The 112,535-nt window shown below is 65.2% G+C and carries 106 protein-coding genes, 1 tRNA gene and 1 riboswitch (2 of these 108 running past the window's edge); of the genes, 38 read left to right on the top strand and 69 right to left on the bottom strand.

Features of this window, described 5'->3' with window-relative positions; genetic code table 11:
* From GGD61_RS15790 to GGD61_RS15805, 4 genes are all read right to left on the bottom strand, one after another.
* A protein-coding gene (locus GGD61_RS15790; RefSeq protein WP_092251725.1) for an MBL fold metallo-hydrolase crosses the window boundary here: on the bottom strand, positions 1-548 show its 5' portion. Its footprint begins 187 nt before the window's first position; only the first 548 of its 735 coding nucleotides appear in the window; it begins with the start codon at positions 546-548; its stop codon lies off the left edge, out of view.
* Between the two features lie 21 nt (positions 549-569).
* Complete coding sequence (locus GGD61_RS15795; protein ID WP_018320831.1) at positions 570-875, bottom strand: DUF6460 domain-containing protein; 306 nt, start codon at positions 873-875, stop codon at positions 570-572.
* Positions 876-1,181: 306 nt separating this feature from the next.
* The gene (locus GGD61_RS15800; RefSeq protein WP_092251723.1) at positions 1,182-3,056 is read right to left on the bottom strand and encodes an ATP-dependent DNA ligase; all 1,875 of its coding nucleotides are present in this window, start codon (positions 3,054-3,056) and stop codon (positions 1,182-1,184) included.
* A complete protein-coding gene (locus tag GGD61_RS15805; protein ID WP_092251979.1) occupies positions 3,053-4,090 on the bottom strand; it encodes a ligase-associated DNA damage response exonuclease in 1,038 nt (345 codons plus the stop codon). The genes GGD61_RS15800 and GGD61_RS15805 overlap by 4 nt, the downstream gene beginning before the upstream one ends.
* Positions 4,091-4,221: 131 nt before the next feature.
* Between GGD61_RS15805 and GGD61_RS15810 the strand changes: the two genes are divergently transcribed.
* A complete protein-coding gene (locus GGD61_RS15810) occupies positions 4,222-5,148 on the top strand; it encodes a class I SAM-dependent methyltransferase (RefSeq protein WP_092251722.1) in 927 nt (308 codons plus the stop codon).
* A gap of 115 nt (positions 5,149-5,263) precedes the next feature.
* Positions 5,264-6,493, top strand: a complete 1,230-nt coding sequence (locus GGD61_RS15815) for an ABC transporter substrate-binding protein (protein WP_183230887.1) — start codon at positions 5,264-5,266, stop codon at positions 6,491-6,493.
* Positions 6,494-6,566: 73 nt separating this feature from the next.
* Here GGD61_RS15815 and GGD61_RS15820 read toward each other — a convergent pair whose 3' ends face one another.
* The 10 genes from GGD61_RS15820 to GGD61_RS15865 form a co-directional block, all read right to left on the bottom strand.
* Complete coding sequence (locus GGD61_RS15820) at positions 6,567-7,418, bottom strand: amidohydrolase (protein WP_092251720.1); 852 nt, start codon at positions 7,416-7,418, stop codon at positions 6,567-6,569.
* 3 nt (positions 7,419-7,421) lie between these two features.
* Complete coding sequence (locus GGD61_RS15825) at positions 7,422-8,399, bottom strand: aldo/keto reductase (protein WP_092251719.1); 978 nt, start codon at positions 8,397-8,399, stop codon at positions 7,422-7,424.
* 102 nt (positions 8,400-8,501) lie between these two features.
* Positions 8,502-9,434, bottom strand: coding sequence for a sugar-binding protein (locus tag GGD61_RS15830; RefSeq protein ID WP_038973213.1), 933 nt, complete (start codon positions 9,432-9,434; stop codon positions 8,502-8,504).
* Between the two features lie 95 nt (positions 9,435-9,529).
* Positions 9,530-10,612: an ABC transporter permease gene (locus GGD61_RS15835; protein WP_183230888.1), complete on the bottom strand. Its 1,083-nt coding sequence runs from the start codon at positions 10,610-10,612 to the stop codon at positions 9,530-9,532.
* On the bottom strand, positions 10,612-11,370 hold the full coding sequence (locus GGD61_RS15840) for an ATP-binding cassette domain-containing protein (RefSeq protein ID WP_092251718.1): 759 nt from the start codon (positions 11,368-11,370) through the stop codon (positions 10,612-10,614). The genes GGD61_RS15835 and GGD61_RS15840 overlap by 1 nt, the downstream gene beginning before the upstream one ends.
* Before the next feature lie 12 nt (positions 11,371-11,382).
* Positions 11,383-12,705, bottom strand: a complete 1,323-nt coding sequence (gene xylA, locus GGD61_RS15845) for a xylose isomerase (RefSeq protein WP_092251717.1) — start codon at positions 12,703-12,705, stop codon at positions 11,383-11,385.
* Positions 12,706-14,160, bottom strand: a complete 1,455-nt coding sequence (gene xylB, locus GGD61_RS15850) for a xylulokinase (protein WP_183230889.1) — start codon at positions 14,158-14,160, stop codon at positions 12,706-12,708. It lies immediately after the preceding gene.
* An 80-nt stretch (positions 14,161-14,240) separates the two neighbouring features.
* Positions 14,241-15,296 (bottom strand): LacI family DNA-binding transcriptional regulator, encoded by a 1,056-nt coding sequence (locus GGD61_RS15855; protein WP_092251715.1) that lies wholly within the window; start codon positions 15,294-15,296, stop codon positions 14,241-14,243.
* Between the two features lie 146 nt (positions 15,297-15,442).
* On the bottom strand, positions 15,443-16,024 hold the full coding sequence (locus GGD61_RS15860; RefSeq protein ID WP_092251714.1) for a helix-turn-helix domain-containing protein: 582 nt from the start codon (positions 16,022-16,024) through the stop codon (positions 15,443-15,445).
* A gap of 184 nt (positions 16,025-16,208) precedes the next feature.
* Positions 16,209-16,282: transfer RNA gene (locus GGD61_RS15865), tRNA-Gly, on the bottom strand.
* A 175-nt stretch (positions 16,283-16,457) separates the two neighbouring features.
* Here GGD61_RS15865 and GGD61_RS15870 point away from each other — a divergent pair.
* From GGD61_RS15870 to GGD61_RS15895, 6 genes are all read left to right on the top strand, one after another.
* Complete coding sequence (locus GGD61_RS15870) at positions 16,458-17,036, top strand: methylated-DNA--[protein]-cysteine S-methyltransferase (protein WP_092251977.1); 579 nt, start codon at positions 16,458-16,460, stop codon at positions 17,034-17,036.
* A gap of 91 nt (positions 17,037-17,127) precedes the next feature.
* On the top strand, positions 17,128-17,967 hold the full coding sequence (locus tag GGD61_RS15875; protein ID WP_092251713.1) for a helix-turn-helix transcriptional regulator: 840 nt from the start codon (positions 17,128-17,130) through the stop codon (positions 17,965-17,967).
* Between the two features lie 130 nt (positions 17,968-18,097).
* A complete protein-coding gene (locus tag GGD61_RS15880) occupies positions 18,098-18,457 on the top strand; it encodes a hypothetical protein (protein ID WP_018320847.1) in 360 nt (119 codons plus the stop codon).
* Between the two features lie 204 nt (positions 18,458-18,661).
* On the top strand, positions 18,662-19,021 hold the full coding sequence (locus GGD61_RS15885; RefSeq protein WP_026202432.1) for a VOC family protein: 360 nt from the start codon (positions 18,662-18,664) through the stop codon (positions 19,019-19,021).
* Positions 19,022-19,186: 165 nt separating this feature from the next.
* Positions 19,187-19,588: an SRPBCC family protein gene (locus GGD61_RS15890; protein WP_092251712.1), complete on the top strand. Its 402-nt coding sequence runs from the start codon at positions 19,187-19,189 to the stop codon at positions 19,586-19,588.
* A gap of 124 nt (positions 19,589-19,712) precedes the next feature.
* A complete protein-coding gene (locus GGD61_RS15895) occupies positions 19,713-20,216 on the top strand; it encodes a hypothetical protein (RefSeq protein WP_092251711.1) in 504 nt (167 codons plus the stop codon).
* Here GGD61_RS15895 and GGD61_RS15900 read toward each other — a convergent pair.
* From GGD61_RS15900 to GGD61_RS15915, 4 genes are all read right to left on the bottom strand, one after another.
* A complete protein-coding gene (locus GGD61_RS15900) occupies positions 20,213-21,658 on the bottom strand; it encodes an MATE family efflux transporter (RefSeq protein WP_092251710.1) in 1,446 nt (481 codons plus the stop codon). The genes GGD61_RS15895 and GGD61_RS15900 overlap by 4 nt on opposite strands.
* Positions 21,659-21,891: 233 nt before the next feature.
* Positions 21,892-22,944 carry a hypothetical protein gene (locus GGD61_RS15905; RefSeq protein ID WP_092251709.1) on the bottom strand — a complete coding sequence of 351 codons (1,053 nt, stop codon included), beginning with the start codon at positions 22,942-22,944 and terminating at the stop codon, positions 21,892-21,894.
* A gap of 107 nt (positions 22,945-23,051) precedes the next feature.
* Entirely contained in the window at positions 23,052-23,471 is a 420-nt protein-coding gene (locus GGD61_RS15910; RefSeq protein ID WP_092251708.1) for a PAS domain S-box protein, read from the bottom strand.
* Between the two features lie 108 nt (positions 23,472-23,579).
* Complete coding sequence (locus GGD61_RS15915) at positions 23,580-24,686, bottom strand: 2'-deoxycytidine 5'-triphosphate deaminase (protein ID WP_092251707.1); 1,107 nt, start codon at positions 24,684-24,686, stop codon at positions 23,580-23,582.
* Positions 24,687-24,794: 108 nt separating this feature from the next.
* Positions 24,795-24,874, top strand: a riboswitch (SAM riboswitch).
* Positions 24,875-24,948: 74 nt separating this feature from the next.
* On the opposite strand from GGD61_RS15915, the gene GGD61_RS15920 reads away from it, so the two are divergent.
* Complete coding sequence (locus tag GGD61_RS15920) at positions 24,949-26,136, top strand: O-succinylhomoserine sulfhydrylase (RefSeq protein ID WP_143108999.1); 1,188 nt, start codon at positions 24,949-24,951, stop codon at positions 26,134-26,136.
* 120 nt (positions 26,137-26,256) lie between these two features.
* Here the strand turns inward: GGD61_RS15920 and GGD61_RS15925 are convergent, their stop codons facing one another.
* Genes GGD61_RS15925 through GGD61_RS15935 form a run of 3 tightly spaced genes read right to left on the bottom strand, consistent with a single transcriptional unit; the run spans position 26,257 to position 29,351 of the window.
* Positions 26,257-27,249: an SGNH/GDSL hydrolase family protein gene (locus GGD61_RS15925; protein ID WP_092251706.1), complete on the bottom strand. Its 993-nt coding sequence runs from the start codon at positions 27,247-27,249 to the stop codon at positions 26,257-26,259.
* A 12-nt stretch (positions 27,250-27,261) separates the two neighbouring features.
* Positions 27,262-28,041 carry a lipolytic enzyme gene (locus tag GGD61_RS15930; RefSeq protein WP_092251705.1) on the bottom strand — a complete coding sequence of 260 codons (780 nt, stop codon included), beginning with the start codon at positions 28,039-28,041 and terminating at the stop codon, positions 27,262-27,264.
* Positions 28,041-29,351, bottom strand: a complete 1,311-nt coding sequence (locus GGD61_RS15935; protein WP_092251704.1) for an OpgC domain-containing protein — start codon at positions 29,349-29,351, stop codon at positions 28,041-28,043. The genes GGD61_RS15930 and GGD61_RS15935 overlap by 1 nt, the downstream gene beginning before the upstream one ends.
* A 179-nt stretch (positions 29,352-29,530) precedes the next feature.
* On the opposite strand from GGD61_RS15935, the gene apaG reads away from it, so the two are divergent.
* A complete protein-coding gene (gene apaG, locus GGD61_RS15940; RefSeq protein ID WP_026202434.1) occupies positions 29,531-29,923 on the top strand; it encodes a Co2+/Mg2+ efflux protein ApaG in 393 nt (130 codons plus the stop codon).
* A gap of 1,004 nt (positions 29,924-30,927) precedes the next feature.
* On the opposite strand, the gene GGD61_RS15945 is transcribed toward apaG, so the two are convergent.
* From GGD61_RS15945 to GGD61_RS15955, 3 genes are all read right to left on the bottom strand, one after another.
* Positions 30,928-31,935 (bottom strand): Hsp33 family molecular chaperone, encoded by a 1,008-nt coding sequence (locus GGD61_RS15945; protein ID WP_018316917.1) that lies wholly within the window; start codon positions 31,933-31,935, stop codon positions 30,928-30,930.
* Positions 31,936-32,202: 267 nt separating this feature from the next.
* Positions 32,203-33,126, bottom strand: coding sequence for an ornithine carbamoyltransferase (gene argF, locus GGD61_RS15950; RefSeq protein WP_179739976.1), 924 nt, complete (start codon positions 33,124-33,126; stop codon positions 32,203-32,205).
* Positions 33,126-34,334, bottom strand: a complete 1,209-nt coding sequence (locus tag GGD61_RS15955) for an aspartate aminotransferase family protein (protein ID WP_179739974.1) — start codon at positions 34,332-34,334, stop codon at positions 33,126-33,128. Before GGD61_RS15955 ends, argF begins: the two co-directional genes overlap by 1 nt.
* Before the next feature lie 456 nt (positions 34,335-34,790).
* Between GGD61_RS15955 and GGD61_RS15960 the strand changes: the two genes are divergently transcribed.
* Positions 34,791-35,303 carry a GcrA family cell cycle regulator gene (locus GGD61_RS15960; RefSeq protein WP_018316914.1) on the top strand — a complete coding sequence of 171 codons (513 nt, stop codon included), beginning with the start codon at positions 34,791-34,793 and terminating at the stop codon, positions 35,301-35,303.
* Between the two features lie 229 nt (positions 35,304-35,532).
* Here GGD61_RS15960 and phoB read toward each other — a convergent pair whose 3' ends face one another.
* From phoB to GGD61_RS16030, 14 genes are all read right to left on the bottom strand, one after another.
* Complete coding sequence (phoB, locus tag GGD61_RS15965) at positions 35,533-36,240, bottom strand: phosphate regulon transcriptional regulator PhoB (protein WP_018316913.1); 708 nt, start codon at positions 36,238-36,240, stop codon at positions 35,533-35,535.
* A 23-nt stretch (positions 36,241-36,263) separates the two neighbouring features.
* A complete protein-coding gene (phoU, locus tag GGD61_RS15970) occupies positions 36,264-36,980 on the bottom strand; it encodes a phosphate signaling complex protein PhoU (protein ID WP_018316912.1) in 717 nt (238 codons plus the stop codon).
* Between the two features lie 11 nt (positions 36,981-36,991).
* Positions 36,992-37,810, bottom strand: coding sequence for a phosphate ABC transporter ATP-binding protein PstB (pstB, locus tag GGD61_RS15975; RefSeq protein ID WP_018316911.1), 819 nt, complete (start codon positions 37,808-37,810; stop codon positions 36,992-36,994).
* A complete protein-coding gene (pstA, locus tag GGD61_RS15980; RefSeq protein WP_018316910.1) occupies positions 37,807-38,658 on the bottom strand; it encodes a phosphate ABC transporter permease PstA in 852 nt (283 codons plus the stop codon). Before pstA ends, pstB begins: the two co-directional genes overlap by 4 nt.
* A gap of 4 nt (positions 38,659-38,662) precedes the next feature.
* Positions 38,663-39,652 carry a phosphate ABC transporter permease subunit PstC gene (gene pstC / locus GGD61_RS15985; RefSeq protein WP_177236888.1) on the bottom strand — a complete coding sequence of 330 codons (990 nt, stop codon included), beginning with the start codon at positions 39,650-39,652 and terminating at the stop codon, positions 38,663-38,665.
* 191 nt (positions 39,653-39,843) lie between these two features.
* Positions 39,844-40,857 (bottom strand): phosphate ABC transporter substrate-binding protein PstS, encoded by a 1,014-nt coding sequence (pstS, locus tag GGD61_RS15990; protein WP_092251973.1) that lies wholly within the window; start codon positions 40,855-40,857, stop codon positions 39,844-39,846.
* Between the two features lie 150 nt (positions 40,858-41,007).
* Positions 41,008-42,300, bottom strand: coding sequence for an ATP-binding protein (locus tag GGD61_RS15995; protein WP_018316907.1), 1,293 nt, complete (start codon positions 42,298-42,300; stop codon positions 41,008-41,010).
* 57 nt (positions 42,301-42,357) lie between these two features.
* Positions 42,358-43,413 (bottom strand): lysylphosphatidylglycerol synthase domain-containing protein, encoded by a 1,056-nt coding sequence (locus tag GGD61_RS16000; protein WP_018316906.1) that lies wholly within the window; start codon positions 43,411-43,413, stop codon positions 42,358-42,360.
* Positions 43,414-43,843: 430 nt separating this feature from the next.
* Positions 43,844-44,275 carry a GNAT family N-acetyltransferase gene (locus GGD61_RS16005; RefSeq protein WP_092251700.1) on the bottom strand — a complete coding sequence of 144 codons (432 nt, stop codon included), beginning with the start codon at positions 44,273-44,275 and terminating at the stop codon, positions 43,844-43,846.
* 18 nt (positions 44,276-44,293) lie between these two features.
* Positions 44,294-44,521, bottom strand: a complete 228-nt coding sequence (locus GGD61_RS16010; protein ID WP_018316904.1) for a SelT/SelW/SelH family protein — start codon at positions 44,519-44,521, stop codon at positions 44,294-44,296.
* A gap of 11 nt (positions 44,522-44,532) precedes the next feature.
* Entirely contained in the window at positions 44,533-45,438 is a 906-nt protein-coding gene (locus tag GGD61_RS16015; protein WP_092251699.1) for a haloalkane dehalogenase, read from the bottom strand.
* The gene (locus GGD61_RS16020; RefSeq protein ID WP_183230890.1) at positions 45,435-46,025 is read right to left on the bottom strand and encodes a TetR/AcrR family transcriptional regulator; all 591 of its coding nucleotides are present in this window, start codon (positions 46,023-46,025) and stop codon (positions 45,435-45,437) included. Before GGD61_RS16020 ends, GGD61_RS16015 begins: the two co-directional genes overlap by 4 nt.
* A 99-nt stretch (positions 46,026-46,124) precedes the next feature.
* On the bottom strand, positions 46,125-46,421 hold the full coding sequence (locus GGD61_RS16025; protein WP_177236865.1) for a hypothetical protein: 297 nt from the start codon (positions 46,419-46,421) through the stop codon (positions 46,125-46,127).
* A gap of 2 nt (positions 46,422-46,423) precedes the next feature.
* Positions 46,424-47,818 carry an OmpA family protein gene (locus GGD61_RS16030; protein WP_018316901.1) on the bottom strand — a complete coding sequence of 465 codons (1,395 nt, stop codon included), beginning with the start codon at positions 47,816-47,818 and terminating at the stop codon, positions 46,424-46,426.
* Positions 47,819-47,982: 164 nt separating this feature from the next.
* Here GGD61_RS16030 and GGD61_RS16035 point away from each other — a divergent pair, with 164 nt between their 5' ends.
* On the top strand, positions 47,983-49,041 hold the full coding sequence (locus GGD61_RS16035; RefSeq protein ID WP_183230891.1) for a polysaccharide deacetylase family protein: 1,059 nt from the start codon (positions 47,983-47,985) through the stop codon (positions 49,039-49,041).
* A 256-nt stretch (positions 49,042-49,297) separates the two neighbouring features.
* Positions 49,298-50,107 (top strand): SDR family oxidoreductase, encoded by an 810-nt coding sequence (locus GGD61_RS16040; protein WP_183230892.1) that lies wholly within the window; start codon positions 49,298-49,300, stop codon positions 50,105-50,107.
* A 174-nt stretch (positions 50,108-50,281) separates the two neighbouring features.
* On the opposite strand, the gene boxB is transcribed toward GGD61_RS16040, so the two are convergent.
* From boxB to GGD61_RS16065, 5 genes are all read right to left on the bottom strand, one after another.
* Complete coding sequence (gene boxB, locus GGD61_RS16045; RefSeq protein ID WP_018316898.1) at positions 50,282-51,733, bottom strand: benzoyl-CoA 2,3-epoxidase subunit BoxB; 1,452 nt, start codon at positions 51,731-51,733, stop codon at positions 50,282-50,284.
* A gap of 98 nt (positions 51,734-51,831) precedes the next feature.
* Complete coding sequence (gene boxC, locus GGD61_RS16050; RefSeq protein ID WP_092251694.1) at positions 51,832-53,520, bottom strand: 2,3-epoxybenzoyl-CoA dihydrolase; 1,689 nt, start codon at positions 53,518-53,520, stop codon at positions 51,832-51,834.
* Between the two features lie 98 nt (positions 53,521-53,618).
* Positions 53,619-54,155 carry a DUF309 domain-containing protein gene (locus GGD61_RS16055; protein WP_092251693.1) on the bottom strand — a complete coding sequence of 179 codons (537 nt, stop codon included), beginning with the start codon at positions 54,153-54,155 and terminating at the stop codon, positions 53,619-53,621.
* A gap of 18 nt (positions 54,156-54,173) precedes the next feature.
* On the bottom strand, positions 54,174-54,992 hold the full coding sequence (locus tag GGD61_RS16060) for an alpha/beta fold hydrolase (RefSeq protein WP_092251692.1): 819 nt from the start codon (positions 54,990-54,992) through the stop codon (positions 54,174-54,176).
* Between the two features lie 229 nt (positions 54,993-55,221).
* A complete protein-coding gene (locus GGD61_RS16065) occupies positions 55,222-56,763 on the bottom strand; it encodes a benzoate-CoA ligase family protein (protein WP_183230893.1) in 1,542 nt (513 codons plus the stop codon).
* 139 nt (positions 56,764-56,902) lie between these two features.
* On the opposite strand from GGD61_RS16065, the gene GGD61_RS16070 reads away from it, so the two are divergent.
* The 5 genes from GGD61_RS16070 (at position 56,903) to GGD61_RS16090 (ending at position 60,613) form a co-directional block, all read left to right on the top strand.
* Entirely contained in the window at positions 56,903-57,811 is a 909-nt protein-coding gene (locus tag GGD61_RS16070; RefSeq protein ID WP_092251690.1) for a helix-turn-helix transcriptional regulator, read from the top strand.
* Positions 57,812-58,033: 222 nt separating this feature from the next.
* Positions 58,034-58,429 (top strand): group II truncated hemoglobin, encoded by a 396-nt coding sequence (locus GGD61_RS16075; RefSeq protein ID WP_092251689.1) that lies wholly within the window; start codon positions 58,034-58,036, stop codon positions 58,427-58,429.
* A gap of 94 nt (positions 58,430-58,523) precedes the next feature.
* Positions 58,524-59,204 (top strand): transglutaminase family protein, encoded by a 681-nt coding sequence (locus GGD61_RS16080; protein ID WP_183230894.1) that lies wholly within the window; start codon positions 58,524-58,526, stop codon positions 59,202-59,204.
* A gap of 6 nt (positions 59,205-59,210) precedes the next feature.
* Positions 59,211-60,038 carry an AraC family transcriptional regulator gene (locus tag GGD61_RS16085; RefSeq protein WP_183230895.1) on the top strand — a complete coding sequence of 276 codons (828 nt, stop codon included), beginning with the start codon at positions 59,211-59,213 and terminating at the stop codon, positions 60,036-60,038.
* Positions 60,039-60,178: 140 nt separating this feature from the next.
* Positions 60,179-60,613: a VOC family protein gene (locus GGD61_RS16090; protein WP_183230896.1), complete on the top strand. Its 435-nt coding sequence runs from the start codon at positions 60,179-60,181 to the stop codon at positions 60,611-60,613.
* A 90-nt stretch (positions 60,614-60,703) separates the two neighbouring features.
* Here the strand turns inward: GGD61_RS16090 and GGD61_RS16095 are convergent, their stop codons facing one another.
* Together GGD61_RS16095 and GGD61_RS16100 are read right to left on the bottom strand one after the other, a co-directional pair.
* Positions 60,704-61,036 (bottom strand): PRC-barrel domain-containing protein, encoded by a 333-nt coding sequence (locus tag GGD61_RS16095; RefSeq protein WP_018316888.1) that lies wholly within the window; start codon positions 61,034-61,036, stop codon positions 60,704-60,706.
* Positions 61,037-61,155: 119 nt separating this feature from the next.
* Positions 61,156-61,941, bottom strand: coding sequence for an IclR family transcriptional regulator C-terminal domain-containing protein (locus GGD61_RS16100; protein WP_092251685.1), 786 nt, complete (start codon positions 61,939-61,941; stop codon positions 61,156-61,158).
* A 111-nt stretch (positions 61,942-62,052) separates the two neighbouring features.
* Between GGD61_RS16100 and GGD61_RS16105 the strand changes: the two genes are divergently transcribed.
* The 3 genes from GGD61_RS16105 (at position 62,053) to GGD61_RS16115 (ending at position 65,656) form a co-directional block, all read left to right on the top strand.
* Positions 62,053-63,411 carry an aromatic ring-hydroxylating dioxygenase subunit alpha gene (locus GGD61_RS16105; RefSeq protein ID WP_092251684.1) on the top strand — a complete coding sequence of 453 codons (1,359 nt, stop codon included), beginning with the start codon at positions 62,053-62,055 and terminating at the stop codon, positions 63,409-63,411.
* A gap of 130 nt (positions 63,412-63,541) precedes the next feature.
* On the top strand, positions 63,542-64,978 hold the full coding sequence (locus GGD61_RS16110; RefSeq protein ID WP_092251683.1) for a glutamine synthetase family protein: 1,437 nt from the start codon (positions 63,542-63,544) through the stop codon (positions 64,976-64,978).
* Between the two features lie 324 nt (positions 64,979-65,302).
* Complete coding sequence (locus GGD61_RS16115) at positions 65,303-65,656, top strand: hypothetical protein (protein ID WP_092251682.1); 354 nt, start codon at positions 65,303-65,305, stop codon at positions 65,654-65,656.
* A 6-nt stretch (positions 65,657-65,662) separates the two neighbouring features.
* On the opposite strand, the gene GGD61_RS16120 is transcribed toward GGD61_RS16115, so the two are convergent.
* The 9 genes from GGD61_RS16120 to GGD61_RS16160 form a co-directional block, all read right to left on the bottom strand.
* Positions 65,663-67,954 carry a TonB-dependent siderophore receptor gene (locus tag GGD61_RS16120; RefSeq protein WP_246785942.1) on the bottom strand — a complete coding sequence of 764 codons (2,292 nt, stop codon included), beginning with the start codon at positions 67,952-67,954 and terminating at the stop codon, positions 65,663-65,665.
* Between the two features lie 109 nt (positions 67,955-68,063).
* Positions 68,064-68,843, bottom strand: a complete 780-nt coding sequence (locus GGD61_RS16125) for an AraC family transcriptional regulator (RefSeq protein WP_312012665.1) — start codon at positions 68,841-68,843, stop codon at positions 68,064-68,066.
* Positions 68,844-69,083: 240 nt separating this feature from the next.
* Positions 69,084-69,797, bottom strand: a complete 714-nt coding sequence (locus tag GGD61_RS16130) for an ABC transporter ATP-binding protein (RefSeq protein ID WP_183230898.1) — start codon at positions 69,795-69,797, stop codon at positions 69,084-69,086.
* The gene (locus GGD61_RS16135; RefSeq protein WP_018316880.1) at positions 69,790-70,557 is read right to left on the bottom strand and encodes an ABC transporter ATP-binding protein; all 768 of its coding nucleotides are present in this window, start codon (positions 70,555-70,557) and stop codon (positions 69,790-69,792) included. The genes GGD61_RS16130 and GGD61_RS16135 overlap by 8 nt, the downstream gene beginning before the upstream one ends.
* Positions 70,550-71,494 carry a branched-chain amino acid ABC transporter permease gene (locus GGD61_RS16140; RefSeq protein ID WP_183230899.1) on the bottom strand — a complete coding sequence of 315 codons (945 nt, stop codon included), beginning with the start codon at positions 71,492-71,494 and terminating at the stop codon, positions 70,550-70,552. Before GGD61_RS16140 ends, GGD61_RS16135 begins: the two co-directional genes overlap by 8 nt.
* On the bottom strand, positions 71,491-72,408 hold the full coding sequence (locus tag GGD61_RS16145; protein ID WP_018316878.1) for a branched-chain amino acid ABC transporter permease: 918 nt from the start codon (positions 72,406-72,408) through the stop codon (positions 71,491-71,493). The genes GGD61_RS16140 and GGD61_RS16145 overlap by 4 nt, the downstream gene beginning before the upstream one ends.
* 297 nt (positions 72,409-72,705) lie before the next feature.
* Positions 72,706-72,924 (bottom strand): hypothetical protein, encoded by a 219-nt coding sequence (locus GGD61_RS16150; RefSeq protein ID WP_183230900.1) that lies wholly within the window; start codon positions 72,922-72,924, stop codon positions 72,706-72,708.
* A 1-nt stretch (position 72,925) separates the two neighbouring features.
* Entirely contained in the window at positions 72,926-73,585 is a 660-nt protein-coding gene (locus GGD61_RS16155; RefSeq protein WP_183230901.1) for an acyl-homoserine-lactone synthase, read from the bottom strand.
* Positions 73,586-73,667: 82 nt separating this feature from the next.
* A complete protein-coding gene (locus GGD61_RS16160) occupies positions 73,668-74,396 on the bottom strand; it encodes a LuxR family transcriptional regulator (RefSeq protein WP_028139752.1) in 729 nt (242 codons plus the stop codon).
* 165 nt (positions 74,397-74,561) lie between these two features.
* On the opposite strand from GGD61_RS16160, the gene GGD61_RS16165 reads away from it, so the two are divergent.
* The 10 genes from GGD61_RS16165 to GGD61_RS16210 all read left to right on the top strand — a co-directional run bounded on the left by GGD61_RS16165 (position 74,562) and on the right by GGD61_RS16210 (position 84,875).
* Positions 74,562-74,738 carry a hypothetical protein gene (locus tag GGD61_RS16165; protein WP_092251674.1) on the top strand — a complete coding sequence of 59 codons (177 nt, stop codon included), beginning with the start codon at positions 74,562-74,564 and terminating at the stop codon, positions 74,736-74,738.
* Positions 74,739-75,271: 533 nt separating this feature from the next.
* Positions 75,272-76,210 (top strand): LysR family transcriptional regulator, encoded by a 939-nt coding sequence (locus GGD61_RS16170; protein WP_018316873.1) that lies wholly within the window; start codon positions 75,272-75,274, stop codon positions 76,208-76,210.
* Positions 76,211-76,353: 143 nt separating this feature from the next.
* Entirely contained in the window at positions 76,354-77,232 is an 879-nt protein-coding gene (locus GGD61_RS16175; RefSeq protein WP_183230902.1) for a shikimate dehydrogenase, read from the top strand.
* Between the two features lie 57 nt (positions 77,233-77,289).
* Positions 77,290-78,420, top strand: a complete 1,131-nt coding sequence (locus GGD61_RS16180) for an ABC transporter substrate-binding protein (protein ID WP_183230903.1) — start codon at positions 77,290-77,292, stop codon at positions 78,418-78,420.
* A 173-nt stretch (positions 78,421-78,593) separates the two neighbouring features.
* Complete coding sequence (locus GGD61_RS16185) at positions 78,594-79,469, top strand: branched-chain amino acid ABC transporter permease (RefSeq protein ID WP_018316870.1); 876 nt, start codon at positions 78,594-78,596, stop codon at positions 79,467-79,469.
* Positions 79,466-80,464: a branched-chain amino acid ABC transporter permease gene (locus GGD61_RS16190; RefSeq protein WP_183230904.1), complete on the top strand. Its 999-nt coding sequence runs from the start codon at positions 79,466-79,468 to the stop codon at positions 80,462-80,464. Before GGD61_RS16185 ends, GGD61_RS16190 begins: the two co-directional genes overlap by 4 nt.
* Positions 80,461-81,204 (top strand): ABC transporter ATP-binding protein, encoded by a 744-nt coding sequence (locus GGD61_RS16195; protein WP_183230905.1) that lies wholly within the window; start codon positions 80,461-80,463, stop codon positions 81,202-81,204. The genes GGD61_RS16190 and GGD61_RS16195 overlap by 4 nt, the downstream gene beginning before the upstream one ends.
* A gap of 10 nt (positions 81,205-81,214) precedes the next feature.
* Complete coding sequence (locus GGD61_RS16200) at positions 81,215-81,952, top strand: ABC transporter ATP-binding protein (RefSeq protein ID WP_092251669.1); 738 nt, start codon at positions 81,215-81,217, stop codon at positions 81,950-81,952.
* Complete coding sequence (locus tag GGD61_RS16205) at positions 81,949-83,007, top strand: Gfo/Idh/MocA family protein (RefSeq protein WP_092251668.1); 1,059 nt, start codon at positions 81,949-81,951, stop codon at positions 83,005-83,007. Before GGD61_RS16200 ends, GGD61_RS16205 begins: the two co-directional genes overlap by 4 nt.
* Positions 83,004-84,875, top strand: coding sequence for a bifunctional sugar phosphate isomerase/epimerase/4-hydroxyphenylpyruvate dioxygenase family protein (locus GGD61_RS16210; RefSeq protein ID WP_092251667.1), 1,872 nt, complete (start codon positions 83,004-83,006; stop codon positions 84,873-84,875). Before GGD61_RS16205 ends, GGD61_RS16210 begins: the two co-directional genes overlap by 4 nt.
* A 159-nt stretch (positions 84,876-85,034) precedes the next feature.
* Here the strand turns inward: GGD61_RS16210 and GGD61_RS16215 are convergent, their stop codons facing one another.
* Entirely contained in the window at positions 85,035-86,207 is a 1,173-nt protein-coding gene (locus tag GGD61_RS16215) for an ABC transporter substrate-binding protein (protein ID WP_026201746.1), read from the bottom strand.
* 300 nt (positions 86,208-86,507) lie between these two features.
* Between GGD61_RS16215 and GGD61_RS16220 the strand changes: the two genes are divergently transcribed.
* On the top strand, positions 86,508-87,770 hold the full coding sequence (locus GGD61_RS16220) for an NAD(P)/FAD-dependent oxidoreductase (RefSeq protein WP_177236863.1): 1,263 nt from the start codon (positions 86,508-86,510) through the stop codon (positions 87,768-87,770).
* 168 nt (positions 87,771-87,938) lie between these two features.
* On the opposite strand, the gene GGD61_RS16225 is transcribed toward GGD61_RS16220, so the two are convergent.
* From GGD61_RS16225 to GGD61_RS16235, 3 genes are read right to left on the bottom strand one after another with little or no spacing between them, the layout of a single operon-like run.
* Entirely contained in the window at positions 87,939-89,150 is a 1,212-nt protein-coding gene (locus GGD61_RS16225; protein ID WP_183230906.1) for an ABC transporter substrate-binding protein, read from the bottom strand.
* 54 nt (positions 89,151-89,204) lie between these two features.
* Positions 89,205-89,528: a 2Fe-2S iron-sulfur cluster-binding protein gene (locus GGD61_RS16230; protein WP_092251665.1), complete on the bottom strand. Its 324-nt coding sequence runs from the start codon at positions 89,526-89,528 to the stop codon at positions 89,205-89,207.
* Between the two features lie 12 nt (positions 89,529-89,540).
* The gene (locus GGD61_RS16235; RefSeq protein WP_183230907.1) at positions 89,541-90,761 is read right to left on the bottom strand and encodes a cytochrome P450; all 1,221 of its coding nucleotides are present in this window, start codon (positions 90,759-90,761) and stop codon (positions 89,541-89,543) included.
* Positions 90,762-90,844: 83 nt separating this feature from the next.
* Between GGD61_RS16235 and GGD61_RS16240 the strand changes: the two genes are divergently transcribed.
* Positions 90,845-91,351, top strand: a complete 507-nt coding sequence (locus GGD61_RS16240) for a MarR family winged helix-turn-helix transcriptional regulator (protein WP_018316859.1) — start codon at positions 90,845-90,847, stop codon at positions 91,349-91,351.
* A 393-nt stretch (positions 91,352-91,744) separates the two neighbouring features.
* Here the strand turns inward: GGD61_RS16240 and GGD61_RS16245 are convergent, their stop codons facing one another.
* On the bottom strand, positions 91,745-93,595 hold the full coding sequence (locus tag GGD61_RS16245) for a feruloyl-CoA synthase (RefSeq protein WP_092251663.1): 1,851 nt from the start codon (positions 93,593-93,595) through the stop codon (positions 91,745-91,747).
* Between the two features lie 151 nt (positions 93,596-93,746).
* Between GGD61_RS16245 and GGD61_RS16250 the strand changes: the two genes are divergently transcribed.
* Together GGD61_RS16250 and atzF are read left to right on the top strand one after the other, a co-directional pair.
* Positions 93,747-94,241 (top strand): MarR family winged helix-turn-helix transcriptional regulator, encoded by a 495-nt coding sequence (locus GGD61_RS16250; RefSeq protein ID WP_092251971.1) that lies wholly within the window; start codon positions 93,747-93,749, stop codon positions 94,239-94,241.
* 193 nt (positions 94,242-94,434) lie between these two features.
* Complete coding sequence (gene atzF, locus GGD61_RS16255; protein ID WP_244550568.1) at positions 94,435-96,252, top strand: allophanate hydrolase; 1,818 nt, start codon at positions 94,435-94,437, stop codon at positions 96,250-96,252.
* A gap of 108 nt (positions 96,253-96,360) precedes the next feature.
* Here the strand turns inward: atzF and GGD61_RS16260 are convergent, their stop codons facing one another.
* From GGD61_RS16260 to ugpB, 10 genes are all read right to left on the bottom strand, one after another.
* Positions 96,361-97,083 (bottom strand): GntR family transcriptional regulator, encoded by a 723-nt coding sequence (locus GGD61_RS16260; RefSeq protein ID WP_177236862.1) that lies wholly within the window; start codon positions 97,081-97,083, stop codon positions 96,361-96,363.
* 4 nt (positions 97,084-97,087) lie between these two features.
* Entirely contained in the window at positions 97,088-97,480 is a 393-nt protein-coding gene (hpxZ, locus tag GGD61_RS16265; RefSeq protein WP_018316855.1) for an oxalurate catabolism protein HpxZ, read from the bottom strand.
* A 1-nt stretch (position 97,481) separates the two neighbouring features.
* On the bottom strand, positions 97,482-98,876 hold the full coding sequence (locus GGD61_RS16270; protein WP_177236861.1) for an AtzE family amidohydrolase: 1,395 nt from the start codon (positions 98,874-98,876) through the stop codon (positions 97,482-97,484).
* A 7-nt stretch (positions 98,877-98,883) separates the two neighbouring features.
* Entirely contained in the window at positions 98,884-99,063 is a 180-nt protein-coding gene (locus GGD61_RS16275; protein ID WP_183230908.1) for a DUF4089 domain-containing protein, read from the bottom strand.
* An 82-nt stretch (positions 99,064-99,145) separates the two neighbouring features.
* The gene (locus GGD61_RS16280; protein WP_092251660.1) at positions 99,146-100,969 is read right to left on the bottom strand and encodes an ABC transporter ATP-binding protein; all 1,824 of its coding nucleotides are present in this window, start codon (positions 100,967-100,969) and stop codon (positions 99,146-99,148) included.
* Between the two features lie 283 nt (positions 100,970-101,252).
* A complete protein-coding gene (locus GGD61_RS16285; protein ID WP_092251659.1) occupies positions 101,253-102,152 on the bottom strand; it encodes an ABC transporter permease in 900 nt (299 codons plus the stop codon).
* 222 nt (positions 102,153-102,374) lie between these two features.
* The gene (locus GGD61_RS16290) at positions 102,375-103,388 is read right to left on the bottom strand and encodes an ABC transporter permease (protein ID WP_092251658.1); all 1,014 of its coding nucleotides are present in this window, start codon (positions 103,386-103,388) and stop codon (positions 102,375-102,377) included.
* A gap of 206 nt (positions 103,389-103,594) precedes the next feature.
* Positions 103,595-105,217 (bottom strand): ABC transporter substrate-binding protein, encoded by a 1,623-nt coding sequence (locus GGD61_RS16295; RefSeq protein WP_092251657.1) that lies wholly within the window; start codon positions 105,215-105,217, stop codon positions 103,595-103,597.
* 351 nt (positions 105,218-105,568) lie between these two features.
* Positions 105,569-106,528, bottom strand: a complete 960-nt coding sequence (locus GGD61_RS16300; RefSeq protein ID WP_092251967.1) for a phosphotransferase — start codon at positions 106,526-106,528, stop codon at positions 105,569-105,571.
* Positions 106,529-106,764: 236 nt separating this feature from the next.
* Positions 106,765-108,105 (bottom strand): sn-glycerol-3-phosphate ABC transporter substrate-binding protein UgpB, encoded by a 1,341-nt coding sequence (gene ugpB / locus GGD61_RS16305; RefSeq protein ID WP_092251965.1) that lies wholly within the window; start codon positions 108,103-108,105, stop codon positions 106,765-106,767.
* 184 nt (positions 108,106-108,289) lie between these two features.
* Between ugpB and GGD61_RS16310 the strand changes: the two genes are divergently transcribed.
* The 3 genes in view from GGD61_RS16310 to GGD61_RS16320 are tightly spaced (at most 6 nt apart) and all read left to right on the top strand, a layout consistent with a single transcriptional unit that may run on beyond the window.
* Positions 108,290-109,285, top strand: coding sequence for a TRAP transporter substrate-binding protein (locus tag GGD61_RS16310; protein ID WP_092251963.1), 996 nt, complete (start codon positions 108,290-108,292; stop codon positions 109,283-109,285).
* A gap of 6 nt (positions 109,286-109,291) precedes the next feature.
* The gene (locus GGD61_RS16315; protein WP_210311080.1) at positions 109,292-111,370 is read left to right on the top strand and encodes an ATP-binding protein; all 2,079 of its coding nucleotides are present in this window, start codon (positions 109,292-109,294) and stop codon (positions 111,368-111,370) included.
* Positions 111,340-112,535 carry the 5' portion of a DUF3369 domain-containing protein gene (locus GGD61_RS16320; protein WP_183230909.1) on the top strand. Its footprint extends 550 nt past the window's final position, so only the first 1,196 of its 1,746 coding nucleotides appear in the window; its start codon is at positions 111,340-111,342; its stop codon lies off the right edge, out of view. Before GGD61_RS16315 ends, GGD61_RS16320 begins: the two co-directional genes overlap by 31 nt.

Below are 112,535 nucleotides of genomic sequence, written 5' to 3' on the forward strand. Positions count from 1 at the left end.
AAAAGATCCGCGCCATGCGCCAGCGGAATGAGCGTCTCCGTCCATTCGGTATCGGCGCTATAGGCGAGTGTGCGGCCCTCGGCCTCGACGCGGTAGGCGAGGAAGGGGCCGCCGGATTCGCCGTGCACGACCGGATAGGGCGTCACCGTCACGGCACCGAAAGTCCGGTTTTGCTCGGGCGAGAGCTCGACGACGGAGAGCTCGAAGCGCTGCTTCGTCTTTGAGGAATGCTCGAACAACACATCCATCACCTCGCCGAGCCGCGTCTCGATGCCTTGCGGGCCCGCGATCGTCAGCGGCCGCGTCCGCCGCGAGAATTGCGCGTCGAGCAGGACAAACGGCAGCCCGGCAAAATGATCACCGTGGAAATGCGTGATCAGGATGAGATCGATGTCCTCGCACGCGATCTCGAGCCGCTTCAGCGCCGGCAGAGCCGACGCACCGCAGTCGATCAGGAAGTTGGCCTCGCGCCCCGAGACATGGAAGCAGGTATTGAGCCTGCCGCCGGAGCCGAAAGCATCGCCGCAGCCGACAAAACGCAATTGCATCGGCTGCGGACCTTCAAAATCTCACCGGCCGCGCGGCGTGCCGAACACGCGCGAGAGCAGCCAGATCGGGATCACGATGACTGCGCCGAGCAGGAAGTAGCGCCACAGCCAGTTGATGGTGTCGAAGCCGAGATCCCAGAGACGCTGGAACAAGAGGCGAATGCTGGTGAGGATGTTCCAGGGATCGAAGCCGATCGCGGCGAGCACGACGCCGACCAGGATCGAGAGCAGGACCAGGCGAAACGCGACCGCCAGCGGCGAGCCGCCGAGAAAGCGGTTCAGCCCGTCGTTGCGGCCGGCCGGCAAATCTCTGACGTCTTGGACCATCTCAAACTCCTGTAGGCGGATTCGACCCATTATAGGGCACGGCGAGGCACATGGGGAACCCGTGACGGACCGTCAATCGGGTTACGGGAGTTTAATTCGGGTAGCCTCGGTTTGGGAGCGCTGCCGGCCGCGGGCGCCAACCTCTCCCGCTTGCGGGAGAGGTCGCGCCGAAGGCGCGGGTGAGGGCTTTCTCCTCTAGGGGATTGTCCCATCGCGGAGACAGCCCTCTCCCCAACCCTCTCCCGCAGGCGGGAGAGGGAGCGCATCTCCGCCTCGGCGACAATCGAGCGCTCTCATAAAACGCACTCACATCTCAATCTCCGCCGCCTCCGCCTTCAGCATCCTCTCCAGCGTCTCCAGCCGATCGGCCTCGCGCGGCGGCTTGTCCCAGCGCAGGCGGCTGATGCGGGGGAAGCGCATGGCGACGCCGGATTTATGGCGCGGCGACCGCTGCAGGCCCTCGAACGCCACCTCCAGAACCAAGCCCTTGTCGCCCTCATGCACGACGTGGCGGACGGGGCCGAACTTTTCCGTGGTATTACGGCGGACGAAGCGGTCGATCTGCAAGAGCTCCTCGTCGGTGAAGCCAAAATAGGCCTTGCCGACCGGCACCAGCTCGTCGCCGCCCTCGCCCGCGGTCCAGACGCCGAAGGTGTAGTCGGAATAATAGGACGAGCGCTTGCCGTGGCCGCGCTGCGCATACATCAGCACGGCATCGATGATGTGCGGATCGCGTTTCCACTTCCACCACTGGCCCTTCGGCCGGCCCGGCAAATACGGCGCATCGCGTCGCTTCAGCATCACGCCTTCGACGGCGTCCGCGTCTTCGCCGGCACCGGCGCTTGCGGGATCGGCGCGTGCGGCGGTGAGCGCGTCCCAGCTTGAGAAGGCAACGGTGGGCGACAGATCGATGCGGGGATCGTCGAGCTTCCTCACGAACGTCTCCAACCGCTCGCGCCGTTCCGCGAACGGCAGCTCGCGCAAATCGTTCTCGTCGTCGCCGAGCAGATCGTAAGCGCGCAGGTGAATCGGAAATTCCTTGATCAGCTTTGGCGAGACAACCTTGCGATTCAGCCGCTGCTGCAGGACGTTGAAGCTCTGCACACGGCCCTCGCGCAGGATTAAGAGCTCTCCGTCGATCGCGCCGGGCAGGCGCAGCGACGGCACGAGATCGGGAAAGCTCCCCGTGATGTCCTCGCTGGTGCGTGAATAGAGCCGCGCCGTGATGTGGCCGCGATCATCGCGGCCTGCCACCGCCTGCACGCGGATGCCGTCCCATTTCCATTCGGCGATGTAGTCGGCGGGATCGAGGCTTTGGAAATCGCTGTCCTCGATCGCATGCGCCAGCATCACGGGCCGGAACGGCGCGGGATCGCGGTTGACCGGCTTTTCGGCACGGCCTTCCAGCCATGCGAACAGGTCGAGATAGGGTGGCGCAAGGCCAGGCCAGATCAGCTCGACCTCATGCGGATCCTTGTCGCCGAGCGCGGCCGCCGCCGTTTTCGCCAGTCGCGCGGAGATACCAATCCGAAGCGCGCCCGTGACGAGTTTCAGCAGCGCCCAGCGGCCGGTCTCATCAAGCTCGTCGAGCCAGCGCTCGAGCTGCTTCGGCAGCTCGGTCTTGCCGAGCGTGCGCAACGTGGTGACGACCTCGGTCAGAGTCGGCGGCGGCGGGTTGTTGTGGTTGCGGGCGTGAGGGGACTCATCAGCATCTCGCCCGCGGGACCCCCCTCCCTGACCCTCCCCCACAAGTGGGGAGGGAACGGAGAGGCTCGTGCGTCCCTCACTTTGGAAATCGCTGAGAGATGTTGTGCTCGCTGACAACGCCGCACTGCGCTGCGCTCCCTCCCCCCTTGTGGGGGAGGGCGGGGGAGAGGGGTGGCCCGGAAAAGACTGCGAATTGTTTTGCGCCTTCGGCCACATCAGCGCCACCGTCTCCGAGAGATCGCCGACATAGTCGTAGCTCAAACCGAACAGCACCGGATCGGTGCGCGCGGCGATGAGATCGCGGATCAGGGCGGGCTTGGCGTGCTTGAAGCTGAGCGCGCCGGTGAGCGCGGCCAGCGCGTAGCCGCGGTCGGGGTCTCCAACCTCGCGGAAATAGCCGGTGAGCAGCCGCAGCTTGTTGTTGCGGCCGGGCTCGTAGGCGAGACGGTCCAGGAGTTCGGCGAAGCGGTTCATGCTTCGGCCTCGTCTGTGGCCGGTGTCTCGCTCTCCTCCTCGTCGCCATAGCCGACGAGATCGAGCGGCTGCGCGCGCAGGCCCCTGCTCTGGCACCAATGCACCAGCGCATCTTCCTGGCCGTGCGTGACCCAGATCTCGCCGGCGCCGGTCGCGGCGATGGTGGCGGTGAGGCCGTCCCAGTCAGCATGATCGGAGATCACCAGCGGCAGCTCGATGCCACGCTGCCGCGCCCGGGCGCGCACGCGCATCCAGCCCGATGCGAACGCGGTGACGGGATCGGGAAACCGCCGCGTCCAGAGATCGGAAGTGGCCGAGGGCGGCGCCAGCGTGATGGTGCCGGCGAGCGCCGCCTTCTTCACGCCCTTCACTGGCCTGAGCTCGCCGAGATCGATGCCCCGGCTCTGGTAGTACTCGGTGATCTTCTCCATCGCGCCATGCAGATAGATCGGGGCGTCATAGCCGGCCGCGCGCAGCAGCGCGATCACGCGCTGGGCCTTGCCGAGCGAATAGGCGCCGACGAGATGCGCGCGCTCCGGAAACAGCGTGACCGAGGCGAGCAGCTTATTCACCTCGTCGCTCGCATCGCCATGCCGGAATACCGGCAACCCGAACGTCGCCTCGGTGATGAAGACGTCGCAGGGCACCAGCTCGAACGGCGTGCAGGTCGGATCGGGCGCGTCCTTGTAGTCGCCGGAAGCGACGATGCAGGTGTCCTTGCAGGTCACCGCGATCTGCGCCGATCCCAGCACGTGGCCGGCCGGGTGGAATTTCACGCAGACGTCGCCGAGCCGGATCTCCTCGCCATAGTTGATGGCTTGCGTCGATCCGGCAAAATTCTCGCCGTAGCGCAGCCGCATCATGTCCAGCGTTTCCTGCGTCGCCAGCACCGCACCATGGCCGGCGCGGGCATGGTCGGAATGGCCGTGGGTGATCACGGCCCGCTCGACCGGGCGGACGGGGTCGATATGGAAGCCGCCGGGCTTGCAGCACAGGCCGGCAGCAACTGGCAGCAGGATGTCTTGGGGGCGCATGGTGGTCATATAGGAAGCGAGCGCCTCCAATTCACCCGTCATGCGCGGACTTGACCCGCGCCTCCATCCACTTAAACAGTTGCTTTTTTGATGGATTGCCGGCGAGCCGGCACGACGAGTGTTGGTTCCCAATGCCCCTCCGCCTGTTCCAGACCTCCGGCGATCTCATGGCCGACCGCCGCTTCGAGTTCGCGCGCGACCTCCAGCTCAAGGGCGACCTGCCCGCCGCCGCTGACCTCATAGAGCAGGCGATCGAGCTTGCGCCGAACTTCACCTCGGCCTGGTTCACGCTCGGCGAGATCCGTCAGCAGCTCGGCGAGCGCGACAAGGCGATCGAGGCTTTCCGCAAGGCGCGCGATTCCGATCCTGATGACCAGCACGGCGCCGGCCTGCATCTGATGCGGCTCGGCGACGCCGAGATGTCGGAGATGCCCAAGGCTTACGTGCAGGCGCTGTTCGATCAATACGCGCCACGCTTCGAGCATGCGCTGATCAACGATCTCGGCTACCGCGCCCCCGCATTGATCTTCAAGGCGGTGCTGGCCGCGCGCGTCGCGGCGAAGAAGCCAGCCTTCTTCAAGCGCACCATCGATCTCGGCTGCGGCACCGGCCTCGCGGCCGCCGCCTTCGCCAAACAGGTCGACCATTTCATCGGCATTGATCTGTCGCCCGGCATGATCAAGGAGGCGCGCGCCATCAACCTCTATGCCGAGCTCGAAGTCGCCGACATGATCGACGGCCTGCGCAGCAAGGACGACGGATGCGCGAACCTCGTCGTCGCTGCGGATGCGTTCGTCTATCTCTCCGATCTCGCGCCGGTGCTGAGCGAAGCCAGGCGCGTGCTCGTATGCGGCGGCGTGCTCGCCTTCACGCTGGAGACGCATGACGGCAGCGGCATCGTTCTCGGCGAAGGCCTGCGTTATGCCCATTCGGCGGAATATGTGCGCGGCGCGATCGCCAAGGCCGGGCTCAAGCTGCTGACGCTGGAGCCGGCCTCGCCTCGGATCGAGAACAACGAGCCGGTGCGCGGCCTTGTGATCGTTGCCGAAAAAACTTGAGTTTAGGCGCTAACGCCCCGTGATTTGAGCGTCATTGCGTCGCAAAGCCGTGACTTCCCACTTGCGAGCCGCGCGGCCCTGCCAGCACAATGCGGGCATTAGGGAGAAAACAACAATGACCAAAAATCCATCGCGGCGCGATTTCAGCGCCGCCGCGCTCGCCACCATCGCCGCATCGACCTTGCCCGCGCCTTACGTCTGGGCTGCGGAGAAGAAATACGATGCCGGCGCCAGCGACACCGAGATCAAGATCGGCCAGACCGTGCCGCATTCCGGCCCCGGCTCGCTCTACGGCGTGCTCGGGCGCATCGGCGAGGCCTATTTCCAGATGCTGAACGAGAAGGGCGGCATCAACGGGCGCAAGGTCAAGTTTCTCACCATGGACGATGCCTATAGCGCCCCGAAATGCGTCGAGGCGACGCGGCGCCTGGTCGAGCAGGAGGAAGTGCTCGCGCTGTACGGCTCGCTCGGCACCGCGCCGCAGACCGCCGTGCACAAATACCTGAACTCCAAGGGCGTGCCGCAGCTGCTGATCAACACCGGCGCGTCGAAGTGGAATAACCCGAAAGAGTTCAAATGGACGATGGCGGGCCTGCCGCTCTATCCGACCGAGGCGCGCATCCTGGCGCGGCACGTCGTCAGCGTGAAGCCGAATGCCAAGATCGGCATCCTCTACCAGAACGACGACTTTGGCCGCGACTTCCTCGGTCCCTTCAAGAAAGTTTTGGAGGACGCCGGCGGCACCGCAAAGGTGATCATGGAGCAGACCTACGATCTCACCGAGCCGACCGTCGATTCCCAGCTCATCAACCTCTCGAAGTCGGGCGCCGACGTCTTCTACAACATCTCGACCGGCAAGGCGTCGTCGCAGTCGATCCGCAAGGTCGCCGAGCTCGGCTGGAAGCCGCTGCAGCTTCTTTCCGCCGGCTCGACCGGCCGCTCGATCCTCAATGCCGCGGGCCTCGAGAATGCCACCGGCATCGTCGCCATCCGCTACAACAAGGAGGTCGGCCTGCCCAAATGGGAGAAGGACCCCGACGTGATGGCGTTCGAGGAATTGCGCAAGAAATACACGCCGGCCATCGACCCCGACAACACCATCGCCTTCGCCGGCTATGGACAAGCCGTGACCATGGGCGAGATCCTGCGTCGCTGCGGCGACGACCTCACCCGCGCCAACGTGCTGAAGCAAGCCTCGACGCTGGCGGGCTTCCACTCGCCCTACTTCCTCGACGGCGTTACCTACAGCTACACGCCCGGGGACTACACGCCGATGAAGACGCTCTTCATCTCCACCTTCACCGGCAAGGACTGGGACATCTCCGACAAGCCAATGTCGGAGTAAGCTGGGGCGCACGCCGCTGCTTCCCCTCTCCTGCTTTGCCAGGAGAGGCAGGAAGCAAGAGCGCGCTCAGACGCTAAGGCGCGATCGCCAGCCGATACGCCCGCGTCGCATTCGCACCAAAAGCCTTGTCCCGCAGCTGCGGGCCAAGCCGCGCCAGACAGGCTTCCAGCGCGCTCTTGATCTCGCCATAGCTCCCCGCAAGCAGGCACACCGGCCAGTCCGAGCCGAAGATCAGCCTGTCTTCGCCAAAACACCTCGCGGCGTGCGCGACGAACGGAAACAGGCGTTCCGCATCCCAGTCGTTCCAGACCGCTTCGGTCGCGAGCCCGGAGATCTTGCACCAGACATTGCCGCAAGCTCCAAGCGCGGCGATGCGATCGGCCCACTCGGCGCTGCCGCCGTCGGCGATCGGCGGTTTGGCCGCGTGGTCGAGCACGAACCGCGCTTGCGGAAAGGCCTGAGCGGTTGCGATCGCCGACGGCAGCTCGCGGGCGCGGACGAGGAAATCGTAGGTGAGGTCGCGGGCGAACAATGCGGTGAGGCCGCGCTGGACGTCCTCGCGCAGCAGCCAATCGGGATCGGCTTCATCGTGGACCTGGTGGCGAATGCCGACCAGCTTGCCGCCGCCGGGTGAAGCGCGAAGCCGATCAAGCGTTTCGCCAAGCGTACCATCCGTCAGATCAGCCCAGCCGACCACACCAACGACGAAGGGATTTTCGTGCGCAATGCGCAAGAATTCCTCGGTCTCCTCCAGCGCGGAGCGGCATTGCACCACGATGCTGGCGCCGATGCCGTTCGCTTTCAACAGCGGGGCGAGATCGGCCGGACCGAAGGCACGGCGGATCGGCGCCAGCTCGTCCGCTGCCATCCAGGGATAATCGGCGCGCGCCGGATCCCAGAAGTGCTGATGGGCGTCGATGATCATGCCTTACGCCCCGCCCGGCAGCGGCGAGCGCGCATCGACGAGGTTCCGTGCCCGCAGCTCCTGCCAGAACGCGCCCGGCACCGCACTCTCCGACATCGCGATGTTGTCGGAAACTTCCGCCGCGTTGCGCGCGCCCATCACGGCGACCGTGACGGCCGGATGCGCCATGCAGAACTGGAGCGCGGCGGCTTTCAGCTCGGTGCCATGCTTGCGGCAGAGCGCGTCGAGCTCCAGCGCTCGCGCCACCAGCGTTGCGTCGGCGTCCTGATAATTGAACTTCGCACTGGTGTGCGGATTGGCCAAAATGCCGCTGTTGTAGATGCCGCCGAGCAGGATGCCGATGTTCTTGGCGGTGCACAGCGGAAACAACGCGTCCAGCGCCCCCTGGTCGAGCAGCGTGTAGCGCCCGGCCAGCAGGAAGCAGTCGACCGGCACGGCCTCGGCGAAACGGACCTGCATCTCCGACTGGTTCATGCCGGCGCCGATCGCCTTGACGGTGCCGTCCTCGCGCAAGCGCTGGAGCGCGCGAAAGGCACCATTGACCGCCTCGTCATAGTGATCGTCGGGATCGTGCACCAGGAGGACGTCGACACGGTCGAGCCCAAGGCGACCCAGGCTCTCCTCCACCGATCGCAGCACGCCGTCATGACTGAAATCGAACACGGGCCGCTCGCGCGGCGTACCCTTATAGTGCTCGTCCTCGGCGGCGCCGCCATCTGGCGCGCGCAGCAGGCGGCCGACCTTGGTCGAGATGGCGTAAGACTCGCGCTTCTGCTGTCGCAGGAAGGCCCCTAATCGCCGCTCGGCGAGGCCGAAGCCGTAGAGCGGCGCCGTATCGAAGAAGCGCACCCCAAGCGACCAGGCGCGCGCGATCGTCGCTTCCGCATCGGCATCGCTGACCGGGCTGAACAATCCGCCGAGCGGGGCGGAACCGAGACCGATTGAAGTGACGTCGAGCGAGCCGAGCCGCGACCGTTTCATTCCCATTGCCTTGTCTTCATTCCAACAGTCCAGATCATCTCCCCCGCTTGCAAAAATCGCAAGCGGGGGAGGCATGCAGGAGCGCGGGGCTGGCGGACGCTCCTACTTCAACATCTGCGCGACGTTGTCCTTGGTGACGAGGTCGAGGCCGGTGTAGACGATCTCCGGCACCTTCTCGCCCTTCTTGATGGCGAGCAGCGTGTCCATCGCCTTCTCGCCCATCTCGAACGGACGCTGGCCGACCAGCGCGTTGGCATAGCCGTCGCGCAGCAGCTCGAGCTGCATCTTCAGCGTGTCGGCGACGACAAGCGTGAACTTGCCGGAATCGATGTCCTTCTTGTTCCTCGACGCGAAGGCCTTGAAGCCTTCAGGGGCGAACATCGGCCAGCCGCCGATCGGAACGATCGCGGCGAGATCCGGCGTTGCGGTGCGCATATCCGTCATCTGCTGAACCGCGAGTGCCGGATCGTCGTTGCAGAAGGTCGGAGAGCCCGCGACCTCCGTCCATTTCGAGCCCTTCAGCGCCTCGCGCACGCCGTCTACACGCTCGGCGAGGTTCTTGGCGCCGGGGCCGCCCGAGACCATGGCGTATTTGCCGCCATCGGGCCGCATCTTCACGAGCTGCTTGCCGAGCGCGACGCCGAACTCCTTGTTGTTGGTCCCGATATAGGCGATGCGCTTGGAGCCCGGCGCATCGGCATCGAAGGTGATGACCGGGATGCCGGCGGCCGTCGCCGCCTCGATCGACTTGGTCATGGCCGCGACGTCGGCGACCGAGATGGCGAGACCATCGACCTTCTGCGTGACGAAGTCCTGGATGATCTGGGCCTGCGTCGCCGGCTCATGCTCGACCGGTCCCTTGTAGATGCACTCGATATTGCCGAGCTCCTTGGCGCGTTTCAGGCAGCCGTCACGCGCGAAGTCGAAGAACGGATTGTTCATCGCCTTGGGCACGATGACGAATCGGTAGTTCGCGGCCAACGCCGGCGTTGCCATCATTGCGACGGCGATGCCGGCAAGAAGAAGTTTCCTCATTGTCTCCTCCACCCTTCTCTGGTGCCCATCCTCTTTGAAACGTCCGGGAAGCGGACAGGCGGCATCTTCGTTGTTTTCCCGGAACCACGTCACCTTCAGCTCATCCGCGAGCGGATGCGGTCGACCAGCACGGCCAGGATGATGATCACGCCTACCAGCGTCTGCTGCCAGTAGGAGGAGACCTGCGCCAGCACGAGGCCATTGCGGATCACTTCCAGCAGCACGCAGCCGACGATGGCCCCGAGCGGACCGCCGATGCCGCCGGCGAGGTTCGCGCCGCCGATCACGGCCGCCGCGATCACGTTGAGTTCGTAGGACGTCGCCATGTTGGCGGGCGCCGATCCGAGCCAGCCGGAGATGATGATGCCCTGGAGGCCTGCGGCGAGGGCGCAGATCACATAGACCTCGATCTTCACCCGCACGACCGGGATGCCGGTCAATTCGGCGGCCTTCTCGTTGCCGCCGAGTGCGAAGACGTGGCGGCCGAACGAGGTGTGATGCAGGACCACGGCCATCGTCAGTGCGAGGATCACGAGATAAATGAAAGGCACGGGCACGCCGAGCACGTCGCCCGAGATGAGCGCGTAGAAACGATCGGCATCGGGTCCGCCCGGAAAGCTGCCGCGGCCGTTGGAGACGACATAGCCGAGCCCGCGCACGATCGAGAGCATGCCGAGCGTGGTGACGAAGGGCGACAGGCCGAGCACGGCGATGCAGAAGCCGTTGACGAGGCCGGCGATCAGCGCGACGCCGAGGCCGGCGAGGATCGAGATCAGCAGGATCAGGCCCGGCACGTTGGCAATTACGGTCTTGCCGTCGGCCGCCAGATGCACGAACAGCGCGCCCGCCGGCGAGCCGGGCGCCGACAGCTCGGTCATCACCATCGAGGTGATCATGGCCGAGAAGCACATCATCGATCCCACCGACAGATCGATGCCGCCGGTGATGATGACGAAGGTGACGCCGAGCGTCGCAATGGCGATGAAGGAAAAATTCTTCGCCACGTTCTGCATATTGCCTTCGGTGAAGAAATAGGGGCTGGCGAAATGCATGATCACCAGCAGCACCGCGAGCGCGAGCAGCACGTAACCGGTCTGGGAGGCGAAGATGCCGCGCTGCCACCATCTGATCCGGCCGACATTGGTGAAGCTGATCGGGGATTCCATGGGCATGGCCATCACGCCGCCTCCTTCGCGCCGGTGATGAGCGCGGTGACTTCCTCTGGCGAGGTCTGGTGGATCGGCTTGTCGGCCCGCTTCTCGCCGCGGCGCATGACGATGACGCGGTCGCAGACCGCGAACACGTCCGGCATGCGGTGCGAGATCAGCATCACGGCGACACCCTGCTCCTTGAGCCGGTGGATCAGGCCGAGCACCTGCTCGACCTGGCGCACCGAGATCGCGGCGGTCGGCTCGTCCATCATCACCAGCCGCGCATTGGAGAGCCGCGTCCGCGCGATCGCCACCGCCTGGCGCTGGCCGCCCGACATCTGCTTGACGAGGTCGTCGGGGCGCGTCTCCGAGCGCAGCTCGCCGAACAGCTCCAGCGCGCGCGCCGCCATAGCCCTGTGGTCGAGCAATGCGATGGGTCCGAACCTGCGCTTCAGCTCGCGGCCGAGGAACACGTTGGCCGCCGCCGTGAGATTGTCCGATAGCGCGAGGTCCTGGTAGACGACCTCGATGCCGACGGCACGGGCATCGACCGGCCGGTTGAAATGAACCGCGTTGCCGGCAAAGCGGATCTCGCCGTGGCTGGGGCGGAAATTGCCGGCGATGATCTTGACCAGCGTCGACTTGCCGGCACCGTTGTCGCCCATCAGGCCGACCACCTCGCCCGGCATGACCTGCATGTCGACGCCATGCAGCGCGCGGATCGCGCCGAACTCCTTGCCGATGCCGGTCAGCTCGAGGACCGGTGTCGCGTCAGCGTTTGCCATCAGCAGCCTCGCTCAGACATAGCGGTTGACCAGGGATTCCAGATATTCCTGCCGGCCCGAGCGCGGCTGCGGGTCGAAGCCGGGACGGAGCGCGCGATCGGCGAGATCGGCGAGCGAACGCTGACCGCCGAGAATGGCCCGGCCCTCAGTGCCGGCCCATCCCTCGTATCGCTCGGTGAGCGGCGCCGTGAGGGCGCCGGCATCGAGCATGTCGGCGGCGGCGAGGAACGCGCGCGCGCAGGCATCCATCGAGCCGACATGGGCGTGGATCAGATCGTCCGGGTCGATCGACTGCCGCCGGATCTTGGCGTCGAAATTGAGCCCGCCGGTGGTGAAGCCGCCGCGGTTCAGGATCTCGTGAAACACCAGCGCCAGCTCCGGGACGTTCATCGCGAACTGGTCGGTATCCCAGCCGAGCAGATCGTCGCCGCGGTTGACGTCGAGCGAGCCGAACACGCCGAGCGCCTCGGCCAGCGCGACCTCATGGTGGAAGGAGTGACCGGCGAGGATGGCGTGGTTCTGCTCGATGTTGAGCTTGACGTCCTTCAAGAGGTCATAGCGCGCAAGGAAGCCGTAGCAGGTGGCGACGTCGAAATCATATTGATGCTTGGTCGGCTCCTTGGGCTTCGGCTCGATCAGGATCGGCCCCTTGAAGCCGATCTTGTGCTTGTGCTCGACCACCAGCGAGATGAAGCGGCCGAGCTGGTCGAGCTCGCGCTTGAGATCGGTGTTGAGCAGCGTCTCATAGCCCTCACGCCCGCCCCACAGCACGTAGTTCTGGCCGCCGAGCCGGTGCGTCACCTCCAGCGCGGCGCGGACCTGGCCGGCGGCATAGGTGAATATCTCCGGGTCCGGATTGGTCGCCGCGCCCGCCATGTAGCGGCGATGCGTGAACAGATTGGCGGTGCCCCAGAGCAGGCGCACCTTGCTCGCGGCCATCTTCGCTTCGAACAGATCGGCAATCGCATTGAGATTGGCGACGGACTCGGCGAGCGAAGCGCCCTCCGGCGCTGCATCGACGTCGTGGAAGGTGAAGTAGGGCACGTCGAGCAGGCGAAACAGCTCGAAGGCGATATCGGCCTTGGCCCGCGCCTGCGCCATCGCGTCACCACCCTGGTGCCACGGCCTCAGGAACGTCTCACCGCCGAAGGGATCGCCGCCCGGCCAGCAGAACGAATGCCAATAGCAGACCGCAAAGCGCAAATGATCCTCAAGCCTGCGGCCGTGTACGAGGCGATCCTTGTCGTACCAGCGGAACGCGGGCGCCTGTCCCGCATCCTTGCCGGCGAAGGCGACAGGAGCATTTGCATCGAAGAATTTGGCTGACGCGTTCACTTAAGGAGACTCCTTCAATGCGGGATAAAGCTCGCGCCATCGCCGATAAGCCTCGTCATAGGCTTCCGTGACGGATGCGCTGGGCGTGAAGCTCGCGAGCCGCCGCGGGCGGGTGCAGACCGCTGCGGGTCTCTCGCCGGTCACAGCGAGCCGGCCCAGCCTGGAGGCACCGAGGGCCGCCCCCACCTCGCCTTCCTCGACGCGGTGCACGGGAATGCCGAGCACGTCGGCACAGATCTGCGCCCACAGCGGGGAGCGCGAGCCGCCACCGACGAGATCGAGCGCGGCAACAGGTCCGCTCGCCGCGCTCAGCGCCGCCAGATTGTCGCGCGCGGCGAAGGCGACGCCTTCGAGCACGGCCTGAACGATCTGCGCTCGCCCGGTCGCACCGCGCAGGCCGACGAAGGCGCCGCTGGCTGCGGCATCGTTGTGCGGCGTGCGCTCGCCGTCGAGATAGGGCAGGAATCTGATCGGGCTCGGCGCATCGACGCGCTCGCCGAGCGGCGCCAGCAGCGCTGCGGCCGGGGTCTCCATCACACCGGCGAGCCAGGCCAGCGAGGCCGCCGCCGAGAGCATCACGCCCATCTGGTGCCAGAGGCCGGGCAGCGCGTGGCAGAACGCATGCACCGCCGTTTCAGGCGCCGGCGCGAAGCGATCGGTGACGCGGAACACCACGCCGGACGTTCCCAGCGACAGGAATGCATCGCCCGGCGCGATCGCGCCGAGCCCGATCGCGCTCGCGGCATTGTCGCCGGCGCCTCCGGCGACAACGACGTCTTTCGCCATGCCCCAGCGCTGCGTGAATTCCGGCGCGAGCATCGCGCTGACCGCGCTGCCCTCGACGAGGCGCGGCATGTGGTGAAGATCGAGGCCCGTGGCATGCAGCAACAGCGGCGACCAGCGGCGCAGACCGACATCGAGCCACAGCGTGCCGGCCGCATCCGACATATCCTCGATCATCTCGCCGGTCAGGCGATAGCGTACATAGGCCTTCGGCAGCAGCACCTTTGCGACGCGCGCGAAGATTTTTGGCTCATGCCGCGCGACCCACAACAGCTTCGGGGCGGTGAAACCGGGCATAGCGAGATTGCCGGCAATCGCATGCAGCGAGGGGCACCGCTGCTCTAGCACGGCGCATTCGGCCTGCGAGCGGCCGTCGTTCCAGAGGATCGCCGGACGCAGCGGCCGTCCATCCTCGTCGAGCAACGTCGCGCCATGCATCTGGCCCGACAGGCCGATGCCGCGGACCCGCGCCACCTCGCGCTGATGGCGGGCGGCGAGATCGTCGACCGCACCGATGGCAGCATCGAGCCAGGAATCGGGATCCTGCTCGGACCACAGCGGCGCCGGATGCGACAGCGCGAGCTCGCGCGCCGCCGTCGCGAGGATCGCGCCGGCTTCGCTCACGAGCACCGCTTTCACGCCGGACGTGCCGATGTCCAGTCCGAGATACAAATCGTCCTCCTCTTACCCTTTTGCGAGGCGCGATCTTGACGTCACGCTCTCCGCCACGGCCGTTCGATATCCACCTGCCGCTAAGGCAGATTGTCCCGCATCACGATGTCGATCCTGATCTTCTCCTGCTCGCGCAAGATCGGCTCGCCGCGGGCGAGTGCGAGCAGCACGCGCACGGCGGCGCGCGCTTCGTGTCCGGGGTTTTGCGAGATCGCGGCATCCATCACGCCCTGCAGCAGCAGCCGGCGGGTCAGCACGGTGACGTCATGACCGACAAACACGACCTTGTCGCGGCCGGCATCGCTCAACGCCTTGTCACTCAAGGCCTTGGCGACGCCCTGGGTGCCGGCGCCGACGTTATAGAGGCCGACAATGTCGGTATGCTTGCCGAGCAGCCGCGCCAGCACCTGTTCCGACCGATCGTCCTCGTCGCGCCCTTCCAGCACCGGCAGCACGCTGAGAGCAGGGAATTCCGACGCCATCACCTGGTTGAAGCCGAAGATGCGCTCGGCATGGTCGCGCAGGCCCTGCGAGCCCGCGACGATCGCGACCTTGCCGGACCTTTGGCCGGCCAGCCGCCCGACCAGCGCGCCGGCGGTGCGGCCCGCGGCAATGTTGTCGATGCCGACATAATGGTGGCGGCGCGACGACGGCACGTCCGAAACCAGCGTCACCACCTTGGTGCCGGCATCGACGAGATCGTTGATCGCGGCGCGGACGCCCGGATGATCCAGCGCCACCACGGCGACGCCGTCGTAATCGCCCGACAGCGTCTCCAATGAGGCCGCGAGCACGGAGGGGTCAAACACGTCGGTCGCGACCATCTCGACGCTGAGCCGGCGGGCCGACAGCCAGGCGGACATCTCGCCGAGATAGGCCTCGATCTGCTGCATGAATGGGTTAGGCCCCGAGGGCATCATGAAGGCAAAGCGGCGGGCGCGGCCACGGGCAAGCTCGGCGGCGGCGACATGGGGCTGGAACGCGTTGCGCTCAATGGCCGCCTGGACGCGCCGCACCGTGTCCGGCCGCACCCCCGGGCGGTTGTGCAGCACGCGATCGACCGTCGCCAGGCTAACGCCCGCCTCGCGGGCGATGTCCTTCAGCGTCAGCGCGGTCGCGGTGAGGGTCTCGGCCATCGCTGAAGGTTAGCAGAGGTGTTTTGAGGTACGCAACTCATTTTGAGGGCCGTGAGCTCCTGGGTCGGCAAACAGGTCCAAGCGCTCCCGCAACCGGCCTGAGCATTGACGGACCTGTCGACAGGCCTGACAGGCCTGCTCTGATCTCACATCTTCCCGTAGGAGGCGCCGCGCCGCGTGATGATGACGTAGCGCGCGTCCTGCCTGGTTTCGTTCTCGAAGATCACCGCGCGCATCACGTCGAAATCCAGGCAATCGCCTTCGCGCAGCCGCACCGCCTTGGCATCGATGTGCACGGCGATCGCACCCTCCAGCATCAGCAGTTGCTGGGTAAAGGCGTTGCGGCCCCAGGGGCTGTACGGCACCCGCGCGCCGGCCGGCAGATCGACGACGATGATCTCGATGCCGCTCGCCGCATCCGTCGGCGAGGCGTGCCGCCTTCGATAGCCGCTGTCGGGATCGCGCCAGTGCGGCTGGTCGGCAAGCCGCACCAGCCGCTCCGGCGGCTTCTCGGCGAGCGCGACGACATCGCTGAGCGACACGTCGAGCGCCGCGCAGAGTCGTCCCAGCAGCGCAGCCGTCGCGCTGCTCTGCGCCCGCTCCACCCGCCCGATCATGGCGCGGCTGACGCCGGAGCGCGCGGCGAGCTCGTTCAAGGTCATGCCGGCCTGCGTCCTCAGCGTCTTCAAGCGGCGACCTATCGCGCGGTCGAGTTTCTGCTGGTCCATTTTTTCCGGTCTTGGCCCTCATCCGAACATGGCCCGGTACAAGGACCACAAGCCGCCAGGCGAGAGCAGCTTAGGGCGAGTAAGCAGTCAACGCCGGGAGCGAGGAGCTAAGATATTGGAATCTCATGCACCGCGAATGCACGCATTGTCAGGTTGTCGAACGGGCATTTCAATCGGGGAAACTTGGAGCGGGCGAAGGGAATCGAACCCTCGTATGCAGCTTGGGAAGCTGCCGTTCTACCATTGAACTACGCCCGCTTATGCGCGGCTTGCGCGCCCATCCTGATTAGCCGAGACGGCGCCTCCCGCCAAGCGGTTTGGCGCAGCCAGCCGGCCGGTTATTAACGTCTTGGCAAGATTTTGGGTGCGTCGGATTGTGGCGGTGTTATGATCGCGTGTCTGGGGAGAGACGTGCACTGAGTGGGGCGTGTGCATGGTGGGGCGTGGCTACGCGATATTCGACACGGCGATCGGACGCTGCGGCATCATCTGGAGCGACACCGGCGTGGTGGCCGTGCAGTTGCCGGAGGCGCGGGAGATCGACACCCGCCGCCGCATTTTTGCGATCCATCCCGAGGCGCGCGAGCAGCGCCCTTCCAACAATGCCGAGCTTGCGATCGAGGGCATCGTGAGCCTGCTGCAGGGCAATGATCCCGATTTTTCCGAGGTCAGCCTGGATGCCGGCGGGGTGCCCGGCTTCAACCGCCGCGTCTATGAGTTCGCCTGCTCCATTCCGCGCGGGGAGACGCGTACCTATCACGAGGTCGCCAAGGCGCTGGGGGCTTCAGGCGCGGCACATTCGGTGGCACAGGCCATCGCCAAAAATCCCTACATGCTGATCGTGCCCTGCCACCGGGTACTGGAGGCCGGCAATTACACCGACCGGCTCTCGCCGTATGGCGGGGTTATCTCCAAGCGGCGGCTGCTGGCGCTCGAGGGCGCCCAACCGGTCGCCAGCAAGACGCTGTTCGAGGTGCTGCTCCCCGTTGCTCCGCCGCGCGCGCCCAGCTAGGGCGCGATCATGGTCGCACCCTAGCTTTTTTGGGCATGATCTTGTCGGACAACCGCTACACACTTGTCCGGATCATGCCTAGATAGGCGGGATGGACGCGACCACACTGCTGACGTCACAATCGATGATCGTTTCCGAGTTTCGCTGCGACGCGGGACCGGACGACACGCCATTTGCCGAATGCCGCACCGGGCATTCCATTGCCTATGTCCGCTCGGGCAGCTTCGGCTGCCATTGCCGCGCCGGCTTCTTCGATCTGGTGGCGGGCTCGATGCTGGTCGGCGCGCCCGGCGAGGAATACACCTGCACGCATGAGCATGTCAGCGGCGATGTCTGCCTGTCGTTCTTCCTCAGCGCGGACATGGTCGATGCCCTCGGCGGGAGGCGCGAGATCTGGCAGGTCGGTGCCACGCCGCCGCTGCCCGAATTGATGGTGCTGGGCGAGCTCGCCCAGACGGCGGCAGATGGCAACAGCGATATCGGCCTCGACGAAGTCGGCCAGATCCTGGCCGGCCGTTTTATCGACGTCGTTTCGGGCAGGGCGCGCAAGCCGGCCACCCCCACCGCCCGCGACCGCCGCCGCGCGGTCGAGGCAGCGCTGTGGATCGACGACAACTCGCATGCCGAGGTCGATCTCGAACAGGCCGCCAAGCAGGCGGGCCTCAGCCCGTTCCATTTCCTGCGGCTGTTCTCGAGCGTGCTCGGAGTCACCCCGCATCAATATCTGGTGCGCTCGCGGCTGCGGCACGCCGCGCGGCTGCTCACCGATGACGACATCGCGGTCACCGACGTCGCCTATGACGTCGGCTTCGGCGATCTCTCCAACTTCGTCCGCACCTTCCACCGCGCTGCCGGCGTATCGCCGACCAAGTTTCGCCAGGCCTCGCGCGGGGAGCGCAGCGTCTTCGCTGAACGCCTCGTCCTCAACTGAGACAGGTCGGCGGAATGGCGGGGTAATAGTCTGTTGACCAGACGGGCGCGTCGTACTGGGCTTACGGCACGCCGCGCGATATTACAACCAAAGAGCGAATCAACGCTCTTTGAGTGCGGCGACCCGGCAGATGAACAGTGCCCCGAGTGACGTGATTGCGGCCACACTGATCGCGCTTGCCGTCGGCCTCGCTTTCATCGCCGGCTGTGCCGTCTATTATGGCCGCCAGATCACCTCGCGCAGGATTCCGATGCAATGGGGCACCGACGGTCAGCCGGCCTGGTTTGCACCACGCCTCATCGGGCTCTGGTTCAGCTTCGGCGTCACGGCCGCCCTCTCCGCGTTCCTGCTCGTCCTCGCCCTTCATGACCCGCAGAAGCTCACGGCCCTGATCGTCGCAACGGTCAGCGTGATCGGAACGAACATGTGGGTTCACGTCTATCACCTGAAACGGGTGATCCGGTGGCAGTCGGAGGTGCCGGCGAGCTAAAGCGCGATGCGATGAGGATGAATCGTCATCGCGCTTTAGTCTATTGTTTGAGCATGATCTTTTCGGAAACCGCTGCGCACTTTTCCGGATCATGCTTTAGCCGGCTACCGAGCGCAAGATTCTCCAAGAGTCGCCCGCCTCACCCCGACTAGGGTTGTCTCCGGCGCGCGCCATTTTCGGCGCGCTTTGCAAATGGAGACGATCATGTACGACCACATCGGACTTCGCGTTGCCGATCTCGACGCCGCCACGCGCTTCTATACCGCGGTGCTGGCGCCGCTCGGTTACGTCCTGTGCTCCAGCGGCGACGGCTATGCCGGCTTCGGGCCGAAGGGCGAGCCGGCGCTGTGGCTGCACCTGAACAAGGGCCGCAAGGCTGACGGCGCACACATTGCGTTCCGCGCCGGGAATCATGACGCGGTCAAGGCGTTCCACAGCGAAGGCCTGAAGAGCGGCGGCCGCGACAATGGCGGCGCCGGGCCGCGCAAGGATTACAGCCCGACCTATTACGCGGCGTTCCTGATCGACCCTGATGGCAACAATGTCGAGGCGGTCTGTGTGTAGAAGCCGCCGCGCACGAGCACTCGTAGGTGGGCAAAACGACTTGTGCGACGTAGTTCGAAGAGCGAAGGCGGAAGCGTGCCCACCAACTGTCCCCGTCAATCCAAATGGTGGGCACTGCGCTACGCGCCTTTGCCCGCCCTACAAAACTGCTTTTGAGGAAACTCCATGGCCTCCATCCACAACGACATCTCCATCAATGCCCCGGCGCGCGACGTCTGGGATGCGGTGCGCGATTTCGGCGCGCTGCATGAACGGCTGGCGCCCGGCTTCGTCACCGCCTGCACGCTCGACGGCGATGCGCGTATCGTCACCTTCGCCAACGGTTCGGTGGCGCGCGAAGTGCTGGTCGATTGCGACGACGCGCGGCGGCGCCTCGTCTATGCCATCAACAACGAGCGGCTGAAGCATTACAGCGCCTCGGTGCAGGTGATCGCCGACGGCGAGCGGAGAAGCCGCCTGCTGTGGATCATCGACATGCTGCCGAACGAGCTTGCAGCCTACGTCCAGGACCAGACCAAGGACGCCGTCGTTGCGATACATAAAGCGTTCCCGCCCGCTGCAGCCTAGCGGCGGCCCACGCGGCTCTGTGAGTTTTTTCACAGAGCTCCGCCCTCGTCAGCCGTAACCATCGCGGCGTGCGTCCGGTTGGCTCCGCTCTCCCGGCGGCGCCGCGAGACGCGAGGAGCATACCATGCGAGGTGCGGACAAGGTGATTTGCCAGGCGGCCGCCGTGCTGCTGCTGTTTTCAGTCGCGAGCTCGCCGGCGAAGGCGCAGTTCTTCGGCGGCGGAGGTGCCGGCGGCGAGGACATGATGACCCAGATGGCCCCGATGCTGGAGATGATGAAGGCGAAGATGGGCAAGCGCCGCTTCGCCATGATGATGCAGACCATGGGCCCAATGATGGGCCGCATGATGGAGAATGGCGGCGGAGGGCTTGGTGGCATGATGGGCGGCGGCGGCCTCGGTGGCCTCGGCGGCGGCAATCTCGGCGGCGGCTTCGGCGCAACCAATTACGGCGGCTACACCCCGATGGCTGGCGGCACCATGCCGGCCGGTTATGGCGGCGTTGGTGGCGGCGACGTCATGGGCATGCTCGGTGGTGCCGGAGGCGGCGACATGATGGCGATGATCCCGCAATTGATGCGGCTCGCCAATGTCGGCGGTGGCGGCTATCGCCGCCACAAACATCGCTAGTCGGCAGCGCCCGAGAGAGCCGGCCTGATCGCAGCCTTGCTCGCGCGCGGGTCCCAACGCGTCAGCACCACGCTGGAGAATGAGAGCAGGCCGAGCACGACCATCGAGCTCGCGGCCAGCCAGAAAAAGCTCTGTGCGGTGGCTTCGTGCGTCGACAGCCACCAGCCGGCCGCCGAGATGTAGATCAGCCGCGCCGTCTGCGCCAGCACCGGCCCGATCACCTTGGCCGCGCCTTGCGATGAGAAATACATCGTCGTGGCAATGCCGAAAAAGGCGTAGAACGGTCCGACCGTCGAGAGATATTGATGGCTCGCCGCGCGCACGGCCGCGCTATCGGTGAAGATGTTGATCCAGAGATCGGGGAACATCGCAACGACGCATGCCGGCGCGCCGACGGCCACGAAGGCGGCAGCACTGGCGATCCAGGCGACGCGCCGTGCGCGCGCGATGTTGCCTGCGCCGATTGCCATGCCTACCATCGGCACGCAGGCGATGCCGAACGAGAACGCGATCGAGGTCAGCAGGAATTCCAGCCGCGCGCCGATGCCGTAGCCGGCGAGGATCGTGGTGCCGAACTTCGCCAGCATGTGGGTGAAGATCGAGATCGTCAGCACCGATTGCAGCGGCGAGAAGCAGGCGATCGCGCCGACCTTCAGGATGTCGAAAAACATCGCCCACTGAATGCGCAGGCCACGCAGCTTTGGTGTAACCCGGGCGCGGCCGGAGAACAGGTACCAGCCCATGATGCAGATATTCATGGAATAGGCGATCAGCGCGCCGGCCGCGACGCCGCGCATGCCGAACTGCGGCACCGGCCCGAGCCCAAGGCCCAGCGTGCCGCCGAGCACGATCTGCCAGGCCGCCGAATTGAGGATCAGGAACGACGGCAGCTTCATGTTGCCGGTGCCACGCAGCACGCCCGCCATGGTGTTGAGCAGCCAGGGCAGCACGGCGCCGCCGAAAAATACCTGCGTGTAGGCGACCGCATGAGTCAGCACATCGCCGCGGCCACCAAGCATTTCCAGCACCCGCGGCCCGAAGATCAGCATGCCCAGCATGAAGACGAGACCGAAGCTGATGCCGATCAGGATCGCATGCATGGCAAGCGTGCCGGCACGCTCGCGATCGCCGGCACCGAGCGCGCGTGCAATGGCGGACGCGACCGCACCGCCCATGGCGCCGCCCGACATCGTCATGGTCAGAATGATTGTCGGAAACACCAGCGCCATCGCCGCCAGCGCCTCGACGCCGAGCCGGCCGATATAGGAGGTCTCCGCGATCACCGTACAGGTGCCGGCAGAGAGCGCGATCACGTTGGGCCATGCGAGGGAGAGCAGCGTGCGCAGAATCGGCCCGTCTACAAGCGCGCTTCGCACCGGCCGCGGGGGCGGCGGCAGCGGACGCTCTTGCTCATCGACCGGGATTTCGGCGATGTCGGACATGTCCTCTCCGGGGCACGGGGCGCCATTTGCGGCGCGGCAATGCGTCGCTGTGCCAATTATTTTCTTCGCGCAGAAGGCGCGGCGAGAGGCTTGTTAGCACGGCCCGCCGCGATTTCTCCTGCGCCAGCTGCAGGCGTGCCCTGCGGCAGCGCATTTCAGCCCGTGAAATTGCGCCTGTTGTTCTCCCTCTCCCCGCACGCGGGGAGAGGCGAAGCGCGCGGCGGCGCCATCGCCTATTCCACGGTCCAGACCAGCGGCGGACGGCCGCCAGCAGCAGTGCGCATGTGGACGCCGATGTGCCGCCCGCATCCCGCAGCCAGGCCTTCGAACAATCCCTCCAGGACCTTGGCGCAGGCGCCGTGATAGTCGGCAACGTCGTCCATCAGCTTCCAGCTCTGCTGGCGGATTTCGAACGTGCCTTCGGATTGCGAGGTCTCGGCCGTGTCATCCTGCGCCGCGAACAGCGCGTTCAGGAACGACGCGAATTCGTTTGCCCCGCCGCGGCTCATCGCCAGCGCGGCGGCGACTTCGTCGAAATATTGCATGCCGATCAGCTTGCCGGTGAGGTGCAGCAGATAGCCGGCGTCTTCCGGGCCAAACAGCTGCACCATCACGGGCGCCGCCGTGCGCACATATTCCATCGCGTAATTGCGATAGGCTTTTTCGAGGCGCGGTTTCGGCCAGCTCGCAACCGGCAAAGCCGGCGCAGTCTTCGCATCGAACAGCGGCGCTTCGAGGTGGCGCGCGAACACCAGGCGCTGATCAAGTTCTAGCGGATGATCGTATTGGCAATAATAGCCTTCCAGCCCATCCTGGCCGTCGACGCTCTGCTTGGTGCAGACGAAGCCGAGCCTGAGATCGCCGAGCGCAACGCCATTATTGGCGTGCCATCCCCGCAGCATCGCGCGGGAGACCTCGCCCGGCACGCCGCAGATCGCCGTGCCTTTCCAGATCCAGCGCGGCGGCGGATAGCGGATCCAGGCCTTGGCGTCGCTCTCATACATGTATTCGACGTGCACGCCGCCGATCCAGTTGGAGAGATAGTGATATTGCGCGGCCGCCACCGCCGGCGGCAGATGATCGATCCCGAGCTTCCTAAGCCCCGGCAGGAAGCGCTCCTGCTGCTGGCGGCGGAATACGCGGAAGACGAACTCCGCTGCATCCGCAGTGCCGCGCCGCGTGACGACGGTGAGGATGAGGCCGGTGAAATAGGCGTGGTAGAGGTCGGCGACCGCCCGCCAGCGCTTCCATTGGGCTTCCTGCGCTGCGTCAGCTGCGGCGGTCATTCGTTTCGCTCCCGATCGTTGTTGCGATCGAGTGTGTCACCGCGCCTTCCGGCAGGCAACATGACGCCCGTGCAGAGCGCCCTGCGCGGCCACCCGTCAATTCCGCATCACGAAGTTTGCTGCGGTGGCGTCTTGGCCGCGCGCTCTCGCTCGACCCGTTCGGTGACATCGCGCGCCATCGCGACCGATCCCAGGACGGTGCCGCCGAAATCCCGCACCAGTGCGAACGTCATCTCGATGTAGAGCTTGCGCCCGCTCTTGTGCAGCGCGCGGGTCAGGGTCGGCCTGCCCGCAAGCTTCATGCTGCCGCTGGCCAGCGCAGCTTCAAAGCCCTTCCAGTGCGCGGCGCGCAGATGCTCGGGAATGATCAGGTCGAGATTCTGGCCGAGCGCTTCCGTCGCGGAGAAGCCGAACAGCGCCGCCGCTGCACGGTTCCACCGCATGATCGTGCCGGAGCGATCCGAATAGATCAGCGCATCCGCGACGTCGTTGAGGATGTTTGCGTCGACCTCGGATTGATCGGTCATGTCACCACCTCGTGTGGACTGTAGCCCGGATGGAGCGAAGCGTAATCCGGGATCGTGCCACAAGCGAGGGTGTCCCGGATTGCGCTTCGCTCCATCCGGGCTACGGAATTACACCCGAAAATGCTTGCTCAGCTTCAGGCCCTGGGCCTGGTAGTTCGAGCCGATGCGCTGGCCGTACATCGCGTCGGGACGGGCCAGCATCTTCTCGTAGACGAGGCGGCCGACGATCTGGCCGTGCTCGAGGATGAACGGCACTTCGCGCGAGCGCACTTCCAGCACGGCGCGCGCGCCTTGCCCGCCCGCGCCGGCATAGCCGAAGCCGGGATCGAAGAATCCGGCATAGTGCACGCGGAATTCGCCGACCAGCGGATCGAACGGCACCATCTCTGCGGCGTAATCGGGCGGCACCTGCACGGCTTCCTTGGACGCCAGGATGTAGAACTCGCCGGGATCGAGGATCAGGCTGCCGTCGGGGCGGGCCGAGATCGGCTCCCAGAAATCTTCCACCGCGTAGCCGGAGCGACGATCGACGTCGACGACGCCGGTGTGGCGCTTGGCGCGGTAGCCGACGAAGCCGTTTGCCTTCTCGCCGGAGAGATCGACGGAGACGGCGACGCCGCCCGAGAGATCAGCATCGTCGATGTCGACGAGGCGCTCGGTGGCATGCAGGCCATCGAGCTCGTCGGCGTTGAGGATGGCGTCACCGGTGCGGAAGCGCACCTGCGACAGACGCGAGCCCTCGCTGACCAGCACCGGAAACGTCTTCGGGCTGATCTCGGCATAGAGCGGGCCGTGATAGCCGGCGCCGATCATGTCGAAGCGGCGGGTGCCGTCGGCGATGACGCGGGTGAAGACGTCGAGCCGGCCGGTCGAGCTCTTCGGGTTCGCCGCCGCGACGATCTCCGGCGGCAGCGCGAGGCTCTCCAGCAGCGGCACGATGTAGACGCAGTTGGTCTCCAGCACGGCGCCGTCGGCGAGGCTGAACTCGTGCAGCTTCAATTCGTCGATGCGCTCGGCGACGGTGGCGCCGGGACCGGGCAGGAAGCTGGCGCGGACGCGATAGGCAATGTCGCCGAGACGCAGATCAAGGCTCGCCGGCTGGATCTGGCTCTCGACGAAGTCATAGGCGGGCAGGATGAGCCCCGCCGCCGCCATCGCCGCGATCATGCGGTCGGGCAGGATACCATTGGCGTCGGGCGCAACCGTGAACGTCAACCGGGGGTCCTCATGGGGTCAGATGCATCCGGACATGCCGGAAATACAAGTCTTTTACGGCTATCCGATGGACGCCTTGACGGAAAGGGCATTGCGGAATATGAGCATCACTTATCCCGTGGTGATTTGAGCCGGCCGGCTTGCAGCCACGTTAAATAAGTCGCTAAACAGGCCGGGGACCTCTGTGATCCCGGCCCGTGGATATATCCAGGCCGGTTTTTTTGTGACCGTTTTCGACGAGACGGTCATGTCGGAGGTACCTATGTCGAAGTCGACCACCAACTACCGTCCCGAAACCCGCCTGGTCCATTCCGGCACCCTGCGCTCGCAATATGGCGAGACGTCGGAGGCGCTGTTCCTGACCCAGGGCTACGTCTACGACAGCGCCGAGGAGTGCGAGGCGCGGTTCAAGGGCGAGGATCCCGGCTTCATCTATTCGCGCTACTCCAATCCCACCATCGCGATGTTCGAGCGCCGCATGATCGAGCTCGAAGGCGCCGAAGCCGCACGCTCGGCGGCGACCGGCATGGCCGCGGTGACGACGGCGATCCTGGCGCCACTCAAGGCCGGCGACCACGTGGTGGCCTCGCGCGCCCTGTTCGGCTCGTGCCTCTACGTCGTCCAGGACCTGCTGCCGCGCTACGGCATCGAGACCACGCTGGTCGACGGAGCCAATCTCGATGAATGGCAACGCGCGGTGAAGCCCAACACCAAGACGTTCTTCCTGGAGAGCCCGACCAACCCGACGCTGGACGTGCTCGACATTCCCGGGATTGCCGAGATCGCGCACAAGGGCGGCGCGCGACTCGTCGTCGACAACGTGTTCGCGACCCCGATCTGGCAGAGCCCGCTCGCGCTCGGGGCCGACGTCGTGGTCTATTCCGCGACCAAGCATATCGACGGCCAGGGGCGCTGCCTCGGCGGCATCATCCTGTCGTCGGAAGCCTTCATCGCCGAGCACATCCACAATTTCATGCGCCAGACCGGTCCGTCGATCTCGCCGTTCAACGCCTGGGTCCTGCTCAAGGGCCTGGAGACGCTGGGCGTGCGCGTGCGCGCGCAGACCGATACCGCCGCGCGCATCGCCGACGTGCTGGCGAGCCATCCGAAGATCTCGCGACTGGTTTTCCCGGGCCGCGCCGATCATCCGCAGGCAGCATTGGTGAAAAAGCAGATGCGCGGCGGCTCGACGCTGGTCGGCTTCGAGGTGAAGGGCGGCAAGGCCGCGGCGTTCCGCGTGCTCAATGAATTGAAGCTGGCGAAGATCTCCAACAATCTCGGCGACGCCAAGAGCCTCGTCACGCATCCGGCGACCACGACGCATCAGCGTCTGAAGCCGGAGGACCGCGCCGCGCTCGGCATCAGCGAAGGGTTCATCCGCTTCTCGGCAGGGCTGGAGCATGCCGACGACCTGATCGAGGATCTGACTGCGGCGCTGGAGAAGGCGTGAGGCGAAGCGAGATCTCGTAGGGTGGGCAAAGCGAAAGCGTGCCCACGTCTTCTTCCTTCGTATCACTGAACGATGGTGGGCACGGCGCTTTGCGCCTTTGCCCACCCTACGGCAGCGTGCCTACATCGGCCGATACGTTCTTACGTCCGCGGGCACGTTCACGCCCAGCTTGATCTGCCCCACCGAGCGGATGATGTCGTCGCCGAGCAGCTGGGCGAAGCAGGCATAGCCCCAATCGTTCATGTGCAGGCCGTCGGCGATGACGAAGCTCTCGACCGGAATCGACTGGTTCTCGTGCCAGTCGCGCATCACCTCGAAGCGCGGGAAGATGCCGACGTGACGGAGCTCGGCGACCTTGCCGAGCAGCTTCACCATCTTGCCGGCGCTTTCGCCGCGCTGGTTGACGGCCGGCGAATATTGCGGATCGACCAGCACGATGTCGGCGCCGCCGGCGGCCTGGATGCGGCTGATGCCGTCCTCGACCAGTTTGGCGGTGTCGCCGGGATCGAGATTGCGCAGCACCGCGTTGGTGCCGACCTGCCAGATCACGAGATCCGGATGCACGTCGATCACCTGGGTCTGGAGGCGCTTCATCATCTCGGGCGCATCCTCGCCGCCGACGCCGGCATTGACGACGGTGATGTCGGCGGTCGGATAGTGTCGGCGCAGCTGGGCGGCGAGACGGTTCGGATAGTTGAACTCCGGCGAGCTCGCGCCGAATCCTGCGGTCGACGACGAGCCGAACGCGACGATGAGGACGGGCTGGCCGGCGACGAGCTTGCCCGCGACATGTGGCAGCGAGCCCATCGCCTTCGAGCCGCCCTTCGGCGGCAGGCAGGGCACGCGGTTGAAGACGTCGCCGGCGGATTTGGCGACCTGCTTCACCTTGTCGATGGCGCGCGCGGTGATGCCGCGCTGCTCGGGCGAGGTCACGGCAACGGTGGTCTGGGACGGCGAAGCGGGAGCGGGATCAGCCGACTGCGCCGGTGCTTGTGTCGCCTGCGCGGCTTGGGTCTGCGCATGGGACTGCGGGGCCGGCGCCAGCAACAACAGCACTGCTGCTGCAGGCGCGGTCAGCCATGCCGTCAGGCAAAAAGGGCGGAGAGAACTCATTAACACTAGACCTCAATTTTGCTGCTGGGCCGGCTCCAGATGGGCTGCGTCGATCACGAACTGTGCCAACGCCCGGCCAAGGCAATCATGAACCTGCTTCGCCAGTTCGGGCCCGCGGGACGGGCTGAACAGGTCGAACTGACCCTGATCATTCCACTGCCGCATGATCGTGAAACGATCGAACAGCGGAATATCATGCTCCTGCGCCACGACGCGCATATTATCGAGAAACGGTTGGGCCGAGATCATCGTTTCGGTACGCGGGCTGTACTGCAAATTCATCAAGACGACGTCGGCCCCTGCCTTTTGCAACGCAACAACCCCCTCGGTGACGGCGCTGCGAAATTCGTCGGGATCGATGGATCGGATGGCATCCACGGTCCCGGTCTGCCAGACGACCAAAGTAGGGGTTTTTGCTTCCATCAACTTAACGAAGGTCGAGGCGGCCTCCTCCGCCGTTCGCTTGCTCTGTATTTCTACGGAGACGTGCACCGCTTCCGACGGCGGCAGCTTTTCCTTCAGAATCGCTTCCATACGCGCCGGATAGGAGCTGCCCTCCGAGGACGGAATCGTGGTCGAGCGGCTGCCGACGACCAGGATTTCGAGCGGCTTGCCGGCCTTGACGGCCTCGGCGACCTTGGGAAGCTGGCTTTCGCTGGTAAGCAGATAAGACGGCAATTCGCACGCCGCGGGCGCGGTGGCAGCGCCAGGCGCAGCATCGCCCGCGCGCGCCACAGGCGCGGCGAGGCTACCGCATAGCAGGACCAGGCTCAGGAGAACCTTCGCCTTCATCAGCCCCCTCCCGCCAGATCGGCGTTGCCGACGGCGTTTTTGGTTTTCGCACCGCTCTTGTCAGCCACGCGCTTGTACCACGAAATCACCCAGGCCACGCCCCACATGATCAGGACCCCGGAGAGACTAATCAGCGCATGCATGGCCGCGCCGCCGGAGACTTCGGCGAGAATGAAATGCCCGGCGAAGGCCAGGAAGACGCCGAGGCAGAAGATCTCGAGAGAATGCTGGCCACATAGAATCAATGGTCGTAGCCAGCGCGATTTCAAGCCCGGCCAATCCCGGGGTAGGAAGCGTACGGTGAGCGCGGCCAGCGCCAGGAAATGCGTGAAGCGCAGCACGTCGAGATCGGTCTTGTCGATCGGATACATCCACTTCTCGACCCGCTTCGGCATGAATTGGGAGAGCTGCGGCACGTACCAGGTCAGCGTCACGTAGAACGCCGCGGCGAGGTATGCGATCGCGATCCACATTGTCACGGGCGAAGCCAGGATACGCGACATCCGTCGCGCACCTCCGAGCGCGCACCATGCACCGAAGACGAACAGCAATTGCCAGGCGAAGGGATTGAAGGCCCAGAAGCCGTTAGGATAGGCCGACAGGTAAAGATCGTATTCCCAGGTGACCGCGTAGAGCGCGACCGAGAGGCCGAGCGTGACGTCGGGGCGCCATTTCATCGACCACAGGATCAGCGGCAGCGCCAGCATCAGCACGATGTAGAGCGGCAGCACGTCCATATTGACGGGGCGGAAACGCAGCAGCAGCGCCTGCACGATGGTGACGTCGGGCTGCTTGAGGAAGTCCATGATGCCCATCTCTTCGGTGTAGAGCGGGTTCTCGAACCTGGTCGCGACATAGGAGATTTCGGCGAGGAAGATCGTGAACAGGAAGACGTGGGCGACGTAGATCTGCCAGACCCGGCGCAGAATGCGCGCGGTGGCGATGACGACGCCGCTCTCCAGCATCGCCCTTCCGTAGACGAAGGCGGCGGTGTAGCCGGAGATGAAGATGAAGATCTCGGTGGCGTCGCTGAAGCCGTAATTGCGGATCGTGAACCAGGTCAGCAGGCTCGGCGGCAGATGGTCGATGAAGATCAGCCATAGCGCCAGCCCGCGAAACAGGTCGAGCCGGAGCTCGCGCTCGCCGATGGCAGGCAGCGTGATGGCCGGCACGGTCGCGCGCGGCTTCGCCCCCGCGGGCTTGCTGTCCCCAGGAGTGCTGTCTACAGACTTGCTGTCTACAGGCTTGGCATCTGCAGGCTTGGCGGTTCCCGCGATCGTCGATCCCGTCACATGGTCGGCAATGGTCATCGGGGCCTAGAAACCCTTCCGCAAATCGCGACGTTGAGGAGTGTATCGGTCCGGTCGTCATCTCGCAAAGCGGCCGGATCACGTCCAGGTGTCATTCCCCTCGAATTCTGGCGGGACGATGTCGCCAAAGCCGACTCGGGCGTTTGGTTCCAGCGCCGGATTTCGGTATGATAGCAACCATGTACCGCGCCGTGACCCGCCAGATCGAAGTGACAGTCGAGCCGAACTTTGTTCCGGAGCAGTCGTCGGCCGACCGCTCCCGCTACTTCTGGTCCTACACCATCGTCATCGTCAATTCGGGCGAGGAGACCGTGCAGCTCAAGACGCGGCACTGGATCATCACCGATGCCTCCGGGCGCCAGCAGGAGGTGAAGGGCGAGGGCGTGGTCGGCGAGCAGCCGATCCTGGCCCCCGGCGAGCGCTTCGAATACACCTCCGGCGTCCCGCTCTCGACCGCCTCCGGCTTCATGACCGGCCGCTACCAGATGGTCACCGAAAGCGGCGAGCGCTTCGAGATCGACGTGCCGGCGTTTTCGCTGGATAGCCCGGACAATAAGAGGGTGTTGAATTAGGGCCTCGCTCTCGTGTCCCGGACGCGCTGCGGCACGTAGTGACGCTGCGCAGCGTCCGGGGCACGAGATCGGAGGGGCGCACGCATTGCGATGCTCCGATGCAGATCCCAGCGGCGCTGCCGTAGGGTGGGCAAAGGCGCATAGCGCCGTGCCCACGATCTCTCTTCATAAGCGACAAGGCGTGGGCACGCTGCGCTTTGCCCACCCTACGATATCGAGTTTGTGGCACGCAGCTCAGCTCACGGACATGCCTCTTCGGCCTCGCGGCTTCATTCGCCCGAGCTTTGCTTGGTCTCGCGACCCTCTAAATCCAAGAGGGCGCAGGGAAGGCCGGGTGCTGGCTCGCACCCGCGGTCCGCTGCGCGAAATGCACACGCAGGAAGAACCGCACAGCAGCATACAGGTGGTGCCGATCACTCGGCCTTCCCTGCGCGATGGCTGGACGGCTTATGCCGTGATCTCCCGGGAGCCGACCATTCCTTCTGGCCTCCCTCGCCCCGCGAATTTGGATGATGCAGTCTGCCCGGTTGGGCTCGCTCGCACCTTCGCAAGGACTTGACCGTGGCAACGACGGCCAGGACCACACGGTTTTGCCGTACGCGCATTCGCTGGTCACCACATTATCTCCCGGCCTTGTCGACGTTGCCGAAAGAATGTGGCGAGACGAACTGAACAGCGCCGTCGTCCGCACGAAGCCTCGGGCTCACAGGGACTACCCGCCCTGCCCGCACCTCTCGTGCCGACGCTGCCGCGTCCACCGCAAGCCCGGCTCGCGACAGTGACGACCACATAGTCGCCCCTCTTGGGTGAGCCGGGATGGACGACACATACGCCGAAACCGAATTTCGGTAAAGTGGAATATTTTTAGCGAAGCGGATTGACAGAGCGCGACACAGGGCAGGCGCCGTAGGGTGGGCAAAGCGAAGCGTGCCCACGTCTTTCGCCGCCGTCGAGCGCTCGTGGGCACGGCGCAAGTAGGCCTTTGCCCACCCTACGAGAGCTCGCTACGCGCCTTCGACGCCCGCCTCGTCCGGCGTGAAATCATACACCGAGCTGCAGAACTCGCAGGTGACGACGACCTTGTCGTCCTTGACCATGGCGGCGCGGTCGTCGGGCGAGAAGCTCTTCAGCATCGCGGCGACCGCATCGCGCGAGCAGGAGCATTGCGCCTTGAGGACCATCGGATTGAACACGCGCACGCCGCGCTCGTGAAACAGGCGGAACAGCAGCCGCTCGCCGGAGAGCTCGGGATCAATCAGCTCGACGTCCTCGACGGTCTCGATCAGCGAACGCGCCTCGACCCAGGCGTCGTCTTCGGCAACGCTGTGCACCTCGACGCCATCGGGGGCATCGCCGGGATGCAGATCGGCCTGCCGCGCGCGCTCCGCCGCCTTGGGCAGAAACTGCATCAGCATGCCGCCGGCGCGCCAGCGATGCTTGCCGCCGTCGTTGGAGCGCCACTCCTCGCCAACCGCGAGGCGCACGCGCGTCGGGATCTGCTCGGAGCGCAGGAAATATTCGTGGGCGGCGTCTTCGAGGCTGCCGCCGTCGAGCGCGACCAGACCCTGGTAGCGGCTCATGTCGGGGCCCTGGTCGATGGTCATGGCGAGATGGCCGCGGCCGAGCAGCGTGCCGGAATCTTTGGTATCGCCGAGACGCGCGGCATCGAAGCGCGCATAGGCCCGCAGGCGATCCGGCGCCATGTAGTCGACGACCAGGAACGACACCGGGCCGTCGGTCTGGGCCTGCAGGATGAAGCGCCCCTCGAATTTCAGCGCCGAGCCGAGCAGCGTCGTCAGCACGATGGCCTCGCCGAGCAGCTTGCCGACCGGCGCGGGGTAATCGTGCTTGGTCAGGATCTCGTCGAGCGCCGGGCCAAGCCGCACCAGGCGCCCGCGCACGTCGAGCGCGTCGACCTCGTAGGGCAACACGGCGTCATCGATCGGAACCGCTGATGGCGCGCGAACCGGGCCTTCGGGGCCGGCTTTCATCTGAGGGGATTGGGAAACCATGGGGCGTTATCTGGGGTCGGTCGGTGGGAAATGGAAGGGGCGCGGGGTGGTGGGTTCGGGGGCGATAAGGTTGCACAACGTTGCGGCAAATTCGATGTCGTCCCCGACAAGCGTAAGCGCAGCTCCGGGGCCCATAACCACAGGATGCGGTTTGGCGAAGACCGCTCGCCTCCGCCAGCCTGCCACAAGAGAGATTCCGCGGTATGGGTCCCTGCGTTCGCAGGGACGACAGTTGTGTGTGAGGCGACCGTCGGGCTTGCAGCGCCCTTACTTCACCGCATCGAAGCACCAGGCCAGAATGCCCTTCTGCGCGTGCAGGCGGTTTTCGGCCTCGTCGAACACGACCGATTGCGGACCGTCGATCACGTCGTCGGTGACCTCCTCGCCGCGATGGGCGGGCAGGCAGTGCATGAACAGCGCATCGGGCTTGGCCAGCGACATCAGCTTGCCGTTGACCTGATAGGGCTTGAGCACGTTGTGGCGGTGCTCGCCTTCCTTGTCGCCCATCGACACCCAGGTGTCGGTGACGACACAGTCGGCGCCGCGCACGGCGGCTTCCGGATCGGTGCCGAGCATGATCGGCGCGCCGGTCGCCTTGATGAAGTCGCGCATCACTTTTTTCGGCGCGAGCTCCGGCGGCGTCGCGACATTGAGCTGGAACTTGAAGCGCTCGGCGGCGTGAGCCCAGGACGCCAGCACGTTGTTGTCGTCGCCGGTCCAGGCCACCGTCTTGCCCTCGATCGGGCCGCGATGCTCCTCATAGGTCATGAGATCGGCCATCACCTGGCAGGGGTGCGAGCGCCGCGTCAGGCCGTTGATGACGGGTACCGTCGCGTTGGCCGCAAGCTCCAGCAGCGCGTCATGGTTGAGAATACGGATCATGATGGCATCGACATAGCGCGACAGCACGCGCGCGGTGTCGGCGATGGTCTCACCGCGGCCGAGCTGCATCTCGGCACCGGTGAGCATGATGGGCTCGCCGCCGAGCTGACGCATCGCGACGTCGAACGACACGCGTGTCCGGGTCGACGGGCGCTCGAAGATCATCGCCAGCGTCTTGCCTTCGAGCGGCCGCACCGGCTGCTGCGCCTTCTGCTTCGCCTTCATGGCGGAGGACGCCGCGAGCATGGTCTTGAGCTCCGACAGCGGCAGCTCGTTGATATCGAGGAAGTGCTTCGGGGACTTGCTCATCAGCTTGCCGCCCGCTTGGTCTGGCTGGACGAGATCGCGGCGCAGGCGCGCTCTAACCGCCCGACGCTGTCCTCGATCTCGGCTTCGGTCACGATCAGCGGTGGCAGGAAACGCACGACATTGTCGCCGGCCCCGACCGTGAGCAGTTTTTCATTGCGCAGCGCCGCGACGAGATCGCCGGAGGGCACCACGGCCTTGATGCCGATCAGAAGGCCCTCGCCGCGCACTTCGCTGACGACATCGCCATGACGGTCGATCACGGAGGCGAGCTTCTGCTTCAGCAGCAGCGACATCTTCTGCACGTGGTCGAAGAAGCCGGGCTGGAGCATGACGTCGAGCACCGCGTTGGCCGCGGAGATCGCCAGCGGATTGCCGCCGAAGGTCGAGCCGTGCGAGCCGGGCCCCATGCCGGCTGCCGCATCCGCGGTCGCCAGCACTGCGCCGATCGGGAAGCCGCCGCCGAGCGCCTTTGCCAGCGACATCACGTCAGGCGTGACGCCGGTGCGCCGATAGGCGAACAGATCGCCGCTGCGGCCCATGCCGGTCTGCACCTCGTCGAAGGCGAGCAGCAGGCCCTTCTCGTCGCAAAGCTGGCGCAACGCCTTGAGGAAGGTCGGCGTTGCCGAGCGCACGCCGCCCTCGCCCTGGATCGGCTCGATCAGGATGCCGGCGGTGTGCGGGCCGATCGCCTTCTTGACGGCCTCGATATCGCCATGCGGCACCTGGTCGAAGCCTTCCATGGGCGGGCCGAAGCCTTCGAGATATTTTGCAGAGCCGGTCGCGGCGAGCGTTGCCAGCGTACGGCCGTGAAAGGCGCCTTCGAAGGTGATGATGCGATAACGTTCCGGATGCCCCTTGGAGAAGTGATGATGGCGGACCAGCTTGATCACACCTTCCAGCGCTTCGGCGCCCGAATTGCAGAAGAACACGAAGTCGGCAAAGCTTTCGTTGCAAAGCCGGCTCGCGAGCTTCTCGCCGTCCGGGCTCTGGAACAGGTTCGACATGTGCCAGAGCTTGGTCGCCTGCTCCTGCAGCGCCTTGATCAGATGCGGGTGGCAATGGCCGAGCGCATTCACTGCCACGCCCGAGGTGAAATCGAGATAGCGATCGCCATTGGTCGCGATCAGCCAGCAGCCTTCGCCGCGCTCGAAGCCGAGGTCGGCTCTGGCGAAAACGGGGAGCAAATGCGGCGCTGCGCTGTTAGTCATGATGTCACTTGAATGTTGCGGACGGTGTGACGCGTGCATTGCGCAACGCACCATCGACCGGCCCGGAAAACGAAACGTGCCGCCTTTTAAGGGCGGCACGCGGGACTATCTTATGCTTGGCAAGACGGGTGTCAATGCCGCCCGGAAAGCCTCAGGAAACGCTGAATCCGTAGTCTTGCGGTGCCGATTTTGCGGGTTTTCACCACGGAACATGTGGAAGCGAGTCGGCGGACTCTTGCGCGGGAGTCACGCCATATTGTAGCGTTTGGATTGTCAGATACGACATCTCGTGCAGCGGTTCTGATCCCAAGAGTCCTCTTGTACCGGCGTAAACGTTCGGGCGTCAGTCACGCGCCCGGCGAGCCTTAAGGGATTCTGACGGCACGGGTTTTTGAAGGCTTAGGCAATCGCTGCGAGGCCCCAGGATGGCTGGCGCGTAGCGAGGGAAAGGGTGCAATGACGGTTTTGACCTGGTCCGACGATCGCGTCGAGCAGCTGAAAAAGCTCTGGGAGGCCGGACTTTCGGCCAGCCAGATCGCAGCTGAGCTCGGCAATGTGACCCGCAATGCCGTGATCGGCAAAGTGCACAGGCTCGGTCTGTCCGGCCGCGCCAAGAGCCCTTCATCGGCAGCGCCCCGGCCGCGCAAGGCGCGTCCCGCGCAGCACATGATGCGGGTGACCCGCCCCATCGCGCGCGGCAACACCGCGCTGGCGCAGGCCTTCGAGGTCGAGGTGGAGGCTGAACCCGTCACCTATGACAACGTGGTGCCGATGGGCCAGCGGCTGTCGCTGCTCGAGCTCAACGAGGCGACCTGCCACTGGCCGGTCGGCGATCCCTCGAGCCCGGATTTCTTCTTCTGCGGCGGCAAGGCACTGTCCGGCCTGCCCTACTGCGCCCAGCACTCGCGCGTGGCGTATCAGCCAGCGGCGGATCGCCGGCGCGCCCCGGCGAAGCCGGGTCCGCGCTGAGCGGATCTAGCTGATCGCAAAGACGGCAGCCGTCACACGACGGCGCCTCAACCAACTCGGTGTCATTCCCCGCGAACGCGGGGATCCATAACCACAAGGCGCAGTTGTCGCGCGAGATGGTCACTCCGAGTCTTCGCCAAACCACTGCCTGTGGTTATGGGTCCCTGCTTTCGCAGGGACGACGCCGGAGAATGCGGCGGCAGCCCGCCAAAGCCAACGCCAGCAAACCTTACGTCTGCTCCGCCTTCGCGAAGCGGTCGTCGAGCGCGTAGCCGGCGCCGCGGACGGTACGGATCGGGTCCTGCTCGCGGCCGAGATTGAGCAGCTTGCGCAAGCGGCCGATATGGACGTCGACAGTGCGCTCATCGATGTAGATGTCGCGACCCCAGACGCTGTCGAGCAGCTGCTCGCGCGAGAACACGCGGCCGGGATGCTCCAGGAAGAACTCCAGCAGGCGATATTCGGTCGGGCCGAGATCGATCGGCCGGCCCGAGCGCGCCACGCGGCGCTTGTCGCGGTCGAGCTCGATGTCGCCATAGGCCAGCACTGTCGCGAGCCGCTCAGGACTGGCGCGCCGCAGCAGGCCCTTCACGCGCGCCAAAAGCTCCGGCACCGAGAACGGCTTGACGATGTAGTCGTCGGCGCCGGTCGCAAGCCCCCGCACCCGCTCGCTCTCCTCGCCGCGCGCGGTGAGCATGATGATCGGGAGCTGCTTGGTGTCGGGCCGGGTGCGCAGGCGGCGGCACAGCTCGATGCCCGACAGGCCCGGCAGCATCCAGTCGAGCACGATCAGGTCCGGGATGTGCTCCTTGAGGCGGGTGTCGGCGTCGTCGCCGCGCATGACCGTCTCGACGTCATAGCCGTCGCCTTCGAGGTTGTAGCGAAGCAGCTCGGTGAGAGCTTCCTCGTCCTCAACCACCATAATGCGTGCGCCCATCGGGTCGTCGCTCCTTCAAGTCTTCAGGTATTCGGGACCGTCGTGGCGAAGGTGGTCATGTCGCCCTTCGGCCGCTTGTCGGTGATCGCCTGGCCTTCGATCATGTAGAACACGGTCTCGGCGATGTTGGTGGCGTGGTCGCCGATCCGCTCGATGTTCTTGGCGCAGAACATCAGATGGATGCAGAACGAGATGTTGCGCGGATCCTCCATCATGTAGGTGAGGAGCTCGCGGAACAGCGAGGTGCAGATCGCGTCGACTTCCTCGTCGCCCTTCCACACCGCCATCGCCGCCGGCAGGTCATGCGCGGCATAGGCGTCCAGCACCGACTTGACCTGCTGCTGCACGAGGTCGGTCATGTGCTCCAGGCCGCGGAACAGCTTCAGCGGATGGAAGTCGGTCTCCAGCGCGGCGACGCGCTTGCCCATGTTCTTGGCGAGGTCGCCGATGCGCTCGAGGTCGGTCGCAACGCGCATGGCGCCGACGATCTCGCGCAGGTCCACCGCCATCGGCTGGCGGCGGGCGATGGTGAGCACCGCCCGTTCCTCGATGCGCTTCTGCAGCGCGTCGAGCTCGGCGTCGATGGTGACGACGCGCTGGCCGAGCGCGACGTCGCGGCGGATCAGCGCGTCGACGGAATCGACGATCATGCGCTCGGCGATGCCGCCCATCTCGGCGACCAGGCGGGTGAGCTCCTGGAGGTCGGTGTCGAAAGCCTTTGCGGTATGTTCAGTACCCATGTCGCGTCTCCTCAGCCGAACCGGCCGGTGATGTAATCCTGCGTGCGCCGGTCGCTCGGCGACGTGAAGATCTTGCTGGTGTCGTCGAACTCGATCAGCTCGCCGAGATACATGAAGGCGGTCTTGTCGGAGACGCGCGCCGCCTGCTGCATGTTGTGGGTGACGATCGCGATCGTGTAGTTCTCGGACAGTTCCTGGATCAGCTCCTCGACCTTGGCGGTCGAGATCGGGTCGAGCGCCGAGCAGGGCTCGTCGAACAAAATCACTTCAGGGCGCACCGCGACGGTGCGGGCGATGCACAGGCGCTGCTGCTGGCCGCCGGAGAGCGACAGGCCGGAGGCGTTGAGCTTGTCCTTGACCTCGTTCCACAGCGCGCCGCCGCGCAGCGCCTTCTCGACGCGGTCGTCCATCTCGGACTTCGAGATCTTCTCGTAGAGGCGGATGCCGAAGGCGATGTTCTCGTAGATCGTCATCGGGAACGGCGTCGGCTTCTGGAACACCATGCCGACCCGGGCGCGCAGCAGATTGAGGTCGAGCCTGGGGTCGAGGACGTTGGTCTGGTCCAGCATGAGCTGACCGGTGGCGCGCTGGCCCGGATAGAGATCGTACATCCGGTTGAAGATGCGCAGCAGGGTCGACTTGCCGCAGCCCGACGGGCCGATGAACGCCGTGACGCGGTTGGCGCCCAGCGTCAGGTTGATGTTCTTCAGCGCGTGGTGCTCGCCGTAATAGAAATTGAGATTGCGCACCGTCACCTTGGCCGGAGCTTCCGGCAGCGGCTGCGAGGCCAGATGAGCGTTGGAACTCATGGATACGGACAGGTCGGTCATTTTGCAGTCCTCTCGGCGCCGAGGATGCGCGCGCCAATGTTCAGGGCAAGCACGGTGAGCGTGATCAGCAGCGCGCCGCTCCAGGCGAGCTGCTTCCAATAGGCATAGGGGCTCTGGACGAAGTTGTTGATGGTAACCGGCAGGTTGGCCATCGTCTTGTTCAGGCCGAGGCTGAAGAACTGGTTCGACAGCGCGGTGAAGAGCAGCGGCGCGGTCTCGCCGGCGACGCGGGCGGTGGCGAGCAGCACGCCGGTGATGAGGCCCGACCGGGCCGCACGATAGGCGATACGCTTGATCACCAGCGAGCGCGGCAGGCCGAGCGCCGAGGCCGCCTCGCGCAGGGGATTCGGCACCAGCAGCAGCATGTCCTCGGTGGTGCGCAGCACGACCGGGATCACGATGACGGCGAGCGCGAGCGCGCCCGCGATCGCGGAGAAGCCACGCATCGGCACCACCACCGCGCCATAGATGAACAGGCCGATGATGATCGAGGGCGCCGAGAGCAGGATGTCGTTGATGAAGCGGATCACCGAGGTCAGCTTGTCGTTGCGGCCGTATTCGGCAAGGTAGGTACCGGCGAACAGGCCGAGCGGCGCGCCGATGCCGACGCCGATCAACGTCATGATGATCGAACCGACGATCGCGTTGCGCAGGCCGCCTTCGGTCGAACCGGGCGGCGGCGTATCCGCGACGAAGATCTGAAGATTGAGGCCGGCTAGGCCGTTGAAGAGCAGCGTGACCAGGATCAGCGCGAGCCAGGTGACGCCGAAGGCAGCCGCGGCGAAGCAGAGGCCGCGGATGACGATATCCTTGCGGCGACGACGCGAATAGATCGGATTGAGCGCCATGACGTTACTTCCCCGCCTTCTTGTCCAGCCGCATCAGCATCAGCCGCGCTGCGGCCAGCACGAAGAACGTCAGCACGAACAGCAAGAGGCCGAGCAGGATCAGGCCGGACTGGTGCAGGCCGTCGCTCTCGGCGAACTCGGATGCGATCGCCGCCGAGATCGTGGTGCCCGGCGCGAAGATCGATGAGGAGATGCGGAACGAATTGCCGATGATGAAGGTCACCGCCATGGTCTCGCCGAGCGCGCGGCCCAGCGCCAGCATGACGCCGCCGATGATGCCGACGCGGGTGTAGGGGATCACCACGCTGCGGACGACTTCCCAGGTGGTGCAGCCGACGCCGTAGGCGGCCTCCTTCAGCACCGGCGGCACCGTCTTGAACACGTCGACCGAGATCGAGGTGATGAAGGGCAGCACCATGATGGCGAGGATCAGCGCGGCGTTGAACGTGCTGAGATAGGACGGCGGACCTGCGAAGATCGCGCCCAGCACGGGCACGCCGTCGAAGATCCTGATCATGAAGGGCTGGAAGGTATTGGCCAGGAACGGGCCCAGCACGAAGAAGCCCCACATGCCGTAGATGATCGAGGGAATGCCGGCGAGCAGCTCGATCGCCATGCCGATCGGGCGACGCAGCCATTGCGGGCAGAGCTCGGTGAGGAAGATCGCGATGCCGAGACCGACGGGAATGGCGATCAGCATCGCGATGAAGGAGGTGACGAGCGTGCCATACATCGGCCCGAGCGCGCCGAGCACGGGCGGATCGGCCGACGGCGCCCAGCGCTGCGTCCACAGGAAGGAGAAGCCGTATTCCTTCATCGCCGGGAACGCGCCGACGATCAGCGAGACGATGATGCCACCGAGAATGAGGAGCACCGAGATCGCGGACAGCCGCGTGATCCAGTAGAAGGCAACGTCGCCGAGCTTGAACGCGCTCAAGGCCTTGGCGCGGTCATACGGTCCGGCGTCGTCGATTACATCGCTCTGAACGGCCATTTCTGCCACGCCGATCCCCTGTGCCCGATAATATACGCTTGTTGTCAGTCTTTTTGTCGGTCTCGCGCTCCGGACACGGCGTGACCGATCCGGAGCGGAAGTCTTGCGGGTCCCGGCTCTCGCGGAGCGGCACGCTGGACGATGCTTCGTATCGCCAGGGCCGCGCCGCGTCCGGGACGCGAGAGCCCTACTTAGCTCTTGATCTCGGCAGCCCAGGTCTTCTCGATCAGGGTCACGACGCCTTCGGGCATCGGGATGTAGTCGAGCTGTTCAGCCGCCTTGCCGCCGCTCTTGAAGGCCCAGCGGAAGAACTTGATGGCTTCCTGCGAGGCCGCCTTGTCGGTGGCGTCCTTGTGCATGAGGATGAAGGTCGCCGCGGTGATCGGCCAGGACTTCTCGCCGGGCTGGTCGGTCAGGATGACGTAGTAGCCGGGCGCCTTGGCCCAGTCGGCGTTGGAGGCGGCCGCCTGGAAGGCTTCGACGGTCGGCTGCACCGGCTTGCCGGCCTTGTTGACGAGACCGGTGTAGGTCAGCTTGTTCTGCTTGGCATAGGCGTACTCGACATAGCCGATCGAGTTCTTGGTCTGGCTGATGTTGCCCGACACGCCTTCATTGCCCTTGGCGCCGACGCCGACCGGCCACTCGACCGCGGTGCCCTCACCGACCTTGCTCTTCCAGTCCGCGCTGGCCTTGGAGAGGTAGTTGGTGAAGTTGAAGGTGGTGCCCGAACCGTCCGAGCGGCGGACCACGGTGATGGCGTCCGAGGGCAGCTTCACGTTCGGATTGAGCTTCTTGATCGCGGCGTCGTCCCACTTGGTGATCTTGCCGAGATAGATGCTGGCGAGCGTCTCGCCGTCGAACACCATCTCGCCGGGCTTCACGCCCTCGAGGTTGACGACGGGGACGATGGCGCCCATCACCATCGGCCACTGGACGAGGCCGTCCTTCTCGAGCTGCTCGGCCTTGAGCGGCGCGTCGCTGGCGCCGAAGGTCACGGTCTTGGCCTGGATCTGCTTGATGCCGCCGCCGGAGCCGATCGACTGGTAGTTCAGACCGTTGCCGGTCTCCTTCTTGTAGGCGTCAGCCCATTTGGAATAGATCGGGAACGGGAAGGTGGCACCGGCACCCGTGATGTCGGCAGCGAAGGCCACTGTCGTCGATGCGGCGAGCAAGCCGGCAGCGACCATGGTTTTGATGAAATTCATGCTGGTCTCCATACAGGGGAGCGAAGCGCCAACCGCGCCCGATCGCGCTCCCCGCGCCGCCCCTTTAGGAGCGGTCGGCTGTGCTTTTACGAAGGTTTCGTGACAGTCGGATGACACACTCAAGCGATTGAAATCGCTAGAGTTTCAGGCTTAAACTAAAGTCTTAGCCTGGGGAAAACAGGCGGTGAAAGTGGCCCCCTGACGGGGCACGCTTTCGATCAAAAGCCGGCCGCGATGGCGGTTAAGAATATGTTTCACCAGCGATAATCCGAGCCCGGTGCCGCCCTGCGAGCGACTGTCGCCGACGTCGACGCGGTAGAACCGCTCGGTCAGCCGCGGCAGGTGCTCGGGCGCGATGCCGGGACCGAAATCGCGGACCATGATCCGGATTTCCTGAGTTCCATCAGTGGCTGCGGCTGAGGTCAGCGACACGATGACGCGTCCGCCGGAGGCACCGTATTTGAGCGCGTTCTCGATCAAATTCTCGAACAGGCGGAGCAGCTCCTCGCGGTCGCCCGCGATCATCACCGGTCCCTCGGGTAGATGGATCTCGACCTCGACCTGACGCTCGCGCGCCAGCGGCTCGAGCCCGTCGGCGACCTGGCGGATGATCGGCAGCAGGTCGACCAGGGTGTCGGGCCGGACATGGGCCGACAGCTCGACCCGCGACAGCGACAACAGATCGTCGATCAGGCGCGCCATGCGGGTGGCCTGGTTGTGCATGATGCCGAGGAAGCGCTCGCGCGCCTTGGGATCGTCCTTGGCCTGGCCCTGCAGCGTGTCGATGAAGCCCGACAGCGCGGCCAGCGGCGTGCGCAGCTCGTGGCTGGCATTGGCGACGAAGTCGGCCCGCATCTCCTCGACCCGGCGCAGCGGCGTCTGGTCGTGGAAGGTCATCAGCATGCATTTGTCGGCGCCGCCGAAGCTGGTCGGCACCGGCACCGGCGTGATCATGAGCTCCAGCCAGCGGTCGACCGGGACGTGGTCGAGATAGGTCGCGCGCCGCGGCTCGGTGGTCGCGATCGCCTCGCGCAGCGCGGTGATGATCTCGGGCGAGCGCAGCGCGAACTGGGCCAGCTCGTTCCGGCGCAGCGCCGGTGCGAGCTGGGCGGCGGCGGCATTGAGATGGATGACGCGGCCGGCGCGGTCGAGCAGCACCGCCGGATCCGGCATGCCGGCGACGACGGCGGCCACCGCCGCGCTCTCGACCGGGTTGATGCGCCTGACGTCGTCGCGCGAGGCGGCGGGATCGTGCAGCCGCCACGGGATCAGCGCGGCCGCCGCGATACAGAGGAACACGATGGCGGCGTGCAGCGCCGACAAGTCGCCGAGCGAGACGACGACGGACAGCGCCAGCGCCGCGGCGATCAGGATCACGGTCGAATGCCGCAGCCGGTCGGACCAGGGCTGCGCGGAGGGAGAAGATGGGGCGTCGATCGCCATCGGGGCGGACTTCTCCTGGGGCTTGTCTGAAGGCCTGTCAAATAAGGCTTGGCGCCGTCAGGCACCGCTGTCGCTGCGCTCTCTCACATAAGCGGCTTCACGCGCCGGGCCGGGGTCGAGCTTGAGCGCCGCCTGCTGCAAGCGCTTCGATCGTGCGCCGATGATAACTTCGCGAAACGTCAGCAAGATTACAGATATGACGAAGGGCGACAGATAATAGAGGACGCGGAACAGCAGCATGCCGCCCAGAAGTTCCTCGCGATCCATCTGCCAGAGACCGACCAGCATGGCGGCGTCGAACACCCCGAGCCCGCCGGGCGAGTGGCTGGCGAAGCCGAGCAGGGTGGCCGAGACGAAGATCACCGCGACCACCACGAAGCCGAGATTGGGCTCGTCCGGGACCAGCACGTACATCGCGAGCGCGCAGAAGCCGAGATCGACGATGCCGATCGCGATCTGGAGCAGCGTCAGCGGGCCGCCCGGCAGCACCACGGTCCAGGGCCCGCGGCCGACCACGCGCGGCTGGGTCCAGACCCAGACCACGTAGCCGACCAGCCCGACGATGATCATCAGCGCCAGCGTCCGGTTCAGCCATGGAGGCAGCTGGTCGATCGAGGCGGCGGCCTCCGGATGATAGGAGATGCCGAGGCCGAGCACGGCGGCATTGCCGAGCCAGAAGGTCAGGCCGGCGAGGAAGCAAATCTTCGCGACGTCGATCGCGTTCAGCCCGTAGGCCGAATAGATGCGATAGCGCACCGCGCCGCCGGTGAAGACGGATGCGCCGACATTGTGGCCGATCGAATAGCTGGTGAAGGCCGCGAGCGCGTTGATGCGATAGGGCACATGGGCATGGCCGATCGCGCGCACGGCGAACAGGTCGTAGAAGGTCAGGGTGAAATAGCCCGCGGTGACGAACAGCGCCGCCATCGCGATCTGGGTCGGCTCGGTGCTCTTGATCGCTTCGAGGACTTCGTTGAAATCGATGCCTCGCAACATGTGGTAGAGCACATAGCAAGCGATGCCGATGACCGCGACGCTGATCACAACGCCAAGCTTATGCAGGACTTGCTTCTGGCGCAGAAACGACGTCGCCCTGCGTATGGCTTCCAGCATCTAGACCTCGAACAACGCTTCAGCGGCCAGGGTGGCCGGCGAACAGGCGGACGACGCACTGGCACTCAACGAACCCTCGCCGCCGGCTCCGGTATCGCGCATGCCCCCTGCCCCTCCACTAGCGCGTTTTGGCGCGGAGTGGAATTCGCCAATTCGAACAAAAACACGTGCATTCAATATTTTAGGCAGGGTTGCGGGCTCCTGATGCACGGTTTGACGCCTTCGGCGGCAGGACTTGAGGCGAATCTCCATGGCGATCCTGCGCAGGCGCCATGAAGTTTTGATGATTTCGGCCGCACAATGTTCCTTCACGCCTTAAGCCGACGTCAATCTATGGACCGCGCCCGCCTGTTGAAAGAGGGGGCAATCCCGGCGTCCGTCCGACGGGTTATTCGATGCGCCGGAAGGTCGCGGGCCCCGGGGCGCAGCCTCAAGGCGCGGTCAAATAGCCGCGGCCATAGGCTGCGGCCTGATCTTCGAAGATCGCCATGGCCGTGGCCATCCGCCTGAAACCCAGGCGTTCATAAAACCCTTCCTTGCCCGGGACGGCGTAGAGGATGATCTTGCGATGGCCGCGGCAACGCACAAGCAAACGCTCGATAATGTCGCGGCCGAGACCTCGCCCCTGGCGGTCCGGGTGCACGGCGATATCACAGAGATAGGCGCAGTCACGGCCGTCGGCCAGGACGCGTCCCGCAGCCACGATGCGACCATCCTCATTGGCGAAGGCGCGAAACATGCTGTTGCCGAACACCAGCGCGAGATCGGCCGGCGCCTTGTTGCCGAGCGGCGCGATGCGATAGAGCTCGGATAGCTCATCCCAGTCGATCCCGGCGAGATCGTCGGCCCAGACAATCGACATCGCGAAGGCCTCCCCGGCTCAGTGCCGCGCGGCGGTGACGGCAGCGACGATTTCGTCGCCGTCCGGAAAATGTCCTTTGCTGCGGCTGGCGACGATCCGGTCGCCGAGCTTGACCTGGAAAACGCCGCCCTTGCCGGGGACGAGATCCGCTTCCAGCCCTAGCTGCCGGCGCAAAGCCGCGGCCGCCTCCTTGGCACGCTTCTCGTATCCGCACGGCCGGCAATAGATGATGGTTACCTCGGACATCTCGTCCTCCTTCAGGCCGCAAGCTGGGGACGCACCGCTTCAATGCCGGCGATCCAGCCGGCAACGGAACGGCCGATCGCGTCGGGGTGATCCTCCTGGAGATAGTGCAGACCGGGCCCGAGGCGGACGAGCGCGCAGTGCTGCAGCGAGGCCGCGAAGGTCTCGGCAAATTCGGGAGCGACGACGGCCCCCGGCTCCCCTGCGAACAGCAGCTTCGGATATGCAGACGCCTTGAGCGACGCATGAGCCGATTGCAGCGCTTCATAGACATCGGCGGGTTCGCCGGCGATCGGCAATTCCCGAGGGAATGCAAGAACGGGACGGCGGCTGTCCGGCGTCGGAAAGGGCGCGCGATACGGCTCCATCTCGTCGTCGCTCAGGGTGCGCATGATGCCGCCGGGCAGCACGCGTTCGACGAAGGCGTTCGCCTCCAGGATCATGGCCTCTCCCTCGCCTTGCGTCCTGAATTTGCGGAAAGCCTGGCGCGCGGGTTCGGCCTGGTGGAAATCCTGCCACGTCGGCATCGGCCGGATGAACTCCATGAAGGCGAGCCCGCGCACGAAGGCCGGCCGGCGCGCCGCGAGATGAAATGCGAGCGCCGTGCCCCAATCCTGCGCAACGAGATAGGCCGAGGTGAGGCCGAGCTCGTCGATCAACGCGTCGAGATAGCGGACATGGTCGAAGAAGCGGTAGGCGATGTCGGGCTTGCCGGACCGGCCGAAACCGATGAGATCGGGCGCGATGCAACGCGCCACAGGCGCCACCAGCGGCAGGATGTTCCGCCAGATATGCGACGACGTCGGATTGCCGTGAAGGAAGAGCGCGACCGGCGCATCCTGCGTGCCCGTGTCGCGATAGGCCATCGTGCTTCCCAGCACGGCGGCGCTGCGGATCTGGATCTCGGAATGCTGGCTCATGTCGGCTCCTTGAAGACGGTCTTGAATGCGATGGTCTTGAAGCGCTCGAGCGCCTTGGGCGTGCGGTCGACCTTCATGCGCAGGATCGCGCCCTGCCAGGACGCGAGCAGGAAATCGGCAAGCTCCTCGGGCTCGAATTCGGAATCGATCTCGCCGCTTCTCTGCGCCTCGCTGATGCAGGCGGCGAAGGGCATGCGCCATTCGGCGAAAATTTCGGCAAGGCGGGCGCGCAGCATCTCGCTGCTGCCGGCCGCTTCCAGGCTGAGATCGCCGATCAGGCAGCCGCGTCCATAGCCGTCGGCTTCGAGCCGGCCAGTGATGATGTCGAGATAGCGTTTGAGCCGCGCCCGCGGGGTCAGAGAGGCGTCTTCAAGGGCCTCCGAGACCAATCCCTTCGTGATCTCGAAATAGCGATCGAGCACCTCCGAGGCGAACGCTTCCTTGGAGCGAAAATGATTGGTGAAGGACCCCTGCGGGGCGCCTGCCGCAGTGGTGACATCGCGCACACTGGTGCCGTGATAGCCGGTCCGGAACATGACCTTGAGACCGGCGTCGAGGATGGCGTCTTTGAGCGAGGGCTTGGGCATGAAGGAATAATACGTACGTGCGTATTATTGTCAAGCGGAGCGTTTGACGTCTCTCTCAACGACGTGTCCAAACAGAAAAAGGGGGTTGGCGGCGGAGCTTCAGCCGGTCCGCATGCTGCGCGAGACCACGCGGTCGCGCAGCCAGGCGCCGATGGTGCAGCCGACCAGGTAGCAGGCGAACATGATCAGGCCGAGATCGAGCCAGTAGCCGAGGCGGCCGGGGACAATGTGTGCGAACGAGGCCGCGACCAGGGCGGCGGCAAGCGCGGCGAGCCAGCGCGCCGTCACCTTCGAGGTGCCGTTGCCGCGCTGGACCACCGAGATCCAGCCCATGCAAAAGCCCAGCAGCAGCGAGCCGATCAGCCAGCCCAGATGGAACGAGACGAGATAGGGCATCGTCACCTCACCAGGAATTCGATACGGCGGTTTTGCGCCTTGCCTTCGTCGGTGTCGTTGCCGGCGAGCGGCTGCGTGCTGCCATGGCCGACCGCGGTGAAGCGGCTGGCGGGCAGGCCGGCCTTGACCAGATAGTCGATCACCGCCTGTGCGCGCTTCTCCGAGAGAGCGCGGTTGAAGCCGTCCTCGCCGTCGGCATCGGTATGCCCGGCGACCTCGACATTGGTGGTGGGGCAGCGCAGCGCCGTCTCGATCAGATGGTCGAGAATGGCGGCGGAATCCGGATCGATGTCGGCGCGCTTGGCTGCGAAGCGGATCTTGCCCTTGGCCAGAAGGTCCGTGAACAATTGCTGGCACACGGTGCCATCGACCGGGCCTGCCGCGGGCTTCACGGTGATCTCCGGCTTGTACTGCCAGTTTTTCGGGAAGTCCTTGCCGAGGCCTGCGCGGATGTCGTTGGCCGCGCCCTCGTAGAGCGCATCGCCCGACAGCTTCACCTCGCGGTCGGAGACGACGAGCGTGCCGGTCGACAGCCGCGACAGCGCGCCGAGTGCGGCAATCACGGCGGTGTTGAAGGAGCCGGGCGCGCCGATGCTGGCCTTGAGATTGTCGACGACCTTCTCGGTGAAGAATTTTCGCGCGGCGCTGGTGGCGATCGCGGCGTGGATGGTGTTGTCGGGAACGTAGCCGGTCAGCGTCACGGTCGCGGCGACCGGATCCTTGTAGGCCTGGAAGATATAAGGCGGCGCCTTGACGTCGTTGGCGGCGATCGAAAAGCCCTCGGGCAGGTTCTTCAAAGCTGCCACGATGGCCTCGCGGCCACCGAGATCGCGCGCCATGCCCGACAGATTGACCTTGGTGTCCGTGATCGTGATCTTGCCGTCCTTCAGCTTGCCGATCTGGTCCAGCAACAGCGTCGCTGCGGCCTCGAACCGCGGCGGCGCACCGCGCGCCAGCCCCATCTGGTCGGCCACCTCGACGCCGCCGACCTCCTTGCGGGCCGCCTCGGTCAGCCGGCCCTTCATCGATGGCAAGGGCGCGGAGCCTGACAGCGTCACCCGCACCACGTCGCGCTCGGCGTTCCAGACGAAGGGTTTGGCCTCGGGAACAAGGCGGGTCCGGTCGTCGACCAGGCGGACGCCGGGGACGGTCTCCACCGCCATCACGGCATCCCGCCGCCCCTCCTCGGAGAAGGCGTCCGCGGCCAGGCTGACATCGCGGCCATCGACCGCGATTCGGGTCTTGTCCAGGACGGTGTCCTTCAGCGCAGCCGAGCTGCGCGCCGACAGGTCGGCTTCGACCGGTAAGGTATTATTCCAAGCCGCAAATCCCCACATGACGGCCAAGGGGATCAGCCCCGGCCACCATTTGCTGGCCCACCTAAAAAGCTTCTTCATTCGACGACCCGAACTCTGGAACCGGAGACAAAACAAACCCTTGGCAGGCTGTCAAACCGGAAATGTTGCCCTTGCGAAGGCCTCACCCGGACAATCGGAATAACTTTTTCTTCAAGGGTTCTTCCGTAAGTTGAAAGCGGAATGCCAGAGTCCGCCAGCGGGTCATGAAACAACTGCGTAACAACGTCATCCGCGCCGGGCTGGGAGCACTCTATTTCAGCGGGGCGCACCACCTGCTGCGCCCGCTTTTGTCGGGCGTCGGCGCCATTTTCATGCTGCACCACGTGCGACCGGCCCGCGAGGCCGTGTTCCAGCCGAACCGGCATCTCGAAGTCACCCCCGAATTCCTGCGCGCCACGCTGTGCCATCTGCGCTCGCGCGACATCGACATCGTCAGCATGGACGATCTGCATGAGCGGCTGGTGCAGGGCCGGTTCGACCGCCGCTTCGCCGCCTTCACCTTCGATGACGGCTATCGCGATAATCTGGACTACGCGCTGCCCGTGCTGCGGGAATTTGACGCGCCTCTGGCGGTCTATGTCGCGAGCGATTTTGCCGAGGGCACTGGACGGTTGTGGTGGGTGGCGCTGGAGGCCGTGATCGCCAAGGCCGAGCAAGTCGACGTCAGAATAGGCAATTCCGCGCTGCGGCTCGATGCGACGAGCCCCGCCGCCAAGCAGGCAACCTTCGACCGCCTGCACGACTGGCTGCGCGCGCTACCGGGCGAACACGATCTGGCGCGAGAAATCGAGGCGCTCTGCGCGACATACGACGTCGACATGGCAGCGCTGTGCCGCAGCCTCTGCCTGTCCTGGGCCGAGGTGAAGAGCTTTGCCGCCGACCCGCTGGTCACGATCGGCGCGCATAGCGTCAGCCATTGCAATCTCGCCAAGGTGGCCGAAGACGTCGCCGCGCGGGAGATCGCCACGAGCCGCGCGCGGATCGAGCAGGCGCTGCAGCGCCCGGTGCTGCATCTCGCCTATCCCTATGGCGACCGCGAGGCCGCGGGGATGCGCGAATTCGGCCTTGCTGCAACCGCGGGCTTCAAGACCGCGGTGACGACGCGGCCCGGCATGCTGTTCGCCGACAATGCCACCCACATGACAGCGCTGCCGCGCGTCTCGCTCAACGGCAATTACCAGGACGCAAGAATCCTCCCCGTTCTGACCTCGGGCGCCGCGACCGCGATGTGGAACGGCTTCCGCCGGATCGCGGCGGCGTAGCTGCTGCTCCAATCTCCGCCGTCGTCCCTGCGAAAGCAGGGACCCATACCGCGTGATCTATCGATTGCGATCGGTAGACCTACCGAACGACCAGCCTTCGCCAAACTACTCCCTGTGGGTATGGGTCCCCGCGTTCGCGGGGACGACACCGCCTTGGATGGAGCGCTCTCGCGCCACACTCCTGTCGCATCCAGCGCCTTTCTTGACTCCCCACCCCTCCCCGCCCAAAACATCGCCAACCAAGGGAGGAGGCACCATGTTCAACGATCTGTTCTCGCTCAAAGGCCGCGTCGCACTGGTGACCGGCGGCTCGCGCGGCATCGGCAAAATGATCGCGGCGGGATTTCTCAGCGGCGGCGCCGCAAAGGTCTACATCACCGCGCGCAAGGCGGGACCGTGCGAGGAGACCGCCAAGGCGCTCACCGCGCAATATGCCGGCGAGTGCATCGCGCTGCCGATCGACATCTCGACGCTCGCCGGCGCCGAGCTGCTGGCAACCGAGTTCAAGAAGCGCGAGCCGAAGCTCGATATCCTCGTCAACAATGCCGGTGCCGCCTGGGGCGCGGAGTTCGACGAATTCCCGGAGAGCGGCTGGGACAAGGTGATGAACCTCAACGTCAAGGCGCCGTTCTTCCTGACCAAGGCGCTGGCCGGCCCGCTGCGCGCAGCCGCAAGCGCGGAGCGGCCGGCGAAGGTGATCAACATCGCCTCGATCGACGGCATCTTCGTCAACCCGATGGAGACCTATTCCTACGCCGCGAGCAAGGCCGGGCTGATCCATTTGACCCGGCGCATGGCGGTGAAGCTGATCTCCGACCACGTCGTGGTCACGGCGATTGCGCCGGGCCCGTTCCAGTCCGACATGAACCGCGCCGCGCGCGACCATGGCGACGAAGTCGCAACGCGCGTGCCTGCGGGGCGCATCGGCACCGACGAGGACATGGCGGGCGCCGCAATCTATCTGGCCTCGCGCGCGGGCGATTACGTGGTGGGCGCGACCATCGCGGTGGACGGCGGCATCGTCTATGCCAACCCGGGGATCAAGGGGAGCGGATGGGATAGCTGAGGGGGCGAATGGTAGTTCGCCCTCACCTCACCCTCCGCGGTCATGCCCCGGCTTGACCGGGGCATCCAGTACGCCGCGGCCTCTCGATTTATCTCTGACGCCTCTGGAATACTGGATCACCCGCTTTCGCGGGTGATGACACCATTTGTGTTGCGCCGGCGGCGGCCCTGACGCCTACGACTCGATCTTCACGTACTCGAAATCGCCGGGCTTGTTGTCGATGCCGACCTTCGGCGGCGAGATCCACGATGCGAACTTGCCGCTCTCGGTGACGGGCTGCATCAGGGAGGTGATGAAGTCGCCGTCGGCGGTCGACGGCAGCCATTCGTCCTTGCGCTTCGCCCAGGTGGCATCGTCGATCAGGAGGCCGTCGGGCGTCGCATGCACGTCCTTGAACTCGCCGATGTGGCGGTGGAAGGCGACGTTGGGCAGGGTCAGCTTGAAGTCGTAGCCCGCGGTCGAGATCACCTTGTTCCAGCGCAGCATGCCCTTGACGCAATCCTGGCTGTAATCGTCGCGCAGGCGCATGTTGAGCGCGGTCAGCGCCGGCTCGTCGACCAGCTTGATCTCGCCGTTGATGAACTTCAGCACCGGATAGGTGGCGTTCTTGAGCTGGTGATCGTCCTCGATCTGGGTCTCGTGATAGCGGCCCTTGATGCCGGCATTGAAGGCGTTGGCTGCGTTGGTCGAGACCTCCGAGCCGAACAGATCGAGCGACAGCGTGTAGTGCAGGTTCAGCTTCTTCTGGATGGTCGGCAAGTCGATCACGCCGAGCGCGCGGACTTTTGCGATATCGGTCGGATCGGTGATGCCGGCCTCGCGCATCGCATCGCAGGTGCGCTGCACGACGCGGGTGATGCCGGTCTCGCCGACGAACATGTGGTGCGCTTCTTCCGTGAGCATGAAGCGGCAGGTGCGCGACAGCGGATCGAAGCCGGACTGCGCGAGCGAGTGCAGCTGCATCTTGCCGTCACGGTCGGTGAAATAGGTGAACATGAAGAAGGACAGCCAGTCCGGCGTCGCCTCGTTGAAGGCGCCGAGCATGCGCGGCGCATCGGCATCGCCGGAGCGGCGGCGCAGCAAATCATCTGCTTCCTCACGGCCGTCGCGGCCGAAATATTTCTGCAGCAGGTAGACCATCGCCCAGAGGTGGCGGCCTTCCTCGACGTTGACCTGGAACAGGTTGCGCATGTCGTAGAGCGAGGGCGCGGTCTTGCCGAGATGGCGCTGCTGCTCGACCGAGGCCGGCTCGGTGTCGCCCTGGATCACGATCAGGCGGCGCAGCATGGCGCGATGCTCGCCCGGGACTTCCTGCCAGGCCGGCTCGCCATAATGCTCGCCGAACGGCACGACGCGGTTCTCTTCCTGCGGCGCAAGCAGAATGCCCCAGCGATAGTCGGGCATGCGGACGTAGTCGAACTTGGCCCAGCCGCGCGGATCGACCGAATAGGCGGTGCGCAGATACACCAGCGATTCCTGGAAGCCTTCCGGCCCCATGTCGCTCCACCAATCCATGTAACCGGGATGCCAGCCCTCGAGTGCTTTGAGCACCTGGCGGTCTTCGGCGAGATTGACGTTGTTCGGAATCTTGGTCGAGTAGTCGACGTTCATGATGTTCATGTTCATGTGGACCTCCCGTGGGGGACTAGCTCGTTAAAGGGGCGAATGGCGAATGGCGAGTAGCGAATGGAAACTCCTATTCGCCATTCGCCACTCCCTACTCGCTAGACTCGCGTCATATCGAATTTCGGCTTCTGGCCGCTGCCGTAGCGGCGCAGCGCGCCTTCTTCGCCGACCGCGTTGGGGCGCTGGAAGATCCAGTTCTGCCACGCAGTCAGGCGCGAGAAGATTTTCGATTCCATCGTCTCCGGGCCGACGAAGCGCAGGCTTGCTTCCATGCCGGTGAGGCTGTCCGGCGAGAAGCTGGCGCGCTCCTCCAGGAACACGCGGACCTCGTCGTCCCAGTCGATGTCGTCGAGCGCGAAGGTGACGAGGCCGAGCTCCTCGGCCTGCTCGGCGTCGAGCGCGGTGCCCATCGTGGCTTCGGCGCGCTCCACATCCGACGGATCAGCCTGGAAGCGCGACTCCAGCCGCGTCAGGCCGTGGCTCATCGGATACGGGCCGAAATTCATGGCGGAGAGCTCGATCGACGGCGGCGGGCGGTTGTCGCCCTGGCGCGTGCCGATCAGCATGTAGGAGCGGTCGGCGGCGAAGACGAGCTCGGCGAGCGTGCCGGCAAAGCAGGAGCCGGGCTCGACCAGCGTCACCAGCGTGCGCGAGGTGACGTCGATGCGCTTCAGCACGCGCTTCCAGTAATGGCGGATTTCGTTGACCAGCCAATGCGCCTTGTTGGCTTCGAGGAACGCGTCGTGCGCGAGCACATGGGCGCGATCACCATGGCTCTTGAACACCAGCATGGCGATCTCGAGCTCGTTGATGCGCAGGTGAAGGATGGCGTCGTCGAGCTCGCGCGCCACTTGCAACGGCCAGAACGAGGCGCCTTGCGCCATCATGCCGTCGATGTCGGCGGGCGGCGCGGTTTCCGGCGCCTTGATGGAGATGGTGGCGATGCGGGCCGTGCGGTCGATATCGACCGTGACGAAGCCGTAACGGATGCTGGTCTCGTCGATGAGGCGCTTGAGCTGCGTCAGCGCGATGCCCTTGCCGCTGCCCTTGCGCTTCGAGGCGGCCGCGAACTCCTTGGCACGCTCGGCGATCTTGGCCTCTAACTTCGAGTTCGGCGCGATCTCGTCGACGAGGCGCCATTGCACGGCGCGCTTGCCCTTGACGCCTTCCTCGATGGTGCAGAAGAAATCGGCATGATCGCGGCGCACCTTGCGCTTGTCGACGACGCGGGTGAGACCGCCGGTGCCCGGCAGCACCGCCAGCAGCGGCACCTCGGGCAGCGCGACCGCCGACGAGCCGTCGTCGGCGAGGATGATGTGGTCGGTCGCGAGCGCCAGCTCATAGCCGCCACCGGCGGCGGAGCCGTTCACCACCGTGATGAAACGCTGGCCGGAATTCTCGGAGGAATCTTCCATGCCGTTACGGGTCTCGTTGGTGAACTTGCAGAAGTTGACCTTGTGGGCATGGGTCGAGCCCGCGAGCATGCGGATGTTGGCGCCGGCGCAGAACACGCGGTTCTTGGCCGAGCGCATCAGCACGACCTTCACTTCCGGATGCTCGAAGCGCAGCCGCTGGACCGCATCCGCCAGCTCGATGTCGACGCCGAGATCGTAGGAATTGAGCTTGAGCAGGTAGCCCTCGAACAGGCCGCCATTCTCGTCGACGTCCATGGTCAGCGTCGCGACGTCACCCTCGACCGCGAGCTTCCAGTGCTTGTAGCGGGACGGTTCGGTCTGGAAATCGATGAATGTCGCGCCGCCTGCGAGGCGCCGATCTTCCCCGGCCATGGGCCACCCTTGAGCTCGTTTTGGTTTAGCGTTAGATGCACAATAGTGCATCTTTTTGGATGCGTCTAGCCCTTAACTGCCGGCTCATGCACTTTGTTTCATGCAGTCGGCCAGGACCGCACGATCGCGCCAAGCGCGATCCAGTCGCCCTTTGCGAGCTGCGGGCGGCCGATCTTGGCCTGGAGCAGCGCCACCAGGGCCGCGACCGGAAAGCTCTCGACGAAACCGTCGCCGCCGCTGGCGACCTTGCGTGCGCTCAACGCGCGCAGCTCGGTCAGAGCGTCGCCGAACAGGCGCGCGGCCGAATGCGCCTTCTGCATGCGCAGGCGCAAATTGGCATTGGCGATGTGGATGCAGGCGCGCAGCAGGATGCGTTCGCGGCCGCTCTGCGGGGCTGCGGCCCACACCGTCTCCAGCACCTCCTGCGCTTCCCAAAAATAGCCGCGATCGTTGAGCGCGAGGCCGTAGCGCAGCGCCGGATGGCGGGCCGGCACGTAGCCGCGAAAGGCCGAGGGCACCAGCGCCTTGGCCAAGCGAAGCGTTTCGTCATCGGCCTCGATGGCGCCGGTCTCGCCCGGCACATAGGCCCATTGCGGCCATGGCAATTGGCCGGTCGCATGTGAAGGCACATTCATCGATGTGCCTCCGCATGGTCATGCGGCGCGTCCCTGGAGTCCCTGATCGTCGCGCAGGGCCGCTTTTGCAAATTGCTCAATCGCGTCAAGCGTCGCCCCCGGCGCTTCACGATGCGGGGAATGGCCCGCGTCTGAAATGACTTTAAAATCTATCGGACAATAACACTCTTCCTGCGCAATTTCGACCTGACGCAATGTCCCATATTGGTCGCCTGCACCTTGCAGGACCATCATGGGAACGCGGATATAGGCCAGATATTCCGAGATGTCCCAATCGCGGAATTTCGGATCGAGCCAGGCGCCGTTCCAGCCGTAGAAGGCGTTGTCGACATCCTTGTGCCAGCGCGCCAGCTTGGCCTTGAGGTCGGTGGTTTCGAAGCTGGTCTTGATCTCCGCGATCGATTTCACCGAGATGTCCTCGACGATGAAGTGCGGCGCGATCAGCACGAGGCCGCTCAGGCGGTGATCCTGATGCGCGCCGGCATAGATCGTCGCGATCGAGCCGCCGTCGGAATGGCCGAGCAGCAGGCCGCGCTTGAAGCCGATCGCGTCGAGCAGCTTCGGCAGCACGTCGAGCGCCTCGCGCTGCATGTAGTCGAGCGGCCGCGGCAATGTCACCGGGCTCGAATGGCCGTAGCCTGCGCGCGAATAGGCGAAGATGCCGGCACCGGTGGCCTGCTGCAGTTTCTCGGGAAAATCGCCCCAGAGCCCAACCGAGCCGAGCCCTTCATGCAGCATGACGATGGTGGGGGCGTCGGCCGATGCAGGCGCGAGCCATTTGTATTCGAGGCTGGCGCCGCCGATGCTGAGGAAGCCGGTGGGGGTGAGGTTGGTCATGGTCGAAGTCCCATTCCTAGCCAAGGCCGAGATGCCTACCCTCCCCTGGAGGGGGAGGGTCGATTCACAGCGAGCGTAGCGAGATGTGAATCGGGGTGGAGTGACAGTCTCTCCGCAGATGCAGTGCCCGCGTGGAGAGATCACCCCACCCCGTCACGCATCTCGCTGCGCTCGATCGCGTGCCGACCCTCCCCCTCCAGGGGAGGGTAAGCAAGTGCAGTTCGCACCATCAATTCGCCCCTTCCCGCAGCTTGAACCGCTGGATCTTGCCCGTCGCCGTCTTCGGCAAGGACTCCACCACGTCGATCCAGCGCGGATATTTCCACGGGCCGATCTTCTGCTTGACGTGCTCCTTCAGCATTTCCTGAAGATCGCTCGTCGTCGCGCCGGGGCGCAGCACGACGAAGGCCTTCGGCTTGAGCAATCCTTCCGGATCGGCCTCGGGCACGACGGCGGCCTCCAGCACGGCCGGATGGGTGATCAGCGCGCTCTCGACCTCGAACGGCGAGACCCAGATGCCGGAGACCTTGAACATGTCGTCGGCGCGGCCGCAGAAGGTGTAGCGGCCATCTGCATCGCGAACATATTTGTCGCCGGTGCGGGTCCACGGTCCCTCAAAGGTCCGGCGGCTCTTGTGGCGCTGATTCCAGTAGCCTTCGCCGGCCGAGGGTGCATCGACCAGGAGCTCACCGACCTCGCCGTCGGCAACGTCTTGCCCGGCCTCGTTGACCAGCCGCACCGCATAGCCCGGCACCGGCTTGCCGGAGGAGCCGTATTTGATGTCGCCGGGCGCGTTCGAGAGAAAAATGTGCAACAGCTCGGTCGAGCCTACGCCGTCGAGGATGTCGACGCCGAAGCGCGCCTTCCAGCTGGTGCCGACGGATTCCGGCAGCGCCTCGCCGGCCGAGGTGCAGATGCGCAAGGCGCCGCCGCCACGCTCGGCCTTCATGGTCTCGTCGTTGAGCATGGCCGCGAACAAGGTCGGCACGCCGTAGAAGATCGACGGCCTGTAGCGATTCATCAGATCGAACATCCGCGCCGGCGTCGGGCGCTCGCTGTTGAGGATCACGCTGGCGCCGACCGACATCGGGAAGGTCAGCGCATTGCCGAGGCCATAGGCAAAGAACAGCTTTGCGGCGGAAAGACACACGTCGCTCTCGCGGATGCCGAGCACCTGTTTTGCGTAGGTGTCGGCGGTCGCCTGCAAATTCGAATGGATATGGCGCACGCCCTTGGGCATGCCGGTCGAGCCGGACGAATAGAGCCAGAACGCGGGCTCGTCAGGATGCGTCGCGGCGGTGGTGAACTGATCGCTCTCGCCCGCAAGCTCTTCAGCGAGCTGCTTGTGCCCGTTCTGCTTGGCGCCGGAGACCACGACATGCTCGAGATCGGGCATGCGGCCGACCACGTCCTTGATGACAGGGTAGAGCGCCTCGGAGACGAACAGCACACGCGCGCGGCAGTCGGCGAGGATGTAGGCGTATTGGTCCGCGGTCAGCAGCGTGTTCAGCGGCACCGGCACGATCCCGGCGCGGATCGCGCCCAGGAACACGACCGGAAAGTCGACCGTATCCAGCATGATCATCGCCACGCGCTCCTCGCGGCGGACGCCGAGCCGGCGCAGCATGTTGGCGGCGCGTCGGCTCTCGCGCTGAAGCTCGCCATAGGTGAGCCGCGAGACGGTGTCGTCGAAGGCCAGCTTGTTGCCGCGGCCCTCCTCGACGTTACGGTCGAGCAGCCAGGTCACCGCGTTATAGGATCCCTCGCTCACTGGACTTCTCCCCCGGATTTAGAATTATAATTCATAGAAAGACACCGCGGCGGCTTGCTGTCAATGCTAGCAGGCATTATGTTTCATTAAAATGCGCCGCAGGACACCCTTCAAAAAAGACATCCCTTAAAGAAGGCTCATGACCGACAGTCCCGACGCCGAATCCCGCTTTCTCGAACAGCTCGGCCAGCGCGTGCGCACCATGCGCGCGTTGCGCGGCATGTCGCGCAAAGTGCTCGCCAAGGTATCGGGGATTTCGGAGCGCTACATCGCGCAGCTCGAAAGCGGCAAGGGCAATGTCTCCATCGTGCTCTTGCGCCGCGTCTCGGACGCGATGGGCGCGCATCTCGAAGATCTGCTTCCCAGCGCCGATCCGACACCGGACTGGCAGATGTTTCGTGACCTGCTGCGCAAGGCCACGCCTGCGCAGATCGCGCAGGCAAAAGATCTGCTCACTGGGGGCAGCGCCTCGGCGCCGCGACGCGCTCCGTTCTGCGGCATCGCGCTGATCGGCCTGCGCGGCGCCGGCAAGTCGACGCTCGGGCGCATGCTGGCGAAGAAAGTCGGCTGGAGCTTCGTCGAGCTCAACAAGGAGGTCGAGCAGCAGAACGGTCTCTCGGTCGCCGAGATCATCGCGCTGTACGGCCAGGAAGGTTTTCGCCGCATGGAGCAGGCGGCGCTGCAGCAGCTGCTAGCGCGCAACGAGCTGATGGTGCTGGCGACCGGCGGCGGCATCGTGTCCGAGCCTTTGACGTTCGACCAGATCCTGACCTCGTTCTACACGATCTGGCTGAAGGCCGAGCCCGAGGAGCACATGGCCCGCGTCCGTCGCCAGGGCGACCTGCGCCCGATGGCCGACGACCGCTCCGCCATGGCGGAGCTGCGCAACATCCTGCTCAGCCGCGAGCCGCTGTACTCGCGCGCGACGGCAGTGGTGGACACGGCAGGTCTCTCCGTCGATGCGGCGGCCGCACGGCTGATCGATGCGGTGCGTCCGGTGCTGCAGAACGAGGCCCGCAGCTTCGGCCTGCGCAGTGTGGCGCTGTAGGCGAGCTGCATCGAAACGCTCTGCTGTCGTCCCTGCGAACGCAGGGACCCATACCGCGTGATCTATCGATTGATCCGGGCTGCTAATCCCAAACGGCCAGCCTTCGCCAAACTGCTCCCTGGGGTTATGGGTCCCTGCGTTCGCAGGGACGACAGCGGAGGATTTTGCGCGACCGTTAGCAACACTATATTAACGCCCATCAATAGGCATTGAGACCCACTAATGACCTCCACCGACGTCACCACCTCCATGTTTGAGCGGATCGGCGGCAGTGCGACGATCGACGCCCTGGTCGATCGCTTCTACGACCGCATGGACGCGCTGCCGGAGGCGAAGATCATCCGCGCGATGCATGCGGACGACCTAGGCCTGATCAGGGATGTGCTGAAGCGCTATCTCACCGAATGGACCGGCGGCCCGCGCCTCTATACCCCCGAGAAGGGCCATCCGCGGCTGCGCCAGCGCCACATCGGCTTTGCCATCGGCGATGCCGAGCGCGATGCGTGGATGCTCTGCATGCGCGGCGCGATGGAGGAGACGGTGACCGACACGGCGGCGCGGCTGGAGCTCGACAAGGCGATATCGGGCCTCGCCGACTGGATGCGTAACCGGCAGTGAGAGGGCGGCAGCGCCTCGACGCAATTCGAAGGCGTATCATGGACCCGCATCGCGTGATTTGAGTTCCGCGGCGATCGCCTGCTAAGCTCCTGACATGACCGACATCCTTCCCGATACCATCCGCCGCCTCTACACCGATCCCGGCGAGTACATCGACAGCGATCATCCGGCCGTGCAGCAATTTGCGGCCGACGCCGTGCGCGCGGATGCGAGCGCGCGCGAAAAAGCGAGCGTGCTCTACAAGGCGGTGCGCGATGGCATCCGCTATAATCCTTACGTCAGCATGCGCGTCGCCGAGACGTTTCGTGCTTCGAGCGTTCTCGCCGCGGGCCAGGGCTATTGCGTCGGCAAGGCCGCGCTCTATGCCGCCGCCTGCCGCGTCCACGGCATTCCCGCACGGGTCGGCTTTGCGGACGTGAAGAACCATCTCACCACAGAGAAGCTGCGCGCGAGCATGGGCACCGACATCTTCACCTGGCACGGCTTTACCGAGGTGCATGTCGATGGCGCCTGGCGCAAGGCGACGCCGACCTTCAACGACATGCTGTGCGCCAAGGTCGGCGTAGCCCCGCTCGATTTCGACGGCCATACCGACGCGCTGCTGCATCCGTTCGACGGCGAGGGGCGCGCCTACATGCAATATGTCAACGACCGCGGCACCTATCACGACGTGCCCGCAAAATTCCTGATGCGCGAAATGGCGCGCGACTACGCCAACATGCAGGGCGAGGATCTGTCGGGCCGCGACATGGAGCGCGAAGCGGCGGAGCGGTAGCACACGATGGACGCACCTGCCGATGTCATCCGTCGACCGGCCTCGTCGCGCCTTGCGCGGCTGATCTCGAGCATCTCGTTCTATCGCGAGCGCGGCCTCGGCCTTTCCGCCTTCCGGCACGCCGCGCCGCTCGCGCTGCCGCTGCTGGTGAATTTGGGAACGCCCTTCCGCATTGCGCTCGGACACCAACCGGATCGTGCCGACGCGCAGCCGAGCTTCGCGGCGGGTCTGTTTCCCGGACCGGTCGTGATCGAATCCGACGGCCGCGCCGAATGCGTTCAGGTCGATTTCACGCCGCTCGGGGCGTATCGCTTCTTCGGAGGCGCCGTGCCCGACCTGACCGCGCGCATGGTCGGCCTCGACGACATTCTGGGACGGGATGGCGAGAACCTCCGCGCCAGGGTGGCCGAGGCGGTCGGCTGGCAGCGGCGATTCGAGATCGTGGAAGACTTCGTGCGTCGCCGCGCCGTGCACGAGCCCTCGCCTGCGGTGGCTTTCGCCCTGGAGATGCTCTGGCGAGGCGCGGGCGCGGTCAGGATCGCCGACATCGCCTCCGACATCGGCTGGAGCCGCAAGCATCTCACGCGCCGCTTCCACAACGAGATCGGCGTTGCGCCCAAGACGCTGGCCCAGATGCTGCGCTTTCATCGAGCCTGCGCGCTGGCCCGGACGGACGGCACGGGCGGCTGGGCGGCCATTGCCGCGGACGCCGGCTATGCCGACCAGGCGCATCTCGCGCGCGATTTCCGGATCTTCAGCGGCGAGACGCCGACCGGATGGGCCGCGCGGCTCGACGTCGTCGATCCCCGCCTGATGCGCGACGGCGGGGGCTAGCGCCAAACAGCGGCCAGACGGCCCGAGACGGTCAAGTCCCATTTGTTCAAGCCAGCCGCCGTGATCCGAACTAGGGTCAGCTCTGCAGCAAGCTTGCAAGCACTTGCATCGAACGTCTCGTACCGAACCTGGAGAGTTTCATGAACCAGCCGAACGGCTATGAAGCGCCGCGCCTCTACCACACCATGCGCTGCAGGGATGCGGAGGCGATGATCGCCTGGCTGAAGAACGTTCTCGGCTTCGCCGAACGCGTGGTGTACCGCAACGAGGGCACGGTCGTTCACGCCGAGCTGGCGTTCGGATCGTCGATCCTCATGCTGGGCGCGCATCGCGACGATGCCTACGCCAAAGTTGTGGGCGACATCGGCGGCCGGCGGACGGATGCCGTCTACATGGCCGTTGATGATCCCGACGCGCTCTATGCGAAGGTGAAAGCCGCTGGTGCAGAGATCGAGATGGAGCCCTACACGACCGATTATGGCAGCCGCGATTTCGCCGCGCACGATCCGGAGGGCGGCCTCTGGAGCTTTGGCACCTATTGGCCCAAAGTCGGCGAACAGCCGCTCGCCGGATAGGTGGACTCACGTCAGCGACTGCTCGGCGGCCGCGGCTCGAGCCCAGCCGCGTCCGCGCCGGGAATGCGGGCGGCCGGGCCGTCTTGCTGGCTAGATCGACCAGTAGTTCGGATGCTGGTACGGCCGCGAGCGATCGCCCCAGTCGAACTCATCGCCATCGAATTCGCAGGGACCGCTACTCAATTGCTCCGGCGTCAGGTCGGCCTGGAAGGCCTGGCGTCCCGGATCATATTTCAACGCGCTCCACTGCACGGGATAATGATGATGTGTCCCGAGCAGCCTGCCGGTCTTGACCACCGCGTAAGCGACCGTTCCACTGACCTTGTCGAGCATCAATCGCTCGATCGTGCCGAGCTTCGTGCCGTCACACCCATAGACGGCGACGTGTTCGACGCGATCACTGGGAACCATGGTGTGTTGCATGGCGTGCTCCCTGGGTTCTTGCGTTGCGGGCATTATAGTCCTGTAGCCCGGATCAGCGAAGCGACATCCGGGGCCTTGCGATGCTTCCCGGGGTATCGCGACGCTCGCCCGGACTACAGCTAGAGCAGTTGCGAACGCACGGAGTCCGCGCCTTCCCGCAACAGCGGCAGGAACCGGTCGATCAATTCCTGCGCCGGCACGCGGTCGACATGGGCTCCCATGTTGATGGCGGCGACGATCACGTCGTCGTAGCGGCGCACCGGAACCGAGATCGAGCGGAAATGCGGCTCGGCCTCGCGGTCGACCAGTGAATAGCCTTGCGTGCGATCGGCGGCGATGCGCGCGAGCAGCGCCTTCGGGTCGGTCTGCGTCTGCGGCGTCAGCGCCCCGCGCATCATCGCCTTCAGGCGTGCGGCAAGGTCGGCATCGTCGAGCTGGCCGAGCATGGCGCGGCCGACCGAGGTGCAGAACGAAGGCAGCCGATAGCCGATCTCCAACCCGCCCGAGAAAACGCGCGCCGGGCTGCCTCGGGCAATGAACACGACGTCATCACCGTCGAGCACCGCGAGCGAGGAGATTTCGTTCGCCGCGGTCGCAACGCGATCGAGCACGGGTTGGAGCACCGCAACGAGCTGATTGGAACGCAAGTAAGATGCCGCCAGCGTCAGCACGTGCGGCGTGAGCGAGAACAGCTTGCCATCGCCGCTGACAAAACCGCCGCGCTGCAGCGTGAACAGCATGCGCCGGGCGGTCGCGCGCGGCAGGTCCGCGGCGCGGGCGAGATCGCTCAGCGTCATCGGGCCTGCCGTCGTGCCGAAGCATTGCAGCAGGCGCAGGCCACGATCGAGCGCCTCGACAAAATCCGTCGCGCGCTCGTCGCTCTCACTGCGCTTCAGCTTGGGCATGTCCGGGACAATCCTGCAAAATAGTGCTTGCTGCTGCCCCAAGGCATGTCATAATTCGCCCATTCGTTCAATAGGCGAACAAACGCCACTCCACAAAGGGATGCTACTGCCATGATGAGCCAGGAGCAGAACGACCTGATCACCCGCACCGGTCCGAAGGACCCCTGCGGAAAGCTGATGCGGAGCTATTGGCAGCCGGCGGCGCTGGTGGATGAGCTGGAGGGCGAGCGGCCGATCCGTCCCATCAAGCTGCTCGGCGAGAACCTGGTGCTGTTTCGCGACGAGACCGGACGCTACGGCCTGATCGACCGCCACTGCGCCCATCGCGGCGCCGACCTCGCGTTCGGACGGCTCGAGCACGGCGGCCTGCGCTGCGCCTTCCATGGCTGGCTGTTCGACGCGACCGGCCAGTGCATCGAGACGCCGGCAGAGCCGAAGGACTCAAAGCTCTGCCAGAACATCCGCCAGCGCTCCTATCCCGTGGTGAAGAAGAGCGGCATCCTCTGGGCCTATCTCGGCGAGGGTGAGCCGCCGGCTTTTCCGGAGCTCGACTGTTTCGTCGCCCCTGATACCCACACCTTTGCGTTCAAGGGCCACATGGCCTGCAACTGGCTGCAGGCGCTCGAAGTCGGCATCGATCCCGCGCACGCCTCCTACCTGCATCGCTTCTTCGAGGACGAGGACACCTCGACCGCCTACGGCAAGCAGTTCCGCGGCGCATCTGCCGGGTCTGACCTGCCGATGACGAAAATCCTGCGCGAATACGACCGCCCGATCATCAATGTCGAGCACACCGAATATGGCCTGCGGCTGATCGCGCTGCGCGAGATCGACGAGGAGCGCACCCATGTGCGCGTCACCAACCAGCTGTTCCCGCACGGCTTCGTCATCCCCATGAGCACCGAGATGACAATCACGCAGTGGCACGTGCCGGTCGACGACGAAAACTGCTACTGGTACGCGATCTTCACCAGCTATTCGAATCCGGTCGACAAGCAGAAGATGCGCGACCAGCGGCTCGAGCTCTATGAGCTGCCCGACTACGTCTCGCGCAAGAACCGTAGCAACGATTACGGTTTCGATCCGCACGAGCAGCAGACCGCGACCTATACCGGCATGGGCACCGACATCAACGTCCACGACCAATGGGCGGTGGAATCGATGGGCGCGATTCAGGATCGCACCAAGGAGCATCTCGGCTCGAGCGACAAGGCGATCGTGCAATATCGCCGCCTGCTGCGACAGGAGATCGAGAAGGTCTCCGGCGGCGAGAAGCCGATGCTGTTTCTCGACGAGAGCAGAGCACGCAGCATCCAGGGACCGGCCACCATGGACGGCATCGGGCCGACCCAGGGGTGGGAGCTCTACTGGATGGAGGTCGACGTCAAGCGCCGCCGCGGCGCACCTTGGGCCGCACCGGTGCCGAAGGAGATCGCGGACAACGTGCACCGGCTGACGGCGGCGGAGTGACGTTCGTGCGCCGCTCCCGTAGGGTGGGCAAAGGCGCAAAGCGCCGTGCCCACCGCACTTGCGTTCAGATGATAGACTGCGTGGGCACGCTTCGCTTTGCCCAGCCTACGGCAGTTGAGGGAGTAGCACAGTGACTTTCGTCGCGCGTCATGCGCTGTGGTCGGATGAGCAGAGGGACGCGGCGACGCGCATGCGCCGCATCGTCGAGGACAAGAATCTCGAGGTCATCCGCCTCGCCTTCCCCGACCAGCACGGAATCTTGCGCGGCAAGACCATCATCGCCTCCGAGGCGATCGCCTCGCTGGAGAGCGGCTGCTCCATCACCACCACCATGCTGGCCAAGGACACCTCGCACCGCACGGTATTCCCGGTGTTCACCGCGGGCGGCGGCTTCGGCATGAAGGAGATGGAAGGCGCGGCCGACGTGCTGATGGTCGCCGACCCCACGACGTTTCGCGTCTTGCCGTGGGCGCCGACCACGGGCTGGGTGCTGTGCGACCTCTACTTCAATGACGGCCGCCCGGTGCCGTTCGCGACGCGCGGGCTCTACAAGCGCGCGCTGGACGAACTCGGCACGCGCGGACACGATTTCGTCGCCGGTCTTGAAGTCGAATTCCACATCTTCAAGCTCGACGACCCGCATATGCGCCCCGAGGACGCCGGCCAGCCGGGCACGCCACCATCAGTGAGCCTGCTCAGCCACGGCTATCAATATCTCACCGAGCAGCGCTTCGATCAGATGGAGCCGGTGCTGGAGATCCTGCGCCGCGACATCGTCGCGCTCGGACTGCCCTTGCGCTCGGTCGAGGTCGAGTTCGGGCCGAGCCAGTGCGAGTTCACCTTCGCGCCGCGGAAGGGGATCGAGCCCGCCGACAACATGGTGCTGTTTCGGAGCGCCGTGAAGCAGATCGCGCGGCGGCACGGCTATCACGCCACCTTCATGTGCCGGCCGAAACTGCCGAACGTGTTCGCGAGCGGCTGGCATCTGCACCAGTCGATCGTCTCGCGCGCCAGCGGCGAGAATCTGTTCATGGTGAAAGACGGCGGCGAGCCGCTCAGCGCCTTCGGCCGCTCATACCTCGCCGGCCTGCTCGATCACGCCCGCGCCTCGACGGTGTTCACCACCCCGACCATCAACGGCTACAAGCGCTACCGTTCCTACTCGCTGGCGCCGGACCGTGCGATCTGGGGCCGCGACAATCGCGGCGTGATGATCCGCGTGCTCGGCGGCGCCAATGATGTCGCAACGCGCCTGGAGAACCGCATCGGCGAGCCCGCCGCCAATCCCTATCTCTACATGGCCTCGCAGATCCTCTCGGGCCTCGACGGCGTCGACCGCAAGCTCGATCCCGGTCCCTCCGCCGACACGCCCTACGAGACCAAGGCGCCGCTGCTGCCGAAATCACTGCGCGATGCGGTCAGCGCGCTGAAGGACGATCCGTTCTTCCGCGAGAAGTTCGGGCCGGAGTTCGTCGACTATTACACCCACATCAAGAGCGCCGAGATCGACCGCTTCCTGTCCGAAGTGACCGACTGGGAGCACCGCGAATATTTCGAGGTGTTTTGACATCCTGTCCTGGGGATTCCTCTCAAGGCGAGTACGGCTCACGGCCGTGTGAAGCGGCTTCGTCGCGCCGGTTCCGACGACATCGCATCGCTGCCGGACGAAGCCATTTTCCATCCCCGCGAAAACCCACGGAAAGAATCCTGCGCTAGGATTCCCGCATGTGATCAACAGTGGAGTTCGATCATGTGGGAACAATTATTCAGTCTGATCTACCGTCTGTCCTGCCGGACAACCTTGATCAACATCGGTGTGCATCGTCTGGCGCGCTGAAACTCAATGGATGCGCGATAGGTAAGACGGATTGACCAGATTAGGAGCGTTTCCATGCGCAAGCTGATCCTGATCGCAACGGTGTCTCTGCTCACAAGCCAGGCCTATGCGGGTGGGTCGCGGAGCCTCAGCCTGGCAGCCAGCAATTCAAGCCAGCAGGCGACTGAGCAGCCCGCCACGGCGGCAGCGGTCTCGCCGCAAACCGCCCAGGCGCCGTCGCAGCCGGCAAACGTCCAGACTGCGACCACCGCACCAACCTCAGCGACGGCACCGGCGGCCACGAAGGCATCAGCCACGCCATCACCGCCGCCGGCAAGCACGGCCGGAACGACCAAGCCGAAGCGGCACCAGTCGCCCACCGAGGCCCGAATCGTGCGCGAGTTGCACCGTCACGGGATCTATTGGTGATCCCGCTCACCAGCGATAGCCGAGCGTTGCGATGACGGTCAGCGGTGCGCCGCGATAGCAGTACCCGACCTGGCACGTCGTGTAGTGCAGATTGAACAGGTTCTTGGCGTTGACCTGGAACTGCAGGCCCTTTAGCTCCTTCGCCGCCTGGCCAAAATCATATTTCAGCGCAGCATCAATCAGGGTCACCGAGCTGTTCTTGAACGTGTTCAGATCGTCACCATAGCTCCAGGACATGTAACGCACGCCGCCACCGATGCTCAGCCCGGCAAACGGGCCGGCCAGCGGCAGGGCATAGTTGCCCCACAGCGTCGCGGTGTGCGGAGGATTGCCCGACGGAAACTTGCCGATCTGCGCGCTGTCGCCGGCCTGCTTGGTGACCATGTCGAGATAGGTGTAGGACGAGGTGATGTCGAAACCACCGCCGAGGCTCGCCAGCGCCTGCAATTCGAAGCCGCGGCTTTGAATCTCGCCGCGCTGGACCGTGACGCCGGTCCCGGTCGTGACGAGGCCCCCGCTCTGGGTCAGGTCGAACACCGCGGCAGTGATGAAGCTCCTCGTCCCCAGCGGCTGATATTTGACGCCGATCTCGGTCTGCTTGCCGGTGGTGGGCTTGAAGAAGGCGCCTGTGGGATCGACGCCGAGATTGGGAAAGAACGAGGTTGAATAGGCGACGTAAGGCGCGACCCCGGAATCGAACACATAGGTCAGCCCGGCGCGCCCGCTATAGGCCTGTTCGGACTGCTGCTGGCGGGTCAGCGCGAACTGATCCTCGCCCGTGGTGCGAACCCAGTCGCTGCGGCCGCTCAGCGTCAGGATCCAGTGGTCGAGCTTGGCCTGGTCCTGAATGTACACGCCGGACTGGGTCTGCCGCTGCTGCGTCGAGGACGAGATCGCGGGATCGGGAATGGATTCCGGCACATAGGCCGGCGCGGCCAGATTGAGGTCGGAGACGCCGAAGCCGAAGCCCTGCTTGTCATTGAATTTCGACGCCGTGTAGTCGGTGCCGACCAGGAGCGTGTGCTGCACCGGGCCGGTCGAGAGCTTTGCCTCGACCTGGTTGTCCATGATGGCCGATTGCAGCGTGTCGTGGACGTAGCCGGTATAGCGCGAGACGACATTGCCGACGGGAGCGCCGAGAAAGCCGACATAGCGCGTGACCGCATCGACATCGACATAGCGGAATTTCTGGCGAACGGTCACGGCGTTGTTGAACGCATGCTCGAACAAATAGCCGACGCGTCCCTGCTCCTGGTCGAGCGAATTGTAGGACGGACTGCCGGTGAAGATGTCCGTCGTGGTGCCGGTGCCCGTGGAATAGGTGAACATCGAGCCCGGCGTCTTCGATTTCTGGTAGGCGCCGAGAATGGTGAGGGTCGTCGATTGGTCCGGCTTCCAGGTGACGGCGGGAGCGACATAGACACGATTGTCCTTGCCGCCGGGCACGAACACGTCGGCGTCGCGCACGACGCCGGTCAATCGATAGGAAAATTGACCGTTGGGATCGACCGGACCCGAGAAATCGAAATTGCCCTGCACGCGCTCGCGGTCGCCGAACACCGTCTGCACTTCGTGGAACGGCTGGCTGGTCGGCAGCTTGCTCTGCAGATCGATCAGACCGCCGGGCGAGCCGAGGCCATAGAGGGCCGAACTCGGCCCGCGCACCACGGTGATGCTGTCTACGCCATAAGGCTCGGTCTTGAACACGCCGAGACCGGCGCCGACGAGGCGCAAACCGTCGAGATAGATGCCGTTATAGGTGATGTCGAAGCCTCGGATCGAGATGGCGTCGAAGCGCGGATCGTAACCTGAAGCATCGATGCGGACGCCCGGTTCATAGCCGACCGCCTCGGTCAGTGTCTGCACGGCGCGATCGTTGAGCTCCTTGCGGGTCACGACCGAAATCGACTGCGGCGTCTCGAGCAATGGCGTGTTCGTCTTGGTGCCCGCCGAGCTGCTGCTTGCGACATAGCTGTTCTCGCTCGACGCATTGGCGCGGCCGCTCCCCGCCTCGCGCGTGTCCGCATTTCTGGCTTGCCCGGACCCGGCATTGCGCGGCGTTGCGGCGCGGCCACTCTGCGATTGTGAGGCGCGCTGGACAGATTGGGCACGCGGACGCGCCTGGCTCGGTGCCTCCACCGTGACCGGCGGCAATGTGCCCGCCGTCGAAGGCGAATTGGTTCCGGAGACCTGTGCGGCCGAAGGCGTCGCGTGCAGGACCATTCCCAAACCGGCCGCTCCCAGACCAGTTCTCACCAACCGTTCCCAGCCGAGCGTCTGCCCGTCGTTCCGCCTCATCGTCTTCCCCGAGTTCCGTGTTCAACAACCCGGGCGTAACCAGATCAAAGCGGCCGCCGCCTTTGCGCGCGCGCAAATCACCTTTGATCCCACGTGGAGGCTTTCAAGTTTACTGATAGCGGCTCGGCGAATGGCCAAAGCGCCTGCGGAAAGCCGTCGCGAAATTTGCCGGATGGGCGTAGCCGACCCGATAGGCCGCTTCGGTGACGGACAAGCGCTGGTGAATCAAAAAGGCACGTGCGGCATCGAGCCGCTGAGCCCTGAGATAGTCGATCGCGCTCTGGCCATATGCCATCCGGAATTTCTGGTTGAAGGACCTGCGGCTCAGCCCCGCGTTCCGCGCCAGTTCGTCGATGCTCCAGGGATAGGCGAGATCGGCGTCCATCCGCTGCTTCACCGATTGCAACCGCGTCCACTGCAGATCGGTGGTGGGATCGGCGGCAATCCGGCCGCGCTCGCCGAACAAGGCGTGGACCACGATCTCGGCGGCATGCGCCGACAGCAGCAATTGCGCCGCGCTGCCGGTGACCGGCGGCGAAAACATTTCTGCCGCGACCGCCTGTATGCGCGCAGATGCCCTCAGCGAGACGATCGCTGCGCCCGAGACGTCGTTCGTAAACAGCGCCCGAAACTCATCGCCGAGTCCAAGTCCATCGATCGAGGTTTGGGGAAACGCCAGGCCGATCGCGGAACGCTCGCCGGAATGAACCGCGCGTTCCGCTGCGCAGGTCTCGCGCACGGCAATTGCCGTCATCTGCCCGTCGCAGCCAGTGCTGCGCGTCAGAATGCCGCGGCCTGCGCCACCATCAACGGAGACCGAAATGAACAGGCCCGGGGCTGCGCTCGCAGAGCCGCCGGCATCGGCTCGAAACTCGCCTCTGACAAACACGCAGCCCGGAAAATCCAGCCATTGCGCTGTCGAAGCGCCCGGCTGTACGGAACCGATGTCGTCTTGAGGCCGTCCGACAATTTGATCGTAGAAGTCCCGCATCGAATCCGCTTACGCCGCGGCTTCTTTGACCGCTGGCGGCGGCGCGCTCAAGAGCTCTGCGCGCGGTTTGGAGGGATTCGAAACTGGATTTGCTCGAAGAGAAGCTTGCGCGTCGCGCGCGGTCGGCAGGAACGCGCCTCAGATGCCGAGATATTTGTGCTGGAGATCCGGCTCCTCCATCAGCTGATCGGAGGTGCCGCTCCACACCGTCTTGCCGCGCTCGATGATGGTATGGCGGTCGCAGATGCGAGCGAGATGGTCGACGTTCTTGTCGACGACCAGGATCGACTGTCCGCGGCTCTTGAGCAGCGACAGGCAGCTCCAGATTTCCTCGCGGATCAGCGGCGCGAGGCCTTCGGTCGCTTCGTCCAGGATCAGGAGCTTTGGATTGGTCATCAGCGCGCGGCCGATCGCGAGCATCTGCTGCTCGCCGCCGGAGAGCTGGTTGCCCATGTTGGCGGCGCGTTCGGCAAGGCGCGGAAACAACACGTAGATCGCGGCCAGCGTCCAGGGATTGGGGCTGCCGAAGCGGTCGGCGGCGGCCGCGACCAGGTTCTCGCGCACGGTGAGGTTCGGAAAGATCTGGCGTCCCTCGGGGACCAGGCCGACGCCGAGCTTTGCGATCCTGTAGGAGGGAAGCTGCCTGACCTCGGCGCCCGCGAAACGAATGCTGCCGGCGCGCGCCGGCGTCAGGCCCATGATGGAGCGGATGGTCGTGGTCTTGCCCATGCCGTTGCGGCCCATCAGCGAGACCATCTCGCCCGGCTTGATCGACAGCGACAGGCCGAACAGTACCTGGGAGAGGCCGTAGCAGGTCTCGATGCCGTCGACCTCGAGCAGCGTGTCAGCCATGATGCGTCACCACGTGCTGGTCGCCGAGATAGGCGCGCTTGACGTCTTCGTTGGCACGGATCGCGGCCGGATCGCCCGAGGCGATGACGCGGCCATAGACCAGCACCGTAATGCGGTCGGCAAGCGCAAACACCGCCGGCATGTCGTGCTCGACCAGCACGATCGAGACTTCCTTGCGCAGCTCCTGGAGCAGCTTCACCATGCGCTGGGATTCGGTGACCCCCAAGCCCGCCATCGGCTCGTCGAGCAGCAGGAGCTTCGGCTTGCTCGCGAGCGCCACCGCGAGCTCGAGCTCGCGGCGCTCGCCATGGCTGAGCCGGTTCACCACGACATCGGCACGATGCAACAGGCCGACGCGATCGAGCGCGGCGTGGGCGGCATCGCGCAGGGATCGCTCCTTGCGCGCATTGGCAAAGAAGCGGAACGAGGTGCCGGCATGGGCTTGCGCCGCCAGCGCGACGTTGTCGGCGGCGGTGAAATCGAGCAGCAGCGAGGTGATCTGGAACGAGCGCGCAAGGCCCAGCGCGCAGCGGCGATAGGCCGGCAGATAGGTGATGTCGCGCCCCGCCAGCGAGACGCTGCCGGAATGCGGCTCGAGATGTCCGGTGAGCTGGCTGATCAGCGTGGTCTTGCCGGCGCCGTTCGGGCCGATGATGGCGTGCAGCTCGCCCGCGGCGACGTCGAGCGAGACATTATCCGTCGCAACGATGCCGCCGAAGCGGCGCACCAGCTTCTCGACGCGGAGCAAGGGTTCAGCCACGGCCGGCCCTCCCGAGCATGCCCATGATGCCGCCACGGCCGAACAGCACGATCAGCAGCAGCAGCGGGCCCATGATCAGCGCCCAATATTCGGTGATCTGCGACAGGAATTCCTCCAGCAGCAGGAACACCACCGCGCCCATGATCGGGCCGAACAGCGTGCCCATGCCGCCCAGGATCACCATCACCATGAGATCGCCCGAGCGCGTCCAGTACATCACGGCCGGGCTGACGAAGTCGGTGTTGTTGGCGAGCAGCGCGCCGGCGAGGCCGCACATGGTGCCTGAAATGACGAAGCAGACCAGCTGGTAGCGCTTTGCCGGGAAGCCGATCGCCTGCATGCGCTGCTCGTTGGAGCGCAGGCCCTGCACGACGAGGCCGAAGCGCGAATTGACGATGCGCCAGATCAGGAAGACGACGCCGAGGAGGCAGGCGAGGCAGAGATAATAGAACTGCGTGCGGTTGGACAGGTCGATCAGCCCGGAGAAGTCGCTGCGCTTGTAGACGGTGAGGCCGTCATCGCCGCCGTAGCGCGCCAGCCCCGAGGCGACGTAATAGGCCATCTGCGCAAAGGCCAGCGTGATCATGATGAAATAGACGCCGCGGGTGCGCAAAGAGAGCGCGCCGATCACGAGCGCATAGATCGCGGAGGCCGCGAGCGCGACCGGAAACTGGATGAAGCCGGAACCGACGCCTTCCTGGGCGAGCATGCCGACGGCGTAGCCGCCGATGCCGAGATAGGCGGCGTGGCCAAAGCTCATCATGCCGCCAAAACCCATGATGAGGTTGAGGCTCGCCGCCGCCAGCGCCAGGATGATGATGCGGGTGAACAGCGTCAGGATGAAGATGTTGCCGGAGAGCTGCGAATAGAGCGGCAGCAACAGGAGGCCCGCCAGAACCAGGGCCGTGACGGCCTTGCTCACAGTGAAAGACTTCATCGACGGTTGGCCGGAAACAGCCCCTCCGGCCGCACCACCAGCACGATCGCCATCAGCAGGTAGATCAGCATGGAGGACAGCGCGGGTGCGGCGGTGGAGGCAGCGGCGCCGCTCAGCACCTGCCGCAGCAGATTGGGCAGGAAGGCGCGGCCGAGCGTGTCGATCATGCCGACGAAGATCGCGGCGAGGAACGCGCCGCGGATCGAGCCGATGCCGCCGATCACGATGATGACGAAGGCGAGGATCAGGATGTTCTCGCCCATGCCGATCTGCACGGTGAGGATCGGCGCCTGCATCAGGCCGGCAAGGCCGGCGAGCGCGGCGCCCAAGCCGAACACCAGCGTGTAGAGCAGCTTGATGTTGATGCCGAGCGCGCCGATCATCTCGCGATTGGAGGCGCCGGCGCGGATCAGCATGCCGATGCGGGTGCGCATCACGCCGAGATAGAGCAGCAGCGCCACCAGCAGCGCCACGATGATGATGGCGAGCCGATAGGCGGGATAATGAATACCGGGCAGGATCGGCACCGGCACGGTGAGCCAGGCCGGCAGCGGCAGCGCAAGGCCGGCCGGGCCCCAGATCAGCCGCACGGCTTCATTGAAGAACAGGATCAGGCCGAAGGTCGCCAGCACATGGTCGAGATGGTCGCGGCCGTAGAGATGCCGCAGCGCGCTCATCTCGAGCACGATGCCGAGCACCAGCGTAGCCCCCAGCGCCATCAGCGCCCCGAGCAGGAAGCTGCCGGTCCACGCGGCGAAAGTCGCGGCGAAATAGGCGCCCATCATGTAGAGCGAGCCGTGCGCGAGGTTGACGAGATCCATGATCCCGAACACCAGCGTCAGGCCGGCGGCGAGCAGGAACAGCAGCAGGCCGAACTGCAATCCGTTCAGGAACTGTTCGACGACGAGCAGCATCAAGACTCTTTCAGGCGCACGCGGTGTCGCGCCGATGTTCGAACACGGTCGCCATCAGTGAAAGAGCTCCCCCTGCCTGTTCAAGGCGGAAAAATGGGTAATGGCAGTATCGTTCAGAGGCAAGAGCGATTCGACACCAAACATGCACTTTGTTGCATGCGGGTGCATGCGGTCGAGATGCTCCTGCAAGAAGGCTGCCGTGCAGGCTGGGGCAACCTGCCGCACCCAAACGATGACCCCCTCGCCGGTGGCCGGCGAGAGGGTGCGACTTCGTCGGAATGCAAGGAAGGATTACGTCTAGTGCGACGTCATCTGCTGGGGAAGATCGTCCGGTTCGGCGAGCACGCTGTTGGCCGTCGAGGTCTCCAGCGCCGCCATCCGGAACAGATAGGCGAGCGTCGCCAATCCGGTGTCTTCCGCCATCTGCGCCAGCTCGAGCGCCATGTCGGACATGTAGCCGAGATTCTCGTCCCTGATCTGCGCCATGATCTGGCTGTCCCGCATCATGTTCGACATCTCAGGCGCTCTTTCGTTGTGCGGCAGCAGCGCCGCAGAGGTTGGCACGGGCGACGGCGTCCAGACGCGGGCCGTCCTGGCGCACGACCGAGGTCATGCCGATACGATCGTGCAGGGCATCGAGGGTCTCGCGACGAATGTCGATGGTCGCCGCCATGGTCCATGCATCCTCCACCAGAGCCGGCAGGCCAAGCGGGGTCACCATGAAGCCGGCCTCGTGGAAGCGCGGCAGCCACCAGGTCTCCATGATCGCGCTGACCTGCGCGATCCCCTGATTGAGGCAGAACTCCTGCACCGCCGCCATCAGTTGCAGGCTGAGCGCGCCGTCGCGGCGATCACGCACGACGAAGTAGCGCGACCATTCCCAGACCAGCGGATCCGCGGGGCAGCCGCGCACCGACGCCAGATGCGGGAACACCTCGCTCATCATCGAGGGCTTGGTCGTCGGGTAGAGCCGGTGGCCACCGATGACGCGCCGCCCCTCCAGCGCAAGCAGATAGACGGTATCCTCGTCGTCATAGGAATCGATCTCGCGGCAATCCGGCCTGCGCAGCGTCTCCCAGCGCCGCTCCTCGACGAAGATATCGTGGCGCAACCGGAAATGCTGCTCGATCACGTCTTCATAAAGGTGGCGATTTACCGCAGAAATAGCGTGAATCATGAAACCCCCCATTCATCCTCAATGGGAGCAGAGTCTGCGAAAAGAGCCGGATTCGATATTGGGAAATTTCCCAGTACGGCGCTTACGGATTGATGATTTTGTTCCGAATCGCCAGCGCTACCGCATGCGTGCGGTTGACGGCACCGAGCTTGCGCGCGGCAGTTGCAAGATGCTCTTCCGCCGTGCGCTGCGTGATGTGCAAGATCTCACCGATCTCCCAGGCCGACTTGCCCTGCGAGGCCCAGGAGATCACCTCGCGCTCGCGCGGGGTGAGGCGCGTCGAGGGATAAGGCGCCGGCTCGAGCAGACGGCGAATGTGGTCGAAGCCATACATCGCCATCAGATGCAGTGCCGGCTTGCTGCGCGGATTGAGGTCGAGATGAACGCCGCCAAGCGACACCGCCGCTTCATAGCCGGTGAGCCCGTGGATCGGCACGATGAAGCCCCGCGACATGCGAAAATCGGTGGCGCGGTTCATCACCTCGGCCGCGTTCGGCTCGAGTTCGGCGTCATAGGGCGCTTCCGACCATTCGAACGGATTGACCGATTGCCGGCACAGCCGCACCACCGGATCGAAGCGGTCGTAATTGTTCTGGGTGTAGAGGCTGAACCAGCCCGCCGGCCAGCGCTTGGCAAGCACCATCTGCGCAAACCGCTGGTCGGGATTGGGCAATCCCGTCACGATGATGGTTTCGAAGCCGAAACGACCGAACGCCGTCTCGAGCGCATTCATGGCATCGGGCACCTTGCGATAGGTCCCCAGGCCTTCAATGAAGTCGAGCGCCTCCCGGCCATAATCTACGGCGGACATCGGTGCGTTTCCTGCCCCACACCGCCTCGTATAGCACGTATTTGGGGACTGCCTCAATTCGCTGCGGCCGTAGTTTCCCGGTGCTCATCTGCTCTGAAGATTTAAACTACTTGTGGCAGAATTGCCCTCACGATACACCTGAGCGACCGAAGCGGGAACACCACGATGGAAGACGAGGATATTGCCCTCAACAGCGTGCTCGGCCTGGAATTGAACCGCGTGTTTTTCGCCGTCCGCGAAACCGCAAACAAGCAGAAGATCATCGAGTTCGCGCGCGCGGTGCTGGAAGGCGAGCGCGAGGAGCTGGCCGAGAGCGTATTGCCCGAGGGCCCGGCGAGCTGAGACACAACCGCAGCGCCGACGAACCAATTCGAGCGCCGCCGCCCTTCTGTTCGAACGCGCTGATTTTAGTCGAAAACAATCCGACAGCGAACTTGAGTTTCCCTTCTCCCCTTGTTGTGGGAGAACGTGGCATAGGCGGCCTTCGGCCGCCGTTCTAAGTGGACGCCGAAGCGAAACTTCGGCTATGGCGCCGGATGAGCGTCTCTATCGACAAGTGCAGTATCGTAGGGTGGGCAAAGCGACTTGTCCGCCATAGCTCGAAGAGCGACGGCGGAAGCGTGCCCACGTCCTGCCTGTTTGGTGAGACGACGTGGGCACGGCGCAAGTGCGCTTTTGCCCACCCGACTCGCTGAGAGAGACCCCTCGCCCGTCTCGCCGCTTTCGCGGCGAGCCACCCTCTCCCCCAGGGGAGAGGGGGAAAGCTCCCCTCCGCCATCCACATCCACCCGCACTTGCCGCTGGATGACAGCGCAGCTCTCGTGAGATGATTGCCGCCATGATCATCTTTCGGATGCCAAGGACATTTCACGAGCATGATGACGCTGCGCCAGGTTGAAGTGATCCGTGCCGTGATGGTGACGGGCACCATCGGCGGTGCGGCGAAGCTGCTCAACGTCTCGGCGCCCGGGATCAGCCGCCTCGTCAAATACACCGAGCGCTCGCTCGGCATCCGCTTCTTCCAGCGCCAGAATGGGCGGTACTTCCCGACGCCGGAAGCCGAGAACATCTTCGAGCAGATCAACGGCGTCTACAAGAAGGTCGACGATCTCTCCGAGATCATCTCCAAGATCGGCCGTGGCGGCCTGTCCGAGCTGCGCATCGGCTCGGTGCCGAGCATCTCGCAGGTGATGGTGCCCCGCGCGATCGAGCGCGTCCGGCGCCGCTATCCCGATCTCGGCATCGACATCAACATCCTCAAGCTCGAGGAGGCCATCGACTATCTCATGCTCGGCCGCGGCGAATGCGTGGCGATGAGCTACCGGCTGGAGCATTCCGGGCTCGACTTCATGCCGCTGGCCTCGGGCGAGCTGTACTGCATCGTGCCGCCGGGGCACGAGCTCGCCGGCCGCAAGCAGGTCTCGGCCGCCGAGATCACCCGCTATCCGCTGATCGGCATCGATCCCAACGATCCCTACGGGCGGATCATGGCCGAGATCTTTGCCCGCAACCGTCTCGCCTACAACATCACCATCCGCGCGCGCTTCGGCACCACGGTCTGCGCGCTGGTGAAGGCGGGCCTCGGCATCGCCATCATCGACCAGTTCACCGTGGCCCATGGCGGCTATCCCGGGATCGAGCTTCTGAAGATCACCGAGCCGACGCGGTTCGACACTTACATCGCGGTCAAGCGCGGCGCGCCGCTGTCGCTCCATGCCGAGTCTTTCATCGAGTCGCTGCGCGCGGAGATGCGGGCGGTCGAGCCATCCCGCGGCAACGGCAAGGCCGCCGGTGCGCGCGGACGGAAGAAATAACATCATGTTAGGTTTGTCGGATAAAAGGGTAATTGTGTTAGGCGGGGGAAAGACTATCGTCGCAGCTGGAACTCCCTTGGACTTGCGGAGATTTCCCCGCTAATGGCCGGGACCGAACGGGCCCAACGAGACGATAGCGAACCATGTCCAAGCGCGGATACGCCGCCAGCAAGAAGCTCCTCACCGGCCTGATCGGCGCGCCGATCGCGCATTCCGCGTCCCCCGCCATGCATGAGCGCGCCGCCGAAGCGCTTGGCCTGCGCGGCCACTACCAGCTCATCGAGGTCGCCGGCGCCGATGCGGCCGGGCTTCGCATGATGCTCGAGGGCGTGCGGCGGCTCGGCTTTGCCGGCGTCAACGTCACCTACCCCTACAAGGAGGCCGTGGTGCCACTGCTCGACGAGCTGGCACCGGCTGCGGCGACCATGGCGGCGGTCAACACCGTCGTCGTGAGAGACGGCCGGCTGATCGGCCACAACACCGACACGACCGGCTTTGCCCGCGCCGTCGCGCCGCTGCTGGCGTCTTCCGGAAATGCGGTGGCCGTGATCGGCACCGGCGGCGTCGGCAAGGCGATTGCCTTTGCGCTGGCGAGCCTGAAAGTGACGAACCTCCGAATCTTCGACAGCGAGCCGGCACGCGCCGAAAAACTCGCCGCGCTGCTGGCCAGGCACGGCGGCGCGCGGGTGGCTACGAGCGTGGAAGACGCGCTTCGTGGCGCAACCGGCCTCGTCAACGGCACGCCGGTCGGCATGCTGCCGAACCGGGACATCCCGGTCCCAGCCTCGCTGCTGCGCGAAAACCTGTGGGTCGCCGACGCCGTGTACTCGCCGTTGATCACGCCGCTGCTGGCAGCGGCGCAAGCCAAGGGCGCGCGGATCATGACCGGGCGGGAGCTCGCGATCTATCAGGCGGCCGACGCCTTCGAACTGTTCACGGGCCTTGCCCCATCGACCGAGATCATGGGACAGGCATTCGACGAGGTGATGGCGGCACGAAGCTCGGCCTATCACGCTGCGTAACCGAAGCGGACGACACAAGGCCGCGGACAATCTCGACGAAAAATGGGAGGAGAAACCATGAAATCGACCCTGCTGGCAGGCGCCCTGCTTGCCATCGCGACTGCAACCAGCGTCCACGCCCAGGCCATCAAGCTCGCCAACGTCGCCGAGCTCTCGGGCGGCGGCGCCACCGTCGGCACCAACTGGAAGAATGGCATCGATCTCGCGATCGAGGAGATCAACGCCAAGGGCGGCGTGCTCGGCCGCAAGCTGGAAGTCAGCCATGCCGACTCGCAATCCAATCCCGGCGTCGCCCGCGCCCAGGTGCAGAAGGCGCTCGACGCCGAGCCCTATGTGCTGCTCGGACCCGGCTATTCCGGCTCGGTCAAGGTCACCGCGCCGCTCGCCGCCGAAGCGGGCATCGCGCAGATCATGGGTGGTGAGGCCGCCGAGTTGACGCAGGCAGGAAACAAATTCCTGTTCCGCACCTCGTTCGGCCAGCAATCCTCGATGCCGAAGGTCGCGAAATACATCCACGACGAGATGAAGGCGAAGACGGTCGCGGTGGTCTGGGTCAACAACGACTTCGGCCGCGGCGGACGCGACGTCGTCGTCAAGGAGCTCGACCGGCTCGGCTCCAAGGTGGTCGCCGACCTCTCGACCGAGGCGGGCCAGGCCGATTTCGCCGCCGACGTCGGCAAGATCAAGGCCGCCAATCCGGATGCCGTGTTCGTCTACCTGAACGAGGAAGAGAGCGCGCGCATCCTGAAGGAGCTGAAGCGCCAGGGCGTCACCGCGCCACTGATGGGCGAGACCACGCTGATCGGCCAGAAGGTGATCGAGCTCGCCGGCGATGCCGCCAACGGCGCACGCGGCCATGTCGGCCTCACCACCGATGCACCGGTCGATCTGATCAAGGCGTTCCGCGAGAAGTTCTCCAAGAAGTACAATTACGTCCCTGACCATAACGGCCTGAAGGGCTATCTCGCGGTCTACATGGTGAAGGCCACCACCGAGAAGATGGGCAAGGTCGACCCGAAGAAGTTTGCCGAGACGCTGCACGGCCTCACCATCAAGGCCGCGGACGAGCCGGGCATCCTGATGGACGTCACCTTCAGCGACACCGGCGACATCGACCGCCAGAGCTTCCTGGTCGAGGTGGTCGAAGGCAAGCAGGTGGTGAAGCAGGTGCTGCCCAAGGTGAAGTGAGGCGCGCGATCTTTCACCTCTCCCCGCTTGCGGGGAGAGGTCGGATCGCATCGAAGATGCGATCCGGGTGAGGGGGAGCCTCCGCGAGTCCAACCATCAGCGACCTCGCGGAGACTCCCCCTCACCCCGACCCTCTCCCCGCAAGCGGGGAGAGGGAGAGGAAGGAGGGGAACATGTCCAACCTATTCGATCTTCTGGTCGCGGGACTGGCCACCGGCGCGATCTATGCGCTGGTCGCGGTCGGCTTCACGCTGCTGTGGCAGACTTCGCAGACCATCAATTTCGCGCAAGGCGAGTTCGTGATGCTGCCGGCGTTCCTGATGCTGGCGGCGATGCATGCCGGCGCGCCGTTCTGGCTCGCGATCATCCTCGGCATCCTGCTGTCGATGATCCTGCTGGGCCTTGCTTTCAAGATGCTGCTGGTCGATCCGATGATGCGCCATGGCGTGCTGCCGCTGGCGATCGCGACCATGGCGCTCGCGATCGGCCTCAAGGAAGCCGTCAAGCAGTTCTTCAGCGCCGAGGCCTCGCCCTTTCCCTCGATCGTGCCGACCGGTGACATCTCCATCCTCGGCCACGCGGTGTCGCTGCAAAGCATCGGCGTCCTCGCCGTCGCCATCGTTGCCGTGTTCGGCTTGACCGCCCTTCTCAACCGCACCTCGCTCGGTCACCAGATGCAGGCGGCGGCGCAGAACCCGACCGTCGCGCGCATCATCGGCGTGCCCGTGGAGCGGATGATCCTTCTGACGTTCCTGATCAACGCCTTCCTGGTCGCGCTGGCGTCGCTTTTGATCACACCGATTTACCTCGCAAAATTCTCCTCCGGCGAGGTGCTGGGACAGGCGGCTTTCATCGCGGCGATCGTCGGCGGCTTCAACCAGGTCCGCGGCGCGATCGCCGGCGGCCTTTTGATCGGCGTGCTCGACAATCTCGCGGCCGCCTATGTCTCGACGCAGTACCGCGCCGCCGTGCCGATGATCTTCCTGATCGTCGTCATCCTGTTCCGGCCGCAAGGACTGCTGGGCCGCGCCGAGGAGCGCACGGTATGAGCAGCTTTGCCAAGCCCCTGAAGATCGCGCTCGGCCTCATTGTCATCTCGGGCCTGATCATCGTTCCCATGAACTTCAACCGCTACGGCCTGTTCATCCTGAGCCAATGGGCGGTGATGACCATCGCCGCGATGGGACTGAACCTCACGCTCGGCTATGCCGGCCAGGTCTCGCTGGCGCAGGGCGCGTTCGTCGGCATCGGCGCCTATGCGGCGGCGATCATGACCACCCATGGCTGGCCGCTGCCGGCGGCGATCCTGGTCGCGATCGTGCTCAGCTTCGCGGTCGGCTGGGTGCTCGGCTATCCCGCGCTGCGCGTGCAGCATCACTACCTCGCCTTCGTCACCCTGGCCTTCTCCACCCTCGCCTTCCTCGTGTTCCGCAACGAGAGCTGGCTCACCGGCGGCATCTACGGCATCTCCAACATCCCGCGTCCGCATATCTTCGGTTTCGCGACCAACAAGCCGCTGCCGTTCTACTATGTCTGCCTCGGCTCGCTCGCGATCGTGTCGCTGGCGGTGTGGTGGCTGATCCGCTCGCCCTGGGGCCGCGCCTTCATGGCGCTGCGCGAGAATCCGCTGCGCGCGCAATCGCTCGGCATCGACACAAGGCGCTACACGCTGATGGCGTTCGCGATCGGCTCGGCGCTCGGCGGCGTCGCCGGCGCGCTCTATGCGCCGCTGACGCAATATATCGACCCCGTGCCGTTCAACCTGTCGCTCTCGCTCGACCTCCTGATGATGGTGATCGTCGGCGGCGCGGGCTTCTATTTCGGTCCCTTCCTCGGCGCGATGATCGCGGTGCTGCTGCCGGAATGGCTGCGCTTCACCGAAGGCTATTATCTGATGCTCTACGCGGTGGCGGTGATGCTGCTACTGATCTGGTCGCCGACCGGCATTCTGGGAATCCTCGACCGCTATCTCGCCGAACGCCGGACCAAGGCGGCCTCCGCGCTGCGCGCCGTCGCAAAATCCCGCCTGGAGACGGTGCAATGAGTGCGGTGCTCGAAGTCACCGATATCAAGAAGAACTTTGGCGGTATCAGCGCCGTCGACGGTGTCTCCTTCGACGTCCGCGAGGGCGAGATCCTCGGCCTGATCGGTCCGAACGGCTGCGGCAAGTCCACGCTGTTCAACTGCATCCTCGGCCAGCTCACGCCGTCGGGCGGTGAGGTCAGGCTCGACGGCAAGCTCGTCACGGGCCTCCGCCCGTCCGAGCTCAACAAGTTAGGGGTCAGCCGCACCTTCCAGCTGCTGCAGGTGTTTCCAAAGCTCTCGGTGCGCGAGAACCTGATCCTCGCGGGCCAGGAGCACCAGGGCAACATGGCCTCGCGCCTGGTCGGCCGCTCCGATGCCGGGTTGACCGAGACTGCCAACCAGATGATCGGCTTCTTCAAGCTCGATCATCTCGCCGACGAGCCGGCCGGCGGATTGTCCTACGGCCAGCAAAAACTGCTCGACGCCGCCATGGCCTTCATGGGCGGCCCGCGCCTGGTGCTGCTCGACGAGCCCGCCGGCGGCGTCAACCCGTCGATGCTGGCGGACCTGAAGGACCGCCTCGTCGCGATCAACCGCGAGAAGAACGCCACCTTCGTCGTGATTGAGCACAACATGGAGTTCGTGATGTCGCTGTGCTCGCGCGTGATGGTGATGGCGGAAGGCAAGGTGCTGGCGATGGGACGGCCCGACGAGGTCCGCAAGAACCCCGCCGTGATCGAAGCCTATCTCGGACATTGAGGAGCCGATCATGAGCGAGCCAATCCTCTCGGTTCACAATCTCGTCGGCGGCTACGGCAAGATGACGATCCTGAACGGCACGAATTTCGCCGTGCCGCAGGCGACCATCACCACGATCATCGGCCCGAACGGCGCCGGCAAATCCACCGTGTTCAAGGCGATCTTCGGCTTGTTGAAGCTGCGCGAGGGCAAGATCAGCTTTGCCGGCCGCGACGTCACCAATTTGAGCCAACGCGCGCTGCTCAATGCCGGCATCTGCTACGTGCCGCAGGGCCGCAACATCTTCCCCGAGCTGTCGGTGCGCCACAATATCGAGCTCGGCGGCGTCGCCGCAGGCAAAGGCCTCGACCTGCCCAGGCGGATCGAGGCGGCCCTCGATCTATTCCCCGCCTTGCGCCGCAAATCGACGCAGCAGGCGTCCACGCTATCAGGCGGCGAGCAGAAGCAGCTCGAGATTGCCCGCTCGCTGCTGCTCGAGCCAAAACTGGTGCTGATCGACGAACCCTCGATCGGCCTGTCGCCGCTGATGGTGCAGCAGACCTTCGACATCCTCAAGAGCCTGCGCGACCGTGGTGTCACCATCCTGATGATCGAGCAGAACGCGCGCTCGGCGCTGGAGATATCCGACATCGGCATCGTGCTCGAGCTCGGTCAGACCCGCATGGTCGACGACGCCAAGCGCATCCTGAACGATCCGCGCATCGGCCAGCTCTTCCTCGGCGGTGCCATGGAGGAGAGCGCGGCATGAGCGGGCGTATGCGCATCGCCGTCGCCGGCGCCGGCCTGATCGGCCGCCGCCACATTGAACTAATCCAGTCCTCCGGGGATTGCGTGCTGGCCGGCATTGCCGACCCCTCGCCTGCGGCCAGGGAATTTGCGCAAGCACGCAACGCGCCCTGGTACGCCGATCACCGCGCATTGCTGGAGCAGGAAAAGCCCGATGGCCTGATCATCGCCTCGCCCAACGCGCTGCATCTTCAGCTGGCGCTCGACTGCGTGGAGGCGGGCGTGCCCGCGCTGATCGAGAAGCCGGTGACCGACAGCGTCGCGGCGGCACGTCGTCTCTGCGAGGCAGCCAAGCGCAGCGGCGTGCCGATGCTGGTCGGCCACCATCGCCGCCACAATCCCATCATCAAGGCCGCCCGCGAGGCCGTCGTGGCCGGCAAGCTCGGCCAGCTCACCGCCGTGGCCGGGCTGTGGCTGCTGAAGAAGCCCGACGATTACTTCGAGATTGCCTGGCGGCGCGAGCACGGCGGCGGGCCGCTGCTGATCAACCTGATCCACGACATCGACAATCTCCGCTTCATCTGCGGCGAGATCGCCGAGGTGCAGGCGCTGACGTCGAACATGGTGCGCGGCTTTGCCGTCGAGGACACGGCCGCGCTGCTGCTGCGCTTCGCCAATGGCGCGCTCGGAACCATGACGGTCTCCGACGCGACGCCCGCACCGTGGAGCTGGGAGCTGACCTCGGGCGAGAACGCCGCGTATCCGAAGCAGGATCAGCGCTGCTACATCCTCGCCGGCACGGGCGGCTCGCTGTCGGTGCCGAATATGGAGCTGTGGTCCTATCCACAGAATCCCGGCTGGCACGCACCGCTGGTTCGCGAGCCCGTCGCACTCTCCGCTTACGATCCACTCGTTGAACAGCTCCGGCATTTCCTGGCGGTGATCGCAGGCCGCGAACAGCCTCTGATTCCGGTCCAGGATGCGACAGCGACACTCGCCGTCGTCGAAGCCGTCAGCGAAGCGGCACGCACGGGCCAAAAAATCTCACCGGGGCGGATCATGGAGCAGGCAACATGAACAAGCGCTCGATCGCAACCGTCTCCCTCTCAGGCGCCCTCGACGAGAAGCTCCGCGCCATCGCATCCGCCGGGTTCGATGGGGTCGAGATCTTCGAGAACGATCTGCTGTCGTTCGGCGCCGGCCCGCGCGACATCGCAAAGCTCTGCCGCGATCTCAACCTGAAGATCTGCGCGTTCCAGCCGTTCCGCGATTTCGAAGGCATGCCCGAGCCCCAGCGCGCGCGCAACTTTGCCCGCGCCGAACGCAAGTTCGATCTGATGCAGGAGCTCGGCACCGATTTGCTGCTGATCTGCTCCAACGTCTCGCCCGCCTCGCTCGGCGGCATTGATCGTGCTGCGGACGATTTTCGTGAGCTCGGCGAGCGCGCCGCCAAGCGCGGCTTGCGCGTCGGCTACGAGGCCTTGGCCTGGGGACGCCATGTCAACGACTATCGCGACGCCTGGGAAATCGTGCGCCGCGCCGATCATCCCGCGATTGGCGTCATCCTCGACAGCTTTCATGCCCTGGCACCGGGCTTTCCGACCCGTGCGATGGCCTCGATCCCCGGCGACAAGATTTTTCTGGTCCAGCTTGCCGACGCGCCGAAGCTCGATCTCGATATCCTGTCGTGGAGCCGGCACTTCCGCTCCTTCCCCGGCCAGGGCGATCTGCCGGTCGGCGAGTTCATGGCGGCGATCGCAGCAACCGGCTATGCCGGGCCGCTGTCGCTGGAGATCTTCAACGACCAGTTCCGCGCCGGCTCGGCCGCGCAGACCGCGCTCGACGGCCTGCGCTCGCTGATCTTGCTGGAAGACCAGCTTGCGCCGGATTGGCCGAGATTCGCCGCCGAGCCGCTGGCGCCGAAAGCGAAGAGCCGCGGCACCGGCTTCGTCGAGTTCGCCGTCAACGAGACCAAGGCGGGCGAGCTCGGCCGCCTGTTTGCGCAACTCGGCTTCCGCAAGACCGGCGCGCATCGCAGCAAGGCGGTGGAGCGCTGGTCGCAGGGCAAGGTCGAGCTCGTCATCAACAGCGAGACTGACGGCTTCGCGCATTCGCACTATGTGACGCACGGGCCCGGCGTCTGCGCGATTGCGCTCGATGTCGACAATGCCGGCCTTGCCATGCAGCGCGCCGAGATGCTGAAGGCGCGCACCTTCTACCAGCCGGTCGGACCGGGCGAACTCGAAATCCCGGCGATCCACGGCGTTGGCGGCAGCCTGCTGTATTTCCTGGACCAGGCCGGCAAGAACTGGGACACGGATTTCGAGCCTGTTGCGAGCGACGAAGGCGCGGACGCGCTGCTCGCGGTCGATCACATCGCGCAGTCGATGCCCTATGACGAGATGCTGTCCTGGCTGTTGTTCTACACCGGCATCCTCGACCTCAAGCGCCTGCCGCAGATGGAGATCGCCGATCCCCGAGGCCTCGTGCAGAGCCAGGCCATCATCAACGCCGACCAGAGCCTGTGCTTCGTGCTCAACGGCTCCTCCGCCAACCGGACGTTGCCGGCACGTTTCATCTCGGAGTTCTTCGGCTCGGGCGTGCAGCACGTCGCGTTCTCGTGCCGGGACATTTTTGCGACGGTCGCGGAGATGCGCAAGCGCGGCGCCGATTTCCTGGATATCCCCGCCAACTACTACGACGACATCGAGGCCAAATACGACCTCGCACCCGACCTGATGGCGCAGCTGCGCGCCAACCACATCCTCTACGACCGCGAGGGCGACGGCGAGTTCTTCCAGGTCTACACCCACATTTTCGACGAGCGGTTTTTCTTCGAGATCGTCGAGCGCAGGGATTATCAGGGGTTCGGCGCGGCGAATGCCGGGATCAGGCTAGCAGCCCAGGCCCGCGAAGTGCGGCCCGTCAGCATGCCAAGAGTGTAGGCACTTCTTCCCCTCTCCCCCTGTGCGAGACGGGTGAGGGGTCTCTATCCGTGCGATCAACTCTCGCAGGGAATCTGCGGAGAGATACCCCTCATCCGGCGCTTCGCGCCACCTTCTCCCACAAGGGGAGAAGGGGCAACGTCGCGCGTGGCTAACACCTCACTTCATCTTGCACTTGTCGTGGAAACGATCCTGGTCGTTCTCCACGATGGTCGCGACCGTCTTCAGCGAGAGCTGGCCTTCGGCGTCCTTCACGACGTCCTGGAGATAGAAGCTCTGCACCGGGATGTGGTTCTTGCCGTATTTGAACGCGCCGCGCAGCGACTTGAAGTTGGCCTTCTCCATCTCGGCCTTCATTGCGTCCTTTTTGCTGGTGTCGCCCTTCACCGCGACCACCGCGCTGTTGATGAGCTGGGCGGCGTCATAGGATTGCGCGCCGTAATAGGTCGGGCGCAGGCCGGGATATTTCTTGCGGTAGTCGGCGACGAAGCGCTTGTTCTGCTCGTTCGGGAGGTCGTTGACCCATTCCTGCGCGCCGGGAACGCCGAGCGCGTTCTCCTTCTGCAGCGGCAGCGACAGCTCGTCGACGGTGAAGGCGGTGTAGAGCGGCATCGTGCTCTTCAGGCCGGCCTGCGCATATTGATTGAGGAACTGCACGCCGGCGGCGCCCGGATAGAACACGAAGATCGACTCCGCGCCCGAGGCGCGCGCCTTGGAGAGCTCGGCGGAGAAATCGAGCTGGCTCGGCCACACCGTGTATTCCTCGCCCTTGATCTCGCCCTTGAACGTGTTCTTCAGGCCCGCGAGCATGTCCTTGCCGGCCGCGTAGTTCGGCCCGATCAGGAACACGCTCTTGACGCCTTTCTGGTTCATGTAGAGGCCCATCGCCTGCGGCGTCTGGTCGTTCTGCCAGGAGGTCGAGAACACGTAAGGCGAACAGAGTTCGCCGGCGAGCTGCGACGGGCCGGCATTGGCCGAGATCAGGAAGGTCTGCGAGTCGACCGCGGTCTTCAGCGAGGCCAGCAGCACGTTCGACCAGATGTAGCCGACGATGAAATCGACCTTGTCCGACTGCACCAGCTTCTCGGTCTTCTGCTTGCCGACATCGGGCTTCTGCCCGTCATCCTCGTAGATGACCTCGACCGGCTTGCCGTCCATCTTGCGGCCCATGTGGTCCAGCGCGAGCTCGAAGGAGTTGCGCATGTCGTTGCCAATCACGGCGGTCGGGCCGCTGAAGGTCGAAACGAAACCGATCTTGATGGTGTCGCCGGCGAATGCCGGGCTCGCCAGCACCAGCGCCGCTGCGCCCGCCAGCCAGAATGCCGTCCTCATAACCACTCCCCTCCTTATTATCGGTCCCGGAAAACGGGGTGATCGCCGCCCCGGGCCTGTCTCTATTGAACGCAAAATCTGTCGCGCCGCCAATGGCTCAGCGGCCGCTGCTGCACCATATTTCGCCCCAATCGGCGATGGCAAGAAATATAATTCTACTCACTTCGACCAACCCTGCGGCGCTTTTTCGCGTCCGATCGATACATCCGGCCTATGCAGCGATTGATGACAGCTATTGGACCGCAGTGTCCGATCCGCACTTAAATGGGAGTGTGGAGCAGCGAGATTCGAGGGCACATCATGACCACGACACCGCATCGCGTCGTCATCGTCGGCGCCGGCTTCGGCGGGCTGGAGACGACCTACCGGCTTGCGGGTGCGCCGGTCGAGATCACGCTGATCGACCGCCGCAATCATCATCTGTTCCAGCCGCTGCTGTACCAGGTCGCGACCGCCTCGCTCGCGACCAGCGAGATCGCCTGGCCGATCCGCCACCTGATGCGAGACAGGCCCGAGGTGACGACGCTGTTCGCGACCGTCAGCGGCGTCGATGCGGCAAGGCGCTGCGTGCTGATCGACGACGGCAGCGAGGTGCCTTACGACACGCTGGTGCTCGCCACCGGCGCGCGGCACGCCTATTTCGGCCACGACGAATGGGAGCAGTTCGCACCTGGCTTGAAGACGCTTGAGGACGGCACCACGCTGCGCCGCCATATCCTGGTGGCGTTCGAGCGGGCCGAGCGCGAGACCGATCCAGCCAAGCGCGCCGCGCGGCTGACCTTCGTCATCGTCGGCGCCGGCCCGACCGGCGTCGAGCTCGCCGGCACCATTGCCGAGATGGCGCGCCACACGCTGCCCGGCGATTTCCGTAACATCGACACGACCAAGGCGCGCGTGGTGCTGATCGAGGCGGGGCCCCGCGTGCTCGCAGGCTTTGCCGACGACCTCTCGGCCTATGCGCAGGCCTCGCTGGAGAAGATCGGCGTCGAGGTCGTGCTGGGACAGGCCGTCACCGAGATCAATCGCGAGGGCGTGGTGTTCGGCGGCAAGCTGCTCGAGGCCAAGACCCGAATCTGGGCGGCCGGCGTGCGCGCCTCGCCCGCCGCAGAATGGCTGGACGCGCCAGCCGATCGCGCCGGGCGCGTGCAGGTGGAAGACGACCTGACGATACCGGGCCATCCCGAGATCTTTGCGATCGGCGATACCGTCAGCATCAACGCCTGGGACGGCAAGCCGGTGCCCGGCATCGCGCCGGCTGCGAAGCAGCAGGGCCGTCACGTCGCCGAGACCATCAAGGCGCGGCTGCGAGGCGAGACGAAGGGCGCGTTCCGCTACAAGCATGCCGGCAGCCTCGCCCAGATCGGCAAGCGCCTCGCAGTGATCGACTTCGGCCGCTTCAAGCTGCGCGGCGCGATCGCATGGTGGATCTGGGGCATCGCCCACATCTACTTCCTGATCGGCCTGCGCCACCGCCTCAGTGTTGCGCTGAGCTGGCTCTGGATCTACGCGCGGGACCAGCGCGCGGCGAGATTGATCACGCAGGGATCAAGCAAGGTGGTGTAGCCTTCTTCCTTCTCCCCTTGTGGGAGAAGGTGGCGCGAAGCGCCGGATGAGGGGTATGTGTCCACTCGCACGACCGCTCGTGAAGAGAGAGACCCCTCACCCGGCTTCGCTTTGCGAAGCCACCCTCGCCCACAAGGGGAGAGGGTGCAGCGGTGCCCTTCGCTAAATTCACTTCACCAGCTCACATCCACCCTCCGCCAGCGACCGAAACGCCTGCTCCGCGGGAATCGTCGAGACCAGCTTGTAATAATCGTACGGGTATTTCGACTCCTCCGGCTTCTTCACCTCGAACAAGTACATCGGATGCACGACGCGGCCGTCCTGGCGGATGGTGGTGTCGCCGAACAGTTTGTCCTTGCCCCTGAACTTCTTCATCTCGGGCACGGCGTCCTTGGCATTGTCGCTGCCGGTCGCGGCAACCGCGTTGAGGTAAGCCAGCGTCGAGGCGTAGACGCCGGCCTGGTTGCCGCTCGGCATCTTGCCGTTCATGCCAGGCCGCGCGGCGAAGCGTTTTGCAAAGGCGCGGGTGTCATCGTTCATGTCCCAGTAGAAGGCTTCCATGAGCTGCAGGCCCTGGGCGACCTTGATGCCCATGCCGTGAACGTCGTTGATGAAGAGCAGGAAGGCGACAAGCTTCTGGCCGCTCTGCTGGATGCCGAACTCGGCAGCCTGCTTCACCGCGTTGATGGTGTCACCGCCGGCATTGGCGAGGCCGATCACCTGCGCCTTCGAGCTCTGCGCCTGCAACAGGAAGGAGGCGAAGTCGGAGGTGCCGAGCGGGTGCTTGGAGGAGCCGGTCACCTTGCCGCCATGCGCCTCGATATATTTCTGCGCCTCCGCCTCGATGCCCTTGCCGAGCGCGTAGTCGACGGTCAGGAAATACCAGTCCTTGCCGCCGCGCGACATCATCGCAGCCGCCGTGGTGTTGCCGGTGGCCCAGGTGTCGTTGACCCATTGGATGGTGTTGGGCGAGCAGGCCTTGCCGGTGAGATCCGAGCTTGCGGTCGACGACGCCAGGAAGGTCATGCGGCTGTCGCGCAGCAGCGTGTTGATGGAAAGACCAACCGCCGAGTTCGGTACGTCGACGATGGCATCGACGCCCTCGACGTCGAGCCATTTGCGCGCAATGGCGTTGCCGACATCGGCCTTGTTCTGGTGGTCGGCATAGACGATCTCGACCTTGATGTTCTTGCCACCGCCGTTGAAATCCTCCGCGGCCATGCGCGCGGCTTCCACCGAGCCCATGCCGTTGGTGTCCTGGAAGATGCCGGAGATGTCGTTGAGCACGCCGACGCGCACGACATTGTCCGAGATCTCGGCGCTCGCCGCGCCGGTCACCAGGCTTGCGGCCAGCGCAAGCGTCCATTTCAGATGTTTCATCGTTCCCTCCCCTGTTTGATGGTTTGCCGCGCCGGTCGTTGCCGGCGCGTCGACTCAGACCTGCCGCTCCGGCAGCTTCACCACGAGCCCGTCGAGCCCCGGCGTGATCTTGATCTGGCATGACAGCCGGCTGTTGGGCAGCCGCTCGCTCGCAGTGCCGTCGAGCAGCGCATCCTCATCGTCGGCCATGCCGGGCAGACGCGCGAGCCAGCTCTCGTCGACATAGACATGGCAGGTCGCGCACATGGCGTTGCCGCCGCACTCGGCCAGAATGCCGTCGAGGCCGAGTCGAGTCGCCGCCTGCATAGCGCTCTCGCCGTCCGCGGTCTCGACGCGCTCGGACTTGCCGTCGGGATGGATGAAAGTGATGGCGGGCATCAAAGCTCCTGGTCAGGCCGGGGTGATGGTGACGGGCAGGCTATCGAGCCCGCGCAGCGTGTTGTTGAAGCGGCGCTTCGGCTCGCCCGTGATCTCGATCTTCGCGATGCGCCGGGCCAGCGCCGTCAGCATCACCTCACCTTCGAGGCGGGCGACGAGCTGGCCGACGCACATATGGATGCCCGAGCCGAAGCCGACATGACCGGAAGTGCGGCGGGTGATGTCGTAACTATCAGGCTCGTCCCAGCGTCTGGGATCGCGATTGGCGGCGGCGAGAAACATCAGCACTTTCTCGCCCTCGCCGATCGTCGCGCCTGAGAGCTCGACCTCCCGCGTGGTGGTGCGGAAGAAGGTCTGCACCGGGCTTTCGAACCGCACGGCCTCCTCGAAGGCGTTGCGCGCCAGCGTCAGATCAGCGCGCAGGCGCTGCCACTGGTCGGGGAAGCGCGCGAGGCAATAGACGGCGGCACCGATGCCGTTGACGGTGGTGTCGAGACCGGCCGACAGCAGCGAACGCACCAGCAGTGGTGCCTCGGTCGCGGTGATCTCGCCGGCGTCGACGCGGGCGTGGATACAAGCACCGAAGCCGCCGGGCGCGAGGTTGTCGCGCTGGCATTGCTCGGCAACATAGGCCTGGTGCGGCGTCGAGCGCGCGATCGCCTCCTGGCGCAACTGGTTGGGCGGGCCGAACGCGTTGAACACGACGCTCGCGTAGGGGATCAGATGCTCGCGCCCCTCCGCCTTCAGGCCCAGCGCATCCGGAAAGATCGAGAGCGGATAGGCCTCGGCGAGATCGGTGATCGCATCGAAGCTGCGCTTGTCCAGCAGTGCGTTCACGCGCTCCTCCGCCGCGGCGGCAAAGCGATCGCGCACCTGCTTCATCACGGTCGGCGACAGCACCTTCGACAGCACGGCGCGGGTGCGGGTGTGCGCAGGCGGATCGGCCTCGAGGATCAGGCTCGGCGGCCGCCACGGCGTCTCCTTCTTGAAGTCGGACAGGCCGACGCCGCGGCTGGAGCAGAAGGTCGCGGGATCGTTCAGTACCGCATGGACCTCGGCATAGCGCGCCACGCCATAGACGTTCCACTTGTCGAGATAGACCACCGGTCCGGCCTCCCGCAGCCGCTGATGCGTCGGATAAGGATCGGCGAAAAAATTCATGTCGAAGGGATCGACGTCGAGATGCGGGACGGCCGCAGAGCCTGTCGATGCAGGGCTGCCGGATGCGGTCATGGGAGACCTCCCTCATTTTGATCTTGTGAAAGCGCGGCGCATGCCTTTAGGTCGGTGGCCTCACCGCGAGACAGAACGCCGACATGCCTGCGCCTTCGACCAGACCCCGCCACAAGCCTGCGCCCGCAGAGGCCGGACCGACGCTCGATCTCGAGCGCTACGTCCCGGCCTTCGTCACCTTCATCGCCAACAAGCTCTCGAATAGCGCGACCGCATTCTATCAGCGCGAGTTCGGCGTCAACGTCACGGAATGGCGGGTCATGTCGCTGCTGGCGATCGAGCCCGGCATTCCGGCCTCGCGCATCTGTCACGTCATCGGCTTCGACAAGGGGCCCGTGAGCCGGACGCTGGCGGGCCTCGAGAAGCGCGGGCTGATCTCGATCCGCACCGACCCGAACGACGGCCGCACCCATTCGATTTCCCTGACGGCGAGGGGCCGCGCCACCCATGACAAGGTGATCGCCGCCGCGCTCGAACGCGAGCGGCGACTGTTGTCCTGCCTCAACAAGGACGAGCGCGAGGTGCTGATCGGCCTGCTCCGCCGGCTGCACGAGAATCTCGGCGCGGTCACCGGCGGCACCGAGACCTGACGGGGCGCGCTTCCGGCACCGTCCTCCGTCATGTCCAGGCATGCGCCGGCGCTTGCCGACGGCACCGTTCGGGCCGAGCATCGTTTCCTCCAGGATCAGACGCGGCGGTTTTCCCGCCGTCGTCGCTCTCTGGAACGGTTCGCATAAATTAGTTGCTTAGGCAACAAAAGAATCAGCAATATATTGCGGCAGGGTCACTGGCCTATGGGTGAGAGGTCTCGCTTGCTTCCTTCTCCCCTTGCTTGTGGGAGAAGGTGGCGCGAAGCGCCGGGGATGAGGGGTTGTCTCCGCGACTACACGTGGCAGTGTGAGACCCGGAGAGAACCCCTCACCCGTCTCGCCGCTGCGCGGCGAGCCACCCTCTCCCACAAGGGAGAGGGGAAACGCGGCCAGCTACAGCCCGATCCACTCCGCCGACGCATCATCATTCAACCGCGCCACGGCATCGGCGCGGCGCGTCAGCGCAGCGCGCTGGTTGATGTAGCCCTTGTCGGTGATCTCGCCGCCATCGACCGATGGCGGTTCGGCGAGAAGCAGCGCGCGCGTGGCGTGGCCGGAGGAGTTGGGGCCCTGCTGCCTGAGTTTCGCCAGGCCGTGTGCGATCGCGCTCCTGACCTTGTCATGCGCGAGCACCTCGTGCAGATCCGCCGTCTCGCCCAAGCCGGCATGGGCACGGCAGGCCGCGATGTTCGGGAACACCAGAAAGCGCACCTCGTCGCCGCCATGACCTGCGACGACGATGTCCTGCGCCAGCGGTGCCAGCGCGGCGATGCCGGCGACACGCAGTGTGCCGACGCTGACCCAGGTGCCGGAATTGAGCTTGAAATCCTCGGCGACGCGGCCGTCGAAGAACAGTCCGCGCTCCGGCCGCGCGTGATCGGCAAGCTTCACCGCATCGCCGATGAGATAAAAACCCTCTTCATCAAAGGCCTGCTTCGTCAGCTCCGGCGCCTTCCAATAGCCCGGCGTGACGTTGGGACCGCGCACCCGCACCTCCAGCTTGTCGCCGGAGGGGACGAGCTTCAACTCGGTGCCGGGAATGGGGACACCGATATTGCCGGAGCGCTCCGCGAGGAAATGGCAGTCGGCCGCGAGCGGCGACGTCTCGGTCGAGCCCCAGGCCGAAACCATCGGCATCGCGCGGCCGACGGTCTTGATCGAGAGGTCTTCGAGCGCATCCCAGAGATTCTGCGGCAGTGCCGCGCCCGCATAGAAGGCGAACTTCACCTCGCTGAAGAAGCGGCGGCGCAATTCCTCGTCGCCGCGCAGTGCCGCGATCAGCATGTCGAAGCCGCGCGGCACGTTGAAATAGACCGTCGGCATCACGCTTTTCAGATTGGCGAGCGACGTCGCAAACAGCCCCGGCGCCGGCTTGCCGCCGTCGATATAGAGCGAGCCGCCATTGCGCAGCACGAGATTGAAATTGTGGTTGGCGCCGAAAGTGTGGCTCCAGGGCAGCCAGTCGAGGATGACGAGGTCGCCGCGGCTTTGTTCGAGGAAGGTCCAGGTCTGCGCCTTGGCCTGCTGGCTCGAGGTCAGCATGCGCTGGGTGTTGATGACGGCCTTGGGCGCACCTGTTGACCCCGAGGTGAACAGGAGTTTTGCGATCGTATCGGGCGTCACCGCGGCGAACGCCGTTGCGACGTCGGGCGTTTCGGGCGTCGCGGCGATGGTGTGGAACGCGAGCGCATCGACATCGTCAGCGTTCCCGCTGATGATCTGCGCCTTGTGCAGCGGTTTGATCGCCGCCAGCGCTGCCGCAAATGGTTTCGTGGCGGAGACATAGATCGCGCCCGGCTCGAGCAGCGCGATCATGCTCTTGAGCTTGTCAAAGTCTTTCGACATCAACGAGTAGGCCGGCGAAATCGCGGCCGAGGGCACGCCGACATGCTGGGCGGCCAACGCAAGCAGCGCGTGGTCGATGCTGTTGTCGGAGAGGATCGCGAGCGGGCGTTCGGCGCTGGGGCCCTGCGCCAGAATCCAGGACGCCGCCGCACGCACCTGGCGCAGCGCCTGCGCATAGGTGACGTTGGTCCAGGGTGCATCGACGTGGCCGCGCTCGGCAAGGAAGATCGTGTCAGGCGTTTGCCGCGCCCATTGCTCCAGCCAGTCGCCGACACAGCGCGCGCCATCGCGCAACGGTTCGGGCGAGCGCAGCACGATGCTGCCGTCGGCGCGATGCTCGGCGACGGTTCTGGGTGTTGCGAACAGGCTTGCAGCGTCGCCGTGTGGCGCGACTGTCATGTGTTTCCTCCTCCGCCCGGCCCCCGGATCGGCCGCAGCCTCGTTCCGGGCTGCTTTGGCCATAATGTTGGGCATGACAATTGTTGTCGTCAACAACAATCTTTCGCCCGGGCAACAGAGAGGCTACAACAGGTGCGGCAGGAGACGCGATTTGACAGCCACCGCAGCCCAGAGCTCCCCACGCAAGCGCGCCGGCAACGGCGCGGCGCCGCGCGATATCGCCGACGATATCGGCCTCGACGCACTGGTCGGGCACGCCGGCTATGCGGTGCGGCGCTTCCAGATCTGGATCTTTCAGGACTTCATCAGGACGCTCGGCGATGTCGACATCCGGCCGACGCAATATTCGGTGCTGACGGTGATCGGCGCCAATCCGGGCCTGTCGCAGATGGCGGTGGCAAAGCGCCTCGGCATCGAGCGCGCCCGGCTGGTGCACCTGCTCGACAGCCTCGAGCAGCGCAAGCTGGTGAAGCGGGTCAAATCGAAGGCGGATCGTCGCTCCCACGCGCTGCATCTGACGACCCAGGGCGAGACGGCGCTGGCGAAATTCAAGCGGCTGGCGGCCGAGCACGAGCGGCATGTCGAAGAGAAGATCGGCAAGGAAAACCGGGCGCAGCTGCTGCGGATCCTCGCTGGCTTCACCTGATCTCGACTGCCTATGATTTGAGCAGATGCCCATCGCAGGGCGCTGACATCGCTGCCTGCCCGCCTGTCGAAATATCCCCCAAGCCACTGATCACACGGATAATATCCGCAGCAGCATTCCTGCCCGGATAATGTACACAATGGCACATCGCTTGCTTCACTCCGGATGAAGCAGTTGCCGGAGTTTTGTCGCCATGAGGGCTGAAATGGGGGCTGAGCAGCCTGAAACGATCGCCGCGATTGTGGCCGCGCATCGCGCGGGCGCGCTGACGCCGGCAGAGACGGTCGCGCGGACCTATCAGCGCATCCGCGATCACAACGATCCCGCCATCTTCATCAGTCTGCGCGACGAGAAGGATGCGATCGCCGAGGCCGAGAGGCTTGCTACGAAGGACGCCGCCAACCTGCCACTCTACGGCGTGCCCGTTGCGGTAAAGGACAATATCGACGCGCTGGGCTTTCCGACCACGGCGGCCTGCCCGGCCTTCTCCACCACGCCGACGCATGACTCGACTGCGGTGGCGCGGCTGCGTGCCGCCGGCGCGATCATCATCGGCAAGACCAATCTCGACCAGTTCGCGACCGGCCTCGTCGGCGTGCGCTCGCCTTACGGCATTCCCAAAAATTCGATCCGCGACGATCTCATTCCCGGCGGCTCCAGTTCGGGCTCCGCTGTGGCGGTCGGCGCGGGGCTCGTGCCGCTGTCGCTGGGGACCGACACGGCCGGCTCCGGCCGCGTGCCGGCGATGCTCAACAACATCGTCGGGCTGAAGCCGAGCCTCGGCATGATCTCGAACGCGGGCCTAGTGCCGGCCTGCCGCACGCTGGACTGCATCTCGGTGTTCGCCTTGACGGTGGATGATGCTGCGCTCGCGCTCTCCGTGATGGCGGGGCCGGACCCGGCCGATCCGTTCTCGCGCGCCCGGCCACTGGGCGCGCTCACGCCGTTCCAGGCAGGCTTGCGCCTCGGCGTGCCGCGCAACGGACAACTGATCTTCTTCGGCGACAAGAAGGCGGAAACCGCCTACGCCGATGCGCTGAAGCGCTGGACTGCGCTTGGAGCCAGGCTCGTCGAGTTCGATCTCGAGCCGTTCTACGAGACGGCGCGGCTGCTCTATGAGGGCCCGTGGGTCGCCGAGCGTTATATCGTGATCAAGGACCTGCTCGCGTCCGCGCCTGATACGATCCATCCGGTGACGCGCGAGATCACCGCGGCCGGCGCGCGGCTCACCGCTGCGGAGACGTTCTCGGCGCTCTATCGCTTGCAGGGCCTGCGCAAGATCGCCGAGCGCACGGTTGCCAATATCGACGCGCTCGTGCTGCCGACGGCGCCGACGGCCTATACGACCGCGCAGGTGCTGGCCAATCCGATCGAGCTCAACAGCCGGCTCGGCACTTATACCAATTTCGTCAATCTTCTCGACCTCTGCGGCCTCGCCGTGCCGGCATCGATGCGCGCCGACGGCATTCCGTTCGGCATCACGTTGCTGGCGCCCGCGGGACATGACGCGCGGCTCGCGAGCATCGGCCGCGTCTTCCATGCCGATACCAAGCTGAGCCTCGGCGCGAAGGGCACCGCGCAGGCGCCGCTCGCGCCGCTGCCGGCAAGCAGCGGCGACGAGATCCCCATCGCCGTGGTCGGTGCGCATCTGTCCGGCATGGTGCTCAACGGCGAATTGAAGGCGCTGGACGCAAACCTGATCGAGGCGACAAGAACCGCGCCCGACTACAAGCTCTACGCGCTCAAGACCACGCCGCCGAAGCCCGGCATGCTGCGCGTGGAAGCCGGCAAGGGCGCTTCGATCGAGCTGGAGATCTGGTCGCTGTCGCCGTCCGCGTTCGGCAAGTTCGTCAATGCGATTCCCTCGCCGATGGCGATCGGCACGGTGCGCCTTGCCGATGGTCGCAGCGTGAAAGGGTTTCTCGTCGAGCCCGAAGTGCTGGGCGACGCGCGCGACATCACCGCGTATGGGGGATGGCGCGCGTATATGAAGGAAGCTGCGACAAAGTAGGTCGTAGGGTGGGCAAAGCGAAGCGTGCCCACGATCCCGACCTTCCTGAGAAACCGTGGGCACGGCGCTTTGCGCCTTTGACCACCCTACGGCACCGATCGCGCGGCGCTACACCGACACCGCGTACATCTCGTACTCTCCGCGCACCAGCTCGATATGCGCACGCATCGCGGCGGCTGCGCCCTGCTTGTCGCCGCGCATGATGGCGACGACGACGCGGTCGTGCTCGGCTTGCGATTTGGCGAGACGGCCGAGGTTGCGGAACTGGGCGCGGCGGAACGGCTGCACGCGCACCCGCGTCGCCAGCGTGATCTCGGCGATGTAGCCGTTCTGGGAACCGGCATAGATCGCGTTGTGGAAGCGTTCGTTGACCTCGTGAAAGCGATCGGGATTGCCGGTGTAGCTCAGCACCCGCAGCTCCTCGTGGATGGCCTCCAGGCCATTGCGCTCGGCCGCCGACATGCGCTCGGCGGCGAGGCCGGCGCACAACGCCTCGAGCTCGGCCATCGCCTCGAACATGCTCGTCAGACGCTCGATCGAGGGCTGCGCCACCACCGCGCCGCGATGGGCACGCGCTTCGACGAGGCCGCTGGCCACGAGCTGACGCAAGGCTTCGCGCACCGGCGTGCGCGAGACGCTGAAGCGACGCGCGATGTCGGTCTCGTCCAAGGGTGCACCGGGGGCCAGGGTGCCGCGCACGATCTCGTCGGCGAGTTGCAGCCGCAACTCCTCTGCGCGCGTGACCTTCAGCACCGATGGCGAGGCGCGGTCGACGCGCGGCACCACCGGCTCGGCCGGCAGTGCTCCCTGCGGAAGATCCTCAAGCGTCATACGGTCAGGTCTCTTTCGGCTCGTCGATGATGCTGACATGGGCAGCGACGACGCGCCAGCCCTCCGGGAAGCGAATCCAGGTCTGCATCTGCCGGCCGACCTTGCCGGGCGCGGTGTCGCGATAGAACAAAGTGGAGGCCACGGCCGTGTCGCGGCCGTAGCTGGAGATGACGGTCTTTGCGGTTCGGCGGTTCAGGCCGACCGGCGAGCGGCCGGCGCGGAAACCGCTGATCGCCTCATAACCATAGAGATTCTCGCCGATGCCGTAACGCAGCGTGCGGGGATCGTTGCGGAAGAGCTCGCCGAGCACGGCGACATCGTTGCTGACGAGGGCCTGCTCATAGCGATCGAACGCGGCTTTGACTTCCGCGATCACCTCGGGGAGATCGATCTCCATGTCAGAATCCTCTCGGCGCGGGCGCTGTGGCGACGCCCATCTTTTCCAGGGCGTAGGCGACGCGGAGCGCAATGTCCTCGCGCCAGGGCGCCGCGATGATCTGCACGCCGATCGGCAGCGGCTCGAGCGGCACCGGGACGGCGACCACTGGCAGGCCGATGAAGGAGATCGGCTGGGTGTGGATGCCGATATTGGCGCGGACCGGCAGCTCGACGCCGTCTAGGTTGAAATTCACCTGGCCGAGCTTTGGCGCGGTGCAGGGCGTCGCCGGCGCGAGCAGCACGTCGACGGTCTTGAAGATCTCGGCGAGCTGCGCGCGATACCAGCGGCGGAATTTTTGCGCCCGATCGACCATCGGCGCCGGCACCATCGCGCCCGCGATCAGCCGGTCGCGCACGGCCGGATCGAAATCGTTCGGCCGCTTGCGCAGGCGATCGAGATGCAGCGAAGCGCCCTCGGTGGTGGTGATGACATAGGCTGCCGCGCGGGCGCGCGCGGCTTCGGGAACGTCGACCACCTTGGTTGCGCCAAGCGCCTTGGCAACGCGGCTGACGGCCTCGACCGCTTCCGGAAACACGTTCTTCTGGAAATACCCGCCAGCGATGGCGATGCGCAGATCCGAGACCGGGTTGGCGATCAGCGGCAGCGTCGGCTCCAGACCGCGCGTCGTGCAGGCGCTGTCCTCCGCGTCCGGGCCCTGCATCGCGTCATAGGCGAGCGCGAGATCGGCGGCCGAGCGCGCGAACGGGCCGAGATGATCGAGGCTCGCGACGAACGGGAACGAGCGCGCCCGCGACAGCCGGCCATAGGTCGGCTTCAAACCAAAAATGCCGCAGAACGAGGACGGCACGCGGATCGAGCCGTTGGTGTCCGAGCCGAGCGCGATCGGCACCAGCGCGCCGCCGACCGCGCTGCCCGAGCCGCCGGAGGAGCCGCCGGTCATTCGCGCGGTGTCATGCGGATTGCGCGAGGGACCGTCATGGACGTTCTCGCCGGTGAAGTCGTAGGCGTATTCGCCCATGTTGAGGGCACCGACCAGCACGCCGCCGGCCGCTTCCATGCGCTCGATCAGCGTGGCGTCGCGTTTAGCGGGCGCGAGGTCCCGGTTGATCTTCGAGCCCGCGCGCGTCGAAAGTCCGGCGACGTCAAACAAGTTCTTCACCGCGAAGGGCACGCCGGCGAGCGGGCCGACTTCCTTGCCGGCGGCGATGTCGGCATCGATGGCACGCGCTTTCGCGCGGGCGCGCTCGGCGGTGACGTCGGTGAAGGAATTGAGGATGCCGTCGTGCTGCTTGATGCGCGACAGCGCGGCTTCCGTGGCATCGAGCGCGGACATCCTGCGGCCCGCGACTGCACTCGCGATTTCGGCGGCCGTCATCTCTGGCATACTGGTCATGGCAGCATCACGCCGTGAAAATCGGTGCCGGCTCGGTCTCGTCCGGCAACGCGAATTCGTCGACCAGGCGGGCGATCCGCAGCGAGACTTCGAGGTTGGCGCGCACCGCCGGCCTCCAGGCCTCCTCGACCGGCAGCGCCAGCGCTTTCGATACGGCGTCGATATAGTCGTCCAGCGGCTCGGCCATCACGCTCCCAAACTATCTCTCTAGGTTGTTATTTGAGCATGATCTTTTCGGAAAACCGCCGCGCACTTTTCCGGATCATGCTCTAGTGTACCTGCAACGGCGGATGCGGGATCGCCGTCAGCAGCTCCTTGGTGTAGTCGTCCTGCGGATCGCTCAGGACCTTTTCGGAAGAGCCCTCTTCGACGATTCGACCGGTCCGCATCACAATGACACGATCGCACAGCAAGCGCACTACGTTCAAATCATGCGAGACGAACAGATAGCTCATACCTAGCCGCGCCTTGAGATCCTGAAGCAGGTTCAGAACGACAGCCTGCACCGAGACGTCCAGCGCCGCCGTCGGCTCATCCAGGATGACCAGTTTTGGATGCAGCGCAACGGCGCGGGCAATGCCGACGCGGGCCTTCTGGCCGCCGGACAATTGATGCGGGAAACGATCCAGCAGGTTGTGCGGCAGGCCGACCATGGTCGCCAGTTCCTCGCAGCGGGCGCGGAGCGCATCGCGGCCCCTGATGTCGCCCAATTGCATGATCGGGTCGGCGATGGCGCGCGCTGCGGTGAAGCGCGGGTTGAGGCTGTCGGTCGGATCCTGGAACACCATCTGGATGCGGCTGCGCTGCGGCAGCCGGGCGAAGGACGCAGGCTGGATAGCGCCGATGTCCTCGCCGTCGAACTGGATCAGGCCGGAGGTCTGGTCCAGAAGCCGCATCACCATCATCGACGTGGTCGACTTGCCGCAGCCGGACTCGCCGACCAGGCCAACGCTCTCGCCATGGCCGATCGAAAAGCTGATGCCGTCGACGGCGCGGAACACGTCCGGCTCCAGCGGCGGCTTGCGGCCGAACAGCTTTCCGAGCGTCGCGGTGGCACCCTGGCGCGGGTATTCCTTGACGAGCTTTTCGACGAGGAGGAGGGGTTTGCCACTTGCGCTGGTCTGCTCCCTCTCCCCGTCCTTCACGGGGAGAGGGTTGGGGTGAGGGGCTGCTTCCGCGATCACGGTGCTGGGAGAGTCCCCCTCACCCGCCGCGCTGTGCGCGTCGGCCTCTCCCCGCACGCGGGGAGAGGCGAAGGAAGCACCCTCCTCTTCCGGCAGCAGATCACGCAACGACACACCCAGCCGCGGCGTCGCGCGCATCAGCTTCTTGGTGTAGGGGTGTTGTGGGTTCGCAAAAATGTCGGCGGCCTTGGCGGTCTCGACCACGCGGCCCTTCTCCATCACCACGACGCGGTCGCAATAGGCGGCGGCGAGGCCGAGATCGTGGGTGATCAGGATGGTCGACATCGCGCGGCGCTTGGTCAGCTCCACGATCAGATCCATCACCGCCTTCTGCGTGGTGACGTCGAGGCCCGTGGTCGGCTCGTCCGCGATCAGGAGCTGCGGATTGCAGGCGAGCGCGAGCGCGATGACGACGCGCTGGCACATGCCGCCCGACAGCTCGAATGGATAGGCATGGTAGCGCTCGCGCGGGCGCGCGATCTTGACCTGCTCCAGCGCCTCGATCGCCTTCTCGCCGTGATCCTTGACCTGGGCCTGCTGCACGTGGGTGCGCAAGACGTCCTCGATCTGGTCGCCGACTTTTCGGATCGGATTCAGCGCCGCGCGCGGGTTCTGGAAGATCATCGAGACTTCGCGGCCGCGCAGATCGCGCATCTGGTCTTCGGTCGCGGCCTTGACGTCGATGCCGGAGAACATCACCGAGCCCTCGGCGATCCGCCCCGCGCGGTCGAGGATGCGCATCACCGCATAGGACGTCACCGACTTGCCGGAGCCTGATTCACCGACGATGGCGAGCGTCTCGCCCTTGGCGACGGAAATATTGACGTGCTGTACGGCCTTGACGATGCCGCGGCGGGTGGTGAATTCGACGGTGAGGTCCTGGACATCGAGCAGCGGCTGGGCGGTCATGCGAGCCTGCCGATCAAAAAACGCGAAAACAACCCCATGCACAGTAGAAAGAGGTTGGATTCGTTGGGGAATTTTTGACGTAGATTTACGCGTGAGGCAGGCACCGGCCTCTCGCTCCCTCCCCCCTTGTGGGGGAGGGTTGGGGAGAGGGGTGGCTCCAAGCGAAGTCGGAGTTCGTGGCTACCCCCCTCCCTTCCCCTCCCCCACAAGGGGGGAGGGGATGAGAGAGCCGTGGCAACCACACTCCCAAGCGTCACGATCTTCTCTCTGCCCCCAACCATCATCACGTCCTCCGCTGGGGGTCGACGATGTCGCGCAGGCCGTCGCCGAGGAGATTGAAGCAGAACACGGCAATCATCAGCGCGAGGCCGGGGAACAGCGCGATCCACCATTCGCCTGACACCATGAAGCCGGCGCCCTCGGCGACCATGATGCCCCATTCGGCGGTCGGCGGGCGGACGCCGAGGCCGATGAAGGACAGGCCCGCGGCGTTGAGGATGGCGTAGCCCATGGTCAAGGACATCTGCACGATCATGATCGGCATGATGTTGGGCAGGATGTGCACCAGGACGATGCGGAATTCGCCGTTGCCGGAGAGGCGCGCGGCCTGCACGAAGCCGGCGTTGCGGCGCACGTTCGCTTCGGCGCGCGCGACGCGGGCGTAGAGCGGGAAGTTCACGATGGCGGTGGCGAGGATGATGTTCTGCACGGTGTTGCCGAGCGCTGCGACGATGCCCATGGCCAGCACGAACAGCGGAAAGGCCATGATGGTGTCGGCGATGCGGCCGACGATGCGGTCGGTCCAGCCGCCGAAATAGCCCGCGGCGATGCCGGCGAGGCCGCCCATCAGGAACACCAGCACGACGGAGGCGACCGCGATGAAGGTATCGAGCCGTGTTGCGACGATGACGCGGCTGAAGATGTCGCGGCCGAGCTGGTCGGTGCCGAACCAGTGCGCGGCCGACGGCGGCTTCAGCGCCGCGGCGGTGTCGGAGGCGAGCGGATCGTAGGGCACGAGATAAGGGCCGACGATCGCGGCGGCGAGGATCAGGATCAGCAATGCGAAGGCAAAGCCCGTGACCTTGTTTTCGCTGAGGACATAGCGGGTCTGTTCGAGCACCGCGACGAGGCCGGAGGTGCGCGCGGGACCGACGGGTTCAACAGCAGGCGCAACGGAGCTCATGGCTTTACTCCTGGAGCTTCTGAGCGTGGGGACGAACGGCCAAGCGGCGAGCGCGCTTCACTTCTCCCGCTTGCGGGAGAGGTCGCGCCAAAGGCGCGGGTGAGGGCTCTCTCCTCTTGGGGGCTCTCGCCCGCGGAGACACCCCCCTCCCCAGCCCTCCCCCGCAAGCGGGAGAGGGAGCGGACCGCTCGCGTGGCTCGTATTGGGCGAGATCATGACGGTCTACCCTTCCAACCGCACGCGCGGATCGATCACGCCGTACAAGATGTCGATCACGAGGTTGAGCAGCACGTACATGACCGCCATGGTGAGCACAAAACCCTGCACCGGCGCGAAGTCCGACGAGATTAGCGCTTCCACCGCATAGGAGCCGATGCCCGGCCAGGCGAACACTTTTTCGACCAGCACGTTGGCGCCGAGCAGGAACGAGAACACCATGCTGAGCGTGGTGATGACGGGTAGCATCGCGTTGCGGAAGGCGTAGGTGACGATGACGGTCGACGGCGACAGGCCGCTGGCGCGCGCGGTGCGGACGAATTCGGATGCCAGCACCGCCAGCATCGAGGCGCGCGTCATGCGTGCGATCGGCGCCAGCGAGAAGATCGCAAGCGTGGTCGCGGGCAGGATGAGCTGGCTCAGCGCCGAGCGGAACGCTTCGAGATTGCGCGCGATCAGGGTGTCGATCAGGTAGAAGCCCGTCACCGTCGGCGGCGCGCTGGTGAACACGTCGAGACGCCCGAGCGGCGCCGGCGACCAGCCGAGCCGGAAATAGAAGACATAGACCAGCACGAGGCCAGTGAAGAACACCGGCAGCGAGACGCCGGCTGTCGTCGTGACGCGGCATAAATGATCGACCCACGATCCCGGCCGCGTCGCCGCGAGGACGCCGAGCGGAATTGCAATCACGACGGAGACGATGAGGCCGAGCAGCGTGAGTTCAGCCGAGGCCGGCAGGCGGTTGCGGATTTCGGCGGCGACCGGCTGTCCCGTCGTCAGCGAGTTGCCGAAATCGCCGTGGGCAAGATCGTTGGTGTAGCGGAAGAACTGCTCGATCAGCGGCTTGTCGAGACCGAGCTTCTTGCGGATCTGCTCGACGGCTTCCTTGGTCGCGGCGGGGCCGGCGAAATAAGCGGCGGGATCACCCGGCAACGCACGCGTCAGCAGGAAGGTGACGATGACCACGCCGATCAGCGAGGGAATCGCGAACATCAGACGCTTGCCGATCATGGTCAGCATGGGGTGCTCCTGATGTTGGAATGAGATGGCGCCGCGCACTCCGCTGCGCCCCCTCTCCCCTTGTGGGAGAGGGTTGGGGTGAGGGGTAGCCCCAAGCGAGGTCGGCGTTCGTGGCTACCCCTCACCCGTCTCGCCGCTACGCGGCGAGCCACCCTCTCCCACAAGGGGAGAGGGTAAGAGAGAGCCGTGCTCACCTCACCCACGCCTCACCCCTTCACCAACGCGCGGTAATCCAGCCGCCGGTGGAACCAATACTGATAACCGCTGATGTTCTTCTGCATCGCGACGTTGACGAAGGGCTGGTACAGCGGGATGCGCGGGATGTCGGTGTAGGCGAGATCGACGAAGCCCTTCACGTCCTTGTCGTAGGTCGCGGTATCGCCGGCCGCAGCGGCGGTGCGGGCGCCTTCGATCAGTCTGTCCATCTCCGCCGACTTGTAGCTCATGGTGTTGAAGACGGAATTGTTGCCGTGATAGCACCAGTAGAAGAAGTATTCGGGGTAATCGAGCCAGCCCGAGAACACGTTGGTGAAGAGCGGCATCTCCTTCTTGTTCAATTCGGTGCGCCAGTTGGCGCCGGGCACCTTGTTGATGGTGGTCTTGATCCCGATCTGCGCAAGGCTCTCCTGCACCAGCACGCAGAGCGGCTCGTTGACGCCGGCAAAATTGAGGTCGAACGAGATCGTGGTCTCGAAGCCGCCTGCGTAGCCGGCCTCGGTGAGCAGCGCCTTCGCCTTGTCCATGTCGGTGTTGTATTTGTGCGGCTGCGGCCAGGCGACTTCGGTGGCCTTGTCCGCAGGTGCGCCGAACATCGGGTTGGCGAGGCCGAACATCACCGCGTCCATGATCTTCTGATAGGGCAGCGCATAGGCCACGGCCTGGCGCACCTTCGGATTGTCGAAGGGCGGCTTGGTGACGTTCATGCCGATATACTGAATGCCGTTGGAGAACGGCAGCGACACCACGTTGAGCTTGCCGTTGGCCTTCATCTCCTGAAAGTCCTTGTTCGGCAGCTCGTAGGAGATGTCGGCGTCACCGCGCTCAAGCAGCGCGCGGCGGTTTCCGGCCTGCGGCACCATGCGCCAGATCACGCGCTTGATCTTCGGCAAGGGGCCGCCGACCCAATCCTCGTTGCGCTCCATGATGACTTCGGTGCCCGCGGTCCATTTCGTCACCTTGTAGGCGCCGGAGCCCGCGGTCTGCTGTTTTGTGAACTCGAGACCCCAGGGGTCCTTCTCGCTGGCGTTCTTCTTCACCAGCTCGGAGTTGACGATGCAGGGCACGATCACGGCGAGGTCGGGGATCGTGAGCTTGTCCTTTTTCAGGAAGTCGACACGCACGGTGTAGTCGTCGATCACGACGAACTGCTCCGGCTTGGTCAGCGAGCCCGCGCTCATCTGGAAGGTCGGGAAGCCGCCGACGCTGACGGCGCGGTCGAGCGACCATTTCACGTCCCTGGCGGTCACGGGCGCACCGTCGTGGAATTTGGCGTTCTTCTTCAGCTTGAAGGTGACCGACATGTCGTCGATCCTGAACTCCTCGGCGAGCTCGCCCTTGAACTTGTCGCGGTCGTAATAGGGCACGCCGCCCGGGCCGCTCTTCATCGCGTGGCTGATCAGGCGGTCGTAGCAATTCCAGGACACCTCATAGCCGGGCACGTTGGTGCCGACGCCGTGGATGTCGAGATTGTTGGGGCCGCCTTCCGAGACGATCAGCAGCGTCTCCGAACGGGCGTCGGCATAGGCTGAGGAGATCATCTGGGGCATCGCCGGAAGCGCCGCTCCGGCGGCCAATCCGGAAACGGACTTGAGGAAATCGCGGCGCTTCATGAAATCGCTCCAACACAACGTTTTTGGTTGGAACCGGATTCGCAAGGTTTGTGCCAGAGCTTAACGAGCAGTTACGATCAAGTTAATGAACTGACATCGCTTAGGAAATGTCGATTTTGGCGCGCCGCGGCCTTCGTCTCGATCTCCCGGAATTGCATACAAAGATACAGATTTGCCTATTTCATGAGCTTAACTTGATCCGCGCCCGCCCAATGAGCACAGCTGGCATTCCGGGACGATGCGCAGCATCGAGCCCGGAATCCGTCGGGGCGGCAGCACGCGCAGGACCATGGATTCCGGGCTCGCCGCTCTGCGGCGCCCCGGAATGATGGAGAGAGGTGGGGCCCGCGCTCACCCCGCCCAGATCAGCTCCTGCAGCTCGACCAGATCGTCCGCCTGCTCCTGCCAGCCCGCAATACAGATGTGGCTGTTGAGGTCGCTGGCGCGGTGCAGCAGCATCAGGGCCATCAGCCGGCGTTTGAGCGCGTAGTCGAGCTTCGCATAGCCGAAGCCTTCCAGCAGGCTCTTCACCCTCCCCGGCCGGCCCGCCGCCATGAACGCGCCGGGGCCGAGCAGGTCGTAATCGCGCCATCCCGCCAGCACGTCCCCGAAGTCGAACAGGCCTTTGAGCGACCACTGGCCGTCATCGCAGGCGAGCAGGAAGTTCTCCGGAATGTACTCGCCGACCAGAAAGACCGGCGGCGCATCCAGCGGGATGAGCTTTTCCGCATCGCACAGGAGATCATCGAGGCCGGCAAGAAATTTCGGCGCGAGGCCGAGACGCGTGTGCCGCGCCCTGCAGCCCTGCATCTGGGCACGCATGAAATCGTCCCAGCGCGGCTCGATCTCTGCAAGCGGCCCGAGCGGGGCGCGCTGGACGCTCGCAATGGTCTCGCCGATCTGGCGCAGCAGGCGTTCCTTCTGCGCTTCCGGCAACTGCGGCCACACCTCCGAGCCGAGCGTGCCTGATAGCCGCGTGATGACGAGATAGGGCCAGCCGTCGCGTATCCCTTCCGCGACGATCTCGGGGATCGGCAGATCGAGATGGCCTTTGAGCTGCATCAGCGAGCCGCGCTCGGAGACGAATTGTGCGTACAGCATCGGCGGGAAGATTTTGAGGATCGGCCCCTCGCCGAGGCCGACGACGAGGTTGGTGCCGGTCGCGAACACATGCGGCGCGCTGGTATCGAGACCGTGGCTGCGCGCAATGCCGAGTGCGATCGGAAGCCATTGCGAGGGCGCGGAGCGAAAGGCGCGGAAGCTTTCCTCGTCGGCGAAGGCCGGCAGTGTTTGCGATGGAGCGTTAGTCATCATCGTTACGAGCTTGATTGATTCGTCAGTGCGAGCCGAGGAGACGGTGCACCTCTCCCGCTTGCGGGGGAGGTCGACGCGAAGCGTCGGGTGGGGGCTCTCTCCCCGCGGGGACACTCTCTGCAGACGTCAGGCAATCCCAGCGTGGAGAGAGCCCTCTCCCCAACCCTCCCCCGCGAGCGGGGGAGGGAGCGCGCCTCCCGCGCGGCCACAGCGAAGCCCAATCGCAACATGCACTACCGTTCCGGGCTGGCGCGCTCGAACTGGCGCAGCAGCTTGTTGCCGCGCTCGACGGCGGAATCCAGGGCGGATTGCGCGCTCTTCTGGCCGGAAAAGGCCTGCTCCAGCTCGTCCTCGATCGCGCCGCGGATCAGGACGAAGGAGCCGAGCCGGATGCCCTTTGAATTCTCCGTCGGCGGGTTGAGCGTGATCTCCTCGAACGAGATCGACGAGCCCGGGTTGCGCTCGTAAAAGCCCTGCGCGCGCGTCAACTCGGAGGCGGCGCGGGTGATCGGCAGATAGCCCGTGTTCTGATGCCAGGCGGCCTGCACGCCGGGCTGTGACAGATAGGCGAAGAACCGCGCCACGCCCTTGTATTCCTCGCGCGGCCGGTCGCGCAGCACCCAGAGCGTGGCGCCGCCGATGATCGAGTTCTGCGGCGCGCCCTTCACGTCGGGCCAATACGGCATCATGCCGTAGCCGATCTCGAATTTCGAATTCGCCTTGATGTCGGCGCGCGTCGCCGAGGAGCCGATGAAGATGCCGCATTCGCCGCTCTGGAAGCGCGGCTCGGCCGCTTGGCCGCGGCCGCCATAGTCGAACAGTTTTGTCTTTTGCCATTCGGCGAGCTGGGCGATGTGTTTGACCACGACCGGATTGTTGATGGTCAGCTCGGCATCGAGCCCGGCAAAGCCGTTCCCGCGCGTCGCCAGCGGCAGATTGTGGAAGGCGGAAAAATTCTCGACATGGATCCAGGACGGCCATGATGTGGTGAAGCCGCAAGCAGCGCCGCGGTCGCGCAGGCGCTTTGCAGCGGCCCCCAATTCCGGCCAGGTCTTCGGCGGCGTCTCCGGATCGAGGCCCGCGTCGCGGAACATGGTCTTGTTGTAGTAGAGGATCGGCGTCGAGGAGTTGAACGGGAACGACAGCAGGTTGCCGGCCGCATCGGTGTAGTAGCCGGAGACGGCGGGCAAGTAGTCATTGAGCGAGAACGGCTCGCCCTGGTCCCGCATCAGGCTGAACACCGGATAGATCGCGCCCTTGGCGGCCGTCATGGTGGCGGTGGCGACCTCGTTGACCTGGACGATCGCGGGCTGGCTGCGCGAGCGGAAGGCGAAGATCGCCGCCGTCACCGTCTCGGTGTAGTTGCCCTTGTAAGCGGGCACGATGCGGTAATCGGACTGCGAGGCGTTGAAGTCCGAGGCGAGCTTTTCCAATTGCCGCCCAAGCTCGCCGGACATGGCGTGCCACCACGCGATGTCGGTGGCGGCGCGCGCGGGCGCGGCCAATGAGAGAGCCGCCAAGGCGGCGACGAGCTGCAAAAGGCGCAATGCTGGACTCACGATGGCGCTTCCCATGCCGCGCGACAAAGGCGGCTGCTCTGCTTAAGGCGCGGCATTTGCGGTTTCAACCGGGAATGAGCGCCGGCCGCGCCGCACAATTACACGGCCGCGCCGGGCGGGATGGCCTTCCCCCGACCATCTGCTAGATTGCATTGAACCTTTTGCCTCCGCCATAGACTCCACCACTGAGGGGTTGAGTGTGCCAGTGTTGAGCCGTGCCGAACTCTCGCGGACCGGAGTGATCGTCGTCGCGCTTCTGCTTGCCGTCTGTGCGACGGGTGCCGTCGCACGCGAATTTCGCGCCGCCGATACCCAGACCGAGGATTACCCGACCGTCCAGGCGCTGCGCTACATGGGCGCGCTGATCGCCGAGCGCAGCGGCGGCCGCCACGAGATCAAGGTGTTCCATTCCCGCCAGCTCGGCGAGGAAAAGGAGACCATCGAGCAGACCCGGGCCGGCGCGATCGACCTGAACCGGACCAATGTCGCGCTGATCGGCAACTTCGTTCCGGCGATGAACGTGCTCGCCATGCCGTTCCTGTTCCGGTCCATCGAGCACATGCAGAAGGTGCTGGACGGCCCGATCGGCGGCGAGATTCTGAACAGCTTCGAGCCCTATGGCTTCGTCGGGCTCGCCTTCTACGATTCCGGGGCGCGGTCGATCTACAACGGCGCCCGCCCGGTGAAGACCATCGCGGATCTCAAGGGATTGCGGATCCGGGTGCAGCAGTCGGAGTTGATGAGCCAGATGATCCGCTCGCTCGGCGCCGAGCCGGTCGAGATGCCCTATGGGCAGGTGCTCACCGGGCTCGCCAACCATCTGATCGACGGCGCCGAAAACAATTGGCCATCTTTCGTGACGACGGATCATTACACGCATGCCGGGCATTATACGCTCACCGAGCATACGATGAGCCCCGAAGTGCTGGTGATCTCGCTGAAGGCCTGGCAGAGCCTGTCGCCGGACGACCAGAAAATCTTCCGGGAGGCTGCGCAGCGCTCCAGCCGGTTCATGCGCGAGAAATGGCGCGACCTCGAGGAGCAGTCGCAGCGCAAGGCCCAGGAGGCCGGCGTCACCATCATCAGGGAGATCGACCGCAAGCCGTTCGAGGACGCGATGGCCCCGATCTACGCCAAGGCCGGGCGCGATCCCGCCGCGGTCGCGCTGATCGAACGTATTCGCAAGGTGGAGTGAGCCGCGTTGGCTGCACTTGGACATACCGAGCACCCAGACCGGCCGTCCGGCCCGATCGGACGGCTGCGCGCACGCCTGGTCGGCGTGCTGCGCGCGGTGCCGATCCGCTGGCGCATCCTGTCGATCGCCGCGCTGAACTCCGCCGTGGTGGTGGTGCTGGTGGGGATGATCTGGAACGGCGCGCAGGTGCTGGGCTCGGCCTGGGGCGACGTCCGCCAGGTGCGCGAGTCCGACCGGATCCTGGCGCTGCTCGAAAGCGAGACCGGACGCCTGCACAATCTGATCCACCGCTACATCAACCAGCCGAGCCCCGACCTGTTCGCCGAGATCCTGCTGCTGCGCGAGGCTGTGCTGGGCACGCTGACCAACCGCGCCGCGAAGGACCCGATGCTGTCGGGCTCGGTCGAGGAGCTGGAGCGCACCACCGACCGCTTCCTCAACGGTTTCGGCGAGCTGCGCAGCGTGCAGGCCACGATCGCCAAGACCTATGAGGACCAGGTGCAGGGCCCGGCCCGGGACATGGCCGGCCTCTATTCCATCATCGAAGGCGCCACCGGCCATCGCGACGCGCTGATCTGGCCCTCGCTCGGAAAATCCCGCGAGGCCTTCACCGCGATGCTGGTGGCGGCCAATTCCTATTATCTGTCGCTGTCAGCGGGCGCGGCCGACGACGCGCGCCGCAACACCGAGACGATCGAGAAGACCATCCCCGTGATGATCGATCTCGCCGACAACGATCTGCAGAAGATGGCCTTGCGAAGGCTCGGGGCCCGCACCGCCGCGCTGCGCGAGGGCTTTGCAAAGCTCTCCGAGCAGCTTGCCAGCCGCACCGAGCTGCTCCGCAACAGCATCGACGCCAGCCAGGCCGAGGCCATCGGCGCCATCGACGACCTCTCCACCAAGATGCGCAAGCGCGAGCAGAAGGCGCAGGAGACCTTCGACCGCACGCTGGCGGATATTTCTCGCCGCGTCCTTTCCATCGCGGTGATCTTCCTCGGCATCATCCTCACCGCCGGCGTGATGATCGCGCTGTCGATCCGGCTGCCGCTGCAACAGATCATGGCGGCGATGCGCGCGATCACGCTCGGCGATCTCGACCGCGAGGTGCAGGGCACCAAGGCCCGCGACGAGGTCGGGGCCATGGCGCGTGCGGTGGAGGTGTTCCGCGAGAACGCGATCGCGAAGCGCGAGACCGAGGACGAGCTGCGCGCGTCGAAGGAGAAGGCCGAGAGCGCGCTGCTCGAACTCAATACCGCGCAGCAGAATTTGATCGATGCCGAGCGGCTGGCAGCGCTCGGCGGCCTCGTCGCCGGCGTCGCGCATGAGGTCAACAACCCGATCGGCATCAGCCTCACCGTTGCCTCGAGCTTTGCCCGGCGCACCGAGATCTTCGAGGCCCAGCTCAAGGGCGACGGCGGCCTGCGCCGCTCGCAGCTGGAGGAGTTCGTGCAGTCCTCGCGCGACGCCTCGCAGCAGCTGGTCGCCAATCTGCAGCGCGCCGGCGAGCTGATCCAGTCGTTCAAGCAGGTCGCAGTCGACCGCTCCCATGCCGAGCGGCGGCAGTTCTCGCTCAGCGAGGCCACCGACCAGATCATCGCCAGCCTGCGCCCGGTGCTGAAGCGCTCGCCGATCACGCTGCAGGTCGACGTGCCGGAGGGGCTGCTGCTCGACGGCTATCCCGGCTCCTATGGCCAGATCCTGACCAACCTCTTCCTCAACGCCGCCAACCACGCCTTCGCCGACGGGCGTGCCGGCACGATCATCATCCAGGCGCGGCCGCGCGGGACCGAGGACGTCGAGCTTATCTTCACCGACGACGGGGCCGGCATGACCCCCGACGTGCAGCGCCAGGCCTTTGACCCTTTCTTTACCACCCGGCGCAATGAAGGCGGCACGGGACTCGGGCTTCATATCGTCTATAACCTCGTCACCCAGCAGCTCGGCGGGCGCATGATGCTGGAATCCAAGCTGGGACAAGGCACCACTTTTCGCATTATCATGCCGCGGGTCGCCAAGGGCGGCGCGCAAAGCACAGAAAGTGACGGGACTTCTCAATGGCCGAACAGGACGATGTCCTCCACCTGATCGACGATACCGGTACCGCGTCGGAGGATGCCAACGCCCGGAAATGGAAGATCGCCGTCATCGACGACGATCCGGCCGTGCATGACGGCACCCGTTTTGCGCTGTCCGACTACAGCCTCAACGGCCAGAGCCTGGAGATCCTGTCGGCCTATTCCGCGGCTGAAGGCCGCAAGCTGATGGCCGAGCACAGCGACATCGCCGCCGTGCTGCTCGACGTCATCATGGAGACCGACGTCGCCGGCCTCGAGCTGGTCGAGTTCATCCGCAACGAGATCCGGAACGAGACGGTGCGCATCATCCTGCGCACGGGACAGCCCGGCCAGGCGCCCGAGCGGCGCGTGATCGTGCAGTACGACATCAACGACTACAAGGCCAAGACCGAGCTGACCGCCGACAAGCTGTTCACCTCGCTGACCGCGGCGCTGCGCTCCTATCAGCAGCTCGAGCGCATGGTGCAGACAAGGCGCGGGCTCGAGATCATCATCGACGCGGCCTCGACGCTGTACGACTTCAAGTCGATGCAGCGGCTCGCCGAGGGCGTGCTGACCCAGCTCGCCTCGCTGCTCAACGTCGATTGCGCCGGTATACTGGTCTTGCGCGACAATGGCGGCATCGACCCCGAGCTCTCGGTGCTCGCCGGCAGCGGCTGCTACAGCCGCTTCATCGGCACCACGACATCGAAGGCGCTCGACCCCGAGCTGCGCGAGATGGTGGAGGCCGCGTTCCAGCGCCGCAAGAACGAATTCGCCGACCACCGCAGCGTGATCTATTTGCGCACCGGATCCGGCCGCGAGGTGGTGGTGCTGCTGCAGGCCGAGCGCGAATTGTCCGAGACCGATCGCTCGCTGGTCGAGATCTTCTCCTCAAGGCTCTCGATCGCCTTCGACAACGTCATCCTTTACCAGCAGCTGCAGGCCGCCAACACCCAGCTGGAGGACCGCGTCGCCCAGCGCACCCGCGCGCTGATGCAGGCCAACCGCCGCCTCTCCGCGCAATGGCTGCGGCTGCAGCGCGCCAACGGCTTCAAGAACGAGATTTTGGGCACGGTCGCGCACGATCTGAAAAATCCGCTCGGCGTCATCCTGGGCCGCACCGAGATGCTGAAGGAGCTGATCTCGACCGGCGCCTCGGAAAACGGCGTGGTCGCCCAGGTCGACCACATCCG

It is taken from the genome of Bradyrhizobium sp. SBR1B (genome assembly GCF_014198205.1).
Taxonomy (GTDB): Bacteria; Pseudomonadota; Alphaproteobacteria; order Rhizobiales; family Xanthobacteraceae; genus Bradyrhizobium.

Coding starts and splice junctions, on each gene's coding strand:
- GGD61_RS15795 (WP_018320831.1), bottom strand. CDS start 875: ATGGTCCAAGACGTCAGAGATTTGCCGGCCGGCCGCAACGACGGGCTG.
- GGD61_RS15800 (WP_092251723.1), bottom strand. CDS start 3,056: ATGAACCGCTTCGCCGAACTCCTGGACCGTCTCGCCTACGAGCCCGGC.
- GGD61_RS15805 (WP_092251979.1), bottom strand. CDS start 4,090: ATGCGCCCCCAAGACATCCTGCTGCCAGTTGCTGCCGGCCTGTGCTGC.
- GGD61_RS15810 (WP_092251722.1), top strand. CDS start 4,222: ATGCCCCTCCGCCTGTTCCAGACCTCCGGCGATCTCATGGCCGACCGC.
- GGD61_RS15815 (WP_183230887.1), top strand. CDS start 5,264: ATGACCAAAAATCCATCGCGGCGCGATTTCAGCGCCGCCGCGCTCGCC.
- GGD61_RS15820 (WP_092251720.1), bottom strand. CDS start 7,418: ATGATCATCGACGCCCATCAGCACTTCTGGGATCCGGCGCGCGCCGAT.
- GGD61_RS15825 (WP_092251719.1), bottom strand. CDS start 8,399: ATGAAACGGTCGCGGCTCGGCTCGCTCGACGTCACTTCAATCGGTCTC.
- GGD61_RS15830 (WP_038973213.1), bottom strand. CDS start 9,434: ATGAGGAAACTTCTTCTTGCCGGCATCGCCGTCGCAATGATGGCAACG.
- GGD61_RS15835 (WP_183230888.1), bottom strand. CDS start 10,612: ATGGCCATGCCCATGGAATCCCCGATCAGCTTCACCAATGTCGGCCGG.
- GGD61_RS15840 (WP_092251718.1), bottom strand. CDS start 11,370: ATGGCAAACGCTGACGCGACACCGGTCCTCGAGCTGACCGGCATCGGC.
- GGD61_RS15855 (WP_092251715.1), bottom strand. CDS start 15,296: ATGGCCGAGACCCTCACCGCGACCGCGCTGACGCTGAAGGACATCGCC.
- GGD61_RS15860 (WP_092251714.1), bottom strand. CDS start 16,024: ATGGACCAGCAGAAACTCGACCGCGCGATAGGTCGCCGCTTGAAGACG.
- GGD61_RS15870 (WP_092251977.1), top strand. CDS start 16,458: ATGGTGGGGCGTGGCTACGCGATATTCGACACGGCGATCGGACGCTGC.
- GGD61_RS15875 (WP_092251713.1), top strand. CDS start 17,128: ATGGACGCGACCACACTGCTGACGTCACAATCGATGATCGTTTCCGAG.
- GGD61_RS15880 (WP_018320847.1), top strand. CDS start 18,098: ATGAACAGTGCCCCGAGTGACGTGATTGCGGCCACACTGATCGCGCTT.
- GGD61_RS15885 (WP_026202432.1), top strand. CDS start 18,662: ATGTACGACCACATCGGACTTCGCGTTGCCGATCTCGACGCCGCCACG.
- GGD61_RS15890 (WP_092251712.1), top strand. CDS start 19,187: ATGGCCTCCATCCACAACGACATCTCCATCAATGCCCCGGCGCGCGAC.
- GGD61_RS15895 (WP_092251711.1), top strand. CDS start 19,713: ATGCGAGGTGCGGACAAGGTGATTTGCCAGGCGGCCGCCGTGCTGCTG.
- GGD61_RS15900 (WP_092251710.1), bottom strand. CDS start 21,658: ATGTCCGACATCGCCGAAATCCCGGTCGATGAGCAAGAGCGTCCGCTG.
- GGD61_RS15905 (WP_092251709.1), bottom strand. CDS start 22,944: ATGACCGCCGCAGCTGACGCAGCGCAGGAAGCCCAATGGAAGCGCTGG.
- GGD61_RS15910 (WP_092251708.1), bottom strand. CDS start 23,471: ATGACCGATCAATCCGAGGTCGACGCAAACATCCTCAACGACGTCGCG.
- GGD61_RS15920 (WP_143108999.1), top strand. CDS start 24,949: ATGTCGAAGTCGACCACCAACTACCGTCCCGAAACCCGCCTGGTCCAT.
- GGD61_RS15925 (WP_092251706.1), bottom strand. CDS start 27,249: ATGAGTTCTCTCCGCCCTTTTTGCCTGACGGCATGGCTGACCGCGCCT.
- GGD61_RS15930 (WP_092251705.1), bottom strand. CDS start 28,041: ATGAAGGCGAAGGTTCTCCTGAGCCTGGTCCTGCTATGCGGTAGCCTC.
- GGD61_RS15935 (WP_092251704.1), bottom strand. CDS start 29,351: ATGACCATTGCCGACCATGTGACGGGATCGACGATCGCGGGAACCGCC.
- apaG (WP_026202434.1), top strand. CDS start 29,531: ATGTACCGCGCCGTGACCCGCCAGATCGAAGTGACAGTCGAGCCGAAC.
- GGD61_RS15945 (WP_018316917.1), bottom strand. CDS start 31,935: ATGGTTTCCCAATCCCCTCAGATGAAAGCCGGCCCCGAAGGCCCGGTT.
- argF (WP_179739976.1), bottom strand. CDS start 33,126: ATGAGCAAGTCCCCGAAGCACTTCCTCGATATCAACGAGCTGCCGCTG.
- GGD61_RS15955 (WP_179739974.1), bottom strand. CDS start 34,334: ATGACTAACAGCGCAGCGCCGCATTTGCTCCCCGTTTTCGCCAGAGCC.
- GGD61_RS15960 (WP_018316914.1), top strand. CDS start 34,791: ATGACGGTTTTGACCTGGTCCGACGATCGCGTCGAGCAGCTGAAAAAG.
- phoB (WP_018316913.1), bottom strand. CDS start 36,240: ATGGGCGCACGCATTATGGTGGTTGAGGACGAGGAAGCTCTCACCGAG.
- phoU (WP_018316912.1), bottom strand. CDS start 36,980: ATGGGTACTGAACATACCGCAAAGGCTTTCGACACCGACCTCCAGGAG.
- pstB (WP_018316911.1), bottom strand. CDS start 37,810: ATGACCGACCTGTCCGTATCCATGAGTTCCAACGCTCATCTGGCCTCG.
- pstA (WP_018316910.1), bottom strand. CDS start 38,658: ATGGCGCTCAATCCGATCTATTCGCGTCGTCGCCGCAAGGATATCGTC.
- pstC (WP_177236888.1), bottom strand. CDS start 39,652: ATGGCCGTTCAGAGCGATGTAATCGACGACGCCGGACCGTATGACCGC.
- pstS (WP_092251973.1), bottom strand. CDS start 40,857: ATGAATTTCATCAAAACCATGGTCGCTGCCGGCTTGCTCGCCGCATCG.
- GGD61_RS15995 (WP_018316907.1), bottom strand. CDS start 42,300: ATGGCGATCGACGCCCCATCTTCTCCCTCCGCGCAGCCCTGGTCCGAC.
- GGD61_RS16000 (WP_018316906.1), bottom strand. CDS start 43,413: ATGCTGGAAGCCATACGCAGGGCGACGTCGTTTCTGCGCCAGAAGCAA.
- GGD61_RS16005 (WP_092251700.1), bottom strand. CDS start 44,275: ATGTCGATTGTCTGGGCCGACGATCTCGCCGGGATCGACTGGGATGAG.
- GGD61_RS16010 (WP_018316904.1), bottom strand. CDS start 44,521: ATGTCCGAGGTAACCATCATCTATTGCCGGCCGTGCGGATACGAGAAG.
- GGD61_RS16015 (WP_092251699.1), bottom strand. CDS start 45,438: ATGAGCCAGCATTCCGAGATCCAGATCCGCAGCGCCGCCGTGCTGGGA.
- GGD61_RS16020 (WP_183230890.1), bottom strand. CDS start 46,025: ATGCCCAAGCCCTCGCTCAAAGACGCCATCCTCGACGCCGGTCTCAAG.
- GGD61_RS16025 (WP_177236865.1), bottom strand. CDS start 46,421: ATGCCCTATCTCGTCTCGTTCCATCTGGGCTGGCTGATCGGCTCGCTG.
- GGD61_RS16030 (WP_018316901.1), bottom strand. CDS start 47,818: ATGAAGAAGCTTTTTAGGTGGGCCAGCAAATGGTGGCCGGGGCTGATC.
- GGD61_RS16035 (WP_183230891.1), top strand. CDS start 47,983: ATGAAACAACTGCGTAACAACGTCATCCGCGCCGGGCTGGGAGCACTC.
- GGD61_RS16040 (WP_183230892.1), top strand. CDS start 49,298: ATGTTCAACGATCTGTTCTCGCTCAAAGGCCGCGTCGCACTGGTGACC.
- boxB (WP_018316898.1), bottom strand. CDS start 51,733: ATGAACATGAACATCATGAACGTCGACTACTCGACCAAGATTCCGAAC.
- boxC (WP_092251694.1), bottom strand. CDS start 53,520: ATGGCCGGGGAAGATCGGCGCCTCGCAGGCGGCGCGACATTCATCGAT.
- GGD61_RS16055 (WP_092251693.1), bottom strand. CDS start 54,155: ATGAATGTGCCTTCACATGCGACCGGCCAATTGCCATGGCCGCAATGG.
- GGD61_RS16060 (WP_092251692.1), bottom strand. CDS start 54,992: ATGACCAACCTCACCCCCACCGGCTTCCTCAGCATCGGCGGCGCCAGC.
- GGD61_RS16070 (WP_092251690.1), top strand. CDS start 56,903: ATGACCGACAGTCCCGACGCCGAATCCCGCTTTCTCGAACAGCTCGGC.
- GGD61_RS16075 (WP_092251689.1), top strand. CDS start 58,034: ATGACCTCCACCGACGTCACCACCTCCATGTTTGAGCGGATCGGCGGC.
- GGD61_RS16080 (WP_183230894.1), top strand. CDS start 58,524: ATGACCGACATCCTTCCCGATACCATCCGCCGCCTCTACACCGATCCC.
- GGD61_RS16085 (WP_183230895.1), top strand. CDS start 59,211: ATGGACGCACCTGCCGATGTCATCCGTCGACCGGCCTCGTCGCGCCTT.
- GGD61_RS16090 (WP_183230896.1), top strand. CDS start 60,179: ATGAACCAGCCGAACGGCTATGAAGCGCCGCGCCTCTACCACACCATG.
- GGD61_RS16095 (WP_018316888.1), bottom strand. CDS start 61,036: ATGCAACACACCATGGTTCCCAGTGATCGCGTCGAACACGTCGCCGTC.
- GGD61_RS16100 (WP_092251685.1), bottom strand. CDS start 61,941: ATGCCCAAGCTGAAGCGCAGTGAGAGCGACGAGCGCGCGACGGATTTT.
- GGD61_RS16105 (WP_092251684.1), top strand. CDS start 62,053: ATGATGAGCCAGGAGCAGAACGACCTGATCACCCGCACCGGTCCGAAG.
- GGD61_RS16115 (WP_092251682.1), top strand. CDS start 65,303: ATGCGCAAGCTGATCCTGATCGCAACGGTGTCTCTGCTCACAAGCCAG.
- GGD61_RS16120 (WP_246785942.1), bottom strand. CDS start 67,954: ATGAGGCGGAACGACGGGCAGACGCTCGGCTGGGAACGGTTGGTGAGA.
- GGD61_RS16130 (WP_183230898.1), bottom strand. CDS start 69,797: ATGGCTGACACGCTGCTCGAGGTCGACGGCATCGAGACCTGCTACGGC.
- GGD61_RS16140 (WP_183230899.1), bottom strand. CDS start 71,494: ATGAAGTCTTTCACTGTGAGCAAGGCCGTCACGGCCCTGGTTCTGGCG.
- GGD61_RS16145 (WP_018316878.1), bottom strand. CDS start 72,408: ATGCTGCTCGTCGTCGAACAGTTCCTGAACGGATTGCAGTTCGGCCTG.
- GGD61_RS16150 (WP_183230900.1), bottom strand. CDS start 72,924: ATGTCGAACATGATGCGGGACAGCCAGATCATGGCGCAGATCAGGGAC.
- GGD61_RS16155 (WP_183230901.1), bottom strand. CDS start 73,585: ATGATTCACGCTATTTCTGCGGTAAATCGCCACCTTTATGAAGACGTG.
- GGD61_RS16160 (WP_028139752.1), bottom strand. CDS start 74,396: ATGTCCGCCGTAGATTATGGCCGGGAGGCGCTCGACTTCATTGAAGGC.
- GGD61_RS16165 (WP_092251674.1), top strand. CDS start 74,562: ATGGAAGACGAGGATATTGCCCTCAACAGCGTGCTCGGCCTGGAATTG.
- GGD61_RS16170 (WP_018316873.1), top strand. CDS start 75,272: ATGATGACGCTGCGCCAGGTTGAAGTGATCCGTGCCGTGATGGTGACG.
- GGD61_RS16175 (WP_183230902.1), top strand. CDS start 76,354: ATGTCCAAGCGCGGATACGCCGCCAGCAAGAAGCTCCTCACCGGCCTG.
- GGD61_RS16180 (WP_183230903.1), top strand. CDS start 77,290: ATGAAATCGACCCTGCTGGCAGGCGCCCTGCTTGCCATCGCGACTGCA.
- GGD61_RS16185 (WP_018316870.1), top strand. CDS start 78,594: ATGTCCAACCTATTCGATCTTCTGGTCGCGGGACTGGCCACCGGCGCG.
- GGD61_RS16190 (WP_183230904.1), top strand. CDS start 79,466: ATGAGCAGCTTTGCCAAGCCCCTGAAGATCGCGCTCGGCCTCATTGTC.
- GGD61_RS16195 (WP_183230905.1), top strand. CDS start 80,461: ATGAGTGCGGTGCTCGAAGTCACCGATATCAAGAAGAACTTTGGCGGT.
- GGD61_RS16200 (WP_092251669.1), top strand. CDS start 81,215: ATGAGCGAGCCAATCCTCTCGGTTCACAATCTCGTCGGCGGCTACGGC.
- GGD61_RS16205 (WP_092251668.1), top strand. CDS start 81,949: ATGAGCGGGCGTATGCGCATCGCCGTCGCCGGCGCCGGCCTGATCGGC.
- GGD61_RS16210 (WP_092251667.1), top strand. CDS start 83,004: ATGAACAAGCGCTCGATCGCAACCGTCTCCCTCTCAGGCGCCCTCGAC.
- GGD61_RS16215 (WP_026201746.1), bottom strand. CDS start 86,207: ATGAGGACGGCATTCTGGCTGGCGGGCGCAGCGGCGCTGGTGCTGGCG.
- GGD61_RS16220 (WP_177236863.1), top strand. CDS start 86,508: ATGACCACGACACCGCATCGCGTCGTCATCGTCGGCGCCGGCTTCGGC.
- GGD61_RS16225 (WP_183230906.1), bottom strand. CDS start 89,150: ATGAAACATCTGAAATGGACGCTTGCGCTGGCCGCAAGCCTGGTGACC.
- GGD61_RS16230 (WP_092251665.1), bottom strand. CDS start 89,528: ATGCCCGCCATCACTTTCATCCATCCCGACGGCAAGTCCGAGCGCGTC.
- GGD61_RS16235 (WP_183230907.1), bottom strand. CDS start 90,761: ATGACCGCATCCGGCAGCCCTGCATCGACAGGCTCTGCGGCCGTCCCG.
- GGD61_RS16240 (WP_018316859.1), top strand. CDS start 90,845: ATGCCTGCGCCTTCGACCAGACCCCGCCACAAGCCTGCGCCCGCAGAG.
- GGD61_RS16245 (WP_092251663.1), bottom strand. CDS start 93,595: ATGACAGTCGCGCCACACGGCGACGCTGCAAGCCTGTTCGCAACACCC.
- atzF (WP_244550568.1), top strand. CDS start 94,435: ATGAGGGCTGAAATGGGGGCTGAGCAGCCTGAAACGATCGCCGCGATT.
- GGD61_RS16260 (WP_177236862.1), bottom strand. CDS start 97,083: ATGACGCTTGAGGATCTTCCGCAGGGAGCACTGCCGGCCGAGCCGGTG.
- hpxZ (WP_018316855.1), bottom strand. CDS start 97,480: ATGGAGATCGATCTCCCCGAGGTGATCGCGGAAGTCAAAGCCGCGTTC.
- GGD61_RS16270 (WP_177236861.1), bottom strand. CDS start 98,876: ATGACCAGTATGCCAGAGATGACGGCCGCCGAAATCGCGAGTGCAGTC.
- GGD61_RS16275 (WP_183230908.1), bottom strand. CDS start 99,063: ATGGCCGAGCCGCTGGACGACTATATCGACGCCGTATCGAAAGCGCTG.
- GGD61_RS16280 (WP_092251660.1), bottom strand. CDS start 100,969: ATGACCGCCCAGCCGCTGCTCGATGTCCAGGACCTCACCGTCGAATTC.
- GGD61_RS16285 (WP_092251659.1), bottom strand. CDS start 102,152: ATGAGCTCCGTTGCGCCTGCTGTTGAACCCGTCGGTCCCGCGCGCACC.
- GGD61_RS16290 (WP_092251658.1), bottom strand. CDS start 103,388: ATGCTGACCATGATCGGCAAGCGTCTGATGTTCGCGATTCCCTCGCTG.
- GGD61_RS16295 (WP_092251657.1), bottom strand. CDS start 105,217: ATGAAGCGCCGCGATTTCCTCAAGTCCGTTTCCGGATTGGCCGCCGGA.
- GGD61_RS16300 (WP_092251967.1), bottom strand. CDS start 106,528: ATGACTAACGCTCCATCGCAAACACTGCCGGCCTTCGCCGACGAGGAA.
- ugpB (WP_092251965.1), bottom strand. CDS start 108,105: ATGGGAAGCGCCATCGTGAGTCCAGCATTGCGCCTTTTGCAGCTCGTC.